Origin of the sequence: Actinomyces massiliensis 4401292 (assembly GCF_000269805.1) — a bacterium.
Lineage (GTDB): Bacteria > Actinomycetota > Actinomycetes > Actinomycetales > Actinomycetaceae > Actinomyces > Actinomyces massiliensis.
Map to the genome: position 1 here is coordinate 280,604 of NZ_JH711483.1, position 87,177 is coordinate 367,780.

Here is an 87,177-nt window from a genome sequence, read left to right on the forward strand (position 1 = left end):
CGACTTCTGGCCGGCCGGCGGCCCGATCTCGTAGTCGCCGAGCCGCCGCCCACGACGGGGGCGGTCGTGCGTGTGATCGCCGCCCTGCGGGGGGTCCCGTACGCCTACTACGCGGCGGACGTGTGGTCCGACGCCTCGCAGGCCACGGGGGCGCCGGGCTGGGTCGTCGCGGTGGTGCGCTCGCTCGAGCGCTTCGCGCTGTCCGGGGCTCGACGCGTGCTGACGGTCAACAGCGGTGTGGCGCAGCGCGTCACCGAACTCAGCAGGCTCAGCAAGTTCAGCAAGTTCAGCAAGCTCGGCAGACTCGGCAGACTCGGCGGTCTTAGAGCCGACCGGGTGACCGTCGTGCCCAATGGCATCGATACCGATGTGTTCACGCCCGAGGGGCCCGTCGCCTCCGACGCCCCTCGGTCTCCTTATTTCCTTTACGCCGGCACGGCATCGGAATGGCAGGGGGCGGGCATCTTCATTCAGGCCCTCCGGCTGGTCCACCGGACTCACCCGCAGGTCGAACTGGTCTACCTGGGGCAGGGAAGCGAGTGGGACTATCTGCGCGACCTCGCTGCGAACGACCCCCGCATCCACCTGATGCCCGTGGTCTCACCCGATGAGGCCGCCGCCTGGCAGCGCGGCGCGGTGGCCTCGGTGGTCTCGATCCGCCCTGGGGTCGGTTACGACTTCGCCTATCCCACCAAGATCTTCGCCGCTCTGGCCTGCGGAACCCCCGTGGTCTATGCGGGTCCCGGTCCCGCGCGCGCCGACCTGTCGGAGGCCGGTCTGGGCTGGGTGGCCGACTACGACGCCCACTCCGTGGAGGGCTGCATGCTGGCCGCCATCGCCGAGCAGGAGGCTGAGCAGGAGACGGCGCGCACCCAGGAGGACCAGAAGAACCAGGAGGACCCGGGCGCGGTCGGGGCGCGCTCGGCGCGACTGCGCGACTGGGTGGTTGCGCACCGCTCCATGGCGGTCGCTCTCGATGAGGCGGCGCGAGTGCTCCTCGACGCCTGAGCCGCGGCCGATGCGCGCGATCCCGGCAGGCGGAGCACAGCAGGGCCGCAGCAGGGCGCAGTAGAGCCGTGACAGAGCGCAGATAGGGCGCAGCGGAGGCGCTCAGGGGGCACGCTCGGCCAGCACGCGGGCGACGCGCTCAGCGGCGCGCCCGTCCCCATATGGGTGGGCCAGGGCCTCTTCCGGCTCACTCGGCCAGGGGCGCGAGACGGCCGCCGCCAGCTCCGGTCCCGGCTCCACCAGCACGTTCCACCCCAGCTCGACGGTCTCCACCCACTCGGTCTGGGGCCGCACGGTCGTGCACGGCACCCGCAGGAGGAAGGCCTCCTTCTGCAGGCCCCCGGAGTCGGTGACAATCCCTCGCGCGTGGAGCGCGGAGGCGATGAGGTCTGGGTAGGGCAGCGGCGGGTGGATGCGCAGCGCGCCCCGGTCCTCGAGGTCCAGCCCGTGCTCGGCGCATTTGGCCGCCAGGCGCGGGTGCGCCAGCAGCACCACCGGGTGGTCCACCGCGGCCAGGGAGTCCAGGATCTCGCGCAGACGCGCGGCGTCGTCGGTGTTCTCGGCGCGGTGGATGGTGGCCAGCGAGTATTCGCCCTCGGCCGGGCCCGGCCTCTGCGCGACCGGCGAGGGGGTGCGCGCCACGCGGTCGCGCACCTGGAGCAGCACGTCGGTCATGACGTCCCCGACGACGACGGTGCGCGCCTGGAGCCCCTCGGCCGCCAGGTGCTCGGCGCCCGCACGAGTGGGGGTGAGCAGCAGGTCCGCGGCGTGGTCGGTCAGGACCCGGTTGATCTCCTCGGGCATTGCCCGGTTGAAGGAGCGCAGGCCCGCCTCCAGGTGGGCCACCGGCACGTGCAGCTTGACGGCGGACAGCGCCCCGGCCAGCGTCGAGTTCGTGTCCCCGTAGACCAGGACCCAGTCCGGTGCGCGATCGGCGAGCACGGCGTCCATGGCGGTGAGCATCGCCCCGGTCTGCGCGCCGTGGGAGCCCGAGCCCACGCCCATATGGACGTCGGGGGCGCCGATGCCCAGGTCGCGGAAGAACACCTCCGAGAGCATCGGGTCGTAGTGCTGGCCCGTGTGCACGATGGTGTGGCGGATTCCGGCCTGCCGGAGGGCGGCGTCGACAGGGGCCAATTTGACGAACTGCGGGCGGGCGCCGACCACGGAGAGAACGTGCATGACCGGACCCTACTGGGCTCCTGCGCTCCTGCGCCGCTATCGTGCCACAATGATCGTGTGAAGGTCCTGCACGTCAATGACGTCGCCCGTATCGGCACCGCGCTGGTGCGCAGGGCGCGGGATGAGGGCCTGGCGTGGGACCTGTACGACACCGCCCGAGTCGATCCGGGCTGGTCGCCCCGAATGCGGCCGGTGCGCCGGGCGCTGCGAGGCGCCCGGTGGGAGGCCGGGCTCGTCCGCAGGGCCGTGCGCGCCGATCTGCTCGACGTTCACGGGGCGACCGTGACGGCTCACACCAGCTGGTTGCGCAAGCCCTTCGTCCTGCACCTGCACGGCACGGACATCCGCGTACGCAGGTACGAGGCGCGCTACAGCGGCCTCGTGGCGGACGCGGTGCGCCGGGCGCGCGACGTCTACTACACGACGCCGGACCTGGCCGAGCACGTGATGGACCTGCGCCCGGATGCCGTCCTGCAGCCCGTGATCGTCGACGTCGAGGAGCTGGCCGCACATCATGAGGGGTCGGGGGGGCCGTTCCGGGTGATCTTCCCCTCCCGCTGGGATGCCGACAAGGGCGGGGACCTCCAGCTGGAGGTGCTCCGCATACTCCGGGCGGCGTACCGGAACTCGATTGCGATCGAGGGCCTGCAATGGGGCGAGGGCGCTCCGCGTGCGGCGCGCGACTACGGGGTCGGGCTGCGCCCGAGGATGACTCACGCCGACTACGCCCGTTGGCTGGCGACCGGGTCGGTGGCGGTCGGCCAGATGACGGGCTGCATGGGGGTCTCCGAGCTCGAGGCCGTCGGCAGCGGGGTCACCACGGTGATGGCTCTGGACCGCCGCTGGTACGACGGCGCTCATGACACGACGAGCGACGTTCCGGTGCTGGGCGGGCCCGTGGATCGCTCCGAGATGGTCGAGGCCGTCGTGGAGGGAGTCGGGCGGGCACTGGAGGGCGCGCGGGTGACCAACGGGAGGTCCTGGGTGGCGCAGCGCCACTCCCCGCAGCGGGCGGTGGCCCGGCTCGTCGAGCGTTTCGAGCGCCTCGGGCCGGGGTGATCGGGGGCGCTCGCGGCGCCCATGATTCAATACCCGCATGATCAAGCCGATGGGCGTTGGGCGGTCTGGGCGGCCCGGGTTGTCCGGGCGGTTCAGGTGGCCCGGGTGGTCCGGCCTGGCACAGCGCAGCCCCGTGCTCCGCTCCATCCTCACGCTGGTCTCCGGGACGGCCGCCTCCCAGGGCATCACCCTCGTCCTGCAGATCTTCATCGCGAGGGTCTACTCCGATGTCGACAAGGGCCTGTTCGGCGTCTACGGCTCCATCACCGGCTTCGTCATCACCTTCGCAGCGCTGCGCTTCGATGTGACGATCATCCTGCCCGACGACGATCGCAGCGCCCGGGTGCTCCAGCGCCTGGCAACGCGCTGCGTGCTCGTGACCTCGCTGCTGACCTCCGCCGTCTGCGTGGCCGGGGCCCGGATCCTGCGGGACCACTACCATCACTCCGGCGCGCTCATGTGGTGGCTCATGGGCGCCGGAGTCACCGTCTTCCTCGTTTCCCAGATCACCACCCTCCAGTACTGGCTCACGCGTCAGGGCCGTTTCGGCGACATCGCCAGGAACCGAGTGCTCCAGTCCGCGGCCGTGCCCGTATGCCAGCTGGTGATGGGGCTGGCCCTGCACGGGGGGCTGCCGGCGATCATCATCGGAACCATCGCCGGACAGCTGGTGGCGCTGCTGGCCCTGCACCTGCGCACGCCCGAACTGCGTGAGCCGCTCGGCGATGACGCCCCCTCCATGCGGGCGATGATCCATCGCTACCGCAAGATGCCGCTGCTCAACGGACCCAACGCCGTCGTGGACTCGGTGAGGAACAACGGCATCAACCTGCTGATCGGGGCCGTCTCGGTGGCCGCCCTCGGACAGTTCCAGCTCGCCTGGAACATCATGCAGGTACCGGTGGCCCTCATCGCCGGCTCGGTGGCCCTGGTATTCCTCAAGAAGCTCTCGGACACCGAACCCGGTGCCATGCTCCCGCTCGTGCGCGCGGTACTGCTGCGCACGTGCCTGGCCGCCATCGTGCCCTTCGCCGTGCTCTACCTGCTCGCGCCGTGGCTGTTCCCCCTCGTGTTCGGCGCCACCTGGCACGACGCCGGCTACTACGCCAGGGCGCTGACTCCCTGGCTGTTCATGAACGTGCTGACGTCCCCGATCGCCAATATCTTCGTCGTCACCGAGCGGCAGAGCCAGTTGCTCGCCTTCGCCGTCGCCTACTGCGTCGTTCCGCTGACCTGGCTGGGGCTCAGCCGACTGGACATGATGCCCACGATCATCGTTCTGGGCTGGCTCATGGCGGGCATGCTGGCCGTCCAACTCGTCATGGCGCTCGCGGTCGCGCGCGACTACGACCGTGGTAACCGTGGTATGAGTACGCCTGTCGGACCCGCTGCACCCGCTGAATCCGCGCCGCCCTCCCCGGAGGCGGGGGAGGAGCCCCGATGACTGATACGACGGATCGTTCGACTCATTCAAACCGCCCGGATCGTTCGATGATGGTCTTCCACGCCCCTTATCCACTGGACCCCGATCCCGCCGCGGCCTCACGGCTCCGTCCGCTGCGGATGCGCCGTGCCTTCGAGGAGATCGGCTACGAGGTCATGGACATCAGCGGCGCCGTGGCTCAGCGCAGGGCCGGTCTGCGTCGTCTCAAGGAACTGCTCGCATCCGGGCGACGCCCCGATTTCCTGTACTGCGAGAACTCGACTCAGCCCAACGCCCTGGCGACGAGCCTGCGCACGGGCGTCGCACCGCTGTTGGATTACTCGATCATGCGCCTGGCGCGCAGGCGCGGCGTGCCCGTCGGCGTCTTCTACCGAGACGCGTACTGGCGCATGCCCGGGCTGCGGGCGTCGGGGGCCTACGGGGTCGCCTCGAACCTGCTCCAGCGGGCGGACTTGGCCGGGTACAGGCGCAACCGGGTGCACTTCTTCCTCCCCTCGAATGCCATGTCCTCGCTGGTCGGGCTCGCGCAGTCGGACTCGTTCTCGGCGCTTCCCCCGGGTGGCGACTCCGGGCGCGTCCTGCCGCTGCCGGCCCAGGAGGACGGATTGCGCCTGGTCTACGTGGGCGGGCTCGGCGGGCACTACGACCTGACCGTCGTCGCCGCGGCCCTGGAGAGGGTCGACGGCGTTGCGCTCGATCTGGTTGTCCATCAGTCCCAGTGGCGCCAGGCCCGTCGCCGGGACCCGCGACTGGGCCAGGGCGCCATCAGGGTTCTTCACAAGTCGGCCGGGGAGCTGGAGCCCGTATACGCGCGCGCCCATATCGGGGTGCTGGCGGTGGCCCCCTCCGAGTACTGGGACATCGCGGTGCCGGTCAAGCTCTACGAGTACCTGTCCTACGGCCGTCCGGTGATCGCCACCCGGGGCACCGAGGCGGGGCGGATCGTCGAGGCCGCCGGCGCCGGCTGGGTCATCGACCATGACGAGGATCTGCTCGTCGCCCTGCTGACGGAGCTGCGCGGTCGCCCCGAGGAGGTCGAGGCCCGCGCAGAGGCGGCTCGGAGGGCGGCTGCGCGCAGCACATGGGCGGACCGGGCGCGCACGGTTGCGCGGACGCTTGCGCCCTGACAGGACGTCCTGACAGGAGCGGGCGGGCCTGAGCCGGACCGATCCGCACCGAGCCGGACCGAGCCGGAGCGCGTCTCAGCGCGGAGCCAACTCGCCGACGATCTCCCGGATCGTGCTCGCCTCGTGCTCGAAGCTGAGCTCGTGGGCGGCCCGGGCGCAGCGGGATTTGCAGGCCGCCACCTCCGCAGGAGTCAGGGCGTTGAGCGCTGCGACGATCGAGTCGGGCTCGAAGTCCTCGGTGACGACGCCGATGTCGAAGCCGTTGATGATGCGGGCCATCTCGAGTGTCGGTCCCGCGGCGACCGCGAGCCGGGCCTGGATGAAGTCGAAGATCTTATTGGGCAGGGCCAGGCGCGCATTGGTGCTGTAGGGCGGAATCCAGTAGATGCCGACGTCGTATTCGTTGAGCGTGCGCGCGAGCTCGGCCGGTGCGACGGGATCGTGGAAGGTGATCCGGGCGCACCCGTGGGCCCTGCGGTGCAGCGCGCGCAGATAGCTGCCGCCGTCGTTGCCGGGAACCAGGTAGAGGTCGAGGGTCAGGTGGGGCGCGGCGGCCTTGACGGCGTCGATCATGGTCTCGATGTTGCGGCCCGCCACAGCGCCGCCCGAGTGCACCAGACGGATCGCGCCGTCCTCGCGCAGGGCGGAGGGCTCCAGGTCGGCGTAGGGGGCGGCATTGCGCACCAGGCGCGGCGCGACACCGTAGTGCTCGAGGTACAGGTCGGCGATCGAGGCCGCCACTGTCGTCACGGCGGCGCATCTGGGCAGGTAGCCGCGGCAGATGTGATCCATGAGCGGAGCCACCAGGAGGCGCCAGCTCGTGACGTGGGTGCGCTCCTCCGGCGCCCACTCGTGCATGTCCGCCCATACCGGAGCGCCGCGGGCCACCGCGAACGCCGTCGGGATCGCGCGCGCGTCGTTGGCGACCACCACGTCGAACTCGCGCCCGTCCACGAGGCGGATCGTCTCGCGGGCGGCCGGGGCCGCCAGCTCGCACGCCCGCAGCCTGCGCAGGGCGAGCCCGGCCACGCCCGCGGGCGTCTGCGGAAGGGACGGTGCGTCATCGGGGATTCTGAGGTGATCGACCACGTGGGGAGGCCGCGTTCCGTAGCCCGCGGAGGTCACCTCGCCGATCTCGGCGAGTGCGCTGATCTCGCGCAGGACCCGGGCGTCCCTGTGGATCGGCGAGAAGGAGATGACCAGGATCCGCGGGCGTCTACTCACGGACGCATTCTAAACCCCCGGTTCCCGACCGCTTCTGCCGCATGCGCGTCCCGATGGCGTTCCTGTGACTTTCCAGTGACATACGATGTCGCCGGAAACCGGCCGCTCGAAAGGAGCCGTATGCGCATCGCCGTCGTCGCCCTGGGGAAGATCGGGCTGCCCCTGGCGGTCCAGTACGCCGACAAAGGCCATGAGGTCATCGGGATCGACGTCGCCCCCGCCATCGTCGAGGCCGTCAATGCCGGGAAGGAGCCCTTCCCCGGCGAGGCGCACCTGGCCGAGAAGCTGGCCGCCCTGAACCCGGCCACCGGCAACGGCGCCCTGCGCGCCACCACCGACTACGCCGAGGCCATCCCCGGGGCCGATGCGATCGTCCTGGTGGTCCCCCTCTTCGTGGACGACGCCACCTGGAACCCCGACTTCGCCTGGATGGACGACGCCACCCGCTCCCTGGCCGCCCACCTGACCCCGGGCACCCTCATCTCCTATGAGACCACCCTCCCGGTGGGCACGCTGCGGGGCCGCTTCAAGCCCATGATCGAGGAGATCAGCGGCCTGAAGGAGGGCGCAGATTTCCACCTCGTCTTCAGCCCCGAGCGGGTCCTGACCGGCCGCGTCTTCGCCGACCTGCGCCGCTACCCCAAGCTCGTGGGCGGGCTGAGCCCGGAGGGCGCCCGCGCGGGGATCGACTTCTACGAGCAGGTCCTCGACTTCGACGAGCGCGACGACCTGCCCCGCCCCAACGGCGTGTGGGACATGGGCACGGCCGAGGCCGCCGAGATGGCCAAGCTGGCCGAGACCACCTACCGGGACGTCAACATCGGCCTGGCCAACCAGTTCGCCGTCTACGCGGACAGGGCGGGATTCGACATCGAGCGCGTCATCGAGGCGTGCAACTCCCAGCCCTACTCCCACATCCACCGCCCCGGCATCGCGGTGGGCGGGCACTGCATCCCGGTCTACCCGCGCTTGTACCTGTCCACCGACCCCGACGCCTCCATCGTGCGCACCTCGCGCTCCTTCAACGCCACCATGCCCGCCTACGTGGTGGCTCGCGCCACTGAGATCCTGGGCTCGCTGGAGGGGCTGCGCGTCGTGGTCCTGGGCGCCTCCTACCGGGGGCGCGTCAAGGAGACCGCCTTCTCCGGCGTCTTCCCCACCGTGGCGGCGCTGCGCGAGGCCGGTGCCGAGGTCCTGGTCCACGACCCCATGTACACCGACGACGAGCTCGCCGCCTTCGGCTGGACCCCCTACCACCTGGGGGAGAGGATTGATGCCGCGATTGTCCAGGCCGACCACCCTGAGTACCATGAACTCGCCCCCGTTGATCTCCCTGGTATCAGGCTGCTCCTGGATGGCCGTCGCATCACTGACGCGGGCAACTGGACGGGCGTGCCCCGCCTGACCATCGGAGGAGGGGAATGATCCACGTTGTCGCAGGCGTTCTGCTGGCAGCCGCGCTCCTGACCGCCCCCGGGCTGCTCCTGGCGCGCCTGGGGGGCGTGCGGGGCTGGAGCGCCGCGAGCGCCGCGCTGCCGCTGAGCTGCGCCGTCATCGGTACTGCTGAAATCGTGGCCGCGGCCGTCGGGTCGGCCTGGGTCCCCTGGGGCTGGGCCGCTATCGCGGGGGTGACCGCGGTCGCCGCGGGTCTGCTCGTGGCCGTGCGCCGCCTCATCCCCGGCGGCCGGACGCAATCCGCTGATCCGCCTCGGGACGGTGGCGGGCGTCCCGACCTGCGCGTGCCGACCGGGCTGGCGGTGGCGTGCCTCGTCCTCGGGATCGGCACATTGGCCGGCATGGGGTCCATGTCCACCCCGGCTCAGGCCTTCGACATCGTTTTCCACTCCAACGCCGTCCAGGCGATCCGCCAGCTGGGGAACGCCTCCAGTTTCGGAAGCATGTCGGCGCTCTATCAGGGGGTGCCCACCTACTACCCGACCGTGTGGCACGGAGCGGTGGCACTGCTTCCCGCCAGTGTGACGGTGTCCTCGAATGCGATGGTCCTCGTCGTCGCGGCACTGGCCTGGCCGCTGGGCATCGCCGGTCTGCTCGCCGAGGTCCTCGGCGCCGAGCACTCCCGGAACCGCACTGCGATTGCTCTGGGCACCGTCCTGAGCGCCGCCACGGTGGGGGCGCCGACGATGCTGCTGGGCACCTTGGCGGTGTGGGCCTACACCCTGAGCGTGATCTGTCTGCCCGGGGTGGTGGTTCTGGGCCTGCGCCTGTTGCGCTCCGTGCCCGCGGACAGTGCCGGAGAGGGCGCCCTCGAGGGCTTCTCCGAGGGGGAATCCGAAGAGGAGAGGGCTCGAACGCGGTCCTCGTTGTCCGATCTGATCATGAATGGTGTGCTGTTCGTGGGCGGAGGGATCGGCGCGGTTCTGGCCCACGGTGCGGGGACCTTCAACACCATGGTGCTCCTCGGGCCGCTCGCCGTGGTCCTGATCGTGCGCCTGGTGCGCGCCGGCGGTCGGCGCAAGACGGTGACGCTCCGTATTCTCGCGGTGCTGGCCGTGTGCGTCCTGATCGGGGCGTGGGTGATGCGCGAGTCCCTGGTCTGGGTCTGGCGATACCCCCGCGGCGGCGGAAACCTTCTGGGAACCCTGGGGCAGGCCCTGCTCGACCTGCCGCAGTACGGGGCGTTCTCCTTCCAAGGAATTCCGATGATCGTCGGGGCGCCTCTGGGCATCGTGGTGTGCGGGCTGGCGGTATTCGCGGCGGTCCGCGTGCCTCAGGCGCGCCCGTGGCTGGTGACGGCGGCGGTGGCGCTGTGCCTGGTCACGCTCGTCGGCGGACCGCAGTGGTGGGGGCGTCGGATCGGCGCCCTGTGGTACTTGCAGAAGGCGCGCGTGCAGCCGCTCGTCATCATTCCCGGCCTCGTGCTGGCCACCCTGGGGCTGCGCCGTCTGCTTGAGGCGCGCCCCGGGCGCAGGATGACCGCCGTGCTCCTCGTGCTCGTGTGCGCCGCCGCTGTGGGACGCATGCCGCTGCACGCGAAACTGGCGCGATCGGTCCACGATGCCGACCGGATCGCCTATGGCACGATCCTCACCTCTGAGGAGGCGGACTTCATCACGTCTCTGAGCGACCAGCTGCCCGAGGACGCCCTGGTCGTGGGAGCGCCCTCGCGGGGAGAGAGCTATCTGTGGGCGCTCGGAGGAATCGACGTCGTGTATCCGCTGCGCTCGAGGCCGACGCAGGGAACGGCCGCCGACATGCTCGCCTCCGCGGCCCCGGATCTGCGGCCGGGGTCGACGACGTGCCAGCTTCTCAATGAGCTCGGAGCCGAGTACTACTTCCGGGCCGACCGGGGAGCAGCGTGGGACGGTCGGGAGGCGCCCCTGCGCTGGGACAAGGCGCTGGCCGACTGGCCCACTGACGGCATGGAGCCGGTGGCCTCCACGAGTACGGCCGGCCTGTGGCGGATCACCGCCTGCGGCGACTGAGCAGCAGCGTCGAGATCGGTCGTACTCCGCGTCGAGATCGGTCGCATTCCGGCTCGAGATCGGTCGCATTCCGCGTCGAGATCGGTCGCACCCCGTGCCGGCATCAATTCACCGCCGGCCACCACCCCGCTCGAGCTGGAGCATTCGCTTCGGACGCCGCAGTGCACAGGGCACGCCACGTGCATCGGGCGAGCTTCGGATAGGGCACACTTGACCCCAGTCCCAGCCCGCGGGAGGAACGCGGGAGGATACGGAAGGACCCCGAGTGAGCCGCACGAGTGTTGTCGCTGTCGTCGTCGCCTACAACCGCCAGGAGCTGCTGCGCCGGTGCCTCGACAGCCTGGCGGAGCAGACCGTCGCGCTGACCGGCACGGTCGTGGTGGACAACGCCTCCACCGATTCCTCTCGCGAGGTGGCCTCGACCCATCCGCTGGGCGCCCATGTCGTCGCGCTTCCCACCAACACCGGGGGCGCCGGCGGATTCGCCGCCGGCATCGCGCGCGCCCTCACGCGATTCCCGCAGGCCGACTGGATCTGGATCATGGACGACGACACGATCCCCACCGCGACCGCCCTGGAGGCGCTCGTCCAAGCCGCCGAGGCGTATCCGGGCGCACCGGCGCTGCTCGCCTCCAGGGCCGTGTGGACCGACGGCACCGAGCATCCCATGAACCGTCCGCGCACTCGCCCCGGTCTTCCCCCGGCGCTTCACCGCCACGCGGCGCTGGCGGGCGCCCGTCAGATCCGCACCGCCTCCTTCGTGTCGATCCTGATGGATGCGCGCGCTGTGCGCGAGGTCGGCCTGCCGCGCGCCTCCTACTTCCTGTGGAACGACGACTTCGAGTACACCTCCCGCATTCTGCGGGGGCGGGTCGGCCTGTACGTGCCGGAATCGGTGGTGCACCACCTGACCAAGGCGCTGGGCTCCTCCGATGCCGATCCGGGTGAGCGCTTCCGCTTCGAGGTGCGCAACAAGGTGTGGACCTTCCGCGACTCCACGGGGCTCGGAGCGGTTGAGCGGCTGGCCTATGAGGCGGCGACGGCCCGGCGCTGGCTGCGCGCGACGCTGAGCTCGGCCGATCGGGCCGCGCTGTGGAGGGCGGGCCGCCAGGGTCTGCGCGAGGGATTGGCGCGGCCCGCCGACAATGCGGAGGTCTTCCTGGGAACCCCCGTTCAGGCCGACGTCGCCGCCGTCGAGGCCGCCGCCCGGGAGGGGAGGGACGACGGCCCTGGACTCCGTCGCCGCGGCGGCCCCGCCGGGGAGGGAGAGTGGGCCGGAGCGGCCTCCGCATCATCGGGATCATCGAACCCGGCAGGGGCGGCGGGCGCCGTCGACCCTGATGCCCCGACGCCGTCCTTCAGCGTGCTGCTGCCGGTCTATCGGGGCGATCGTGAGGATTTCCTGCGCCGCAGTCTGGCGTCCGTCACCGTTGAGCAGACTCTGCGCCCCGATGAGGTCCTCATCGTGCGCGACGGTCCCGTGCCCGACGAGCTGGAGGATGTGCTCGCCCGCGCGCGCCGGGGGGAGCTCAGCGGGGAGGTGCCAGTGCGGGTGCTCGAGCTGGAGGAGAACGTCGGCCTGGCCGCCGCCCTCGAGGTCGGACTCGCCGAGGTCGCTCACGACGTGGTCGCCCGCCAGGACGCGGACGACATCTCCACCCCCGAGCGCTTCGCCACCCAGTTGCCGCTCATGGCCGCCGGGTACGACCTGGTGGGGTCGGCCATTCAGGAGTTCGACGACGAGGCCGACACCGATGGCGTCATCCGTCGTCAGCCGTCGGACCCCGGGCAGATTCGCCGGGCCCTGGCTCTGCGCGACCCCTTCAATCACCCTTCGGTGGTCTATCGAGCGGCGGCCGTCCGCGCCGTCGGCGGTTATCAGACCCTTGACCTCATGGAGGACTACTGGTTGTTCGCCCGCATGATCCATGACGGCGCGCGCGCCACCAACGTGCCGCAGGCCCTGGTTCGTTACCGGGTCGGGGCCGGCGCCTACGCGCGGCGCGGAGGCATGCGCCTGCTTCGCAGCGAGCTCGACCTCCAGTCCAGAATGCGTCGTGCCGGCCTCATCACGGCCTCCCAGTACGCGCGCAACCTCGCGGTGCGCGCGAGTTACCGCCTGGTGCCGACGGCGGTGCGTCAGGCGGCCTACCGCACCGCTCAGAAGGCGCTGCTCAGGCGCACGCGGTGATGCGGTAGAGAGTCGCGTCCCCGATTCTCAGAACCGTCCGGAAACCGTCGCGCGGCTGGATGTCGGACAGGCCCGGCGCCTGCGGGCCGTCCAGGATGGTGCGGCCCTTGAAATCCAGGACGTAGTCGACGCCGAGCTCCTCGATGGCGGGGCAGACCTCGGGGTTGTCGCCGACCTCATCGAGGCTGTTCTCCAGGACTGTCAGTGCCGGGCTCGTGGAGCCGTAGGAACTCAGGTGCCTGGGCAGCGTCGTGACGCCGGTGAGTCCGTAGGCGAGTGAGCCGCCCCTCCAGGGGTCCGCGAGGACGACGTCGTCGGGTCCCAGCAGGTCGGGCAGCCGATTCACGACGGCGAGCTCGTCGGCGGTCAATGACTGGGAGTCATCCGTCACCAGGAACGTGAGGCCGAATTTTTTCAGGTTGTAGGACATTGCGGCGCTGCCCGTGCTCTGCCATGCCAGTGCTGCGATGACGACGATCGTCAGCGCTGCTCTGAGCCATGGCACGGTCGTGGCGGCCCGGGCTGGGCGGGGCAGCGCGCGGCCGGCGGCGTCGGCGAGGGCGCAGGCGCCGATGCCCGCCAGCGGCAGAGCCGTGACCATCATGAATCCGCCCGGACGGTAGGCGTCGGAGTACCAGAAGCCGGTCAGGCTGTAGCGCAGGGGGCTGACCTTCTGCGAGACGTCCACGACGTACAGCCCGCAGACCACGGTGTGCGTCAGCGCCACCCACCGGGTGCTCCGACGGCGCCAGGCCGACAGGTATCCGATGACCGTCAGAAGCGCCAGTGGCCAGACGATGGCGGTCAGCTCGGGCGCGCTCGTCACCGCCTCGCCGATACCTCCCGCCACGGAGGTGTATGGAGGCCACTGTGAGACGCTCTTGGAGGCCCGCAGCGCCGGGGCAGCGAACCACGAAGCCCCGGCCAGGAGCGCTGTCAGAACGTAGGCGAGAGCTGCTCGACGCATGTGATGGCGCGCTCTGACGGCGCAGACCGCCAGAGAGACGGAGCGGGTTGCCGCCGCGGACACCCCGGCGATGAGTGCGATGACGATGATCGAGGGGTGGGCCAGTGCCAGCCCGACGCATCCGGCCCCCGCCATGAGCCACAGAACCGCTCGGCGCGGCAGTGTCATTCCTCGAGCGCTGGCGGTCACCGCGGTCAGGAGGACGCTTGGCAGCATCGCGGTTGCGAGGAAAACCGGATACAGAATGCCCCAGAAGAGCCCGAGCAGCGGGAAGGCCGGAGCCGCGGAGGCGAGGACGGCGGTCGCGATCCGCCCGGCTCGGCGGCCCGCCGTGAGCGCGCTGGTGAGCGTGATGACCCCGGAGGTCCAGGTCAGGCCGGCGACCGCGCACATGACGGCGTTGGAGGCCAGGGGGATGCTCGTGATGCCCGACAGGCGCATCGTCAGCGCCACGAGGGTGTGCCAGCCCAGGGGGTAGACCGCGCCCCTGGAGATGACCATGTCGAAGGACAGGCTCGAGGCGTTGCCGGTGTCGAGGATCCAGCGCACGGCGTTGAGGTGGTAGACGGCGTCGTAGGTCTGGGAGAAGGCGTCTGGTGCATTGATGAATTGCGCGCAGATGGCCAACATGAGGGCGGCCGATATGATCCACAGGCCGAGGTCCTCGACCGGGCCGCGTGCGGCGGCCCAGTAGCGGGACGCCCGCCCGCCGATGGAGGCGGGAGCGGGGGGAGTATCGGCGGGTTCTTGCAGGGCAGGCTCCTCAGATGGGACGGCCCCGTCCGGATCGCTCGGGGCGCCGTCGTCGCGGGCGTCCTGGGCGGCGGCTCTTGCCCTGCGGGAGATGAGGATCCCGGTCAGGCGGTGCGCCGCCCGCACGGCGATGGCGGCCAGGACGATGATGGCGGTTGCGCCCGCCACGACCGACACCCCCCAGGCCAGTCCCAGCCCGGGCGCCAGGAGGCCGGTCCCCGCGATGACGGCGACGGACAGGGCCGGAGCCAGGGCCACCACAACCCGGACGGGCAGGCGGGCTGCGATGGCGATGAGGCCGCCGGGGGCGTACAGCAGAGCCGCTGCGATGAGCAGAGGGTGGAGGAGAGCGCTCCACATGGCCATGGGGGTCCTTTCGGGCTGACGGCGCGGCCTCTCGCCCTGAGGGAGCGGGGCTCCTCAAACCCCGCTGGAGCGGATGGGATGGGGCGGATGAGATGACGGGCATCCGCATTCTCGCCCATGACGCGACGGCGCGCGTCTCATCCGCAGGCGGTGATCCGGTAGAGAGACGCCTGTCCCCGCTCGGCGACGAGTTCGAAGCCCGGTGCGGTGTCCAGGTGCGCGAACCCGACGAAGGCCTTCTGATTCGAGATCGTCTTGCCTGGGAAGTAGAGCGCATAGGTGGCGCCGACGTCCTTCAGCGCCGTGCAGACGGCGGGATCCGCGGAGGCCCTGTTGAGCTTCTTCTCGATGATGTCGAGATCGGCGTCATGCCGGTGGAAGAGGTGCTTCACGGTGGTGTCGGCCCCGGAGAGGGCGTACGCGAGCGCGGCCCCGGATTTGGGGTCGACGGCGATGACGGCGTCCGGCTCGATCAGGCTGGGGAGCTCATTGATGAGGGCGTACTCGTCGGTGGTGAGGGAGGAGGAGTCGGGTGCGAGCATGTAGGACTGCTCCAGTATCTTCACCGAGTCCGACATCGCGCCCGACAGCGGCCCGGTCGCCACCAGGAGGAGGACGATGACGCAGCAGGCGCTCGATCTCCACACGAGGGGCCGAGCGCGCCCGCTGGCGATGAGCCGCTCGCATGCTTCGCGCACTCTGCGCAGTCCCGGCAGCCCGCGCGTCTCGCGTGCCCGAGATGCGGTGATGCCTTGGATGATGCGCCCGCATGCCCCGCACGCCTCGCGTCCCCATCGCGCGGCGGCCAGCATGCCCAGTGCCGCCAGCGGTACGGCGGTGACCGGAATCAGCCCTCCCAGGCGGCTGGCGTCGTTGTACCAGATGCCCACCATGAAGAAGCGCAGGTCGCCGTCCTGGGCGGAGCGGGCCACGACATACAGGGCGCCCGTGGTGGCATGGAGCGCCGCCAGCCATCTGTATCCGTCGGTCCGCAGAGCGGCGATGAAGCCGAGGAGAGTCAGCACGGCGGGGACCCAGATCACCGGGAGCTGCACGGGCATTGAGGTCACGGCCTCACCGACGGATCCGCTCGTCGCATAGCTCGGACCCCAGATCGCACTCTCACGCGGCGGGCGCATGTACATCCAGACCATGACCAGGCCGACTGCCAGAGCGCCGACTACGAGGCTCTGCCGGCGGAGCGCACTCGCGGGGCGCTCGTCGAGCGGTGCGCGCAAGGAGGTGATGAGCCTCGCCGTCGTCAGGATGACGGAGGCGAGCAGGAGCGTGGCGATGGTGTTGGGCTGAGTCAGCCCGAGTCCGGCGACTCCGAGAGCCGTCGCCGGCAGGAGCAGACCGGTCGGTCGGGGAGTGAGACCGGCGCTGCCGATCGGCACCAGTGCGCGGACGGCTGCCAGGAGTGCGGGAAGCAGCGCGATGGACAGGAAGTTGGGGTAGAGCACGCCCCAGTTCAGCAGGACGAAGGGGAAGACGGTGAAGCTGCCGGCCATGACCGCGGCGGTGAGCAGGGCTGCGGGGCGCCCGTGGAAGAGGACGTGCGTCAGTGTCAGGCAGCCGGAGGTCCATACCAGGCCCGCCACGGCGAGCACCGTCGCGTTGGTGGCCATGGGGATGTTCGTTGCGCCGCACAGCTTCATGGCCAGGGCGACCAGCGTGTGCCAGCCGAGCGGGTAGGCGCTGCCCTGAGGGGCTTCCAGGAAGAGGCGGAACGAGGACGCGTTATTGGTCTGGAGGATCCATTCCACGGCGTTGAGGTGGAAGACGGCGTCGAAGGTCTGCGAGATGGCATCGGGGGTGTTCAGGATGCGTCCGATGGTGGCCCCGGTGGCGGCGGCCGACAGCGGCCACGCCGCGCACCAGACGGCGATGGAGCGGAGGCGGGGGAGTGCGCCGGTGGCTCCTGATCCGGCGTACGGGGGATGCCGCCGGGCCATCAGCCACCTCGTTGCCAGGGCGGCCAGGCACAGGATCGCAGTGGCCGCCGCTACCGAGGCCAGGCCCCAGGGCAGGGCGAGTACGGGTGCTGCAACACCGGTTCCGCTGATGATCGCGATGGAGATGGCCGGCGCCAGGCCGACGATGAGAGGCGTTCGTATTCCTGCGGCAGCGCCGACGAGGGTGCCTGGAATGAATAGCAGCGCGGCAGCTGACAGGAGGATCGGGAGGAGGGAGAGCCACACGAAGGTGCATTCTAGTGCGTGCTGTGCACTTGACTTGAACGCGGGTTACTAACAATTTGCTAGCGATTGCTATGCGCGTCTCCGGCCCAGGCGCGGCGGTTGTTTCGGTACCCGGCAGTGTTCGGCAGTGCCCGTCGGCGGCCGCTTCATGTCCCTCAGCGTCGGATCCAGCGCGTGCTCACTCGCAGGCGGTGATCCGGTAGAGGCCCGCCCGCCCCTGCTGGGTGACGAGCTGGAAGCCGTCGACGGCCGACAGGCTCTCGAACCCTCTCAGTCCGCGTGGGCTGCGGATCATCCGCCCCGGGAAGTAGAGCACGTAGTGGACGTCGAGCTCGTCGAGGGCACTGCACACCTGCGGGTCCGTCGCCGCGAAGCGGAGCTTCTCGCCGATGATCTCCATCTCCGGGCTGTTGTGGTAGAAGATGTGCTTGGCGGTGGTGTTGGTGCCCGCCAGGGCGTAGGCGAGAGCGGAGCCGCTGTTCGGGTCCACCGCCACGGGCTCCTCCTCGCCCACGAGCTCGGGAAGCCTCTCGATGACCGTCAGCTCGTCCGGCGTCAGCAGGGGGGAGCCGGCATCCATGATGTAGGTGGACTCGAGCTTGTGCAGGGCCTGGGAGGTCGGCAGGCTCGCGGGCCCGAGCAGGACGAGTACCGCCACCAGCACTCCGTACGCCACTCGCCTGCGTGCGCCGCGCATGTTCTCGAGTCGCAGGACCGGGTATCGCTGCGCCGCCCAATCGGCGATGGTGCAGGCGCCCAGCGCCGCCAGGGGGATCGCCGCCAGTGGCAGCAGGGCCGCGAGCCTGAAGGTATCGGAGTACCACGAGCCGACCAGCCAGTAGCGCAGGTCCTTCGTGGCCCCCTCCATGGGCATGGTCTTGGACACGATGTAGAGCGCGCAGTTGATCGCGTGGAATACGACGAGCCACCGCAGTCGCCGTCGTCTCCAGGCGGCGACTGCGCCGACGACCGCGGGAATCGCCACCACCCAGGCGATGGGCAGGCCCTGAGGTGATGAGGTCAGAATCTCCCCGATGACGGCGCTCGTGAAGTTGTTCGGGCCCCAGGACGCCGCGCGCTCCGGGGGTCGCAGGGCGATGTAGAGCCCGATGATGACCGGTGCCAGGACGATGCAGGTGATGACGCGACGACGCAGCTGCGCGGTGGGGCCGCCGCGCCTGGCCTCGCGGACCGCCCGCGTGACCCACACGGTCAGGAAGATGACCAGGGCGATGAGGAAGGTCACGATGACATTGGGCTGGGCCATGCCCAGGCCGCCGAGGGCGAGGAGGAGTGCGGGCAGGAGGAGCGGGGACGCCGAGGGCTCGTCGGGGGAGGGGAAGAGCTCCGGGAGGCATGCGATTATTCCCGGAAGCAGGCTCAGTGCGAGGAAGTTGGGGTAGAGCACGCCGAAGCTGAGCAGCAGCAGGGGGAAGGCCGATATCGTGGAGCACAGCAGGGCTGTGACCACCATGCCGAGCCTGCGCCGGTTGAGGATCCGGCTGGTCAGGGCCAGGCATCCGCTGGGCCACGCGAGGGCCGACACGGCGATGGCGGTGGCGTTGGTCGCCATCGGAATGCTGGTGGAGCCCGTGAGTTTCATGGTCAGGGCGACCAGTGTGTGCCAGCCCATGGGGTAGACGTCGCCCTGGGGCGATTCCAGGTAGCACTTGATGGAGGAGGCGTTGCCGGTGTCGAGGATCCAGCGCACGGCGTTGAGGTGGAAGACGGCGTCGAAGGTCTGCGAGATGGCGTCGGCCGTATTGAGCTCGCGAGCCACGAGCCAGGTGGTGACCAGAGCCGCCGCTCCCAGAAGAATGACGTACATCAGGGCGTCGGACGGCGTCGGGCGATCCGAGGGCGCTCGATCGGCCCGGCCGGCCTGGCCGGTCCGGCCGGAGGCGTTGCGTCCTCGCATTCGGGTGGCCGGCACGCGCATCACGGCGGCTATGAGCACGATCGCGCCGGTGAGGGCCGCGACGAGGACGGGTCCCCAGGATATGTGGACCAATGGCGCGATGACGCCGGCCCCGGCGATGATCCCGATGGATGCGGCCGGTGCCAGGGACACGGCGGTGCGCGGTGGGAGACCCGCCACGACGGTGACGAGCAGGCCCGGTGCGAAGAGGAGCGCAGAAGCCGTCAGGATCTGAGGAATGAGTGAGATCCACACGAGGAGCCACGGTATCAGGTGGATCGGCTGGACTCCCGCGGAACCAAGGGCGTGTGGGAAGCTGCAGTCCTGCAGGCCCTGCACGAGTCCTGTACGTTCCTATCGGTGTCGTCGTTGAAGTCCGCGTCAGTGCGAACAGCGCGGGCGGAGGGCGCCCGCCTCCTCGCCGGCGAGTGCACCCGGATGAAAGTCAGAGCCGGAAAATGAGGGCTAATCGACTGCGCAGGGCCGCTGCGCTATCAGCTACCATCGGGCCATTGCCTACGGAGGGACAATTACGGTGAACCACGACCTCGTCATTGTCGGATCGGGCCTGTTCGGCCTGACGATCGCGGAGCGATGCGCCAACGAGCTCGGACTCAAGGTGCTTGTCATCGACAAGCGCGACCACATCGGCGGTAACGCCTACTCCGAGCCGGATCCGCGTACCGGTATCGAGATTCACAAGTACGGCGCCCATCTGTTCCACACGTCCAATGAGCGCGTGTGGGAGTACGTCAACCGCTTTACGTCTTTCACTCCATACGTGCATCACGTTTACACCACTCACGACGGTGTGGTGTACCCCATGCCGATCAATTTGGGCACCATCAACCAGTTCTTCTCCGCCGCCTACTCCCCGGATGAGGCTCGCGCTGTTATTGCCGAGCAGGCCGGCGAGTTGGCCGGCAAGGATCCGGAGAACCTCAATGACAAGGGCATCAGCCTCATCGGGCGCCCGCTGTACGAGGCCTTCATCAAGGATTACACCGGCAAGCAGTGGCAGACCGATCCCAAGGACCTGCCCGCTTCGATCATCTCGCGCCTGCCCGTGCGCTACACCTATGACAACCGCTATTTCAACGACACCCATGAGGGCCTGCCGACCAACGGCTACACCGCATGGCTGGAGAAGATGGTGGACAACCCCAACATCGAGGTCGCTCTCGGCGTGGACTTCTTCGACGAGTCCCAGCCCTACAACAAGACCGCGCTCAAGGGGCGGGTCCCGATCGTCTACACCGGGCCCCTCGACCGCTACTTCGACTACTCGGAGGGCGCGCTGAGCTGGCGCACCATCGACCTGAGCACCGAGTACCCCGACACCGGCGACTTCCAGGGTACGAGCGTCATGAACTACCCGGACGCCGATCACGACTACACCCGCATCATCGAGCCGCGCCACTTCCACCCCGAGCGCGACTACCCCGCGGACAAGACCGTCATCATGAAGGAGTACTCGCGCTTCGCCGAGGAGGGCGACGAGCCCTACTACCCGGTCAACACCCCGGAGGATCGTCAGAAGCTGCTGGCCTACCGCAAGCTCGCCGGGAGCGAGCAGGGCGTCGTCTTCGGCGGCCGTCTGGGCACCTACAAGTACCTGGACATGCACATGGCCATCGGCTCGGCCCTGTCGATGTTCGACAACAAGATCGCTCCGCACTTCCGCGACGGCGCCGCACTGAACGGAGAGGGGATCGAGGCGTGAGCACCACAACGCGCGTCCTGCAGCGTTTCGTCCTGCCCGCCGACGGCGACTCCGACATCCTCTCGCTGTATGCCGAGGGCGAGGTCATCTCGGTGGCCCCCGTCACCAAGGAGACGCGTGACAGCGATTCCGCCGATGTCGGTGTGGCGCAGACCGTGCGCCAGAGCCCCGGGCAGATCGTCTCGCGCTACAGCTACCGGATCCCGGCCCAAAGCCGTTCGTCCTTCGGAACCTACTTCAACGCATTCCCCGCGGCGTACTGGCGGCGCTGGACGATCGTGGAGAAGGTGACCCTGAGGGTCACCGTGTCCGGCTCGGGCTCCGTCATCATTTACAAGTCCAACGCCCGCGGCGCCTCGCACCGCGTCGATTCGGCCCGCATCGGCTCGAAGTCCGCTGAGATGGTCTTCGAGCTCCCGCTGAACACCTTCGGCGACGGCGGCTGGTACTGGTTCGATATCGCGGCCGACTCCGAGGACGCCATCGTCGAGGCGGCCCGCTGGGAGGCGGAAGTCCCGGCCGAGACCCCCCAGGGCAGGGCGACGATCGGCATCACCACCTTCAACCGCCCCACCGACTGCGCCATCATGCTCGGCCAGCTGGGCGCCTCCGACACTCTTCCGAGCGTGCTCAACGAGGTCGTCGTCGCCGACCAGGGCAATAAGAACGTCGTCGACGACTCGCACTTCCCGGCGGCCCGCGAGTCCCTGGGTGAGAGCCTGCGCATCATCAATCAGCCCAACCTGGGCGGCTCCGGCGGCTTCTCGCGCGGCATGTACGAGGCGCTGCAGGGCGGCGCCGACTACGTCCTCCTGCTGGACGACGACGTGCGCGTCGAGCCCGAGGGCATCGTGCGGGCCGTCACCTTCGCCGACCTGGCCCGCGTGCCCACGATCGTGGGCGGGCACATGTTCTCCATGTACGAGCGCACGATGCTGCACGCATACGCCGAGTACGTCCAGCCGTGGCGCTTCTGGTGGGGCTCGACCAAGGGCACGCGGCCGGACCACGACCTGGCCAATGCGCCGCTGCGCACGACTCCCTGGCTGCATCAGCGCGCCGATGCCGATTACAACGGCTGGTGGATGTGCCTGATCCCGACCTCCGTGGTCCGTCGGATCGGCCTGAGCCTGCCCTTCTTCATCAAGTGGGACGACTCGGAGTACGGCCTGCGCGCCCGGAGTGCCGGCGTGCCGACCGTCTCCTTCCCCGGGGCCGCCGTATGGCACGTGCCGTGGACGGACAAGGACGACTCGCTGGACTGGCAGGCATACTTCCACGAGCGCAACCGTCTGGTGGCCGCCCTCATCCACTCCCAGTACAAGCACGGCGGGCACGTCATCACCGAGTCCATGCAGGGGCAGATCAAGCACTTGCTGTCCTCCCAGTACTCAGTGGTGGAGCTGCGCCTGAAGGCCATCGAGGACATCCTCTCCGGCCCCGACCATCTCCAGGCGGGGATCTCGACGATCGTGCCCAGCGTGCGCGCGCTGCGCTCCGGCTTCGACGACGCGATCGTGGAGAAGGACCCCGACGCCTTCCCGATGGTGCGCCGCGAGAAGCTGCCCCGCAAGGGTGAGGACCTCGGCTATCCCAAGACCATCGTGGGCCGCATCGCCATGGCGGCCAAGGGCACCGTCAAGCAGGTCCTGCCCGTCAAGGCGGCGTCCCGGGTGAATCCCGAGGCGCGCGTGCCGTGGACCGAGGCCCGCTGGTGGATGCTCTCCCAGTTCGATTCTGCGATCGTGTCGAACTCCGATGGCTCGGGGGCCTCCTGGTACCACCGCGATCCCGGGCGTTTCCGCGATCTGCTGATGCGCTCATTCATCCTTCACAAGCGCCTGCGGCAGGACTGGGAGGATCTCCAGGCCGAGTACCAGGCGCGTGTCGGCGAGGTCGTCTCCCCCGAGGCGTGGGCCCGGACCTTCGGCATCGCCGAGGAGGACGGGGCGCAGTCCAGCGCGGTCGCCGCCACGGAGGAGTCCCGGTGACTCAGGCTGTCGCAGTCGGGGACGACGAGCTCGTCGTCCCCGGCTACTCCAAGGGGCTGCTCGACGTCTTCCGCCAGCGCTATCTGCTGTCGCTGATCGTCAAGAAGGAACTCCGGATCCGGTACCACGGCTCCGTGCTGGGCATGGCCTGGTCCTACATCAAGCCGGCCGTCCAGTTCGTCGTCTACTTCCTGGCGATGGGGGTCTTCCTCAGCCTCAACAAGACGCTGCCCGGCTACCCGATCTACCTGTTCTCCGGGATGGTCGTCATCACCTACTTCTCGGAGGTGATGGGCAATGCGACGCGCACGCTCATCTGGAACGCGGCGCTGATCAAGAAGATCTTCCTGCCGCGCGAGATGTTCCCGGTCGCCAGCGTATACGTGGCCATCGTGCACTTCGTCCCGCAGCTGGTGGTGCTGCTCGTGGGCTCCCTCTTCTATGACTGGAGGCCCACGCTCCTGGGAACCGCGGCCATTCTGGCCGGATTCGTCATCGTCACCTTCGCGGCACTGGGTCTGGGCCTCATCTTCGGCTGCCTCAACGTCTTCTTCCGGGACTCGGAGAACCTGGTCGATCTGATCCTCATGATCGCCACCTGGGTCTCCCCGGTCCTCTATCCGGCGGACAAGGTCAAGGACGTCGTCCCGGAATGGATGTGGCACATCTACCAGGCCAATCCAGTGACTGTGGCCGTCGAGCTGTTCCACTACGGATTCTGGTCCGCCGCCACGGGCGAGTCCGTCCCCGGGATCGGCTCCATACCGATGCTCACCCTTGTCGGCCTGGTCGGGTCGCTCATCGTCCTGGGGCTGGGGCAGCTCGCCTTCAAGCGCACCGAGGGCAAGTTCGCGCAGGAGCTGTGATGGATCCACGTATCGAGATCGCCGGGGTGACCAAGGAGTTCACCCTGCGCCACCGACGCTCCCTCAAGGAGCTCGCCGTGGCTGCTGTGCGCAAGCAGGACCTGGGCATCAACACCTTCAAGGCCCTGGACGACGTCACCTTCGATGTCCACCAGGGCGAGACCGTGGCCCTGCTGGGCTTCAACGGCTCGGGCAAGTCCACCCTGCTCAAGCTCATCTCCGGGGTGCTGCGTCCCGACGGCGGCCGGATCCGCACCCGGGGACGGGTCGCGGGCCTCATCGAGGTCGGGGCGGGCTTCCACCCCGATCTGACCGGCCGTGAGAACGTCTTCCTCAACGGCGCGATCCTGGGCATGACCAAGAAGCAGATCGAGGACGCCTACGAATCGATCGTGGAGTTCTCCGAGATCCCGGATTTCATGGACACCGAGGTCAAGTTCTACTCCTCGGGCATGTTCCTGCGACTCGCCTTCGCCGTGGCCGTGCACTCGGATCCGGAGGTCTTCCTCATCGACGAGATCCTCGCCGTGGGGGACGAGCCCTTCCAGCGCAAGTGCCTGGACGAGATCCGAGGTCTGTCCGACCAGGGCAAGACACTGGTCATCGTCAGTCACGACCTCAATATGGTGTCCGACCTGTGCGAGCGCGGAGTCCTGCTGGACAAGGGCGTCAAAGTCGCTGATGGCCCCTCCAAGGACGTCGTGCGGCGCATGCGCGGGGAGTGAGTCGCATGTCCTTCTCCGTCGTTCCCACGCGGGTCGGGCCCCTGGCGGGGCCCGTTTCAGAGTCATGAAATCAGTTGTGGCGCAGCGCCCCCAGGCATCCGAGGAGCCTGAGGAGCCCGAGGCGTCTGATCGTCCTCGCAAGACCGGCCGCAAGCCCGGGCTGGTCAGGATCCTGAGGGATGCCACCCGGCTTCCCGGTTCCTCGGGGCGCGGCCGGCGACTGGACATCCAGGGCCTGCGGGCCTTGTGCATGATCCAGGTGCTCGGTTTCCACGCCTGGAGGATCGGCTCGCCGATCGGCGTGGACGCGTTCATCATGATCTCGGCCTACCTCATGACGGGAGCCTTCGTGCGCCGCGCCGAGGCCGGCCGCACGCCCTGGTTCGTCGAGCGCTGGCTGCACACGTTCAAGCGGCTCATGCCGCCACTGGTGGTCACTGTCCTGATGACCGTGGCGGCCTCCCTGCTCATTCTTCCCCGCAACCGGTGGATCGAAGTGCTCGTGCAGGGCGCCGCCTCGGTCACCTACTGGCAGAACTGGCGCCTGGCCGCCGTCAGCGCCGACTACTTCGCCGACAACCACGCCGTCTCATCGCCGTTGCAGCACCTGTGGTCCATGTCGATGCAGGGGCAGGTCTTCCTGCTGTGGCCGGTTCTCATGGCGATCTGCGCGGGGATCGCCTCGCGCGCCGGCCTGCCGGTCCGCCGCGTGGTGGCCGTGGCCTTCGCCGCGCTGGCGGCGGTCTCGCTGGCGTGGCTGATGACCTCGGCGCCGGCCGACGGCTCGGTCTACTTCGATACCCGGGCCCGCATCTGGGAGTTCGCCCTGGGGTCCGCGGTCGCTGCGGCCGCGCCGGCGCTCCGGCCGCGCAGCGCTTGGATTCGGTGGCTGGTGTCGTGGCTCGGCCTGGGCACCCTCCTGCTCTTCTGCCTGGTGAGCATCGGCACCTATCCCGGCCCCATGGCCGCGGTGCCCATGGCGGCGGTGGCGGCCATTCTCCTGTGCGGCACCGAGCCCAAACTGGGGACGGTCTCGCGTCTGCTCTCATGGCGGCCTCTGGTCGCGCTCGGCGACCGCTCCTACGCCGTCTACCTGCTGCACTGGCCGCTGTTCGTCCTGTACCTGACTGCGACACAGCAGCGGACATTCGATCTTCAGACCGGTGCTGTCCTCATCCTCGCCTCGCTGGTGGCAGCCGCGGCCATGACCCGATGCGTGGATCGCCCCGCCCAGGTCTTCCCGCGCTCGGGACGCAGGCTGGGAGTGCAGGCGGCGATGGTGACCGTGAGCCTGGTGGTGGGCGGCATCCCGCTCGGCGTGGCCGGGGGCGCGATCGCCTACCAGCGCCACATGGAGATCTCGCAGCAGGTGCAGGCGGGTATCGATCCCGATCATCCGGGTGCGCTGGCGGTGCTCAACGGCCAGGCCAGCGATTGGACGAAGCCTCCGGTTCCGGGGCCGCTGTCAGTGACCACGGAGTGGGCGACCCTGGCGGGCGTCAAGTGCGCCGATGATCTGGCTGCGCTCATCGACAGTGAGAACTCCTCGTGCAGGCGGCTCCCCTCCGTCTCCGACACCGCCCTCAAGGCCGTTGTCGTCGGGGATTCGCATGCCGCTCAGAACGTCATCCCCACCATGCGGCTGCTGCATGAGACCGATGACTGGGACATCACGGCCTACCTCAAGGGCGGTTGCTCCTTCGGACTGCCCGAGTACTACAAGGACAGCTGCCGGGAGCGCAATAACGTGGTTCTGGAGCAGCTCGAGAGGAATCCCCCCGATGTCGTCGTGCTTCAAACCACGGAGACCTCCAAGGACTCCTCCATAGAGCTGCTGCGGCCCGGAATCAAGAAGATTGTCGAGCAGCTCACCGAAGAGGGCATCACCGTCATCGGCTTCCGCGACAATCCCCGCTCCGAGAAGAGCCTGTACGAGTGCGCCAACGCGGTTGGTCCCCAGACGCTTGTCGGCGGTTGCGTCTTCCCCAAGGAAAACGCCATGGCCGCTGAGGATCCGGCGAAGTTCTTGGAGGAGAGCAACCCGCTTTTCCACCAGATCGACGCCAGCGACATGCTGTGTCCCGACGGCGTGTGCGGCACGATCATCGGCGATGTGTTCGTCTATATGGACGACAACCACATTTCGTCCACCTACTCGCGAACCATGGCGCCCGAGCTCGCCGCACGCATTGAGGGCGCCATGGGCCTGGCGGACAGCGGCAAAGAGTGAGTGAGAGATCCGTGCCGATAGGCCGCTGACCGTCGGTCGATCAGCGGTTCGGTCAGCGGCTGGTCAGTGGCCGGTCTGCAGCTGGCTACTGCCCCTGGGCGGCGTACTTCGCCTCGACCTCCGCCTTGAGCGGACGCCACCAGGCCTCGTTGTTCCGGTACCAGTCGATGGCGTCCTTCAGGCCCGAGCGGAAGTCTGTGAAGCGGGGCGCCCAGCCGAGCTCCTGAACGAGCTTGGAGTTGTCAATGGCGTAGCGCATGTCATGGCCGGGGCGGTCCGCCACGTGGTCGTAGTCGTCGGGTTCGCGGCCCATGAGCTCCAGGATCAGCTCGACGACCTGCTTGTTGTTCTTCTCCCCGTTGGCCCCGATGAGATAGGTCTCGCCGGCGCGGCCCTTCTCGATGATGTCCCACACGGCATCGTTGTGGTCGCGCACATGGATCCAGTCGCGCACGTTCTGCCCGGCGCCGTACAGCTTGGGGCGCACCCCGTCGATGAGGTTGGTGATCTGGCGGGGGATGAACTTCTCGATGTGCTGGTAGGGCCCGTAGTTGTTCGAGCAGTTGGAGATCGTGGCCTCCACCCCGAAGGACCGCACCCAGGCCCGCACGAGCAGGTCGGAGCCCGCCTTGGAGGAGGAATAGGGGGAGGAGGGGTTGTAGGGCGTGGTCGGCTCGAACTTGGCCGGGTCGTCCAGCTCGAGATCGCCGTAGACCTCATCGGTGGAGACGTGGTGGAAGCGCACCCTGTGGCGGCGCACCGCTTCCAGGAGAGTGAAGGTGCCCACCAGATTGGTGCGGATGAAGGGGGAGGGGTCGCGCAGGGAGTTGTCATTATGCGATTCGGCGGCGAAGTGGACGACGACGTCGGCGGCCGCCACGAGCGGGTCCACGGTATCGGCGTCGGCGATGTCCCCGACGATCAGCTCGACCCGATCGCCCAGATCCGCCAGTGAGCCCTGGTTCCCGGCGTAAGTGAGTTTGTCCAGGACTGTGACGGTGGCCCCGGGGTGGCGCGTCAGGGTCTGACGGACGAAATTGGCGCCGATGAATCCGGCACCGCCGGTGACGAGGATGTTCATGGGAATGACGACTCCGAGATGTGAGGGGATCTGAGGGAATGCGAAGGGAATGCGAGGAGATATGGGGGAGTATGAGGGGATATTGAGGGACGGGGAGGGCGTCGACGAGCGTCGTCCTCCGCGCATCATGCCACGCCTGGGCGAACCAGGGCGCCTCGCACCGTATCCGCTTGCACTCAACCCGTAATTCACCCGTTAGACTTCTTCCGGTTCATCGCCATCGTGAAGGAGAGTCATGACGCCACCAACGCATGACACGCTGATCATCATCCCCGCTTGGAATGAGGCGGATGTGCTGGGCGGTGTTCTTCAGGAGGTGCTGGACACGGTCGGCTCCTTCGCCGACCTGGTGGTCGTCTCCGACGGATCGACGGACGCTACCGCTGAGATCGCCCGCTCCACTGGCGTCCCGGTGCTGGATCTGTCGATCAACCTCGGGGTCGGTGGCGCGATGCGGGCGGGCTACCTGTACGCCCAGCGTCGGGGATACACGTACACCGTCCAGCTCGACGCCGATGGTCAGCATGCGCCCGAGGAGATCACGAATCTCATCCAGGAGGCCGAGGACGCTCATGCGGATGTCGTGATCGGAGCCCGTTTCGCCGGCAAGGGCGATTACTCGGTGCGCGGCCCGCGCTGGTGGGCCATGAAGGTCCTGTCCTGGATTCTGTCCAGGGTGTGCGGAACCCGTCTGACGGACACGACCTCCGGTTTCAAACTCTCGGGGCGCCGGGCCATTGAGCTCTTCGCCAGGGAGTATCCGGCGGAGTATCTCGGCGATACCATTGAGGCCCTCGTCATCGCGGCGAGGTCGAATCTGGTGGTGCGGCAGATCCCCGTGGCGATGCGCCCCCGAGCGGGAGGGACGCCGTCGCAGAATCCTTTCAAGGCCGCCAAGTTCCTCGGGAGAGCCTTCGTGGCGCTCGGCGTCTCCCTGACCCGTCCTACGCAGAAGAAGTGACCTCATGGAACGCACGTATTGGATCGGCCTCGTCTTCTCACTGATCGTCCTGATCGCGGTGTTCTTCCGGATGCGTAATGCCGGCATGAAGGAGCGCTACGCGACCTGGTGGGTGGTCATCGTGGTGGGCACGACCATCGTGTCGCTGTTCCCCAGCCTGCTCAGCCTGGTGTCGGGCGCGCTGGGCGTCAGGGTCCCCCTGAACCTGGCGTTCTTCGTCGAGGGCATTGTCATGATGCTCGTCTCACTGCAGCTCAGCGTCGATGCCTCACGAGGGGATGAGGAGCGGCGCAGACTCGTTGAGGAGATCGCCATCCTGAATCTGCGCATGGAGCAGCTCGAGGCCGGCTCGTCAGGCTCCTCAGATTCCTCGGACTCGTCCGGCTCCTCCGGCGCGGCCGACTCGCCCAGGTCGTGAGGGCTCCGGCTCTCTGCGGCATCCCGCCCGCCCCGCTACCGCTCGATACCTCTCACACCTCTCACTCCGTTTACACCGCCTTGCACCACCGCATCGCGGAGTAGATCAGCCGGCCGCATGTGGCCTGAGCGAGGTGCATGCGATGCTAATCTAGCGGCAGCACCGTTTGCTTCGTGGAAGGCCCCTTCATGACTGTTGACATCCTCTTCCCTTTCTACGGCGATGTGGCCATGATGAAGGAGGCTGTCAGGTCCGTCCTGCGCCAGACGAATCCGGACTGGCGGTTGATCGTCGTCGATGACGGCTATCCGGACGACTCGATTCCGGGCTGGTTCGACTCCCTGAAGGACTCCCGTGTCACCTACATGCGCAATGAGACCAACCTCGGGGCCAACGGCAATTACCGCAAGTGCCTGACCTTCGTCGAGAACCCGCTCGTGCAGGTCATGGGGGCCGACGACGTCATGCTCCCGAACTATGTCGATTGGCTCGTCAAGGCGGCCAAGCGCCACCCGGACGCGAACATCTTCCAGCCCGGCGTGTTCGTCATTGATGAGCACGGCGCGCCCTCTCACACCTTGGTTGAGAAGGTCAAGGGCTTCTACATGCCCTCCAGGAGGGTTCCGCAGGTCCTGCGCGGTGAGACCCTCGCGGTCTCGATCCTGCGGGGCGACTGGCTCTACTTCCCGTCACTGGCCTGGCGTGCGGAGACGATTCTCGGGATCGGCTTCCGAGAGGGCTACGACGTGGTTCAGGACATGGCTCTCGTGTGCGATGTCGCCATGAAGGGCGGCGGCCTTCTCTACGACCCGACCGCTGCATTCCTCTACCGTCGGCACTCCGGCTCCGACTCCTCCTGGCGCGCTCTGGAGGGCACCAGGTTCGGGGAGGAGCGCCGCTTCTTCCTGCAGATGGCCGCCGAGATGGATCAGCTCGGCTGGAAGCGCGCCGCGCGCGTGGCCCGACTTCACGTCTCCTCGCGCCTGCACGCCGGCACTCTCCTCCCCAAGGCGGCCCTCGCCAAGAACTGGGCGGGAGTGAAGAACCTGGGCCGCCATATCCTCGTATGACCGGCGCGTCTGGCTCCGCCGGCGGCCCTGGTAACACTGACAGCCCTGGCAGTGCTGCCGGCGATGTGGAGACCGGCAAGACTCTTCGCGTCCAAACCACGCCGATTCCCGGCTTCCTGCGTCTCGATCTGACTGTCCACGGTGACAGGCGCGGATGGTTCAAGGAGAACTGGCAGCGCGAGAAGATGCTGGCGCTCGGCTTGCCGGACTTCGGGCCGGTCCAGAACAACATCTCCTTCAACAACGAGGTCGGTGTCACCCGCGGTATTCATGCCGAGCCCTGGGACAAGTTCGTCTCGGTGGCCACGGGGCGGGTCTTCGGCGCCTGGGTTGACTTGCGCGACGGGCCGAGCTTCGGCGCCGTCTACACGTGCGAGATCGACCCGTCAGTGGCCGTGTTCGTTCCCAAGGGCGTGGGGAACGCCTATCAGACTCTGGAACCGGATACCGCCTACACCTATTTGGTCAACGATCACTGGTCGCCCGATGCGGCGTACACGTTCCTCAACCTCGCCGACGAGACCGCCGCGGTGCCGTGGCCCATTCCGCTGGAGCGGGCGATCCTGTCCGATAAGGACAGGGCGCATCCGCGCATGGCGGAGGTGGCGCCAATGCCGGTCGAACCCGAGCGCGGACGCCGTGTGCTGGTCACCGGTGCTCGCGGTCAGCTCGGACGCGAGCTCATGAAGCAGTTGCCGCAGGCCGGCTACACCGTCACCGGCGTCGACCTTCCCGAGGCGGATGTCTCCGACGCAGTGCAGATGACGGCCTGGGACTGGTCGGCTTACGACATCGTCATCAACGCCGCCGCCTGGACTGACGTCGATGGCGCCGAGACGCCGGACGGGCGCCGCCTGTCCTGGCGGGCCAACGCCACCGGTCCGGCCAACCTGGCCCGTGCGGCAGCCGCACACGGCTTCACGCTGGTGCACATCTCGAGCGAGTACACCTTCGACGGCACTGCCGGCATCCATACCGAGGATGAGCCTCCCAGCCCTCTCGGCGTCTACGGCCAGTCCAAGGCCGGCGGTGACGCCGCAGTGGAGGCGGCCCCCCGCCACTATCTCGTGCGCACGAGCTGGGTGGTCGGCGACGGCAAGAACTTCGTGCGGACCATGGCCTCTCTGGCGGAGCGCGGCATCGCCCCGAAGGTTGTGGCGGACCAGACCGGGCGGCTGACCTTCACCACTGATCTCGCCGCGGGCATCATCCACCTGCTGTCCACCGGAGCGGAGTACGGCACCTACAATCTGTCGGGTCGAGGGCCGGTCGTCTCCTGGTGCGATATCGCCCGTCGCGTCTATGAGCTCGTGGGGCGCAGCGCCGCGGAGGTCACGCCGGTGACGACGGCCGAGTACTACGCCGGTCAGGAGGGCATCGCTCCGCGCCCGCTGAGCAGTGCTCTGGATCTGTCCAGGATCGAGGCCACCGGTTTCACTCCCGCAGACTCCATGGAGCGCCTGGAGGCTTACGTCCCGACCCTGTGAGCGATTGCGAGCGGTGGGGCATGAGTACTCATGAGTACTGACGTGTCGGCTGAAGCCTGAGATCCCGAGTCCGGTCCCGATGCCGGTTTTCAGTCGGCGGGGGCCTCGGACGAGGCCCGTCGCAGTGCCAGGAACAGGCTCATGAGGAAGACGACGACGAGGACTCCCATCGCCCCCGCGTACGCCAGGGAGGCCCCCAGCAGGGCATAGGCGGGGACGAGTACGAAGCACAGGAGGGTGATCGCTCCCGCCGCGGCGATGTACCCCGCGAAGACTAGCTTCTGCAGTCGCATGGTCGTGAGCGCGTAGTAGAGAACCACTCCCGCCGCATTCAGCGCTCCGCCCGCCACCAGCACCATGAGCTCGAGCATGGAGCCGGAGACATCCGTGTGGTAGACGAGGCGGAGCGCTGGGGCGCCGATCGTGTAGGTGGCCAGTGCGACCGCAGCGAATGCCACGAGGGTCCCGAGCAGACCCTTCCTGATGATCGCCGAGAATCCGGCCCGGTCCGCGCCGATCCACCGGTTGGCCATTTGGGTGAGCAGGGGTCGGAAGATGACGAATGAGAGCAGATTGATGGTGAATGCGGGCATGAAGATGATGGCGAAGTAGCCCTGCTGCTCGGGATCGAGATAGCGATCGATCGCGAACCTGGGCGCGTTGGCCAGGTACAGCGCGATGAACGAGGCCAGGAACAGCGGCAGACATTCGATCAGGACCTGCTTGATGGAGCGCAGCTCCCACCGCGGTCGCAGATCGAACATGCCTCTGGCGGGCGGGAGATAGGCGCCCAGCAGCACGATCGTCGAGACCACCAGGGTGATGGCGGCGGCCATGAGCATGCTTCCGGTGGCCACAAGTATTCCGGAGAAGACCGTGATTGTGATCAGGGTGCGGAAGAAGCAGGCCTTCCCTGCGATGTCCAGACGCCCTTCCCTCTGGAACTCGCAGTAGTAAACGTCCTCGAAAGCCTCGAAGACGCGCAGGAAGGCGATCATCGCGATGAGGGCGGCGCTGGCGAGATCATCCCCGGAGATCACCGCGTATCCGATGATGCCGGCGATCATCGCCCCTACGGTTACCAGCCGGGTGGCCAGGTAGGTGCCGAAATCGAAGCGGTGACGGGCATCGGTGACGTGATAGGTGCGCACCTCGTACATGCCGAGGGCCTGGAACTGCTGTCCGACGGCATTGGCCAGTGAGAAGACGCCCGCCGCATATAGGTCGGCGCTGCGCTTGACGACGAGGAGCAGGACCGCCGTCGTCAGGGACAGCATGAGGGATGCGGCTGTGTTCCAGAAGTAGTCGCGGGCCTGCGAGGTCTCCGGTGCGGACATGCTCGTGCCTCCTGAGGGCGGTGGGGCTGTGGGAACGGTGCGCTACGCGCAAACCAGCCCGCAGCTCAGGGACGCCGTGAGGCGTCATCGTGGCGGCACCTTCAGGGGAGAGTACTCTCGTAGGGGCCGAAGTCGACAGTGTGTGGTTTGTGGTTCCTGCGCTGGTCCTCCGGCGGCAGTTCCATGTAGTCGCCGTAGCCGCGGCGCAGAAGCACGTCGTACTCGTGGGGCAGCATGACCGTGATGTCCTCGAAGGGGACCTCGTGGACGGGGAAGAGCTCCTCCCTCGTCAGCGCCCAGTTCTCGGGGTCGCGCATGGAGAAGTCCGCCATGCGCTTGGTCTCGGCGTGCTCGTAGGTCCGGGCCGCCTTCTCCCAGCGGGACTGGAGCAGCCTCGGGGTGATGCCCAGGCAGCGCATGATCCAGTGGACGGTCGTGGTCACGGAGTAGATCGCTGCCCGCCGCGCCCCCGTGATCCCGATGAGGTAGGGCCTCGGTGTTCCGCGCAGGAACAGGAGGCGCCCCCACAACCAGGTGCGCCGGCTCATGGCGCGGAAGGCGCTCGGGGAGTCGGGTGCGTTGTCCACCGGCAGGATGTCCAGGGAGATCGGCATGCGGTAGGTCGAGTCCTTGGCGAACTCGGGGATCAGCAGCGTGTCCTTGAGGACCAGCTTGGAGAACATGAACGGGTAGTCGCGGATCGTGCGGGTGTTGTCCACCCGGAACTCCTCGCCGAGTTTCTCGGGCGCCTCGGCGAGGAAGCGCTCGTAGTCGCTGCGCGTCATCATGACGTCGATATCGTCGTCCCAGGGGATGAATCCCTTGTGGCGCACGGCGCCGATGGCCGTTCCACCGTAGACGGCGTAGGAGACGCCCAATTGCCTGCACACGCGGTCGAACTCCGCGAGCATCTTGGTCAGCAGCAGGTGAACCCTGTGCAGCATCTGCGGGTCGGCGCTGTCGTCAGTCGTCATACGTGGCTCCCCTTGAGATCGACCAGCCCCGACGTCGAGGGGCACCGGCCCGCATTTTCTCACGGGGCGCTTCAGGCGACCTAGCGACAATGCGGGTGGCCGGTGTCACTCGACGATGCATCGGTGATCCGTTCTCAGGAGCGCGGGCCCGCGGTCGGGAGCGCCGCATCCCGATCGGTTCCGTCGTCCTGTCCCTCGGCCGCCTTCTTCGAGAAGCCGTCGGCGGTCCTGCCGGCCGACGGGCGGGTGAGTCGCAGCTCGCGCCAGTCGGGGGAGGCCGCCAGGACGGTGCCAGTCAGGGCGACGATGCAGCAGACGACCTGCAGGCTGGTCGGCACGGTTCCTTGCAGGACCAGCGCGAAGATAACGGCCCAGGCGGCGTAGGAGATGTTCAACGCCATCCCGCGCGAGGCGCCAATGGTGTCGATGGCCTTGTAGTAGAAGAGGTAGGAGGCCGCTCCGGTGAGCGCCGCCAGGGCGATGATGGCGGTCGCCGTCGAGATGGTGGCGCCCGCGGCGAAGTGGAGCGCGCCCGAGACGGGGATGACGATGATCAGGTAGGTCAGGCCCGAGGTGGTCTGGCGGATGTGGAGCGCCGTCTCGTTGTCGACGGTGTCGTCGCGCATGCCCCAGGCCAGGAGGACCGCCTCCGAGCCCCAGCCGACCACGCACGCCAGCGATCCGAGCAGCCCGACGATCGGCGAGCCCGTGGTCGTCTCGCTGGAAGAGGACCAGCCGATCACCGCCACGGCCGCCAGCGCCACCAGGAGGGCGATGATCTGGCCGGGACGCATGCGCTCCTTGAGCAGGATGAAGGCGAGCAGCGTGCCGAATGCGGGATAGAACGAGGAGATGATCGCGGTGTAGCCCGGACCGATGTTGTTGATGGCGATGAGGTAGCCGCTCATGCCGACCGGGCCGCCCAGCAGGGCGGCCAGCATGACCGCCTTGCCACTGCGTGTTCTGATCGCCGCCACTGTGTCTCGCAGGCGTCCGCGGATCCCCATGTAGATCAGCAGGATGATGGCGCTGGACGCGTCGTGGAGGGCCGCGCCGGTGATGGAGGCGCTGGGCGAATCGAGGAAGGGCGTCAGCAGGAGGGCCATGCTGAGCACGACGGTGTCGACGCCCCAGAGCATGCCGCTGAGAACTCCGTACTTCATGATGGGCTCCTCATTCCGAAAGGGATTGCGATGGGGCGGTGGCGGGCTGCGAGGCCGCCGCGTAGTCGGCCAGGAGGCGGTCGACGTGGTCCACGGCGTGGCGGTAGTAGATGAGGAGCCATTCGCCGACGTCGTCGCCCTCGGCCTCCTTGGCGAGCGCCCACACGTACCAGCACCAGCCGGCGAACACCACGTAGGACCAGAAGTGGCGGCGCTCGCGCTCCGTGGGCGTCCGGCCGAAGTAGAACTCCAGCGCCTCATCGCCCTGCTCGAGCGACAGCTGGGCGCACACCACCATGGTGCCGAAGTCGCTGGCTATGTCGGACATGCCCGCGTACTCCCAGTCGATGAGGTCGAGGTGGCCGTCGGCATCGACGAGGAAGTTCAGGTGGAAGAAGTCGTTGTGGCTCGGGGCCTTGGCGAAGCCGTCGGCGTCGGCGAGCTCCTTGAGCCGCATGACTTTGCCGCGCAGCTCGAAGTACCTGGGCACGTCGATGGGGCCGTAGCTCTTGAGGATCTTCTCGTACTTCACCCCCTCCTGGACGAAGTCGAAGTTCCTGGCCAGGGTCTTGCCGGACTCATGCAGGTTTCGGTCCATGCGCATGGCCTGCTTGAGCTCCTCGGGGCGGGATGCGTCCAGGTTCCGGCAGTCGGGGATGAACCGGGAGATCTTCCAGCCCTTGTCGGCGTCACCGGTGATGAATGTGCGATCGATGCCGAGGTCCCGGGCCAGGTTCAGCGCCTCGAGCTCGGCGCTCCGATCGACGATCTTGTCCGTGCCGATGCCCGGGTGCCGGTAGACGTACTGCCCGTCGCCCACGGTGAAATGGCACGAGAGGTTCGTAATGCCCTGCTTGAGCGGGTAGAAGTCGTGCACATCGTTCTTGCCGCATCCCAGGACCGAGGCGATGTTCTCGAAGATCTCGGAGTCGAGGTTGTTCACGAACATGGGGTCGAAGCCGCGGACCTCGTCGAGAGAGTCGAACTCGTTGATCACTCCCGCCGGGTACTGCCGGATGACCATGTCGAGCTCCTTGACGTGCTCGATGTAGATCTGCTCCCACAGCTTGGGCGCCGTTTCGGGCAGGGTGTAGACCTCTTCGAGAATGCGCCGGAAGCCGGTTGAGAATGCGCGGTCGAAGTAGACGTGGCCCAGCATCGTCCAGGCGTCGTGGCCGCCGACCGTCACGCCGGTGATCCGCCCGCCGGGGCCGGTGGTGATGCACCACTCCTGAGTGGGCCCCTCGACGTACTGGGCCGAGTAGTAGGCCTGATAGACATGGGAGTCGAAGGGGTTGGACGTGAAGTAGTCGTCCGAGGAGCACACGTAGGTGTTGCCCAGGGACTCTCGCACCACCCACAGCGAGCCGTTGTTGTTCCGGGTCACGTAGTCGTCGTTGACGACGATCTTGGCTCCGAAGCGGTCCGCCAGGTGGAAGAAGTACTCCTTCTTGTATCCGACGATCACCGTGATGTCGGTGATGCCGGCCGCGTGCAGTTGTTCGATCTGCCTCTCGATGAGAACCTCGCCGCGCACGCGCAGCGCGCCCTTGGGGCGCTCATAGGAGATCGGGGCGAAGCGCTGGGCAAGGCCCGCGGCCATGATGACCGCGTTGTCGACCCGGTAGGGCTCCAGTGCTTCCCGTCCGGCCTGCGTGATGCGCCGCTTGTCGATGTACCCGGCGGCCTCGCACATGCGCACGGCGGTATTGACCCCGCCCAGCGACATCCGGGTGGATTCCTGAATCTGCCGCTGCGTCAGCGGGGCGTCCGCGCGCAGGAGGGCGTACAGGACGTCGAACTGGGGCTGCGAGAGCGTGCCTGTCATCGGCTTCACCATGTCCGTTCATTTTCTGTTCGGTATCGGGCTCGTTCAAAGGTAGCGAACGGATAAAGAAAAGTGAACAGAAAGTGGGGGGCATCACTGGCTGCTGCCGATGGGCCGTCGGGTCATTCTCGTCCGCGGTCCAGCAGTCCCAGGAGGTAGGTCCCGTAACCGGACTTGGCGAGTGGTTCGGCGCGAGTGCGCAGGCCGTCGTCGTCGATGAACCCCATGCGCCAGGCGACCTCCTCGGGGCAGCCGATGTTGAGGCCCTGGCGGTGCTCGACTGTGCGCACGAAGCTGGTCGCGTCCGCGAGCGAGTCGAAGGTGCCCGTATCGAGCCAGGCGGTGCCGCGGGGGAGGATCTCGACCGACAGGCGCCCGGACTCCAGGTAGGCGCGGTTGATGTCGGTGATCTCGTACTCTCCGCGGGCCGAGGGGCTCAGGTCCGCCGCTATCCCGACGACGTTGTTGTCGTAGAAGTACAGGCCCGGCACCGCATAGTCCGACTTGGGGTGGGCCGGCTTCTCCTCGATGGAGACGGCTCGCAGGGCGTCGTCGAACTCGACGACGCCGTAGGCGGTGGGGTCGGCGACCTGGTAGGCGTAGACGACGCCGCCGTCGGGGCTCGTGTGACGGCGCAGCTGAGTGCCCATGCCGGGGCCATAGAAGATGTTGTCGCCCAGGATCAGGGCGGCGCTCTCGGTGCCGATGAAGTCCGCGCCGAGCACGAAGGCCTGGGCCAGGCCGTTGGGCACCTCCTGGACGGTGTAGGACAGGTTGACGCCCAGCTGGGAGCCGTCGCCCAGGAGCCGGTGGAAGCTCGGGGCGTCGTGCGGGGTGGTGATGATCAGGACGTCCTGGATGCCTGCGAGCATGAGCGTACTCAGCGGGTAGTAGATCATCGGCTTGTCGTAGACCGGCATGAGCTGCTTGGAGACGCCCAGGGTGATCGGGTTGAGTCGCGTGCCGGAGCCCCCGGCCAGAATGATTCCTCGCATGTACTCAGTGTGGCGCATGTGCGCCTTCGCAGTCATGCAGTCATGCGGTGATGGGGGGCGACGCGGGGCAGCAGGGGGCGGTGGTGGTCGATAACGATAGATGCCGGTCGGTGTCAGTCGATGTGGCATCCCGGGTGCGTGGCGGGTGATGGGTTAGCGTGCCCGGTATGGAACGACTCATCGGTGCGCGCCAGTCCTATGACTGGGGCTCGACGGCCGCCATTCCCGAGCTGCTGGGCGAGCGCTCCGACGGCCGCCCCTGGGCCGAGCAGTGGTACGGCTCCCACGCATCGGGTCCCACCGGCCTCATGGATCGCTCCGGCACCCTGGCCGACCTCATCGCTGCCGATCCGCAGCGACTGCTGGGGGAGGACGTCGTGAGGCGATTCGGCTCCCAGCTGCCCTTCCTGCTCAAGCTCATCGCGCCCGAGCAGGCGCTGTCGCTGCAGGTTCATCCCTCCATGGAGCAGGCGATCGAGGGGTACCGGCGTGAGAATGAGGCGGGCTTGGCGCTCGATGATCCCGACCGCTCGTACAAGGACGCCAACCACAAGCCGGAGATGGTGCTGGCTCTGACCCGCTACGACGCCGTTGCGGGCTTCCGCGCCCCTCGCCGGGCTGCCGAAGTACTGACTGGTCTCGATGCCGTGCTCGCCCACCGTATGCGGCGCACTCTGCGTCTGAATCCGACCCGATTCGGTATCCGTCAGGTCTTCTCCGAGCTCGTGTCTACCGGGACTCGTCCCACGTCCGCTGAGATCGATGAACTGGTCTGCGAGATCGTGGCGCGCCTCGAGCGGGGCGGCTCCCCGTCACGGCGCGCTGACGCCAATGCCGTGCTGATGGCCCGAACTTTCCCGGGCGACCCCGGAGTGGCGGCGGCGCTGCTGCTCAACCCCGTCACGCTTCAGCCGGGCGAGGCCCTTTTCGTGCCTGCGGGAAGCGTGCACGCCTACATCAGTGGACTCGGTGTGGAGATCATGGCCTCGTCCGACAATGTGCTGCGTGCGGGGCTGACGACCAAGCACGTCGATGTGCCCTCCATGCTCGCCTGCGTGGATTATGTGGCCGCTCCGCCGGTGCGCCCGGCGCCGGAGTACCTTTCTCGGGCCACCCGCGCCTACTACGCGCCCGTGGACGATTTCGAGCTTCTCGTGACCGAGGTCGTTCCCGCCGACGGCCGTGTGCAGGTTCCCGGGCGCGGGCCTCGGATCGCGCTGGCTGTCGAGGGGGCGACGACGATCACGACTCCCGCCGGTCAGGCGGAGCTCGAACGTGGGCAGGCCCTGTTCATCGGCGCCGACGAGCGGGTGCTGGCCGTCGAAGGGGATGGAGTCGTCGTCCAGGCGGATGTTCCCTAGATGTCCTTCTCTCGAGCTCTCGAGGTCTCGAGGTCCTGGGGGACGTGAACGCACCTGCGCGGCGCGAGTGCGGTGCCTCTCGACTGCTTACTGGATGTCCGCGATTCCTTCTTGGCGCGCTGCTGCGGAGACCAGGGCGGCGTCGGCGTCGGGGGATATCAGCACCGCTGTGAGTCCGGTCCGCCAGGCGGCCACCACGCCGCGCATCGCCTGCTCGACCGTCTCCTCTCTGATCAGCAGGGCGCGAGCGCCTGTCCCGAGCGCCTTCTCGACGGCATCGCTCTGGGCGGGAGCGACCAGTGCGTCCCGGCTCGTCGTGCGCAGTCCGTCCGTCTGAGAGACGATGAGGGCCGGCTCCGAGCCGTCCGTCGGAGCGGGTGGGAAGTGGTCGGCGAAGGGCATGACATCGGCGATCCCGTCGAGCGTCAGTGGCGGGAGAGGCGTCGGCCAGCGCGTTGCGAGCGATCCCATTGTCACAAGTACCTGAACGTCCGCTGAGGGAAACAACCAATGAATCCTGAATGCGACCGAGATGCTGGGGGGCTCAACTAGTAGGGTTTCTACAAATGGATCGCTGCTGTCGAGCAGGACTGGTGTGGCGCCGGCCAGCCAGGCGCCCGCGCACCACGTCACCGTTCGCCAGTGCGGAGTCATCCCCAGATGCACGTGAGCGCCGGGTTCTGCCTCGGCGGTGAGGAAACCAGCGCATTTGGCGTGCCACATGCTCAGAACGTGCCCGGTCAGCTCGATGCGCTCATCGGGCGAGTACCACGTCAGCCATGGGCGCGAAGAGTCGGCTGCGGAGGGCAGAACCCGGGCGAGCGCGTCGTTCATGAGGAGATTCAAGCAAAAAACGGGGGTGGTTCAAGCAGCCGCGCCACGGTCTCGCGCCGCTGTTCCGCAGGGCGTGGGGCGGGGGCGACGGTGGGGCCGGCGGGTGTCGCGAGGGGGAGGGAGGGTGGCCTGTGTCGGGTCTCTGTCGGGTCCAAGGCGGGGCTGTGCCGGAGCTGTGTCGAGCTCGGTCGGGCGTCAATCTCGAGGCTCTTCGAGGGGTGTGTAGAGGAACCCTCAAAATCCTGACTCCAAGGGTCCTGTTATCGTTCCGTTACATGGACTTTTCGTTGGAATGCCGCCGATGGTCACGATTGGGTGACATATCCCTCGCCAGCTTGACTCTCTTTGCTCACACCCGTGTAATTCATTCGTAGTTACCTGCCCCTGACCTGAAGGGAAGCCAACGTGTGGAACATTCTCGGCGAGGGTCCGCTCGCGCGTACCGACGAAGCCGACGACCAGACCCTGCTGTTCCTCTTCGGCGGTGACGAGGTTGACGAGGGTCCGCTCGCGTGGCAGGAGCGCGCTCTGTGTGCACAGACCGATCCCGAGGCGTTCTTCCCCGAGAAGGGGGGCTCGACGCGTGAGGCCAAGCGCGTGTGCGCCACCTGCGAGGTCCGCGAGGAGTGCCTCGAGTACGCACTGGCCAACGACGAGCGTTTCGGCATCTGGGGCGGTCTGTCTGAGCGGGAGCGTCGCAAGCTCAAGCGTCGCGCCGTATGAGTTTGGAGGGTCTCGGTGCCCCGCCTGCCCGCGCCGGCGGGGCTGAGGCGCTCGCAGTCGTCGTCACCGCTGGCGTCACTCCGTACCTGCGCCGAACCCTGAGAGCCCTCGCCCGTCAGACCGTCGCCCCGGAGGCTACGATCGTGGTGGACGTCGCCTCCCGTCACAACGGTCTGGGCGATGGCACTCCAGTCGAGGAGATCGTAGCCGCCTCGGCGCTCGGGGCGCGCACACGGGTCCGTGTTGTGCGCGTCCCCGACGCCAGAGGCTTCGGCGAGGCAGTACGCCGTGGTCTGGCCCTGTACGCCGAACTCACCGGACCCGCCGGGTCCAGCTCGCGAAGGCTCTCGCCCTCCTCCGGGAAGCGGCGGGACGCCGCCCGCTCGAACCGCCCGAAGCGCTCATACGACGAAGCCGGCTCCAAGAGCCGGGCCTCCGGCAGGACCGGTGGGCAGAATGGGCAGAACATGGGGGCCGAGGGCTGGCTGTGGCTGCTCCACGATGACGTCGCACCGGCGCCGGGCTGCCTCGAGGCTCTTCTCTCGGCGGTTGCGGAGGCGCGATCCGCCGCACTGGTCGGGCCCAAGCAAGTCGATTGGGACGATCCCGAGCAGCTCCTCGAGGTGGGGCTGCGCACCACCGCGTCTGCGCGCCGGTCCAATGACGTTGTGGCGGGCGAGATCGATCAGGGGCAGCACGACGACCGCTCCGATGTCCTGGCGGTCGGTACCGCCGGCGCCCTCGTCGATCGCGCCGTGTGGGATGAACTTGATGGCACCTCGCCGGAGTTCCCCGTCTTCAACGACGGTCTTGAGCTGTCACGAGCGATTCGACTGGCCGGGCACCGCGTCGTCGTCGTTCCGCAGGCCGTCATTCAGCACCGTCGCGCCAGCTACTTGGGGCTGCGCCCCTCTCAGAGAAGCACTTCCAGGCGCTCCGCCGTGGGAGAGCAGCCCTCGGCTCCGCAGGTGCACGCAGACGATCCCGACCCGGACCGCTCCTTCCGCGCGCGCCGCACCGCTCAGCTGACCGCTTGGGCGACTTTCTCCCACCGGCCCATCGCCCTGCTTCTGATCTGGTTCCTCGTCCTGGGAATCGTCCGTGCCGGGGCGCGATTGCTGACCAAATCCCCGCCCCTTGCCCGTGCCGAGCTGGGGGCCGCTCTGGCCGTCGCGAGCCGCGGTGGTGCCGTCAGGCGAGGTCGCAAGCGCTTGGCGGCCCACGCCACCGTGCGCCGCTCGGTCCTGACCCGTCTCTACGTCGATGCCTCCGACATTCGCTCGGTGCGCCGGGATCGCCTCCGCCAGGAGCGCGAACGCGTTGCGCGCGCCGCTGCTCCCAGCGAATTGGAGCTGCGCGAGCTCGCAGCGCTGGCCCGCCGCCGTCGCATCGTTCTGGCCGGCGTCCTGCTGGTGGCCGTCGTCGTAGCGGGAGTCGGTCTGAGCTCCCTGCTGGTCACCGGCACCGTCACGGGCGGCGCCACTGTCGGTCTGACTGCCACCGGGCGAAGCCTGTGGAGCGCCGCCTGGGCCACGTGGGCCGCTTCCGGCGACGGGTACACCGCCGTCGCCAATCCGCTTCTGGCACTGCTCGCCCTGCCCGTCGCCGTGGCGGGGCATGTCGGGCTCGATGGAGACGGCCTGGTCCGCCTGCTGTTTCTGGCGGCGGTGCCTCTGGCCGCTCTGGGAGCCTGGTTCGCCGCGGGAACCGCGACCCGGCGCACGAGCCTGCGCGCATGGGCGGCACTGACCTGGGCGCTGGCCCCCGCTCTCCTGCTGGCCATCGGTCAGGGCCGGCTCACCGCCGTGCTGGTCCATCTCACTCTGCCCTGGGCATTGACCGCGCTCGCACGCGCGGTCGGAGCCGATCGTCGTGACGTCGTGCTCTCAGGCATGGTCGATGCGCACCACGCGACTGAGACGGAGAAGGCGGACCTCGACCGCTTCGCCTCGGAGCGCATCGAGGACCTCGCCGCGCTCGCCGATGACGGCGCCGACAGCGCCGACGGCACAGACGGCACAGACGATGCCGGTGCCGTTGATGGTGCCGGCCCCGCTTCTGACACCCGCGCGGATGGTGATTCGCGCGGCTCGACTAACTCGGATGACTCGGACGACTCGGGCGAGCCTGGAGACGAGGCGTCGAACGCCGCGGCGGTCCCGCGCGAGCGCGCTATCGCGCTGGCCCGGATCGTTGAGGACAACGATGCCGAGTTCGGCGCTGCTGCCTCCCCGGACGATGAGGTCGATGAGCGGGCATCTGAGACTGCTGACGGATCCGAGGCGGCTGACAGCTCCTCGGTCACGCCGGGAGATGACTCCCATGGCTCCCATGACTCCAGCGACTCGAATGACGGTGATGGTGAGGGCACTACTGCGGCGACCGAGAGCTATGGCCCCGGCTCGCCGACAGCCGCTGCGGTGGCCGGGATATTCCTGACTCTCATCGTCGCCGCCGCACCGAGCACAGCAGCAGTTGTGGTCGGCTGCCTGCTCGTTCTCATGGTGATGGTGCGCCGGTCGGCTCTGCGGCTCGTCCTGACCCTTCTGCCCGTGGTCGCCACTGCGGCGCCGGCATGGTGGCGGGCCGCGCGTCTGGCCTCGACGGAAGGCCCCACGGCCGGGCTGCGTTATCTGCTCGCCGACGCCGGCGGGCCCGTGGCGGTTCCGGCGCCCTCGGCCATCGACACCCTCCTGGGCATGCCCGTGGACATCACCGCGCTCATTGCCAACCCGACCCTCGTGCTGGTTTCCAAGGCGATGCTGGCGATCCTGCCCGTCACCGCGCTGTGCGGGCTGCTCGCCACGGGGCGGCGCGGGCACCGCGCCAGGGCCGGCGCGCTCGGCGCCCTGGGCGGCCTCGGCCTTGCGCTTCTCGCTGTGCGCGCGACCACCGCTATCGGCACCCTGCCCGATGGGACCGGATCGGTGACCGTGACCGGATGGGCGGGAACGGGCATCACACTGCTCACCGCCGGGCTGCTCGCGGCCGGCCTGGCCGGCGCTGACGGCATCCGTGCCGGCCTCGTCCGGCATGACACCCATGAAGCCGTATGGCGTCGCTTCGTCCTGACCGCGGTCACCCTCGTCGGGCTCGTCGTCCCGCTGGCCGTCGGTGCCGGCTGGGCGTGGACCGCGCACACATCCACGGGCCTCGGCGCTGACGCCACTGTCATGGCTCTGCAGCCGGGCGTCCAACGGGTGCCCGTCATCGCGAAGGAGATTCAGCGCTCGGCCAGCGCCGGTCGCGTGCTCGCCCTGTCCTCCACCCCTGAGGGGCTGGCCGTGCGCACATGGCGTGGAGCGGGTACTCAACTGACGGATGTCGTTCCCGACGTCCTGGCACCGCAGCTTCGCAGCCGTCTTCCCGAGGCCGCCGGCGACGCGGACCCGTCGGCGGCGACCAGTCCCGCTCCTGCCGGAAAGACGCTGAGCCTGGAACCCACCGATCCCGCCGACGTCGAGTTGGCCGACATCGTCACCCGTGCCACCGCGGGGCAGGATGAGCATGCCGCCGACGACTTGGCCGCCCATGGCATCGCCGTCGTCCTGCTGGCCGATGCTCCCGGGGACGAGGCCACCGCGTTGGCCCGTGCCGGCCTGGAATCCACCCCTGGGCTCGATCAGCTCACCCGGACTGCTGCGGGCACCTCCTGGCGCGTCGGCCCGAGCGGGGCCACCGAGGCCGCCCGCGCCACTCTGGTGGACGCCGATGGCACCGCCACCACTCTGGCCACCTCCGCGGACGCCGGTACGGTGGTGACTGCAGACGTCCCCGCCGCCACCGATGGGCAGAGTCGTACCGTCGTTCTGGCCGAGCGCGCCGATGCGGGATGGACCGCGAAACTGAATGACTCGCCTCTCGACCCGATCGACGTTCAGGACGCCACCGGCAGCTGGCGGCAGGCCTTCTCCATGCCGCCGGGCGGAGGGGAGCTGGTCGTCTCCCATCAATCCACTGCCGGTACCGTTGCGGCCCGCCTCATCTGGGCGGCCTGGGCCATCACGGTGCTCGCCGCCCTGCCTCTGCGACGCAGGAGGACCATCGCATGACCCGCACGACCCGCACAGTGTCCTCCACCTCCACCGATCAGTCCGTACCCGTTGCGCCCCCCGATCGATCCCCGCGATGGCGCAGGCTGCTCGGGCGCGCCGTCGCCCTGATCGTCTCCACCGTCCTGGCGGTCAGCATGGCCGGCCTGACCTGGGCGGGCGGCCGCCTCCCCGCGAACCAGAGCATCCCAGTGACCGCCGCGGACGTTCCCGCGCCGGCCGGAGAGGCCGTCTACAACTGCCACGCCGCCCCCAACAACACTCTGGGTGCGGTGTCCGTCGGCAAGACGACCTCCACCACGACACTGACCAGTCTTGATGAGCGGTCCTCCCTGGCCTACAAGGGGGAGTCGTTGACCAAGCCGGTGACCTCCCTGACCGAGGCCACCGGCGGAATGCTGACCGTCGACCCGAATGGCGAGAAGCCCATCGGCGCCGTGGGCGTGACGACCACGCTGAGCGCCGACGGCGACCTGCGCGGACTCGCCGCGGCCCCCTGCACGCCTCCCGAGGCCATCTCCTGGATCGTGGGCGGATCGACCGCGCTCGGCTCCTCGGCGGAGCTGCGCCTGACCAATCCCGGAACCACCTCCGTGACGGCCACCGTTCACCTCTACGGCTCCGTTGGGGAGATCTCCCTGCCCTCGGACGGCCAGGTGGTCGTGCCCCCGGGCAAGACCATGGGGGTCCTCCTGGAGGCGGCAGGCACGGATCCGCGCCTGGCGCTGAGTCTTGAGGCGGTGGGTGGCACGCTCGTGCCCGCGCTGGTCACCGAGTCCCTTGACGGCGAAACCGCTGCGGGTACCGAGGTCCTGACCGGGGGAGCAGCGCCCGCCACGGATCTGACCATTCCCGGTGTCGCCTTGGTCGATGCGGCAGATCAGGGCGAGACTGCTCCCGATGCCGCTGCCGGAGCGCCCGACTCCTCGGACGCGCCGTCCGTGCGCCTCGTCAATCCCGGCAGTGAGACCGCGACCGTCTCGATCTCGATGATCGGTTCGGATGGCGAGCAGAGTCTGCCGGGTGCGGATTCGGTGGCAGTGGATCCGGGCGCGGTGTTCGATGTATCCCTCAGCGGTGTGCCCGCAGGGGAGTACGGCGTGCGCGTCAGCTCTGATTCGCCGGTGGCGGCCGGCGTCCGACTCGTTCGCAGTGCCGGGGAGTATCCCGAGCGCTCAGGCGCCCTGCTTCACGACGTCGCCTGGTTGCAGGCGGCGACGCCCGCCGCCGGCGAGGCCGGTTCCATCGCCCTGCCCCGCGGAGAGGGACTGACCAGCAGCCTGGTGCTCACCAACTCCGGGCAGAAGCCCGCCGCCGTGACCCTGGCCTCCGCCGACGGCGCCTGGACGCAGGAGGTGGACGTGCCCGCCGGCAGCACCGTAACGCCGGAGGTGCCGGCCGAGGTCGCAGCGCTGACGATCGCCGGTTCCGCCTCTCAGGAGGTCACCGCGGCGGCGGTGGTGACCGCGAAGGTCAGTGGGAACGCCGCCGGCACCCTCATCGCGGCCGTGCCTGCCGTGGCCGACTCGACGGCCCTGGCCGAGAGTCATCTGCTCCTGCACTGAGAAGATCAACCGGATCAACCGGATCGTCGAAGGGCGGAGAGGCGAGGCGGGCATTCCCGGCCGTTCGTCTAGGCTGAAGTCGTGCCTCGTTCCTCTCACCGCGCCCCGGTTCCCGTGCCCGCCTCCGCCCGCCGCCGGGACCGTCACGGGCGCGGCCTGCGTGGTCCGCTCGTGCCCCCGCACCTGCCGGCGTGGCGTACGCGCGCCGAGCGCTTCGACGAGCTCGTCGTCTCCACCGCTGATGACCTCGCTCGTCACTGGCCGCAGGTCGGTTCCATCCAGTTCGCCGTCGAGGAGGTGCCGCCCTCCGACCCCGCTCCATGGGAGCACGGCGTCGTTCTCGGCCGGGGCTTCGCCGCGCGGCCGCGCGCCGGCCTCTCCTCCCGTATCGTCATCTATCGTCGTCCCGTGGCCTCTCGGGCCCAAGGCGATGACGAGCTCACCGAGCTCGTGCGCCGTGTCGTCGTCGAGCAGGTGGCGCTCATGCTGGGGCGCAGCCCCGAGGAGATCGACCCGGAGGCGTGAGGCGTGCCCCACGACATGACTGCTGGGACGCAATCGCGTGCGTCAGGTGCCTCGGTCGGGGCTTGTCGCGATAGCCTGCGCACGTGAGAAGAGTCCGACGCTGCCGCAGGCCCGGTTGCGAGAATCCCGCCGTCGCCACCCTGACGAGCGTCTACGCGGACTCCACGATCGTGCTGGGCCCTCTGGCCACCGAGGCGCAGCCCGAGGCCTACGACCTGTGCGCCAAGCATGTGGAGTCCTTCACCGCCCCGCGCGGCTGGCAGGTGATACGCCTGGCCACCGAATTCGAGCCCGCTCCGCCATCGGACGACGACCTCACCGCCCTGGCCGACGCCGTGCGCGAGGCCTCGCGCGCTCCGCGGCCCCGGCCCCAGCCGGCCGAGCACGCCGGACGGCCTGGCGGCATCCTGCCCGCCTCCCTCACGCGGGACCCCGATGCTGCCCTGCCTGATCATCTCACCGGCCTGGGCGACGGCGAGATCATGCGGCGCGGTCATCTACGCGTTCTGCGCGGCGAGAAGGAGGACTGACTCATGGCCTTCTCCACGGTCGCCGATCCTGGCCCGAGCGATATCCAGCCCTGGGTGCGGCAGATCCTGCGCTGCCCCGCCACCGGCGGCGCTCTCGACGACGGCGTGGGTCCTGATGGCGCTCCCTGCCTGGAATCTCCGAGCGGAGCCCTGAGCTATCCCGTGCGCGATGGCGTGCCCGTCCTGCTGATCCACGAGGCGACGGCACTCGAGCGCCCCTCGTATCCGCCCCGCGACGAGTAGCGAGTAGCAGGCATCGGATGCCCGGTTGGCTCGGTCAACTCGGTCGGGCGCTGTCAACCCAGCCAACCCGGTCGGGGCGGTCCGCCGGCAGGTGCCCTAGTACAGCCCTGCTTCAGCCTCATCGTGATCGGCTCGCCTGTCGCGCAGCTCGAGCATGTACTCACGATCCCTGCGTTCGGCCAGCACGGCGGCCAGGAAGCGCTCCGGATGCGTTCCCTCCGGTGCCGGCGGCGCCACATAGGGCTCGACCGCTGCGGCCAGCTGCACGCTCAGCCGCGCTCGAGGCGCGGGCTGCATGGCCGAGCCGCGTTGCAGGAAGGTCCGCGCAACCAGCGCGAGATTGCCGGGCAGAGCGCGCAGATCGGCCTGCGACGCCCACCCCGCCAGCTCCGGAGGCATCAGGACCGGGGGAGCGGTCTGGATGGCCGACCGTTCATGGACCACATAGGTTCCGGCCAGCAGGTCTCCCAGCCGCTTGCCGCGGCGCGTCACTATGCACGTCAGGCTGGCCAACACGCCGTACGCCAGCCAGATCTCGATCGTCGCCAGCAGGGTGCGCACGAGGGCGTGCCGGAACCGTATTGATCCGCCGTCGTCGCGCACCACCCGTGTGCCGGTGACGAGCCGCCCAGCCGATTGCCCGCGAGAGAGGACTTCGATCGTCAAGGGCAGCAGCAGCATCCAGAACAACAGGGTGAGCGAGAACAGGACAATCACGATCGCCTCCGAGGAAGGGGACAGGCTGACCTCGCTCCAACTGAGCAGGCTCATGACGAGTCCGCCGGCGTACAGGGAGTAGTCGATGAGGCCGGACAGAATGCGCAGACCGGCCGAGGCGGCACGCACCTCGAGAGCGACGGCCTCGCCCGTGATCACCACTTCAGGCACCATCATCCGCTCGGATGAGGCCAGGGTCTCATTGCTCATGTCAGACTCCTTCCGTGGATATCGACGCATATGCGGCCGCGCATCGCGACCAGTGGGACCGGTTGGACGAGCTCACCCGGCGGCGCCGACTCACCGGCGCCCAGGCCGATGAGCTCGTGAGCCTCTACCGGGCCTCCGCGGGGCATCTCTCGCGCATTCGGACCGGTGCCCCGGACCCCGAGCTCATCGTCGAGGTCTCGGCCCGTGTGGCCGCCGCCCGCGGCCGAATCACCGGCACCAGGGAGACGCGCATGAGCGACCTGATCCGTTTCTGGCTCCGGTCGGCTCCGGCTGCGCTGTACCGGGTGCGCTGGTGGACGGTGGGCGTGATGATCGCGGAGATCGCCATCGCCGTGATCATCGCCGTATGGACCCTGCGCAGCCCTGAAGCGATGAGTGCCGTGGGCACGCCACAGGAGCGGGACGACTACGCCCGCTCCATGTTCGAGTCCTATTACACCCGCTATGAGCCGAGCGACTTCGCCGTCCAGGTGTGGACGAACAATGCGCGCATCGCCGCTGTATGCGTTGCGAGCGGCATCACGGGGATTCTGCCCGCCTACATGCTGTTCATCAATGCATTCAGCGTCGGCAAGGCCGCCGCCATCATGGCCGACCACGACGCACTGGGACTGTTCTTCGCGCTCATCACCCCCCACGGCCTGCTGGAGCTGACCTGCATCTTCATCGCCGGCGGTGCGGGGCTGCGACTGTTCTGGACTCTGCTCGCTCCCGGCCCCAGGTCCCGCGGGGCGGCGCTGGCCGCCGAAGGCCGGGCTCTGATCACAGTGGCGGTGACGCTGACGGCGGCACTCGCCGTCGCGGGCCTCATCGAGGCGTTCGTGACGCCGGCTCAGATCCCATGGTCGATCAAACTCGTGGTGGGAGTGCTTGCCGTCACCGTCCTGTGGGCCTACACCCTCGTGCTGGGGCGACGGGCCGTCCTGGCCGGGCAGACCGGTGACCTGGTTGAGGAGGAGGCGGGCGCCGGTCTTGCTGAGACTGGCTGAACGGGTGGCTGTGTGAGTGATCGGGCGGCGGGATGAGCGCCTTCCGCGCAGGTCCGGGCTGGGGCCGCGAGCATGCGCGCCCATTACAGGCGCCCCGAGGCCTTGAGCGACAGATAGGTGTCCGCCAGCGCCGGGGCCAGAGCGCCGGGCTCGGCCTCGACCACCTCGATCCCGTAACGGCGCAGGCGTCGACGCACACGATCGAGTTCAACGATGTCGCGTTCGGCGGCCGCCGCCATGTACACGCTCTCGCCATCCGCACGGTCGGCCCGCAGCTCGGCGAGCCCGGGATCTGTCGGGGAGGCGAGAACCACCACATGGTCTCGCGCCACGGTGCTCAGCGCGCGGGTCATCGGCGACGTGCCGCCCGACCCGTCCAGAGCGGTGAGCACGATGACGAGCGCGCGCTGCGACAGGATCCTGTGCACCGTGGAGGCCAGGAGCGTCCAATCCGTCTCCACCAACTCGGCGTCAAGCGGCGCCAGGGTGTCAGCCAGAGCGCTCATGAGCGCAGGCCCCGATTGCCCCCGCACCTGCGCGCGCACGGCGACATCGAGGGCGACGATGTCCACTCGGTCCCCGGCGCGTGAGGCCAGGGCCGCCATCAGCAGACAGGCCTCGATGTGGGAGTCCAGGCGCGGAGCGTCGCCCAGGCGGGCGGCGGCCATGCGGCCGGTGTCCACCACGATCAGCACACGTCGGTCCCGTTCAGGCCGCCAGGTGCGCACGACGACCTCGCCCCGCCGCGCCGTGGACCTCCAGTCGATCGAGCGGACATCGTCACCGACGACGTATTCCCGTAGGGAGTCGAACTCCGTTCCCGCTCCACGGGTCATCACGGCACTGCGGCCATCCATCTCGCGCAGGCGCGCGAACCGGGAGGACAGGTGGCGGCGCGAGGCGAACTCGGGCAGCACCCTCAGCCGAGCCGGCGCCAGCAGTGAGGCCTGACGGCCGGCCAGTCCCAGGGGACCTGTGGAACGCACGGTGACGAGGTCGGCCTGACGGTCGCCGCGGCGCGTCGGGGTCAGCACTGTACGGGTGCGTCGGCGCTCACCCGCCGGAATCGACAGGGAGGCCCGCTCATGGCCGGCCCCGGCCGACGGGGGCCACGCGTCGCGGATCTGTGCCGTCATGCGCCGGCGTCCAGTGTTGGCCACCGTGAGGGTGGAAGTCGTGGAGTCTCCCAGGCGCACGGAGCGCTTGACAGAGCGCTGCACGCGCAGGCTGCGCGGCGAGGGCGCGGCGATCACGTCGCCCACGACGAGGAGCGCCACGGCGATGGCGCATCCGGCGACGGTCAGGGGGCGGGGCACGGCGATTACCAGCAGGCAGCATGCTGTCAGCAGCCAGACGGTGCGCATTGTGAGATACACGCTTCCTCCTCTCGTGTGTATTCCCTGGTGGTCGATTGGTGGTCGATGTAGGCCGATGGACCGGGGCAGCGCCGTCAGTACCGTCAGCTCAGCGCTGTCAGCGCTCGTCAGGGCCGTCAGTGCTATCAACGGGGCACGGGGACCGTCCGCAGGACTCCGTTGATGACGGACTCGGTCGTCACGCCCTCCATCTCCGCTTCGGCGTGCAGTTGGATGCGGTGCCGCAGGGCGGGCAGTGCGAGCGCCTTGACGTCGTCGGGGGTCACGAAGCTGCGTCCCGACAACCAGGCCCATGCCCGCGCGGTGGCGAGCAATGCGGTGGCGCCGCGGGGCGAGACTCCCAGCGATACCGATGGCGATACACGTGTGGCCCGCACCAGGTCCACGATGTAGGCCAGGACCTCCGCAGAGGCTCCGATCGTGCGCACCTGGGCGCGCGCCATCGCCAGGTCGTCGGGATCGGCCACGGGATGCAGGCCCGCGCCCGCCAGATCGCGCGGATCGAAGCCGGTCGCATGCCGCGAGAGCACTTCGATCTCCTGGGCGCGCTCCGGCAGGGGCAGGACCAGCTTGAGCAGGAATCGGTCGAGCTGCGCTTCGGGCAGCGGGTAGGTGCCCTCGTACTCCACTGGGTTCTGGGTGGCGATGACCATGAAGGGGTCGGGCAGAGAGCGCGGCTCACCGTCGATCGAGACCTGATGCTCCTCCATGGCCTCCAGGAGAGCCGCCTGCGTCTTGGGGGGCGTGCGGTTGATCTCGTCGGCCAGAAGCAGGTTGGTGAATACCGGCCCCTCGCGGAATGAGAAGGCGCTGGAACGCGCGTCGTAGATCAGGGATCCGGTCACGTCGCCCGGCATGAGATCGGGGGTGAACTGAATCCGCTTGGTGTCCGCATCCATGGCCTGGGCCAGGGAGCGCACGAGCAGTGTCTTGGCGACGCCCGGCACCCCCTCGAGCAGGACGTGTCCTCCGGCGAGCATGGTGATGACCAGCCCCGTGACCGCCGCCTCTTGGCCGATGACGGCCTTGGCGACCTCGGAGCGAACGGCGACGAGGCGGTCGCGCGGGTCTGTGCCCTCAGGGCCCTCAGGGCACTCAGTGCGATCAGGGCGACCTGGGCTTTCAGGGGCGGGGCCCTTGAAGCCCTCGGCCGCGACCGGCGTCGAGCCTGAGGCGGCCTCGGCAGGGGTGGTGGGAGTGCTCATCGTGAAAGAACCTCGCTCTCGAGTCGGTCGAGCTGGACGGCCAGGTCCGCGAGGGCCCGGTCGTTGGATGGAATGGGGCCGCGCAGGATCTTGTCGACGGTCCTCTGCGGCCACCCGGTTGCCTGGGCCGCGGTACGGGCGACAGCGGCGCGCTCGGTGCCGGGAGGCAGACCGAGCTTGCGAACCAGGCGCAACGCGGTGGCGGCGCGCAGGGACTCGGCGGCGCGATCGCGATCCTTTGCGCGGCGGTACAGGCGCCCGCGCCCTCGCGTCGTCTCAGTCGCGCGCACGACGACGGGCAGGCGCTCCACGACGATCCTGCCGAAGCGCCGTCCCCTGACCACGGCCAGTGCGCAGATGATGACACCGCCCTGCAGCAGCAGGACCGGCATCCAGCGCGGCATCGACACGGTGTCCCACACTGTTGGGGCCTGCTGCTGAGAGGCGTCGAACCACACCACGTGCTCATGGTGTCCGAGTGCGCGCACGGCGAGGGAGGCGTGGCCCGCCTCGGCCAGGCGCGAGTTGGTGACGGTCGTGGCGTCGGCGATGACGCGCAGCGTACCGCCGCCTCTGGTGGTGGTGACCGCGTAGGCGGCGTAGGCGGGGCCGTCCTCCGAGTCCTCCTGCGCGACCGGGAAGCAGCCGATGACACCGGCTTCTTCACCGCCGGTATCACCGTTGATCTGCACCGAGCCGCGCGAGCCGGCCATGGATGCCGCTGCGGCCGCATCCGCATCAGGGCACTGGGGCGACAAAGTGGTGTCGTTAGACGCCGATCGGCCTGAGGTGGTCAGCTCATCCGGGTCGGTCAGACCGCTCAGATCCTGATAAAGGGCGCCGACGACAACGATGTCGGCGCCGGTGCGGGCAAGGTCCTCGCGCTCGTGATCGCTCAGCTCTCCGGCATTGACCAGCGCTATGGTCGTGCTCGACCCTCCCGATTCTGCTGCATCGGCGGCCGCCTCGGATGAACGAACGGCCTCGACCGAGACGCCCTCGTCGCGCAGGAGCCGGGCGAGTGCCCGCGTTCCGTCCTGTCTGGGGTTGTCGATCGCGAATGGGTCCTTGGAGGGCTTCGGGCTGATCAGGGTACCGATGACCGTGACGATCAGGAGCGCTCCCAGCGCCAGGATGAAGGGTCGCCATCGTCGCAGCCTGGCGGTCAGGGGCTCGCCGACCACCTGGCCGCGGCCCGCGCCTCGTTCATTGCGGGAGTGCGCCGAGGCCGCCGGGGCAGTCGGGGCCGTCATGACGGGCCTCCCCGCGACCATGCCGGGTCTGATGCGAGTGCGTGCTCGGGAGTCAGTTGCGCGCGTTGGACTGCTTCGGCGAGCCGGCGCATCCAGGCATCCTGCTCCGAGGTGGAGACGACCTCGCCGTAGCGCACGGAGTCGAAGAGAGCACCGGCCCGGTGGAGCTCGTCGGCGTGTTTGATCACTGAGGCGGCGGCGATGGTCGCCGCCTCGTGGGCGGTCATCCCCGGATAGTCCTCAAGGGCGCCCCTCTCGTCCAAAGAGCGGATGATCGCTCGGAAGCGCTCGACGACCGCGGTGGCCCAGTCCCTCTGGGCGGCTGCCTCGTTCGCGGCCCTGGTCAGTGCGGTCGAGTCGCGGTCGTCATCGGCGAACAGGCTGCGGTCCGTGCGGGCGCGCCGTACTCGGGTGATGCGCGCGAGCATGAGGACCAGAACGGTCACGAGGATGAGCGCCACGACGAGCACGATAAGAGTTGACAGCCAACCGGGCACGCCGGGAACGGCGCTACTGGGATCGAAGTGCTCGAGGAGCCATCGCCACAGCCGCGACCACAGGTCCTCCTGTACCTGATAATCCTGACGCGCCAGTTCGCGCTCGGCGGCCTCGCGCGCCTGGGAGGCATCGGGCGTGGCGGGGACGTCGGCGCCCGACGCCATGCCGCTCACGCCCTGTGGCGGAGAAGCGAGGCGAAGCGGAAGCGGCGAAGCGGTGGTCATGCTGCGCAATGCGGTGATTCGAGACCCGGCCGGTGTCAGACGCCGGCGGCCTGGCGCAGCTCGACGTCCAGGCCCTCCTTGCGCATGCGCAGGTCGATGTAGGTCAGCGCAGTGACGGCGGCGCTGAAAGGCAGGATCGCCGCTTGCAGGACGGAGTTGAGGAAGTTGGCCCCGGCCATGATGGCGGCGTATGCATCCGCGTTCTCCTGGGCGGCCACTAGTCCGCCGGCCGCCCCCAGGATGCTCGAGACAATCCCGGTCAGGGCGGAGGTGATGAGCGCGGCGATCAGCAGGATGCCGACCACCCGCCAGAAGCTGCCCTTGGTCAGCTGCCATGACCGGCGCATGCCCTCCCATACGCCCACGTTCTCCAGGATGAGAGCGGCGCTTGAGAAGCTCAGACGGATCGTGAAGTAGAAGGCGGCGATGGACAGGAGGAGAGCGAGGATGAAGACGACCAGGAGGATGCCGATAATGCTCGCGATCTCGGTGCCCGAGGGCGAGGAGGCGTTGAACAACGAGAAGGTGGCGCCCACGAAGAAGACCAGCATGAGTGTGATCGTGGCGAAGGTGATCATTCCGATGAGCAGGGACTGGCCGATGAGCGGCCAGATACGAGAGCGGACCTTCTCCCAGAGCTCGCCCGGCGTGGCGACGCGTCCGAGTACAGCGCGCGAAACCGCCACGATGAGCAGACCGGTCAGAATGATCGAGACCAGGGCCACCAGCAGGGAGAGCCCCACGCTCGGCAGAACTGTGGCGCTGGTGGCCCGGAAGAGGGCCGGCATGTTTTCTTCCAGCCGGTCTGAAGGCGCACTGTCGGAGGTCGGAAGCGCCTCCAGGGCGTAGAACTGGGCGCGCGCCGCTACGAACATCACGAACGACGAGATGATCCCGAGGATGCTCATCACGATGAGCGAGGGCAGGAACATGGCGCGCGGATTGGCGCGCAGCGCATCGAAAGCCCCGCTGATGATCTCCATGACGCCCAGGGGCCTCAGCGGGATGACCCCCGGTTTGGGCGCGAGGGAGAAGGCTTGCGGAGCAAAGCCCGGCCCCGTCGTCCCGAAGGCGGAGGCCCGGCCGGCGTACTGGCCGGATCCATCCCGGCTCGCGACAGCCGGTGGAATCTCCGCCGATGCTTGCTCCGCACTATTGGCCGGGGGCTCGCCCTCCGACTTCTGGGAGTAGTAGTCGGAGGGCGGTTGCCACGACTGCTCCTGAGGCTCGTCAGTCTCATTGGTCATGGTCCCACTGTGACACGTCGTCGAGGCGTTCTCCTCCGTCCCGAGGAGGATATGGCACCCCGAACGGGGGGGGGAGAGAGGCGGCGCGGCGCCGGGGAGCGCGCACGGACCTGTGGGGACCCGCGGGATTCTGCGGGAGTCTGCGGGAGTTTGCGGGAGTCGAGAGGCGGCGGGAGAAGGCCGTGAGACGATCACGGAGAACGCTCAGAGTTAATGCAGGGTACTAGGAGGCATAACAAAGGGAACACGAAGCAGTTGCGAAGGCGGCACGAAGACATCACGGAGTTGTCACGAGGGCGGCGTTTAGCTGAAATACTTGGGCGACACGTGCTCGACGCCTTGACGACAATGTCTCGTCGGGCTCGTCTTCGTGTCAAGATACGTTCTATGAGCACCCGCATCCTGGTCGTCGATGACGACACGGCCCTGTCAGAGATGATCGGCATCATGCTCACAGCCGAAGGCTACGAACCTTCGTACTGCGCCGACGGGGCTACCACCATCGACGTCTTCCACAAATCCGATCCCGATCTTGTTCTCCTCGACCTCATGCTTCCCGGCGTCGACGGCGTGGAGATATGCCGACACATCCGCGAAGAGTCGGATGTCCCCGTCATCATGCTCACAGCGCGAACCGACACTCAGGATGTCGTCGCAGGGCTGGAGGCCGGGGCCGACGACTACGTCACCAAGCCCTTCAAGTCCAAGGAGCTGCTGGCCCGCGTGCGCACTCGGCTGCGCCGCACGTCCGACAACGGCGGCGCCGAGCATGTCCGCGCCGGCGATCTCGACATCGACGTCGCAGGACACCAGGTCCGCCGCGGAGACATCGAGATCGGCCTGACGCCCCTCGAATTCGACCTGCTGGTCACACTCGCGCGCACTCCCTGGAAGGTCTTCACCCGCGAGGAGCTCCTCGAACAGGTGTGGGGCTATCAGCACGCCGCTGACACCAGGCTTGTCAACGTGCACGTTCAGCGACTGCGCGCCAAGATCGAGCACGACCCCGAGCATCCGGCGATCGTGGTGACTGTCCGCGGCGTGGGCTACCGCGCTGGAGACCCCGCCTGATCCGGCCGCCCGCATTCGGCTCGTGACCTTCTCACGCCGGCCCGCTCGCGCGAGCTCCCCCGAAGCGCCCCGCAAGGATCCGGGGGGCGGGCCGACGCCGGTGAGCAGCCCCGGTCTGCGCCGACGCGACGGCTTCATGCCGTCGCTGTCGGCCATCCGGCGCAGTCTGGCGACCCGGATGGCGATGTTCGCCATGGTCGGCGGCATCGTTCTCATCGTCATCATTCTGGTGGTCGTCACGGCCCGGATCCGCGATGACATCTTCGCGGACCGTCGTGACGTCATCCTCACCGACGCCCGTCTGCGGGTGGCCACCGTTCAGGCGGCCTTCGACACCTCCGGGGCGACGACGGCCGATCAAGTGGCCGCCGTCGCCCAGGCGCAGATCTCCTCGGTGGGCCAGTCCTTCGCCGGGGCGGGCGGTGTCGGCGTCGTCCTGAAGCGGAGTGGCACCGAGACGACGGCCAATGTCATCAATGATCTGACGACCGATTCCAAACTCGACCATCTGGTCACCGAGGATCTGACCACCGCCATCGCGGACAGCGCCAGCGAGCCCAGGCAGTACTGGAAGTCGATCAGTGTCGATTCCGGCAACGGGTCGAGTCCGGGACTCATCGTCGGGCAGAGGGTCTCGCTGCCGCTGGCGGGCGAGTACGACCTGTTCCTGATCTACACCCTGGCCCCGGAGCAGAACGTGATCGAGCTGGCCTCCCGGGCGGTGGTGATTGCGGGATCGGGGTTCCTGCTCATGCTCATCCTGGGGATCTGGGCACTGACCTGGCGGGTCCTGATTCCCATCCGGCGCACCTCCCTGGCCTCCCAGCGGTTGGCCGGCGGCCGCCTGAGCGAGCGCCTGCCGGTCCATGGAGAGGATGAGATCGCCACGCTGTCGCGCTCCTTCAACGAGATGGCGGCCTCCCTGGAGGCCCAGATCGAGGCCTGGGAGAAACTGTCGAAGATCGAGAGGCTGTTCGTCTCCGACGTCTCCCACGAGCTGCGAACCCCCCTGGCCTCAATCCGCCTGGCCAGCGAGCAGATCTGGGAGGCCCGCGATGAGATCGAGGATCCTTTCGCGGCGCGCAGCCTCGAGATCCTCATGCGGGAGATCGATCGATTCGAATCCATGCTCACCGACCTGCTGGAGATCTCGCGCATCGACTCCGGGCGCGTGCAGCTGCGCGCCGAAGACGCCGATATCGCCGCACTGACGCTGGGCGTGCTGGACCTGGTCGCCGTGCACATCGAGGCCAAGGGCTCGCAGGTCGTGCTCGATACGCCGCCCGAACCGGTGATCGCCGAGGTCGACTCCACGCGCATCGAGCGGATTCTGCGCAATCTCATCGTCAATGCGATCGAGCACGCGGAGGGTTCTCGCATCGACGTCACCATCGCCAAGTCGGACGATGCGGTGGCTGTGCGGGTCCGCGATCACGGAATCGGCATGAGTCCCGATGTCGTCAAGCAGGTCTTCGACCGCTTCTACCGTGCCGATCCCTCTCGCAAGCGGACCCTGGGCGGGACGGGGCTCGGACTGTCGATCGCCCTGGAGGACGCCGCCCTGCACGGCGGCACGATCATCGCCTGGGGCTGGCCCCAGGAAGGCGCTTCCTTCCTCCTGACCCTGCCTCGGCATCTGGGCCCGGATGCAGGGCCCGGTAGCTTCACCGAGCCCGGGCCCCTCGGCGTCGTCCCGGATGACGCCCCCGCCGTCGCCCGTGTGGCCCTGCGCCGTGAGCCGGAGCCGAAACCCGCCACAGCGCCGGCACCCGTCGTGGCTCCGGCACCGGCGTCCCGCCGCGCCGCCGATCGAGCGCAGGAGGACCCGGCACTGGTTGAATCCGAGCTGCCGATCATGCCTCCCGTGCCCACGACCCGTTCCAGCACCTACCCCAGGGCCCGTACCCCCGAGGACGTCGACAGGCGGGCGGATCCAGGTGAGCCGCGATGAGGCACGACGAGAATGCTCGGGACGGGCGGGCGGCAGCCCGCGACGGCGCCCTCATCCGTGACAGTGACAGGCTCGACGGGCACCGTGCCCCTCATCCCCCTCGCAACCGTCATGACGCCGTCGTGTCGCGACGCGCTGTGCTAGCGCTCTCTGCGCTGACCGCCGGCGGTGGGGCGGCCGCGCTCACCGCCTGCGCCGACCTGCCGACCAGCGGCGAGGTCACGTCCTCCGATGCGGTCTCCTCCCGCAGCGGGCAGCTCGTGCAGACAGCCGCTCGTCCGCGCGATGGTGCCGGGCCGGAGGAGATCGTCTCCGGGTTCCTGAGGGCCTGCATCGCTGGGTTCTCCGACGACTTTGCCACCGCCCGCGTCTTCCTGCATCGGGTCGCCGCCGATGCCTGGGACCCCGCCGCGGTCGTCCGCGCCTACGCCGGGTCCACGGCGCCCGTGGTGGAGCGCGATGAGTCGGGGGCCGTCCGGGTCGCGGTGGAACTCGTCGGCTCCATCGACACGGCTGGGATCCTGACCTCCGGCTCATCCGCCGAGGCCGGCGGCACGAACGGCTACACGGCGTCCTATTCCCTGGCCACTGATGGTCTGGGCCAGTGGCGGATCGTCGATCTGCCCTCCGGGGTACTGCTTCCGGCAGGGAGCCTGTCAACCAACTTCGTAGCCACGAGCCTGTACTTCCTGACCCCTGACCGCACCCGTTTCGTGCCCGACCTGCGGTGGCTGCCACGACAGGATCTAGCCGCCTCCGCAGTCGCGGCGCTGCTGGACGGGCCGACGGATTGGCTCGCAGCGGGGGCCTCGTCGGCGCTGTCCGGAGGTGTCGAACTGGCGGCCGACGGCGTCACGCTCGAGGGCGAGACGGCCACTGTGACCCTCGGCGGGGCCGCGACGAGCCTGAGCGAGCAGGATCGCTCTCTTGCGGTGGCGCAGCTGGACGCCACGCTGACTCGCATCGAGGGCATCGCCTCGATCGTCGTCATGGCCGGACAGGAGCCGATGGGTGAACCCGCCCCGCTCCAGGAGCCGGACGCCGATGTCGGTGCGGTCGTCGGTTTGAACGGCGGCGCCGTTGTTCAGGGAACCAGCTCGACCCGCAAGACCCTGGCAACGGCCCAGGCGCTGGGCACCGCCCAGGCCCGCCACCCGGCACTCGGCCCTGATGGGGCCGTTTACGTCCTCAATGCGTCGAGCCTGCTGCGCCTGCGGGCGGGGGAGGGCGCTGCCAGCGTCATCGCCTCGGTCGGAGAGGCCGATGCGGGTGCGGGAGGCCTGCTGCCTCCGGTGGTGGACCGCTATGGCTGGGTGTGGACTGCTGCCGATGGCGTGCTGACCTCCGTGGGCAGCCTGGGGCAGCGCGCGCAGCTGGGCGCGCGTTGGCTGGAGGGACGCGAGGTGACGGCGGTGGATCTGGCCGCCGAGTCAGCCAGGGTCGCATTGCGCCACCGGAGCAAGGGCGATGGCGGTGACGAGCGCGTGAGTGTGGCGGCCGTCGTGCGCGCTGAGGACGGCACGCCCAGTGGGCTCGGAGAGCCGCTGCCGCTGCCGCTGGCCTCGGACTCGGGGGTCACGGGGTTGGCATGGTGCGATCCCGTCAGCGTGGTGGTGCTGGCGCCCGGGGAGGCCGGTCAGGGGACCTTCGATGTCCGGTACGTGCAGGTCGGTGGGGTCAAGACGAGCGTCGCCGGTGCTCAGGGGGCGAAGGGGCTCGTCGCCGACCGCATCAGTGGGGCGGCGCTGCTGGCGGACGATCAGGGGCAGGTCTGGCAGCGCAAGGGCGCCACCTGGAGGGTGCTGACCACGGAGATCTCCGACTTGTCCTACCCCTTGCCCTGATTGCGCGCTCGTCGAGATCGGTCGATTTCCGGCTCGAGATCGGTCCGATTCCGCGTCGAGATCGGTCGAAGCCGCATGGGAACCGCTTCGCGCGAATCCGTCCGCACAACAAGCACCGGGGTCGGCTCGCGAGCCGACCCCGGTTGTGTCATGAGCGCTGCTGCGGAGCGCGGTTACAGGACCTGGGCGTCCAGGCGGATGACTCCATATGTCCAGCCGTGACGGTGGTAGACGGCGCACGGCTGCTTGGACGACCTCTCGATGAAGAGGTAGAAGGGGTGACCGACGAGCTCCATCTGGTAGAGCGCTTCATCGACCGTCATCGGTACGGCTTGGTGGAGCTTCTGACGAACGATGACGGGGGAGTCTCCCAACTGCGACTCGACGGCGACGCCCGGCTCGGTCGGAGCCGTTGGGGAGTCCTCGATCGGCGCGTCCCCGGTGTCGGGGACGACGATGGTCTCCTCGACGGGATGGATCTCCTGATCCTTGGCGACCTCGACCGTGTAGCGGCGGTGATCCTTCTTGCGGTCGCGTGCGCGGCGCAGACGCTCGGTCAACTTGCCCATGGCGATGTCGAAGGCGGCGAAGCGGTCGGAGGAACTGGCCTCGGCCCGGATGATCGGGCCTTTCGAGATGACGGTGATCTCGGCGCGCTCAGCAGTATCGGCCTGGCGCGGGTTGCGCTCGTGGGTGACCTCGACCTCGACGCGCTGGACGCGCGGGTCGAGCTGCTCGACCTTGGCGGCCTTCTCCTCGACGTAGTCCCGCAAACGCGAACTGATCTCAGCGTTGCGGCCGACGACGGTGATGTCCATGGTGAACCTTTCTGGGTCCTGATGATCCTGCAGGGGGATCGGGCGTTGGAGAGCACCCGTCGCACCGTGCGGCGGGCTCTGGACGGTCGCTCACCACCTCCTGAGTGCCAACCCGCCGGCCGGGCGGGACGCCGCGCAGTCGCCTGCGCTGCGGCTCGTGCATCCTCGTGCTTCTGTGCACGGTGATACATAAATTACACCATAATTACACCATACTTACGCCGTTCGGCGCGGGACGGATGCCGCCGATCCGCACTGATCGCCCGACGCTGAAACCGGGCCGCCCGGCACGACCGGGTGCTGCTTCCGGGCGGGCGATGGCGCAGCGGCCACGGCGAGCGCACCGATGACTCGTGCGCCCGCGTCGTGCAGGGCGCGGGCGCAGCCTCCCAGGGTCGCGCCGGTGGTGACGACGTCGTCGACCAGGAGGACCGCAAGGCCCGTGACCGGTGCCAGGACTCGTGGCGGACGTGTGCGGTTGGCCCGTCGCTGACGCGCGGTGCGTCCGGTCTGGTGCGCGCCGCCGGCGAACCGGGGCCGGCGCAGCAGGTCCGCGCTGAGGACCTCCAGAGAGCGGTCCGAATCGCGGGCCTCCTCCCGGGCTTCCGACCACCCGACCGCCGCGCCCCGGGCAACGGCGTCGGCGAATGCGGCGGCCACCAGCCGGCCGCGGATGCGGCGGGCCCATCCCGAGGGGGCCGGGACGACGAGCAGGGGCCCGGAGCCGATGGCGGCGCGCGTCTTGTCGCTCGAGGAGCGCGCCCACAGGCGACCGGCGCGGATGCCGAGCTCCTCCATGGAGGCCGCAAGGTCTTCGCGGGCGCCGTTCTTCCATCCCAGCACCATGCGCCGCACCGGCCCGGCATAGGCGGCCATGGCCATGACGTCCAGGGCGCCGGCGGCATCGGCGTGCTCGACGACCGTGGGCTCCCCGGCGAGCAGGTCCCGGCAGTCCGAGCACAGCGCGACATCCCAGCGCCCGCAGCCGGCGCAGGACACCGGCAGCATGAGTCGGACCGCTTCACTCAGGCGGCGCGTCCCGCCGGATGCGGTCGGTATCAGAGGCGCCAGGACTGCGGGGGCCGTACGAGGCGCGCCGCCGGAGGGCGGTGGTGGAGGATGCATGACTCCACAGTCCCACGAGCGCGAGTCCGGGCCGGGCGCCTGTCCACACTTCCCCGACCGGGGATGCCGGGAACGGACCCTGTGCACATGGCTCTTCAGTGCTCTCGCAGCCGTCTGTAATGAGATGAGACAGATCATGCAGTGGCGCGGTGGCTGCTCGCGGGCCGTCCACTACGATGGGCCGTGTCTGCGCCCGGCAGGACCGGGCGATGGGGAAGCGGAGGACGCGGATGACGCCGCCGTGGGCTGTGCACCCCCACCACCAACAAGGGAGAAACCAGCGTGTCGATTGTCGACCGGATCCTTCGCATCGGTGAGGGCCGCACCCTCAAGAAGCTTGACGCCATCGCCACTCAGGTCGAGGCGCTCGCGGAGACCTATGCGGACTTCACCGACGAGGACCTCAAAGAGGTCACCACGGACCTCAAGGAGCGCTACATCGATGGGGAATCCCTCGATGGGCTGCTGCCGGAGGCATTCGCCGCAGTGTGCGAGGCGGCCGACCGGGTGCTGGGCATGCGGCCCTTCCACGTCCAGATCATGGGCGGTGCCGCACTCCACCTGGGCAATATCGCCGAGATGAAGACCGGTGAGGGCAAGACGCTCGTGGCGACCATGCCCTCCTTCCTGCGGGCGCTGACGGGCAAGGGCGTCCACGTGGTAACCGTCAACGACTACCTCGCCGAGTACCAGTCCGACCTCATGGGGCGCGTCCACCGCTTCCTGGGGCTGACCACCGGTTGCATTCTGACCGGTCAGACTCCCGCAGAGCGTCGTAAGCAGTACGCCTGCGACATCACCTACGGCACGAACAATGAGTTCGGTTTTGACTACCTGCGCGACAATATGGCTCAGCGCCCCGAGGATCTGGTCCAGCGGGGCCACGCCTTCGTCATCGTCGACGAGGTCGACTCCATTCTCATCGACGAGGCACGCACTCCGCTGATCATCTCCGGGCCCGCCACCGGGGACGTCAACAAGTGGTACAAGGAGTTCGCCAAGATGGCGGAGCGCCTGCGCGCGGGCAAGGACTACGAGGTCGATGAGAAGAAGCGCACGGTCGGCGTCCTGTCGCCCGGCATTGAGCGTGTTGAGGACTACCTGGGCATCGACAACCTGTACGAGTCCGAGAACACGCCGCTGATCGGATTCCTCAACAACGCGATCAAGGCCAAAGAGCTCTTCCAGCTCGACAAGGACTACATCGTGCGCGATGGCGAGGTGCTCATCGTCGATGAGCACACCGGTCGTGTCCTGCCGGGCCGCCGCTACAACGAGGGCATGCACCAGGCCATCGAGGCCAAGGAGCACGTGGAGATCAAGGCCGAGAACCAGACTCTGGCGACGATCACCCTTCAGAACTACTTCCGCCTCTACCCCGAGGGCTCGCGCTCGGGCATGACCGGCACCGCCGAGACCGAGGCTGCCGAGTTCGCCGGCACCTACAAGATCGGTGTCGTCCCCATCCCCACCAACAAGCCCATGATCCGCAAGGACCAGCCCGACCTGGTCTACACCAATGTCGCCGCCAAGCTGACCGCCGTGGTCGATGACATCTCCGAGCGCCACGAGGCGGGGCAGCCGGTCCTCGTGGGCACGACCAGCGTGGAGAAGTCCGAGCAGCTCTCCGCCCTGCTGAGCGAGCGGAAGATCCCCCACCAGGTCCTCAACGCCAAGCAGCACGCGCGCGAGGCCGCCGTCGTCGCCATGGCGGGGCGCAAGGGCGCCGTCACCGTGGCCACCAACATGGCCGGCCGCGGTACGGACATCATGCTCGGCGGCAATGCCGAGCACATCGCCGTCTCCGGGCTCAAGGAGGCGGGCCTGGATCCCGAGGAGAACGCCGAGGAGTACGACAAGGCCTGGCCCGCTGCGCTCAAAGCGGCTCAGGACGCCTGCAAGGCGGAGCACGACGAGGTCGTTGAGCTCGGCGGCCTGTACGTGCTGGGCACCGAGCGCCACGAGTCCCGCCGTATCGACAACCAGCTGCGCGGGCGCTCCGGCCGTCAGGGGGACCCGGGCGAGTCCCGCTTCTACCTGTCGATGGAGGACGACCTCATGCGCATGTTCGCCTCCAACGCCGCCCAGCGCATCATGGCCTCGGACGTCCACGACAACAACGTGCCTCTGGAGTCCAAGGTGGTCACGCGCGCCATCGCCTCGGCCCAGCGCCAGATCGAGTCGCGCAACTATGAGATCCGCAAGAACGTCCTGAAGTACGACGACGTCATGACCGAGCAGCGCGAGAAGGTGTACGACGAGCGTCATCGCGTGCTGAAGGGCGAGGATCTGGAGCCGCAGGTCGAGGCCTTCCGCTCCCAGGCCGTCGGGGCGATCATCGCCGGTCGTACCGCAGAGGGACGCTCCGACGAATGGGATCTTGACGCCCTGTGGAACGATCTCGGTCACCTCTACCCGGTGGGGCTCACCCGGGATGAGCTCGTCGATGCGGTGGGCGGCCTCGACCGCCTGACCTCCGAACGGCTGTCGGTCGAACTCTCGGAGGACGTCGCCGTGGCCTATGAGGACGCCGAGAGGCGTATGAATGACAACCCGTTGGCCCGCACGCAGCTCGGTGACGAGCCCATGCGGACCCTGGAGCGCCGTGTCCTGCTGGCCGTGGTCGACAAGCGCTGGCGCGAGCACCTTTATGAGATGGACTACCTCAAGGAGGGCATCGGCCTGCGCGCCATGGCGCAGCGCGATCCATTGGTGGAGTACGCCAACGAGGGCGCCCACATGTTCAAGGCGATGATGGAGGGCATCCGCGAGGAGACCATCGAGCAGATCTTCGCCAACGTCGGTCGCTTCGACGCCGCCGCGGCGCGCGCCGCCGAGGACGGCACGGCCGAGGCCGCTGCGACTGTCGCCGCTGCGGACGGCACCGCTGCGGCCCGTCTCAAGGTCGGAGCGGTCGGCTCCGGCTCCGCGGGTGGCGGCGTCCTGGGGTCCACCGGCCAGGAGTCCATGAGCCGGCGGGTGACCTACTCGGCCCCCTCGGAGGACGGCACCGCCACATCGACGACGTCGGGCTCCGCCTGGAGTGCGGCGGGCAGCGCGGGAGCCTCGGACTCATCGAGTTCATCGAGCTCGTCGAGCTCACGGGTGGCGGCGGGACGCGCTAGGGCCTCTGCGGATGGGGCCTCGCGCTCCGCCAACCGGGCTCAGCGGCGCGCCGCCAAGAAGAAGCGGAGGCACTGACCGCAGACCGGTGCGGCCGCGCAGATCCGGTGCCGGGCTCAGCCGATTTCGAGTGTCGACATGACCCACCGGCCACGATGAAGAACCAGAAGGGCCGCCGCGGCCCGAACCCGTGAGCCGTCATCGAGCAGGACGGCGGCCTCGCAGTTGCCCGACAGAGTGATCTGGGCGTGGACGCAGCGCGCCCTGGGGCGGGCGCGGCCGGGCTCGGTTCCCAGGAGGCGCATGGCCAGGCCCGCGCGGCGAGCCAGTGCTTCGAACATGTCGGGAGTGGTCCACCTCGCCAGGTGGTCCACGGGCCGGTGGCCGCTGAGAACCTCTGCGGCCGCCGTGACGATGGAGGCGGCATGGCGCCGCGGATCCGGGAGCTGTTCTTGCCCCGCTGTCGGCCGCTCGGTTGCCTTGGGCGCGGCTCGAGTGCTTTTCCGCTTGCTCTGCTTCCGGCGTCTGGTCGGGGCCTGGAAGTGCAGGCGGTCCCACTGCGCGTGTTCGGCGTCCGACTTGGGCGCGCGGGTGACGGTCCTGCCCGCCGGGGTGCGGGCGGCGGCCCTGGGCGTGCGCGGCCGTGGCCCGGACGGTTCCGGACGGCTCGGCGCGGGGCGCGTGGGGTGCGCGGGAGCGGAGCCCTTCCTGACTGGGCGCGGGAGCGGCCTGGTCGGGGCCGGTGTCGCAGTGGCGGCTGATGTGATGAGTGGCGTGACGGCTGGTGCGGCGGTCATGGTTGTTTCCTGTCCTCGGAGGGGGTGGGGCGGGCCTGGGCGAGTGCGTCGGGAAGCCGCAGCTCGGCTCCCGGGCGTAGAAGCGAGGGATCTGAGCCGATGGGCTCGGTGTTCGTCTCGTAGACCAGGGGCCAGGTCTGGACGATCTGCGCATCGGTGGCGTCGGGTCCGAGTGCGGCCGCGGTGATCGACCACAGCGACTCTCCGGGTTCGACGGTGTGCGTGTGTGCGGAGTCGGTCCGGGTCCCGGTCCCATCGTCGGGAGCGGAGCCGGACGAGGCGGCGGGATCGGCATTCTCCGCGCTCTCAACGGCCGGTGGGGCCGGCTCGGCCGGTGGGGAGTCCTGCGCGGACTCGGCGCCGTCCGGATCCGGGGCGGACTTGTCCGGCGGGGCGGCGGCCGCTCCGGTGCTCACCCGCCACCCCAGGTCATCAGGGGGTGCGGAGGCCGATGGGGCCGCCGTCGCGGCCGGCGAGATCGCGATCCCTGCGATCAGGGCGCCGGTGGTGATCCGGCGCACGAGCGGAGCGCCCCACCGCTGTAGTACGACATCGGCGCGCCCGCCCATGACGGTTCTGGCCGATGCGCCGCGCGAAGTCCTTGAGGTCGTTGAAGCCTGCGAAGTTATTGCCACGGCATCCCGCAGCAGGATCGCCAGCGCTAGCCCGGCGGACGCCAGATGCCACAGGCAGCCCGCGGCTCCGATCCCGCAGGCGAGCACGATCGCGATCTGGGCGATCTGGGATGTGCTCCACCAGGCGACTGGGACCGAGGCGAGGGCGGTGCCCGCAGACCAGGCGCTCGCCGCCAGCGCCGCCGTGCCCAGGGCCCCGGCCAGCGCGACGACAGTGAGGTGCAGAAGCGGACGCATGGGGATCTCCGTCATTGAAGATGTTGTTTGAGGTGATTTGATACTGCTTGATAGATCTCAGGTTGTCAAGAGTTCTTTAGGTGGTCAGGTTGATCGCTTGCGCCTCTGGCGGTTGAGGTGACTGCCGTATGTCGAGCGAGTGCGTGGTCTTGCTGCGTCCGCGTGGGTCGTGATGAGGTGCGGACATGGAATGGGACGCGCTGCTGGTCGACCTCGAGAGTCGGTTCGAGGCGGAGCGCCGCGCCGATATCGCGGCTCAGGCGGCGGACCTGGCGGAGGCCGAAGTCGCCGCTGTGCGGCTCGCCGATCGGCTCCGCGGCGCTGTTGGGCGCACGATCCGCCTGCGTACGCGTGGCGGTACCCCGGTTGATGGCGTGCTGGCGCGCGCCGAGGACGGCTTCGTGCTCATTGAGGAGGGGGACGGCCTTCAGGCTCTCGTCCCGACCGATTCGCTCGCATTCCTCGAGCCGCTGCCCGGCCCCGCGCCCGAGGCGATCGGTCGCCGTCCGACTTTTCAGGCCGCTGCCCGCGAACTGGCCCGTGCCGGCGCTCGAGTGCGCGCGGTGACCCCCGCCGGAGACGTCATTGGCCGGATCGGGCGAGTGGGGGCCGATTATCTGGATGTCGTCGTGGATGGTCCGCGCAGCGGCAACGGTCAGCGGCGTCCGCCGGGAGGGGTGCGGCCCGGGGTCGTCACTGTGGCGCTGGCCGCGCTCGACGTTCTGCGCAGCCGGTGAGCCGGCCGGTCCAGAAGGTGCTCGCCGGGCTCACTCCTTCTCGAAAAGCTGGCCTGCGGCGCCTGCGGCGACCATGTCGCGCGTGGCCTTGAGCTGGCGCTCGATGTAGGCGTCGAAGGCGCTCTCGGGGACCCTCCATAGGCGACGGGCGCCCACCTGGATCGCCGGCAGGTCTCCGGACTGGATGAGGGCGCGTACGCCCTGAGCGGACAGCTGCAGATTTTCGGCGACCTCGGCAATGGTCAGGAACTTGTCTTTCATGGCACGATGATGACATCCCGGTGCACAGCGCGCCATCCCTGAACAGTCCTGTGGATAGTCAAAGATGCTTCCAGAATATCCCAGGGCCTCATGAGTGATCAGGAGAAACTCATGGTCCTTTCCCGTCGTGGTCCCGCACGAAATGCACATGCAGACTCCGCACGCCCCGCGCGCGGGCATCGTTCCACATGGCGTGATCCGCGCCTGACCGGCGGTCTCGTCCTCATCGGCGCCTCCGTCGCCCTGGGATCCTGGGCGGTGAACGCCGCCGCAGACACCCAGCAGGTCTACGTCCTCAGCCGGGACGTCGCGCCCGGGCAGGATTTGACGGCCGATGGGGTCCTGTCCCTGGTGGACGCCCATCCAGGCACCGATGCCTATGTGAGGGCCGGCCAGTTGCCCGAGAGCGCCGTCGCCCAGAGATCCCTGAGCGCTGGTGAGCTCCTGCCCACCAGCGCCGTGGGCAGCGAGACCTCGGATGACCTGCGCGCGGTCGTCCTGAAGGTCTCTTCCGGTCTTCCCGCCGATACCGGTGTTGGCGACGCCGTCGACCTGTGGGCTCTGCCCGCCGCCCAGGTCACTGCTGACGATGAGCGCACCCAGGCCGAGGTGATCGCCGAGCACCTGATCGTCTCGACGGTCGGGCAGACGGGGGAGAGCCTCATCGGGCAGAACACCACCGAGGTCGAAGTCCTGGTTCCGGCCGATTCCGTGGCCGAGGTTCTCACCGCCGTCGGCGGAGACGGGGCCCTCGTCCTGGTGCCCGGCAATGCTGGGAGCTGAGTGAGATGGCCGAGCGACTGCATGGGGTCCTCCTGGCCGTCTCCGGGGAGGACGCGGACCTGCTGCGAGCGATCGATGCGCACGGATCCGGTTTGCGCGTGGTGCGCCGCTGCGCGGATACGGCCGAACTGCTCAGCGCCGCCATGGCGGGCCTGGCCGCGCTCGTGGTGGTGGATACGGAGTTCGACGACCTCGACCTCTCTGTTGTGGATCGACTGGCGCGTGCCGGTGCGACCGGCATCGTCCTGACGTCCGCCGATCAGGCAGAGCGCTGGGCAGTGGCCGGATGGTCGGCTGAGGAGCGGAGCATCGATCCCGGTGCGGTGCGGGCCCGTTTGCAGGTGCTCGCCCACGCCGTCGAGAACGGGCCTCCGGCCCCGACCATGCGGGTCACGGCTCCTTCCCAGTCGGATGATGGGGCCGACGATCAGTTATGGGCCGAGCTGGCGGCCATCGAGCCCTCGGCCCCGGCCGTGCCGGAAGACACCGGGGGCGCAGACGGTTCCATCCCGGTGGAGAAGGCCCCGTCGCCCGCAGAGCCCGAAAGGCGTCCTTCCGATGCGTCCGACGGCGGTCCGCCCCATGGCGCCGGCGCGCAGACGAGTGGGACGAATGGTGCGGACGGCAGCATCGTGGTGGTCTGGGGGCCCCGCGGCTCCTACGGGAGGACAACGATCGCGGCAGCGCTGGCTCACAGCCTGGCTCCCGCAGGTGGCACGATCCTCGTCGACTCCGACCTGGAGGGGCCGTGCCTCTCCCAGGTCCTCGGATTGCCGGAGAACTCCTCCGGACTGGCGACCGCCGCACGCCTGGCGGGGCATGGCAGGCTGGATGAGGAGACCCTGGGCGAGCTCCTGGTTCCCGTCGGAGAGTCGGAGCGCCTGCTGTCCGGCTTGGGGCGCCCCGGGCGCTGGCGTGAGCTTCCGCCCTCGGCCATGTCCGAGGTGTGGAGTCGCTGCCGCGGCTTGGCCGCCTGGACGGTCGTTGATGTCAGTGGCGGGCCGATCGACGACTCGGTCGACGAGTACACCCTGGAGCCCGGCAGGGGCGCCGTGGCTGCCGAGCTCGTGCGCCGTGCCGACGTCGTCCTGGTGGTGGGCGGGGCGGATCCCGTCGGAGTGCGCCGGCTGCTGCAACTGCTGGGGGACCTGGACGACGAGATGCGCCCGGCCGGCCGCCTCGAGGTGGTGGTGACGCGAGTACGGTCGAGCGTCGCCGGGCCCTCGCCGCAGCGCGCCGTCAGAGACGCCCTTGAGCGCTACGGCCGGCTCAGCGACGTGACGCTCGTGCCCGACGACCCGGTGAGCGCCGACCGCTGCATGATGGAGGGGCGGGCCGCCACCGAGGCGGCGCCCGACAGTGCGCTCGGACTGGCCTTGGCGGGGCTCGCGGATCGAGTCGCCCCGGATGCGGCCGCTTCTCGCCGGGCGGTCAGGAAGGCGCGCCGCGGGCTCGGGCTGCGGCGGCGCGAGAGCCGGAGCGCTCGGGCGAAGCGGGCGCGCCGGTCGGCGCGGTCGGGCGGCCCGCAACGAGTCGGGGCGGGGACGCCGTCTTCTCCCACCGGTGGGTCGCCGTCGATTCCCCCATCGCATCGGGGCGCGGCGATGGGGTCGGGGCCCGCGCACCCACGGGGCGCAGTGCCTCCGCCTCCTCCACCACCGCCGGATGCCGGGACCGAGACCGCGGGCGGAGAGCGGATCTCGCCCGCCACGCGTGAGGGGCGGCACCGGGGACGGCGCGCCAGGTAGCGGCGGGGCGCTGTACGGCGTGCGGGACGAGACGCATGCGGCGCACTCGGGCGCGCTCGGGCACACTTGGGCCATGCGTGTCTACCTGCCTGCGACGGCCGCCGACCTGTCTGCGCCGACCATCAGTCCTCGGACGGCTCACGCGGTCACGTCCGCCCTGGCCCGGGCCCTGCCCGATGAGGATGAGGAGACTCTGGAGGCCTCGGCGAGCTTGTGCGCGGCGGACGCCTCCTTGATGCTCCTGAGCGGGCCTGGCGCCGGGGTCCTGGCGGATCGCCGGGTCGTGATCGCGGCGGACGTCGACGCCGCAGCAGTCTCGGAGGTCCAGGTGAGTGAGGAGATCCTGCCCGGCACGGTTCAGGTCGGGGCCCCGGTGGCTTGGGAGGCGGTGGCTGCGCTGCTGGTCGATGAGCGGGAGGTCGAGGTGGACGTGCGGGCGGCGCGCACGGGCGACGAGGCTGCCTTCGAGCGGGTCGGGGAGGCCGACTTGCTGTGGTTCGACGTCTCCGAGCGCGAGTACCTGGCTGCTGAGCTCGGCTGAATGGGCCGGTGGGGCCGGCCCGTTGCGGAACTCGGCCGGCTATGAGGCGGTGATGCGAAGCGTCGAGCCCACGGGCGTCGTGGTCACCTCGATACGGTCGGGCACCTGCCGACGGAGCTCCTCGATGTGGGAGACGATGCCGACGGTGCGACCGCCCGCCTGAAGGCGCCCGAGCTCGGCGAGAACAGTCTGAAGGGTCTCGGGGTCGAGGGTGCCGAAGCCCTCATCGACGAAGAGAGTCTCCATGGCGACGCCTCCGGATTCAGCGGTGACGACGTCTGCCAGGGCGAGGGCCAGCGAGAGGGAGACGTAGAAGGTCTCCCCGCCCGAGAGCGTCTTGGGATCGCGCACCACGCCGGCGCAGAGGCGGTCGATCACGCCCAGGCCGAGCCCGCGGTCGCGGCGTCCGGCCGAGCCGGTCTCATCGGCGACGCGCACGAGCTCGTAGCGTCCCGATGACATCTGAGTCAGGCGATCGTTGGCGAAGACGAGGACTTCGGCGAAGCGGTCGAGCAGGACCCATGTGGCCAGGGGGGTGGAGGCATCGTTGCGACCGGTGACCAGGGCGGCGACCTGTGTCAGCGCCCGGCTGCCTGCGAGGATGTCGGCGAGCCGGACGGCGGCCCTATCGACGGCCTCCAGGGCCTCCTCAAGGTGCCTGTGGGCCTCTGAAGCAGTCGCATGGGCCGCCAGTGCGGTCTCGCGCGTCTTCTCGGCGGCCTCCTGGAGTCGGCGGGCGCCGGCGACATCGGCGGTCTCCTCACCGGTGAGGGTGCGGATCCGCGGGTCCTCAGTGAGTGCGTGACGGACGCGCTCGCGGTCTGCGCGGATGCGGTCGACCGCCTCGGCGAGGACCGTGAGCTCGGCGGCCGGCAGAATGGCCTGCTCGGCCTGACTCGCCGTGGTGAAGCCGGCGGCTGCCAGGGCCTTGCCCAGGTCGTCCGATGCACTGGTCGCCTCCCGGGCGGCGGTGCGGACTGCCGCCAGGTGCGAGCGCGCCGACTCGGCGGCGTCTGCGATGCCGAGGAGCGCGTGATGCCGGGCAGCGACCGTGGCGTGCTCGCCGCAGGCGTCAGCGCAGCGTGCTCGGTCCTGCTCAAGGGCGTTCTGCGCTGCTTCGAGGCGGGCTCGATCCTCGGCGAGGGCGGTGCGGTCCGTCTCCAGGGCGTCGCGCATGGCGGTGGTCTCCTCGGCGAAGCCGGCGAGCTGCTCGGTCAGCTCCGCCAGGGGGCGCGAGGCCCGTGTGAGCGACTGGAGGTGTTCGGCCGCCCCGGCCAGAGCGTCATCGAGTTCTGCGAGGGGCCGCATGCCCGAGGCCTCGAGAGCGGTGCGGTGATCGCGTTCCAGATCACTGTGCTCACGCACCCGTTCGGTCAGATGCTCGTCGGCGCGGGCTCGCTCGGCGTCGGCCTGCTCGACCTGGGCGCGGCTGACCGAACCGGCCTCGGGGTCGGCGGGGGCGGGGTGCTCCGGGGAGCCGCACACGGGGCAGGGCTCGCCGTCTACGAGCTCGGCGACGATGGAACCGGCCGTGGCCTCAAGCCAGGCGCGGTGCTGAGCGGCGGCGTGCGCCTTGGCAGATTCCACGGCTTTGGTCGCCTCGACGACGGCCTGCTTGCTCGCGGCGAGCCGGGTGTCGAGCGCCTCGGCGCGAATGGCGGCATCGCGCCGCGCGAGGGCGGCGTCGCGATCCACGCGGGCCTGGGGGAGCCGGTTCTCCGCCTGGCGCGCGGTCTCGAGCGCGGTCTCGAGTTCGGCGTGGCGGGCGGGCCGGGCCTCAAGCGCTCGGATGTGTTCATCCAGATCGGTGCGGCGCGCGTCGAGGAGGTCCTGATCGCGCTCGAGCGCCGTCCGCCGGTCGCCCAGGTCTGCTTCGAGGGCGACCAGCGGCTCAAGAGATCCGGCGAGGGTGCGAGTGCGGGTCGCGAGCGCGGTCAGCTGAGACTCGGCGTGCTGGAGACGTTGCGATTCCCCGGAATCCTCGGGGGCGTAGGGCGCCTGCGGAGCAGAGGTGAGGATGGCTTCGCATTCCTCGAGGATCGGGCCGATGGCTGGGATGTCCTGGGTGTCTGTGCTGTCAGTGTTGTCAGTGCTGTCGGTGTCATCGGTGCTGTCAGCGATGCTGTCGGTAAGGATCGTGCTGGTGGCGCTGACCTTGACAGTGTTCAGGGTCCGGGACAGTGCCTGCGTCGCCAGGTCGCGTGCGGCTGCGAGGTCTCGCAGGGTGCGCGCGTGCCGGTGCAGGGCGGTGGCGACCTGGGAGGCGCGGCGGGCGGCGTCGAGACGCGTGGTATCGGCGTCATGAGCGGCGCGGTGCGCATCGAGTTCGGCCTGCTCGGCCAGAAGCGCCTCACGCCTGTCGAGCCGCTGACGCAGCTCGACGGCGGCCTCGGTGGCGGCATGCGCCGCACCGGCCTCCGCCCGAGCGCGTTCCACGGCCTCGGCCAGCGGGGCGAGCGCGGCACGGCTGCGGGCGAGGGCCTGCTCACCTATGGCGGCGATGGCGTCGGTGTCCGGGACCGGGGCGCCGGCCAATTCAGCCAACTGAGCCAGCTCAGCCAGTTCAGCTGATTCGGCCGGCTCAGAAAGCTCAGCCGTCTCAGACAGCTCAGCCGACTCGGGCGCCTCGCTCAATTCAGTACGCCGTGGGGCCGGGAAAGGTTCGGCGTTCTCTTGCGCATCGTCGGTGACGATGGTGGCGGAGAGAGCGCCCGGAGGAGGGTCGTCGTCGGCGCTGGGGATGGGCAGGAGGGCCAGCAGTGGGGCAGCGACCTCGACCCGGGCCTGCAGTGCTTGGCGGGCCGCCTGGGCCTCCCGGTCCGTGAGCCGGTTGCGTTCGGCGATCTCGGCCTGGATGGCGTCGAAGATCCCGGTACCGAAGACGTCGCGCAGCAGGGTGTGGCGCTCCGCTGAGGTCGCCCGCAGAAATCGTGCGAAGCGCCCCTGGGGCAGGACGACGGTCTGCGTGAACTGATCCCGGCTCAGGCCGACGATGCGGTTGACCTCGGCGCCGACGTCTTCCAGCCGCGTGATGGGCTCGTCAAGGGCATGCCCGCCGGGTGCCGACAGGCGCCATAGTTTGGCCGCGGCGTTCTGGCGCGTGGTGCCGGTACCGCGCTTTTTAGGACGCCAGTACTCGGGGCTGCGCAGGATTCGGTAGACGCCGGCCGACGTGGAGAAGGTCAGATCGACCTCGGATCGGGCGGCGGCATCGACGAGAGTGGAGCGCAGGCGCTGCTTGGACGAACCGCTCGAATCGGCGACCTGCCCGTAGAGGGCGAAGACGATGGCGTCGATGATGGTCGTCTTGCCGGAACCGGTGGGGCCGGTCAGCAGGAAGCGGCCGGAGGCGGTGAAACGGTCGAAATCGATGGTCTCGGTGCCCGCGTAGGGACCGATGCCGGTCATGATCAGCGTATGCAGACGCATCAGTTCATCCCCTCCGGGCCGGTGCGCGCGGCGTCGTAGGCGGTGGCCATGACGGCCCGTTCATCGGGATCAGCCGGGCGGCCGAGCATCTCGGTCAGGAAGCGGTCGGCGATATCCAGCGGATCACTGGCCCGTGTGACGGATATTCGATCGCCTTCGGCCTGCGGGGGCGGGGTGTGGGAGAAGGCCAGGAGATTGGGCAGTTCGGCTTTGAGGAGCGCCATGGCGTCCGGTGGCATGGCGCCGGACAGGGCGACCCGCACCCAGTCTTCGCGGTGCGCGGGGGCGAGAGCCAGGATCTCGTCGAGCGTGCCCGTTAGTGTGGTCGCCCGGTAGGGCAGGGGCGCGGGGATGCGCTCGAGGCGGGTTGCGCCGCCGGAGCCGATATCGAGCAGGACGGTGGATTTGGGGGAGTCCGCCTCGGGGAAGGAGAAGGGAAGAGGACTGCCGCTGTAGACGAGGCGGGGGCCTTTGCCGTCGGTGCGGATCTCTTGGGGACGATGGAGATGACCGAGAGCGACGTAGTCCAGACCGCCGGACTGCTCGGCCAGGGGCGAGCCTCCCAGGCCGGTGTAGACGCCTCCGGGAACGGAGTCGACGCCGCCGACGCGAATATCCCGTTCGGACTCGGCAGCGGGCTGCCCGCCGACGACGAAGGCGTGGGACATGACCAGGGCCGGGACCCGGACTGCCGCTGCGGCGCGCCGAGCGGTGAGATCAGCGGCGACCAGGCGCAGGGCGCCCGAGACGACGGCTTCATGGCTGCGGGGCAGACGAGGCCTGACGGCGGGAGCCGCCGGGGAGCCGGAGGCGGGCGAACCCGCGGGTGCTGATGCGCCCTCGGGCGCGGCGTCGGAATCCCCGACGGGATCCTCAACGGTCTCTCCGAGCCTCTCGGCGAGGATCGGCGGCAGGGACTCGCGAGCGGCATCCGGATCGAGATAGGGCAGGGCGTAGACGTACAGGCCGTCCGCGCCGTCGAGGCCCGGGATGACGACCGGGCGGCCGACCTCGGCGGTGCGGGCGCGAATGGTCAGGCCCTCGCGCAGGAGATCGGCGCCGAAGCCGAGGCGCTGTGCGGAGTCGTGGTTGCCCGGGGTGAGGATCACCCGGGTCACCTCCGAGAGGCGGCGCAGGGTGTCATCCAGAAGGCGGACCGAGTCGGTGGGCGGGATGGCGCGGTCGTAAACGTCCCCGGACATGACGACGGCATCGACCTCCTCGCAGCGGGAGAGCTCGACGAGGTGGTCGGCGAAGGCCGCCTGGGCGTCATCCAGGAGGCGCCCGTGGAAGGTGCGCCCCAGATGCCAATCGGAGGTGTGCAGGATCCGCATGACCGCACCCTCTCACAGGGGTGCGACACGAATGACCGTGCCTTGCCCGCCTCTTGCCCGGAAGGCCGTGGTGGTCAGTCCTTGATTCAGTCCTTGACAGTAGGAATGGTGAGGATCGTGTCCACATCCATGCGGGTGGGCGCGAAAGCTGCCAGGTCGCTGTCCGCGGGGTGTCCCAGGGCGATCCCGACGGCGAGTGTCTCGTCCTCGCTGATGCCCATGACCTCGCGGACCACGTCGGGATGATGTACGAGCGAGTAGGCGTTGATGGCCCCCAGCCCCTTGTCGACGGCGGCCAGGGCGAGCAGCATCGAGAAGGCCCCCAGGTCGTGAATGGACCACAGGGGGGAGTCCTTGGGAATGGTCACGTACAGCGCCGCCTGGGCGTTGAAGAGCCGGGTCTGGGACGCGGCGAAATCCTGTGCCGTCTCGCCCAGGGCCTCGATCCTGCCGCTAAGGGCCGCCATGTTGGCTTGGGCGGCAGGCGACCACTGGGTGCGAGACATGACCGGGAAATCCGAGTTCCCCTTCTCGCCGGCGGCCGCCTTCTGGGCGAAGCGCTCCTTGATCGTGGCGAGGGCGGCGCCGGTGGCCGCGTAGACGCGCCAGGGCTGGGAGTTCACCCATGACGGCGCCCGCTGGGCGGTGCGCACGATGTCCACCAGATCCTGGCGGGACACGGGCTGTTCGGTGAAGTCGCGGACGGAATGGCGCTGGGCAACGACCTGCTTGAACTCCATGGTGTCTTCCTCTCCGGACGCGGGCGCATCCGCTCGGAGAACATGCGGCCCGCTTCGGGCATTCCGGGCGTGGGCGTCTTCGTGAGTGACTCGTCGGCCCTAGTTTCCCGGTTCTTCTCGACGGAGGCGGATGGGATGGACGGAGTTTTGCGACATGAACGGAGGTTTCTCCCATTCTTCTGAGAGCGGGGGCGCGAAGAATGGGAGAAACCTCCGTTCATGTAACGAACTACCGTTGATGTCGAGCCGTCAATAGTATGCGGAGACCTGCTGCGACGGACGGAGGTCATCGTCTTCCGGTGAACCGGTCTACTGGCAACGGTCAGAGGCTCGTTTGGTCAGTGGTTCGTTGAAGGTGCTGGTGGAGCGGCTATCGCAGAGATTTGGTAGGCAGTCGCCTCATCTTCTTCTATCAGCGGAGCAGTCCGACGCCGAAGTCGGTGGCGCAGATGGAGCATATGATGCGGCGGTTCGCCCAGAAGCTGGCCGAGCACGGCTTCGTCACCATTGCCGCCGACGCCGCCTATCAGGGCGCCTCGGGCGGCACACCGCGCCAGACGGATCGACCGGCCAACCGGGTCGAGGACATCCGGGCAATGGTCGATTTCATCAGCACCTATCCCGGTGTTGACGCCCAGCGCGTCGGGGCCCTCGGCATCTGTGGGGGCGGTGGTTACACCATCCAGGCGGTCAAGACCGACAAGCGGGTCAAGGCGGTGGCCACCGTCAGCATGTTCAACAGCGGTCGCGTCCGCCGTAACGGCTTCCTCGACGCCCAGATGGACTCCATCGCCGAGCGCCTGGAGCAGGCGGTGCAGGCCCGCGCCAAGGAGCTGGACGGCGAAGTGGAGTACACCGGTACCCATATCTCGCATCGGCTGGAGCTGACTCAGGAGCAGCTCGAGGAGATCCCCGCCGGTCTGTACCGCGATGGCACGGTCTACTACGGCATAACCCATTTCCACCCCAATGCCACTCCGCGCTACACCACCAGCAGCCTGATGTACTTGATGGCCTTCGATGCTGAGAACCAGGCCGAATTGATCGACCAACCACTGCTGATGATTGCGGGCAAGGATGCTGATACCCGTTACATGACCGATGCCGTCTTCGACAAGGCCACCGGCACCAGCAGCAAAGAGCGCTTCCTGATCGACGGCGCCACTCACATCGAGACCTACTGGAAAGAGCCCTACGTCACCCAGGAGGCCGACAAGCTGATCGAATTCTTCAAGCGTTACCTGTAAGGCCCAGCTTCGGCTCCCATGCCCCGGAGCGTCCTGACGGCACGCATCGTCGGGGCGCTCCGTTCATGGCGGCTACACGTGAGTCGCTAAATAATTTGCTCGCCATTGAAGGTCAATCAAGGAGGATGATGAGCGGTTTTGTAAGTTCCTTCATGAAAAACATGATGGACGGAGGAACTGTTCGTGATTTCCTATACTGGGTCGGACCGTGGGGGCTGATGGCCGGCCTGATTTTGCGTATCCCTCCAATAAATGCGATGACACAACTGGTGCATTGGTTGGGAATTCCAATACGATGGATCCCCGACGTTGAGGGGTGGATAGGTGTGCGATCCTGGGCTGTATTCTGCATCTCCTTTGCTTTCTTTGCTGTCGGAGCGATTGTTTGGACGAGAGAAGAAGTCTCGAGAGATAAGGTTCTTTTTGTGGAAGTGTGGTCGCTACTGTTCATGTTTCAGTCGCATGGCGCTGGATCACTGCTGTTTCCCGTATTTTTTGCCGCCGCAAGGATTGCTTTCTCGTGGGCTCTGGCAAAGTGGGCGGACGCGAGTTACTATGGTTTCTATCGGGGTCTTCATGTGGTCATATATTCTATGATTGACACTGTAATGGCCCCAGTGGCTTTGTTCTACTTCCGTCGAGGTGATCGTGTCGCCCGGGTACAGATCGAAGGGCCAATCTCAATTGAAGAGCTAGAAGATGAAAAGCCTATTGGTGCTGTAGATATTTCTGAGTATGCGCGAAAATGAAAGGTGGCCATCAAGCCGGATGGCCTCGGCGCCGATCCCAGTGCTTATTTCCGAGGAGGCCACTAGACTGCCGTTCGTACAGGCAATGGTGGATTTCGCGTCTAGGCTCGCTTCCGATCGCAGTGCCCAGGTCGCTGCTAAGCGAAGACTGAAGCCGGATCATGCAACACCGCTTCATCTGCTTCATCCACGTCGCCGTCGGCAATGGCGCCGCGTCACATTGCTTCAGTGCCGCTTCACCGCTTCACCGTGCTACTCCACCAAGTCGCCCGCCGGGCGTCGCTGAATTTGCTGAACATCGCTGAAAATCGCTGAACATTGCCGAATTGGTCTCAGGAGACCTCGACCATGCCGGAGGCGACCAGCGCGATAATGACCGCGCCCAGGATCACGCGGTAGACGAGGAAGCCGGTGAACTTGTTGGAGGAGACGAACTTCAGCAGCCATGCGATCGTCGCGTAGGCCACCAGGCCCGAGACGATGGTGGCGATGATGGTGGGGGTCCAGCCAATATTGCTGCTGATGTCGCCTGCCGCCGTCACCGCCTCGAGCAGGCCCGCGGCGATGAGGGCGGGAATGCCCATGAAGAATGACAGCCGCGTGGCCGTCACGCGATCGAAGCGCAGGAAGAGCCCGGCGGAGATCGTCGCGCCGGAGCGGGAGATGCCCGGAAGGACGGGCGCGAGAGCCTGGAAGGCGCCGATGATGAGAGCGTCCTTGACGCCCACCTGGCTCATGCCCTTGCCGACCGAGGCGTGAGTGGCTCCTGCCGGGGCGTCGGACTGCTGGTCGGCGAACCACATGACCACGCTCCAGATGATGAGCGCGCCGGCGATCACCCACAGGGAGCGGGCCGTGACCTCGATGAAGTCCTTGAGCACCAGCCCCACGGCCGCAACCGGGATCGAGCCCAGGATGATGCCCCAGCCCAGCGTGTAGTCGGGGTCGCTTCGGGCGCTCTTGGACCGCAGGCCCTTGAACCAGGCCGTCACGATGCGGACGATGTCGCTCCAGAAGTAGATGACGGCCGCCAGGATCGCCCCGATCTGGATGACGGCGGTGAAGGCGGTGATGCCCTTGTCGTTGATGTCGTAGTCGAGGAGCTTCTCGACGATGTTGAGATGGCCCGTCGAGGAGACGGGCAGGAACTCGGTGATGCCCTCAATGATGCCGAGGATGACGGCGTGCAGCCAGTTCATGGGTCTCCCAGGATGGGGTCGGACGGGGTCGCCCGAAGGTTATCGCGCCGTGATGCGGTGCTGACAGCCCTGCGGCGTTGACCTGGTCTCACTCTGCCCCGCTGACTCTTGCTCGGCTCTTACTCGCCTCACTACTCGCCCCGCTCGGCCTCAGTCTGTCTCCTTGGCAAGAAGGGTCAGAACGGCGTCGTGCAGCGGACCATTGGTGGCCACGGCGTCGCCGCCCCACGGGCCGGGCTCGCCCGCCAGCGAGGTGAAGCGCCCTCCGGCCTCGGAGACGATCGGGACGAGCGCTGCCATGTCGTAGACCTCGAGCTCGGGCTCCGCCGCCACGTCGACGGCGCCGGAGGCCAGCAGCATGTAGGACCAGAAGTCGCCGTAGGCGCGCGTGCGCCAGCAGCCCTGCATGAGCGAGAGCATGCCGCGCAGCCGCCGGCGGTCCACCCAGCCGGACAGGGAGGAGTAGGACAGGGAGGCGTCCTCCAGGTCGGCGACGCTCGAGACGTGCAGCTGTCGGGCCAGGGCCAGGGACCGCCCGCTCCAGGCGCCGCCGCCCTTGACCGCCCACCAGCGCTTGCCCAGCGCCGGTGCGGAGACCAGTCCGACGACGACTTCGCCGTCCTCCGCCAGGCTGATGAGGCTCGCCCATACGGGCACCCCGCGCACGAAGTTCTTCGTCCCGTCGATCGGGTCGATGATCCACTGGCGCGGGGAATGCCCCGTCGTCCCGAACTCCTCGCCGAGCACCGAGTCCCGGGTGCGCGCCCGCGACAGGTAATCGCGGATGAGGCGCTCGGCCTCCCGGTCGGCGACGGTGACGGGGGTCAGGTCCGGCTTGGTCTCGATCTCGAAATCCTGGTTGTCGAAATGCGCTTGAGTCAGCGGATCGACCTGGTCCGCGATCGTGTGGGCCAGGTGCAGATCGTCGCGCCAACGGCGCTCGCCGGTTCGGGACGGGGGAGAGCTCTCGATCATGACACCACGGTAGCGGGGACGACCCCACTCGCTCGGAGCGACAGTGCCGCGTCAGGCGCCGGGGTCGGGGAGGTCCGCTCCCGCCCATGTCCATGAGGATCGCGACCCGGGATCCCGACTCGTAGACGGCGTGTGATAATCGGGAATCGCTGGATTCTGTCGGGACCTGCCGGGATCTGTCGAGAGGGGTGGAACGCGATGACTGCACCTGAGGTGCACGCTCACGAGGGTCACGAGAGTCACGAGGGTGTCGTGCGGTGCTCATGGGCTGAGGCGAGCCAGAGCGAGCGGCTCTATCACGACGGTGAATGGGGCGTGCCGCTGCGCAATGAGCGGATGCTGTTCGAGTTGCTGTGCCTCGAGTCGATGCAGGCGGGATTGAGCTGGCGGACGGTTCTTGAGAAGCGCGAAGGGTATCGTCGGGCATTTCATCACTTCGACATCGCCCGTGTCGCCGATATGGAGGACGGCGAGCTGACTGCCCTGCTTGGCGATTCCGGAATCATTCGCAACAGGCGGAAGATATGGGCGATCCGTGCGAATGCGCGCGCCGCGCTTGCGGTGAAAGAACAACAGAACCTGGTGGACTACCTGTGGCGGCATGTCGGTGGGTGTCCGGTGCAGAATGCGTGGCGCAGCGTCGCAGATGTGCCTTCCATGACAGAAGCCTCCGAACGAATGAGTCGTGATCTCAAGAGGGATCATTTCAAGTTCGTCGGACCAACCACCTGCTATGCGTTTATGCAGTCCAGTGGAATGGTGAACGATCACCTTGTCGGCTGCTACCGACATGGGGAGGTTCAGGGCGCTGTCAGAGACTGATGGAGTCATCTGGAATCAACTGAGCGTGATTCGGGAATATCCGGGAATATGCGGGAACGGCGGAAACATGCGCCGTGAAGTCGCATTGCGCGCTTATGGGGTCGCGTGGGGGAGCGACGGTGGCCGTGGCCGGCATGCGCCCCGCGTCTCATACCGGCCGGAGGGCATGAGACGCGGGGGCGACGGGTGAGCGCGCTCCGCGCCCGCTCAGGCAGAATGCGCCGCGCCGGGATACTGGGCCGGGTCGTAGTCCCGCTCGGGGTGAGCCGGCCAGCCGATGACGCTGTGGCCCGTGTCCAGGGCGCGGATCTTCTCGCGATCGGAATCGGTCAGGACGACGTCGAGGCTCGCCAGGTTCTCCGCCATGCGCTCGCGGTGGGTGGACTTGGGAATGACGACGACGCCCTCGTCGAGCAGGAAGCGCACTGTCACCTGGGCCGGCGTGGCGTTGTGCGCCGTCGCGATCCGAGTCAGGACGGGATCGTGCAGAAGGCCCGCCTCTCCGGCGGCCAACGGGCTCCACGCCTCGACCTGACAGCCGGCGTCGTCCAGCAGTGGCCGCAGCGCGCGCTGCTGGAAGTACGGGTGGAGCTCGACCTGGTTCACAGCGGGAGGAATCTCCGCGGCCCGCACGACCTCGCGGAATTCGCGTCCGAAGAAGTTCGACAGCCCGATGGCCCGCGCCTTTCCGCCGGCGTACGCCTTCTCCAGGGCGCGCCAGGCGCCCACCTCGTCGCCCATGGGCCAGTGGATCAGGAGCAGGTCCACATAATCGGTGTTGAGAGCCCGCAGAGAATCCTCGAAGGACTTGGTGGTCTCGGCCTGTCCCGCGCCCAGGGTCTTGGTGACCAGGAAGACGTCGTCGCGGGCCACGCCGTCGGCCTCGGCGCCGCGCAGGGCCGCGCCGACTCCGGCCTCATTGCGGTACAGGGCGGCGGTGTCGATGTGCCGGTAGCCGACCTCGAGCGCCTCGCGCGCGCAGCGCTCCGTGATGGCGGGATCGATCAGATAGGTGCCGTAGCCGAGCGCGGGGGCGGTGACCCCTTCCGCCAGGGTGATGTACTGCACGAGATGCTCCTTCGAGCTTGTTGCCGGTGATGCTGACCTCGACCGCGACGCCACCGCGGGCCGGTCGGCTCGCAGACGGGCGAACACGACGGCGCGCCGCCGCACCTCTCGGGCGCCACGGCGCGGCCGTCGTGAGTCGAGTCCGGTTCCCGAGCGGCTGAGCCGCTCTGAACTCAGATCTCTAGCAATACCTTAATGGCGCGGCGCTCGTCCATGGCGGCATATCCCTCGGCCGCCCGCTCCAGCGGCAGGCGCATGGTGAAGACCCGCCCCGGGTGGATCTCGCGCTTGAGGATCCGGTCGATGAGATCGGGCAGGAAGCGGCGCACCGGCGCGGGGCCGCCCAGCATGTTGACCTCCGCTCCGAAGAGCTGCTGCCCGTCCAGGCTCACGCCGTGGGCCACGCCCACGAATCCGAGGTGACCGCCGGGCCGGCACGAGGCGATGGCCTGGTTCATGGACACCTGGTTGCCGACCGCCTCGACCACGCCGTGGGCACCGTAGCCCCCGGTGAGCTCCTTGACCTTGGCCGCGCCCTCATCGCCGCGCTCGGCGATGACGACGTCGGCCCCGAACTCGCGTGCGAGCGCCGCCCGATCCTTGTGGCGGGAGAAGGCGATGACCTGCTCGCTGCCGAGGGCCTTCGCGGCCAGTACGGCCGACAGACCCACAGCGCCGTCGCCGACCACCGCGATCGTCTTGCCGGGGCCGGCCGCGGCGGCGACGGCGCCGAACCAGCCCGTGCCGAGCACGTCGGAGGCGGCCAGCAGGTCCGCCACGACATCGGGGTCCTTGGGCTTGCCCCCGGGCACGACGACGAGCGTGCCGTCGGCCAGGGGCACACGCGTGTACTGGGCCTGCGTATCGCCCATGAAGCCGCCGTGGATGCAGCGGGACTGGAAGCCGTCCTCGCAGATCTCACAGGTGTTGTCCGAGACGCAGAAGGAGCCGACGACGAAGTCCCCGGGCTTGACGCTGGTGACCTCCTCGCCGACCTCGACGACGGTCCCGATGTACTCGTGGCCCATGGGGCGGGCGGCCGCAAGCGGGCTGATACCCCGATAGGGCCACAGATCGGAGCCGCAGATGCAGGCGACCTCGATCTTGAGGATCGCGTCGGTGGGCTCGACGATGCGCGGGACCTCGCGGTCCTCAACGGTCACCTCTCCGGGGGCGTGCATGACGACGCCCCGCATGCTGGTGGGCAGGGCAGGGGTTGTGGTGCTCATGAAGTCCTCCATGTACTGGCGTCCGGTGGTGCTCGGGCGCTGTCGTTTTCGAGCCTACGGGCCGTTCTCGCTTTGTCCCAGGCACTGTCGGGGCCACCCCGATCGCTGTCAGCCGAAGCTTCGACTGCCCCCGGGCGCGAGAAAGCGCGAGGAAGCGGTAGGAAAACAGGAGAAGGCGTGCTGTAGGCGGCTTTTTCGCTCAGTCCGGAATTGCGATCCGGCGAGCATGGGCAAGCATGGGACAACCGGGCCTCGCGCTGCTCGGGGCCGGAACCGCTCAGTGGACTCGTGGCTCGTGAGCGTGCCCGGCTGCGGTGTCCCGGAGGGCGCTTCAGACGGCGTTCCCGGAATTCCCGGAGCGATCCTGTGCTTCTCGCGCTCCGGAGCGCGGCCGGGGCAGCACCAGCGGAGTGCCGGTGAGCGGATCGGAGATGACCTGCACCGGCAGGCCGAAGACCTTCTCCACCATCTCGGCGGTGACGACCTCCTCGGGGACGCCGTGGGCCAGGATGGCGCCCTCGTGCATCGCAATGACCTCGTCGCCGTACCGGCAGGCCTGATTGAGGTCGTGGAGGACTGCGACGATCGTCGTCCCCAACTCGCTGTTGAGCTCGCGGAAGAGCTCCAGGACATCGACCTGATGGGCCAGATCCAGGTAAGTGGTGGGCTCGTCCAGCAGGAGGATGTCGGTGCGCTGGGCCAGGGCCATCGCCACCCAGACCCGCTGGCGCTGTCCCCCGGACAAGGAGGCCACCGGACGAGTCGCCAGGCCGTCCACGTGGGTGCGCTCCATCGCCTCGCTGACCGCCTCGTCGTCGGCGGCGGACCACTGGTGCAGGATCGACTGATGCGGATAGCGCCCGCGCGCCACCAGCTCGTGCACAGTGATCCCGGGGGGTGCGATCGAGGACTGGGCCAGCAGGCCCACGCGCCGCGCCAGCTGCTTGGGACTCATGGTGGCGATATTCCGGCCGTCGAGGATCACCTGCCCCGAGCCGGGAGACAGGATGCGGGTCAGGGATCGCAGCAGCGTCGACTTCCCGCAGGCGTTGGGGCCCACGATCATCGTCACCGCTCCCGGCGTGATCGCCGCGGTCAGGTTCTCGATGACGGGGCGGGCCGGATGGTAGCCCAGGGAGATGCCCTGGACCTGCAGGCCCGTGGGGGAGGGCCGGCTCTCCGGAGCGCCCGAAGTGTCCTCGGAGGTGAGCGCCGGGGGCACTGTCGCGCCTACTTCTTCACCGTTTCGGAGACCTTCGTGAGCACCGTGCGCGCCGCCGTCGGCCCCGCGTTGAGGAAGAAGGGGTCGTCATCCACCTGCACCGCATGGTCCGATGAAACGGCCTGCAGTGCGGGCCACAGGTCCAAGGAGGTCAGCTCGGAGGCGTCCCCGCCCTGGACTCCGTACAGGAGCCAGCCGCCGTCGGCCTTGTCGAGCTCCTCCTTGGAGATGTCCTGCGAGACATCGTCGGTGAACTGCTGGCCCTCGGGCCTGGCCGCGCCCATGTCCGCCAGGACGGAGCCGGCGAAGGAGACGGCCCCGAAGATGCGCAGGCGGCCCTCGGTCACGCGCAGCAGGGAGACGGTGGCCTGCCGATCAATGGACTCTCCGGCCTTGGCGGCGTCGGTGTGGAAGGAGTCCAGCCACGTCTGGGCGGTGTCCGGCTTGCCCAGGGCGTCGGCCATGAGCAGGAAGTCCTGCTTCCAGTTGGTGCCCTTGCCCTGCGTGACCACCGTGGGCGCGATCTCGGACAGGGAGGCGTAGAGGGAGGCCGCGTCCTTGCCCGAGTTGTTCATGAGGATGAGGTCGGGGGAGCGGTCGGCGATCGACTCGACGTCGGGGGCCTTGCGACTGCCGACATTCTTCATTTCGGCCAGGGCGTCGGCGTCCTGCGGGAAGGCCTCGGCGAGATAGCTCGGAATCAGCTCCGCGCCGTCTCCGGCCGTGGAACCCACCGGGACGAATCCCAACGTGAGTGCAATGTCGAGCTGACCGGTGCCGGTGATGACCACCCTGGTGGGGGCCTGCGTGATCTCCGTGCTGCCCTGGAAGTGCGTGACTGTGCGAGGGAAGACGTCATCGCCCTGGCCCGAGCCCATGCCGTCGGGGATGCCGGTCGGCACCGAGGACGTTGGGGGTGCCGAGCTGCTTCCCTCGCCTGCGGCCCCCGTTCCGGAGGAGGCCGGGTCGGGCGAGTCACCGCTCTTGGAGGAGCAGGCGGCCAGGATCGGTGCGATAGCGGCCAGGCCCGCCAGGGACAGGGTGGAGCGTCGGCTGTAACGACGACTGTAGAGCGATGTCATGTGCTTAGGCTAACCTGGGCGGCAGTATTTTTATCAAGGACCGTCCGGAAGAAATGAGACAGAAGTGGTCCAGATCGCCTTCGAGGCTCCCAGCGGCAGCATGCCGGCGGTGCTTCCGGAAACTGTTGTCGGACCGCAGTGACGACCACGGCGATGAGCGGCGCTCGTGCCGCCCTCGGCAAGCCCGGGGCCGGGGCGCGAACAGGCGGCACGCTCCTGATCTGCCTGGCCCTGGTGGGGCTGCTGGGTCTGCTCAGCCTCGCCATCGGCTCGCGCGGCCTGACCCTCAGTGAGGCCTGGACCGGTCTGATCAGCCATGACCAGACCGTCAACTCCATCGTCGTGTGGCGATTGCGCATGCCGCGCACCATTCTGGCCATCGTCGTCGGCGCTTGCCTGTCCGTGGCCGGGGTCGTCATGCAGGCCCTGACCCGCAACCCGCTGGCCGAGCCCGGCATCCTGGGCGTCAACGCCGGCGCCTCCCTGGCAGTGGTCCTGTCCATCTCCCTGCTGAGGATCTCCGACGTCCACGGCTACCTCTGGTTCGCCTTCGCCGGCGCCGCCCTGGCCGCCGTCCTGGTTCAACTCATGGCCCGTCGCAGCGCCGACGCCGGTCCTGCTCGCCTCGTGCTGGCGGGCGTGGCCCTGGGGGCCAGCCTTCACGCCATCACCGGCACCATCACCATGTACGACGCCAAGGCCTTCGAGTCCTACCGCTTCTGGGTGGTGGGCTCCCTGGAGGACCGCGATGCGAGTCTGCTCACCTGGCTCTGGCCCTTCCTCGCCGCGGGTCTGCTGCTGGCGCTGGCCTCGGGCCTGACACTCAACGCCCTGGCGCTGGGGGAGGAGCAGGCCAGGGCGCTGGGCGTCAGTCCCGCCCGCGTGCGCGGGCTCGCCCTGATCTCCATCACGCTCCTGTGCGGGGCCTCGACGGCCGCCGTCGGTCCCATCTCCTTCGTCGGCCTCGTGGTTCCCCACGTGCTGCGCCTGGCCCTGGGCGCCGATCAACGACGGTTGCTGCTGGGCTCCCTCGTCGCCGGGCCGGTGCTGCTGCTGGCCGCCGACGTCGTGGGGCGGGTCCTCATACGCCCCGACGAGATGGAGG

General features: G+C 68.6%; 68 protein-coding genes (1 of these 68 running past the window's edge). 36 read left to right on the forward strand and 32 right to left on the reverse strand.

Translation table 11 applies throughout. The annotated features are described in order from the left end of the window. On the forward strand, positions 1-1,008 hold the 3' portion of the coding sequence (locus W5W_RS0112950) for a glycosyltransferase family 4 protein (protein WP_017195695.1). The gene continues 357 nt to the left of window position 1, outside the view; 1,008 of the gene's 1,365 nt are visible here — the last part of the coding sequence; the start codon falls outside the window, past its left edge; the stop codon is at positions 1,006-1,008. A 102-nt stretch (positions 1,009-1,110) separates the two neighbouring features. Here the strand turns inward: W5W_RS0112950 and wecB are convergent, their stop codons facing one another. Further along, positions 1,111-2,190: a non-hydrolyzing UDP-N-acetylglucosamine 2-epimerase gene (gene wecB / locus W5W_RS0112955; RefSeq protein ID WP_017195696.1), complete on the reverse strand. Its 1,080-nt coding sequence runs from the start codon at positions 2,188-2,190 to the stop codon at positions 1,111-1,113. A gap of 57 nt (positions 2,191-2,247) precedes the next feature. Here wecB and W5W_RS0112960 point away from each other — a divergent pair, with 57 nt between their 5' ends. The 3 genes from W5W_RS0112960 (at position 2,248) to W5W_RS0112970 (ending at position 5,820) form a co-directional block, all read left to right on the forward strand. Then, positions 2,248-3,249: a glycosyltransferase family protein gene (locus tag W5W_RS0112960; RefSeq protein ID WP_017195697.1), complete on the forward strand. Its 1,002-nt coding sequence runs from the start codon at positions 2,248-2,250 to the stop codon at positions 3,247-3,249. A 133-nt stretch (positions 3,250-3,382) separates the two neighbouring features. Then, entirely contained in the window at positions 3,383-4,693 is a 1,311-nt protein-coding gene (locus W5W_RS0112965) for a lipopolysaccharide biosynthesis protein (protein ID WP_017195698.1), read from the forward strand. Further along, complete coding sequence (locus W5W_RS0112970; protein ID WP_050980400.1) at positions 4,690-5,820, forward strand: glycosyltransferase; 1,131 nt, start codon at positions 4,690-4,692, stop codon at positions 5,818-5,820. The genes W5W_RS0112965 and W5W_RS0112970 overlap by 4 nt, the downstream gene beginning before the upstream one ends. A gap of 75 nt (positions 5,821-5,895) precedes the next feature. Here W5W_RS0112970 and W5W_RS0112975 read toward each other — a convergent pair whose 3' ends face one another. Continuing rightward, complete coding sequence (locus W5W_RS0112975) at positions 5,896-7,044, reverse strand: glycosyltransferase (protein WP_017195700.1); 1,149 nt, start codon at positions 7,042-7,044, stop codon at positions 5,896-5,898. Between the two features lie 120 nt (positions 7,045-7,164). On the opposite strand from W5W_RS0112975, the gene W5W_RS0112980 reads away from it, so the two are divergent. The 3 genes from W5W_RS0112980 to W5W_RS0112990 all read left to right on the forward strand — a co-directional run bounded on the left by W5W_RS0112980 (position 7,165) and on the right by W5W_RS0112990 (position 12,678). Continuing rightward, positions 7,165-8,469: a nucleotide sugar dehydrogenase gene (locus W5W_RS0112980; protein ID WP_017195701.1), complete on the forward strand. Its 1,305-nt coding sequence runs from the start codon at positions 7,165-7,167 to the stop codon at positions 8,467-8,469. After that, positions 8,466-10,487, forward strand: coding sequence for a DUF6541 family protein (locus W5W_RS0112985; RefSeq protein ID WP_017195702.1), 2,022 nt, complete (start codon positions 8,466-8,468; stop codon positions 10,485-10,487). The genes W5W_RS0112980 and W5W_RS0112985 overlap by 4 nt, the downstream gene beginning before the upstream one ends. A 265-nt stretch (positions 10,488-10,752) precedes the next feature. Next, positions 10,753-12,678 carry a glycosyltransferase gene (locus W5W_RS0112990; RefSeq protein ID WP_017195703.1) on the forward strand — a complete coding sequence of 642 codons (1,926 nt, stop codon included), beginning with the start codon at positions 10,753-10,755 and terminating at the stop codon, positions 12,676-12,678. Here W5W_RS0112990 and W5W_RS0112995 read toward each other — a convergent pair. The 3 genes from W5W_RS0112995 to W5W_RS0113005 all read right to left on the reverse strand — a co-directional run bounded on the left by W5W_RS0112995 (position 12,662) and on the right by W5W_RS0113005 (position 19,138). Then, entirely contained in the window at positions 12,662-14,764 is a 2,103-nt protein-coding gene (locus W5W_RS0112995) for a DUF6541 family protein (protein ID WP_017195704.1), read from the reverse strand. The genes W5W_RS0112990 and W5W_RS0112995 overlap by 17 nt on opposite strands. Before the next feature lie 137 nt (positions 14,765-14,901). Continuing rightward, positions 14,902-16,965 (reverse strand): DUF6541 family protein, encoded by a 2,064-nt coding sequence (locus W5W_RS0113000; protein WP_017195705.1) that lies wholly within the window; start codon positions 16,963-16,965, stop codon positions 14,902-14,904. Between the two features lie 178 nt (positions 16,966-17,143). Continuing rightward, positions 17,144-19,138, reverse strand: a complete 1,995-nt coding sequence (locus tag W5W_RS0113005) for a DUF6541 family protein (RefSeq protein ID WP_238533355.1) — start codon at positions 19,136-19,138, stop codon at positions 17,144-17,146. 280 nt (positions 19,139-19,418) lie between these two features. On the opposite strand from W5W_RS0113005, the gene glf reads away from it, so the two are divergent. The 5 genes from glf to W5W_RS0113030 all read left to right on the forward strand — a co-directional run bounded on the left by glf (position 19,419) and on the right by W5W_RS0113030 (position 26,418). Beyond that, on the forward strand, positions 19,419-20,606 hold the full coding sequence (gene glf, locus W5W_RS0113010) for a UDP-galactopyranose mutase (protein WP_008732415.1): 1,188 nt from the start codon (positions 19,419-19,421) through the stop codon (positions 20,604-20,606). Beyond that, positions 20,603-22,597, forward strand: coding sequence for a glycosyltransferase (locus tag W5W_RS0113015; protein ID WP_017195707.1), 1,995 nt, complete (start codon positions 20,603-20,605; stop codon positions 22,595-22,597). The genes glf and W5W_RS0113015 overlap by 4 nt, the downstream gene beginning before the upstream one ends. After that, positions 22,594-23,463: an ABC transporter permease gene (locus W5W_RS0113020; protein ID WP_017195708.1), complete on the forward strand. Its 870-nt coding sequence runs from the start codon at positions 22,594-22,596 to the stop codon at positions 23,461-23,463. The genes W5W_RS0113015 and W5W_RS0113020 overlap by 4 nt, the downstream gene beginning before the upstream one ends. Next, the gene (locus W5W_RS0113025) at positions 23,463-24,188 is read left to right on the forward strand and encodes an ABC transporter ATP-binding protein (protein ID WP_017195709.1); all 726 of its coding nucleotides are present in this window, start codon (positions 23,463-23,465) and stop codon (positions 24,186-24,188) included. The genes W5W_RS0113020 and W5W_RS0113025 overlap by 1 nt, the downstream gene beginning before the upstream one ends. Before the next feature lie 76 nt (positions 24,189-24,264). Then, positions 24,265-26,418 carry an acyltransferase family protein gene (locus W5W_RS0113030; RefSeq protein ID WP_017195710.1) on the forward strand — a complete coding sequence of 718 codons (2,154 nt, stop codon included), beginning with the start codon at positions 24,265-24,267 and terminating at the stop codon, positions 26,416-26,418. Between the two features lie 85 nt (positions 26,419-26,503). Here the strand turns inward: W5W_RS0113030 and rfbB are convergent, their stop codons facing one another. After that, positions 26,504-27,499 (reverse strand): dTDP-glucose 4,6-dehydratase, encoded by a 996-nt coding sequence (gene rfbB, locus W5W_RS0113035; RefSeq protein WP_017195711.1) that lies wholly within the window; start codon positions 27,497-27,499, stop codon positions 26,504-26,506. Between the two features lie 235 nt (positions 27,500-27,734). Here rfbB and W5W_RS0113040 point away from each other — a divergent pair, with 235 nt between their 5' ends. The 4 genes from W5W_RS0113040 (at position 27,735) to W5W_RS0113055 (ending at position 31,435) form a co-directional block, all read left to right on the forward strand. Continuing rightward, positions 27,735-28,460 (forward strand): glycosyltransferase family 2 protein, encoded by a 726-nt coding sequence (locus W5W_RS0113040; RefSeq protein ID WP_008732452.1) that lies wholly within the window; start codon positions 27,735-27,737, stop codon positions 28,458-28,460. A gap of 4 nt (positions 28,461-28,464) precedes the next feature. Beyond that, positions 28,465-28,878: a DUF2304 domain-containing protein gene (locus W5W_RS0113045; protein WP_008732413.1), complete on the forward strand. Its 414-nt coding sequence runs from the start codon at positions 28,465-28,467 to the stop codon at positions 28,876-28,878. Between the two features lie 188 nt (positions 28,879-29,066). Next, on the forward strand, positions 29,067-29,948 hold the full coding sequence (locus W5W_RS0113050; RefSeq protein ID WP_008732419.1) for a glycosyltransferase family 2 protein: 882 nt from the start codon (positions 29,067-29,069) through the stop codon (positions 29,946-29,948). A gap of 65 nt (positions 29,949-30,013) precedes the next feature. Next, positions 30,014-31,435 carry a sugar nucleotide-binding protein gene (locus tag W5W_RS0113055; RefSeq protein ID WP_017195712.1) on the forward strand — a complete coding sequence of 474 codons (1,422 nt, stop codon included), beginning with the start codon at positions 30,014-30,016 and terminating at the stop codon, positions 31,433-31,435. Between the two features lie 89 nt (positions 31,436-31,524). Here W5W_RS0113055 and W5W_RS0113060 read toward each other — a convergent pair whose 3' ends face one another. The 5 genes from W5W_RS0113060 to rfbA all read right to left on the reverse strand — a co-directional run bounded on the left by W5W_RS0113060 (position 31,525) and on the right by rfbA (position 37,732). Continuing rightward, positions 31,525-32,772 (reverse strand): lipopolysaccharide biosynthesis protein, encoded by a 1,248-nt coding sequence (locus tag W5W_RS0113060; RefSeq protein ID WP_008732421.1) that lies wholly within the window; start codon positions 32,770-32,772, stop codon positions 31,525-31,527. Between the two features lie 101 nt (positions 32,773-32,873). Beyond that, complete coding sequence (locus W5W_RS0113065; protein WP_008732423.1) at positions 32,874-33,746, reverse strand: LicD family protein; 873 nt, start codon at positions 33,744-33,746, stop codon at positions 32,874-32,876. A gap of 134 nt (positions 33,747-33,880) precedes the next feature. Continuing rightward, positions 33,881-34,909: a DMT family transporter gene (locus W5W_RS0113070; RefSeq protein WP_008732444.1), complete on the reverse strand. Its 1,029-nt coding sequence runs from the start codon at positions 34,907-34,909 to the stop codon at positions 33,881-33,883. A 10-nt stretch (positions 34,910-34,919) separates the two neighbouring features. After that, a complete protein-coding gene (locus W5W_RS0113075) occupies positions 34,920-36,749 on the reverse strand; it encodes a phosphotransferase (protein ID WP_017195713.1) in 1,830 nt (609 codons plus the stop codon). A gap of 110 nt (positions 36,750-36,859) precedes the next feature. Beyond that, a complete protein-coding gene (gene rfbA, locus W5W_RS0113080; protein ID WP_008732471.1) occupies positions 36,860-37,732 on the reverse strand; it encodes a glucose-1-phosphate thymidylyltransferase RfbA in 873 nt (290 codons plus the stop codon). Positions 37,733-37,899: 167 nt separating this feature from the next. Here rfbA and manA point away from each other — a divergent pair, with 167 nt between their 5' ends. Further along, positions 37,900-39,093, forward strand: coding sequence for a mannose-6-phosphate isomerase, class I (gene manA, locus W5W_RS0113085; RefSeq protein WP_017195715.1), 1,194 nt, complete (start codon positions 37,900-37,902; stop codon positions 39,091-39,093). Positions 39,094-39,180: 87 nt separating this feature from the next. Here the strand turns inward: manA and W5W_RS0113090 are convergent, their stop codons facing one another. Then, a complete protein-coding gene (locus W5W_RS0113090) occupies positions 39,181-39,927 on the reverse strand; it encodes a TIGR03089 family protein (protein ID WP_017195716.1) in 747 nt (248 codons plus the stop codon). 465 nt (positions 39,928-40,392) lie between these two features. Between W5W_RS0113090 and W5W_RS0113095 the strand changes: the two genes are divergently transcribed. From W5W_RS0113095 to W5W_RS0113120, 6 genes are all read left to right on the forward strand, one after another. Beyond that, entirely contained in the window at positions 40,393-40,650 is a 258-nt protein-coding gene (locus W5W_RS0113095) for a WhiB family transcriptional regulator (protein ID WP_193760097.1), read from the forward strand. Then, positions 40,647-44,702 (forward strand): glycosyltransferase, encoded by a 4,056-nt coding sequence (locus tag W5W_RS0113100; protein WP_017195717.1) that lies wholly within the window; start codon positions 40,647-40,649, stop codon positions 44,700-44,702. Before W5W_RS0113095 ends, W5W_RS0113100 begins: the two co-directional genes overlap by 4 nt. Next, positions 44,699-46,267, forward strand: a complete 1,569-nt coding sequence (locus W5W_RS0113105; protein ID WP_017195718.1) for a DUF5719 family protein — start codon at positions 44,699-44,701, stop codon at positions 46,265-46,267. The genes W5W_RS0113100 and W5W_RS0113105 overlap by 4 nt, the downstream gene beginning before the upstream one ends. Positions 46,268-46,348: 81 nt before the next feature. Then, a complete protein-coding gene (locus W5W_RS0113110) occupies positions 46,349-46,792 on the forward strand; it encodes a metallopeptidase family protein (RefSeq protein ID WP_017195719.1) in 444 nt (147 codons plus the stop codon). A gap of 83 nt (positions 46,793-46,875) precedes the next feature. Continuing rightward, the gene (locus tag W5W_RS0113115; protein WP_008731979.1) at positions 46,876-47,322 is read left to right on the forward strand and encodes a DUF3499 domain-containing protein; all 447 of its coding nucleotides are present in this window, start codon (positions 46,876-46,878) and stop codon (positions 47,320-47,322) included. A gap of 3 nt (positions 47,323-47,325) precedes the next feature. Further along, entirely contained in the window at positions 47,326-47,565 is a 240-nt protein-coding gene (locus tag W5W_RS0113120; RefSeq protein WP_017195720.1) for a Trm112 family protein, read from the forward strand. 96 nt (positions 47,566-47,661) lie between these two features. Here W5W_RS0113120 and W5W_RS0113125 read toward each other — a convergent pair whose 3' ends face one another. Then, entirely contained in the window at positions 47,662-48,492 is an 831-nt protein-coding gene (locus W5W_RS0113125; RefSeq protein WP_017195721.1) for an RDD family protein, read from the reverse strand. 14 nt (positions 48,493-48,506) lie between these two features. Here W5W_RS0113125 and W5W_RS0113130 point away from each other — a divergent pair, with 14 nt between their 5' ends. Next, positions 48,507-49,502 (forward strand): stage II sporulation protein M, encoded by a 996-nt coding sequence (locus tag W5W_RS0113130; RefSeq protein ID WP_017195722.1) that lies wholly within the window; start codon positions 48,507-48,509, stop codon positions 49,500-49,502. An 83-nt stretch (positions 49,503-49,585) separates the two neighbouring features. Here the strand turns inward: W5W_RS0113130 and W5W_RS0113135 are convergent, their stop codons facing one another. The 5 genes from W5W_RS0113135 to W5W_RS0113155 form a co-directional block, all read right to left on the reverse strand. Continuing rightward, entirely contained in the window at positions 49,586-50,878 is a 1,293-nt protein-coding gene (locus W5W_RS0113135; RefSeq protein ID WP_029574325.1) for a DUF58 domain-containing protein, read from the reverse strand. Positions 50,879-51,003: 125 nt separating this feature from the next. Further along, positions 51,004-52,083 (reverse strand): AAA family ATPase, encoded by a 1,080-nt coding sequence (locus W5W_RS0113140; RefSeq protein ID WP_008731998.1) that lies wholly within the window; start codon positions 52,081-52,083, stop codon positions 51,004-51,006. Continuing rightward, entirely contained in the window at positions 52,080-53,336 is a 1,257-nt protein-coding gene (locus W5W_RS0113145; RefSeq protein ID WP_008731974.1) for a DUF4350 domain-containing protein, read from the reverse strand. The genes W5W_RS0113140 and W5W_RS0113145 overlap by 4 nt, the downstream gene beginning before the upstream one ends. Further along, positions 53,333-54,058 (reverse strand): DUF4129 domain-containing protein, encoded by a 726-nt coding sequence (locus W5W_RS0113150; RefSeq protein WP_008731978.1) that lies wholly within the window; start codon positions 54,056-54,058, stop codon positions 53,333-53,335. The genes W5W_RS0113145 and W5W_RS0113150 overlap by 4 nt, the downstream gene beginning before the upstream one ends. Before the next feature lie 35 nt (positions 54,059-54,093). Next, on the reverse strand, positions 54,094-55,305 hold the full coding sequence (locus tag W5W_RS0113155; RefSeq protein WP_017195726.1) for a glycerophosphoryl diester phosphodiesterase membrane domain-containing protein: 1,212 nt from the start codon (positions 55,303-55,305) through the stop codon (positions 54,094-54,096). A 387-nt stretch (positions 55,306-55,692) separates the two neighbouring features. On the opposite strand from W5W_RS0113155, the gene mtrA reads away from it, so the two are divergent. The 3 genes from mtrA (at position 55,693) to W5W_RS0113170 (ending at position 60,171) form a co-directional block, all read left to right on the forward strand. Beyond that, a complete protein-coding gene (mtrA, locus tag W5W_RS0113160; RefSeq protein WP_017195727.1) occupies positions 55,693-56,376 on the forward strand; it encodes an MtrAB system response regulator MtrA in 684 nt (227 codons plus the stop codon). A gap of 100 nt (positions 56,377-56,476) precedes the next feature. Then, positions 56,477-58,327, forward strand: coding sequence for an MtrAB system histidine kinase MtrB (gene mtrB / locus W5W_RS0113165; protein ID WP_017195728.1), 1,851 nt, complete (start codon positions 56,477-56,479; stop codon positions 58,325-58,327). Further along, positions 58,324-60,171, forward strand: a complete 1,848-nt coding sequence (locus W5W_RS0113170; RefSeq protein ID WP_017195729.1) for an LpqB family beta-propeller domain-containing protein — start codon at positions 58,324-58,326, stop codon at positions 60,169-60,171. Before mtrB ends, W5W_RS0113170 begins: the two co-directional genes overlap by 4 nt. Positions 60,172-60,344: 173 nt before the next feature. Here the strand turns inward: W5W_RS0113170 and hpf are convergent, their stop codons facing one another. Next, positions 60,345-60,989, reverse strand: coding sequence for a ribosome hibernation-promoting factor, HPF/YfiA family (gene hpf, locus W5W_RS0113175; RefSeq protein ID WP_017195730.1), 645 nt, complete (start codon positions 60,987-60,989; stop codon positions 60,345-60,347). Positions 60,990-61,205: 216 nt separating this feature from the next. Beyond that, entirely contained in the window at positions 61,206-62,114 is a 909-nt protein-coding gene (locus W5W_RS15060; RefSeq protein WP_081486253.1) for a ComF family protein, read from the reverse strand. A gap of 282 nt (positions 62,115-62,396) precedes the next feature. Here W5W_RS15060 and secA point away from each other — a divergent pair, with 282 nt between their 5' ends. Continuing rightward, complete coding sequence (gene secA / locus W5W_RS0113185) at positions 62,397-65,315, forward strand: preprotein translocase subunit SecA (protein WP_008731328.1); 2,919 nt, start codon at positions 62,397-62,399, stop codon at positions 65,313-65,315. Between the two features lie 38 nt (positions 65,316-65,353). On the opposite strand, the gene W5W_RS16770 is transcribed toward secA, so the two are convergent. Together W5W_RS16770 and W5W_RS0113195 are read right to left on the reverse strand one after the other, a co-directional pair. Beyond that, entirely contained in the window at positions 65,354-66,034 is a 681-nt protein-coding gene (locus W5W_RS16770) for an Rv3235 family protein (RefSeq protein ID WP_017195732.1), read from the reverse strand. Beyond that, positions 66,031-66,906, reverse strand: coding sequence for a LysM peptidoglycan-binding domain-containing protein (locus W5W_RS0113195; protein ID WP_017195733.1), 876 nt, complete (start codon positions 66,904-66,906; stop codon positions 66,031-66,033). The genes W5W_RS16770 and W5W_RS0113195 overlap by 4 nt, the downstream gene beginning before the upstream one ends. Before the next feature lie 185 nt (positions 66,907-67,091). Between W5W_RS0113195 and W5W_RS0113200 the strand changes: the two genes are divergently transcribed. After that, entirely contained in the window at positions 67,092-67,643 is a 552-nt protein-coding gene (locus tag W5W_RS0113200) for a Fis family transcriptional regulator (RefSeq protein ID WP_008731324.1), read from the forward strand. 30 nt (positions 67,644-67,673) lie between these two features. On the opposite strand, the gene W5W_RS0113205 is transcribed toward W5W_RS0113200, so the two are convergent. Further along, positions 67,674-67,904 (reverse strand): helix-turn-helix domain-containing protein, encoded by a 231-nt coding sequence (locus W5W_RS0113205; protein ID WP_017195734.1) that lies wholly within the window; start codon positions 67,902-67,904, stop codon positions 67,674-67,676. A 204-nt stretch (positions 67,905-68,108) separates the two neighbouring features. Here W5W_RS0113205 and W5W_RS0113210 point away from each other — a divergent pair, with 204 nt between their 5' ends. The 3 genes from W5W_RS0113210 (at position 68,109) to W5W_RS0113220 (ending at position 70,976) form a co-directional block, all read left to right on the forward strand. Further along, positions 68,109-68,687, forward strand: a complete 579-nt coding sequence (locus W5W_RS0113210) for a hypothetical protein (protein WP_029574326.1) — start codon at positions 68,109-68,111, stop codon at positions 68,685-68,687. A gap of 5 nt (positions 68,688-68,692) precedes the next feature. Further along, positions 68,693-70,435, forward strand: coding sequence for a CpaE/TadZ family protein (locus W5W_RS0113215; RefSeq protein WP_017195735.1), 1,743 nt, complete (start codon positions 68,693-68,695; stop codon positions 70,433-70,435). Between the two features lie 73 nt (positions 70,436-70,508). Further along, positions 70,509-70,976, forward strand: coding sequence for a DUF6912 family protein (locus W5W_RS0113220; protein WP_029574327.1), 468 nt, complete (start codon positions 70,509-70,511; stop codon positions 70,974-70,976). Between the two features lie 39 nt (positions 70,977-71,015). Here the strand turns inward: W5W_RS0113220 and W5W_RS0113225 are convergent, their stop codons facing one another. From W5W_RS0113225 to W5W_RS0113235, 3 genes are all read right to left on the reverse strand, one after another. After that, entirely contained in the window at positions 71,016-74,405 is a 3,390-nt protein-coding gene (locus tag W5W_RS0113225) for an AAA family ATPase (RefSeq protein WP_017195737.1), read from the reverse strand. After that, entirely contained in the window at positions 74,405-75,739 is a 1,335-nt protein-coding gene (locus W5W_RS0113230) for an exonuclease SbcCD subunit D (RefSeq protein ID WP_008732553.1), read from the reverse strand. Before W5W_RS0113230 ends, W5W_RS0113225 begins: the two co-directional genes overlap by 1 nt. Before the next feature lie 86 nt (positions 75,740-75,825). Next, the gene (locus W5W_RS0113235) at positions 75,826-76,479 is read right to left on the reverse strand and encodes a nitroreductase (RefSeq protein WP_017195738.1); all 654 of its coding nucleotides are present in this window, start codon (positions 76,477-76,479) and stop codon (positions 75,826-75,828) included. 449 nt (positions 76,480-76,928) lie between these two features. Between W5W_RS0113235 and W5W_RS0113240 the strand changes: the two genes are divergently transcribed. Both W5W_RS0113240 and W5W_RS16255 read left to right on the forward strand, forming a co-directional pair. After that, positions 76,929-77,726: an alpha/beta hydrolase gene (locus tag W5W_RS0113240; RefSeq protein WP_017195739.1), complete on the forward strand. Its 798-nt coding sequence runs from the start codon at positions 76,929-76,931 to the stop codon at positions 77,724-77,726. 128 nt (positions 77,727-77,854) lie between these two features. After that, positions 77,855-78,475: a hypothetical protein gene (locus W5W_RS16255; protein WP_154650356.1), complete on the forward strand. Its 621-nt coding sequence runs from the start codon at positions 77,855-77,857 to the stop codon at positions 78,473-78,475. A 332-nt stretch (positions 78,476-78,807) separates the two neighbouring features. Here the strand turns inward: W5W_RS16255 and W5W_RS0113245 are convergent, their stop codons facing one another. Then, the gene (locus W5W_RS0113245) at positions 78,808-79,674 is read right to left on the reverse strand and encodes an undecaprenyl-diphosphate phosphatase (protein WP_008732558.1); all 867 of its coding nucleotides are present in this window, start codon (positions 79,672-79,674) and stop codon (positions 78,808-78,810) included. A 150-nt stretch (positions 79,675-79,824) separates the two neighbouring features. After that, on the reverse strand, positions 79,825-80,649 hold the full coding sequence (gene hisN / locus W5W_RS0113250) for a histidinol-phosphatase (protein ID WP_017195740.1): 825 nt from the start codon (positions 80,647-80,649) through the stop codon (positions 79,825-79,827). Positions 80,650-80,847: 198 nt separating this feature from the next. Between hisN and W5W_RS0113255 the strand changes: the two genes are divergently transcribed. Further along, on the forward strand, positions 80,848-81,471 hold the full coding sequence (locus W5W_RS0113255) for a DNA-3-methyladenine glycosylase I (RefSeq protein ID WP_017195741.1): 624 nt from the start codon (positions 80,848-80,850) through the stop codon (positions 81,469-81,471). 207 nt (positions 81,472-81,678) lie between these two features. Here W5W_RS0113255 and W5W_RS0113260 read toward each other — a convergent pair whose 3' ends face one another. From W5W_RS0113260 to W5W_RS0113275, 4 genes are all read right to left on the reverse strand, one after another. After that, on the reverse strand, positions 81,679-82,539 hold the full coding sequence (locus tag W5W_RS0113260; protein WP_017195742.1) for an aldo/keto reductase: 861 nt from the start codon (positions 82,537-82,539) through the stop codon (positions 81,679-81,681). A 173-nt stretch (positions 82,540-82,712) separates the two neighbouring features. Beyond that, positions 82,713-83,768 (reverse strand): zinc-binding dehydrogenase, encoded by a 1,056-nt coding sequence (locus tag W5W_RS0113265; protein ID WP_029574329.1) that lies wholly within the window; start codon positions 83,766-83,768, stop codon positions 82,713-82,715. 331 nt (positions 83,769-84,099) lie between these two features. After that, positions 84,100-84,990: an ABC transporter ATP-binding protein gene (locus tag W5W_RS0113270; protein ID WP_017195744.1), complete on the reverse strand. Its 891-nt coding sequence runs from the start codon at positions 84,988-84,990 to the stop codon at positions 84,100-84,102. Between the two features lie 8 nt (positions 84,991-84,998). Next, positions 84,999-86,072 (reverse strand): ABC transporter substrate-binding protein, encoded by a 1,074-nt coding sequence (locus W5W_RS0113275; protein ID WP_017195745.1) that lies wholly within the window; start codon positions 86,070-86,072, stop codon positions 84,999-85,001. A gap of 153 nt (positions 86,073-86,225) precedes the next feature. On the opposite strand from W5W_RS0113275, the gene W5W_RS15070 reads away from it, so the two are divergent. Beyond that, a partial coding sequence (locus W5W_RS15070; protein WP_050980406.1) for a FecCD family ABC transporter permease occupies positions 86,226-87,177 on the forward strand: 952 nt, incomplete at its 3' end.

Excerpts from the sequence above, each read along its gene's own strand:
- wecB (WP_017195696.1), bottom strand. The coding sequence starts at position 2,190 with ATGCACGTTCTCTCCGTGGTCGGCGCCCGCCCGCAGTTCGTCAAATTG.
- W5W_RS0112970 (WP_050980400.1), top strand. The coding sequence starts at position 4,690 with ATGACTGATACGACGGATCGTTCGACTCATTCAAACCGCCCGGATCGT.
- W5W_RS0112980 (WP_017195701.1), top strand. The coding sequence starts at position 7,165 with ATGCGCATCGCCGTCGTCGCCCTGGGGAAGATCGGGCTGCCCCTGGCG.
- W5W_RS0112985 (WP_017195702.1), top strand. The coding sequence starts at position 8,466 with ATGATCCACGTTGTCGCAGGCGTTCTGCTGGCAGCCGCGCTCCTGACC.
- W5W_RS0112995 (WP_017195704.1), bottom strand. The coding sequence starts at position 14,764 with ATGGCCATGTGGAGCGCTCTCCTCCACCCTCTGCTCATCGCAGCGGCT.
- W5W_RS0113025 (WP_017195709.1), top strand. The coding sequence starts at position 23,463 with ATGGATCCACGTATCGAGATCGCCGGGGTGACCAAGGAGTTCACCCTG.
- rfbB (WP_017195711.1), bottom strand. The coding sequence starts at position 27,499 with ATGAACATCCTCGTCACCGGCGGTGCCGGATTCATCGGCGCCAATTTC.
- W5W_RS0113040 (WP_008732452.1), top strand. The coding sequence starts at position 27,735 with ATGACGCCACCAACGCATGACACGCTGATCATCATCCCCGCTTGGAAT.
- W5W_RS0113045 (WP_008732413.1), top strand. The coding sequence starts at position 28,465 with ATGGAACGCACGTATTGGATCGGCCTCGTCTTCTCACTGATCGTCCTG.
- W5W_RS0113050 (WP_008732419.1), top strand. The coding sequence starts at position 29,067 with ATGACTGTTGACATCCTCTTCCCTTTCTACGGCGATGTGGCCATGATG.
- W5W_RS0113060 (WP_008732421.1), bottom strand. The coding sequence starts at position 32,772 with ATGTCCGCACCGGAGACCTCGCAGGCCCGCGACTACTTCTGGAACACA.
- W5W_RS0113065 (WP_008732423.1), bottom strand. The coding sequence starts at position 33,746 with ATGACGACTGACGACAGCGCCGACCCGCAGATGCTGCACAGGGTTCAC.
- W5W_RS0113070 (WP_008732444.1), bottom strand. The coding sequence starts at position 34,909 with ATGAAGTACGGAGTTCTCAGCGGCATGCTCTGGGGCGTCGACACCGTC.
- W5W_RS0113075 (WP_017195713.1), bottom strand. The coding sequence starts at position 36,749 with ATGGTGAAGCCGATGACAGGCACGCTCTCGCAGCCCCAGTTCGACGTC.
- rfbA (WP_008732471.1), bottom strand. The coding sequence starts at position 37,732 with ATGCGAGGAATCATTCTGGCCGGGGGCTCCGGCACGCGACTCAACCCG.
- manA (WP_017195715.1), top strand. The coding sequence starts at position 37,900 with ATGGAACGACTCATCGGTGCGCGCCAGTCCTATGACTGGGGCTCGACG.
- W5W_RS0113090 (WP_017195716.1), bottom strand. The coding sequence starts at position 39,927 with ATGAACGACGCGCTCGCCCGGGTTCTGCCCTCCGCAGCCGACTCTTCG.
- W5W_RS0113100 (WP_017195717.1), top strand. The coding sequence starts at position 40,647 with ATGAGTTTGGAGGGTCTCGGTGCCCCGCCTGCCCGCGCCGGCGGGGCT.
- W5W_RS0113105 (WP_017195718.1), top strand. The coding sequence starts at position 44,699 with ATGACCCGCACGACCCGCACAGTGTCCTCCACCTCCACCGATCAGTCC.
- W5W_RS0113120 (WP_017195720.1), top strand. The coding sequence starts at position 47,326 with ATGGCCTTCTCCACGGTCGCCGATCCTGGCCCGAGCGATATCCAGCCC.
- W5W_RS0113125 (WP_017195721.1), bottom strand. The coding sequence starts at position 48,492 with ATGAGCAATGAGACCCTGGCCTCATCCGAGCGGATGATGGTGCCTGAA.
- W5W_RS0113140 (WP_008731998.1), bottom strand. The coding sequence starts at position 52,083 with ATGAGCACTCCCACCACCCCTGCCGAGGCCGCCTCAGGCTCGACGCCG.
- W5W_RS0113145 (WP_008731974.1), bottom strand. The coding sequence starts at position 53,336 with ATGACGGCCCCGACTGCCCCGGCGGCCTCGGCGCACTCCCGCAATGAA.
- W5W_RS0113150 (WP_008731978.1), bottom strand. The coding sequence starts at position 54,058 with ATGACCACCGCTTCGCCGCTTCCGCTTCGCCTCGCTTCTCCGCCACAG.
- W5W_RS0113155 (WP_017195726.1), bottom strand. The coding sequence starts at position 55,305 with ATGACCAATGAGACTGACGAGCCTCAGGAGCAGTCGTGGCAACCGCCC.
- mtrA (WP_017195727.1), top strand. The coding sequence starts at position 55,693 with ATGAGCACCCGCATCCTGGTCGTCGATGACGACACGGCCCTGTCAGAG.
- W5W_RS0113170 (WP_017195729.1), top strand. The coding sequence starts at position 58,324 with ATGAGGCACGACGAGAATGCTCGGGACGGGCGGGCGGCAGCCCGCGAC.
- hpf (WP_017195730.1), bottom strand. The coding sequence starts at position 60,989 with ATGGACATCACCGTCGTCGGCCGCAACGCTGAGATCAGTTCGCGTTTG.
- W5W_RS15060 (WP_081486253.1), bottom strand. The coding sequence starts at position 62,114 with ATGCATCCTCCACCACCGCCCTCCGGCGGCGCGCCTCGTACGGCCCCC.
- W5W_RS16770 (WP_017195732.1), bottom strand. The coding sequence starts at position 66,034 with ATGACCGCCGCACCAGCCGTCACGCCACTCATCACATCAGCCGCCACT.
- W5W_RS0113195 (WP_017195733.1), bottom strand. The coding sequence starts at position 66,906 with ATGCGTCCGCTTCTGCACCTCACTGTCGTCGCGCTGGCCGGGGCCCTG.
- W5W_RS0113200 (WP_008731324.1), top strand. The coding sequence starts at position 67,092 with ATGGAATGGGACGCGCTGCTGGTCGACCTCGAGAGTCGGTTCGAGGCG.
- W5W_RS0113205 (WP_017195734.1), bottom strand. The coding sequence starts at position 67,904 with ATGAAAGACAAGTTCCTGACCATTGCCGAGGTCGCCGAAAATCTGCAG.
- W5W_RS0113215 (WP_017195735.1), top strand. The coding sequence starts at position 68,693 with ATGGCCGAGCGACTGCATGGGGTCCTCCTGGCCGTCTCCGGGGAGGAC.
- W5W_RS0113220 (WP_029574327.1), top strand. The coding sequence starts at position 70,509 with ATGCGTGTCTACCTGCCTGCGACGGCCGCCGACCTGTCTGCGCCGACC.
- W5W_RS0113225 (WP_017195737.1), bottom strand. The coding sequence starts at position 74,405 with ATGCGTCTGCATACGCTGATCATGACCGGCATCGGTCCCTACGCGGGC.
- W5W_RS0113230 (WP_008732553.1), bottom strand. The coding sequence starts at position 75,739 with ATGCGGATCCTGCACACCTCCGATTGGCATCTGGGGCGCACCTTCCAC.
- W5W_RS0113235 (WP_017195738.1), bottom strand. The coding sequence starts at position 76,479 with ATGGAGTTCAAGCAGGTCGTTGCCCAGCGCCATTCCGTCCGCGACTTC.
- W5W_RS0113240 (WP_017195739.1), top strand. The coding sequence starts at position 76,929 with ATGGAGCATATGATGCGGCGGTTCGCCCAGAAGCTGGCCGAGCACGGC.
- W5W_RS16255 (WP_154650356.1), top strand. The coding sequence starts at position 77,855 with ATGAGCGGTTTTGTAAGTTCCTTCATGAAAAACATGATGGACGGAGGA.
- W5W_RS0113245 (WP_008732558.1), bottom strand. The coding sequence starts at position 79,674 with ATGAACTGGCTGCACGCCGTCATCCTCGGCATCATTGAGGGCATCACC.
- hisN (WP_017195740.1), bottom strand. The coding sequence starts at position 80,649 with ATGATCGAGAGCTCTCCCCCGTCCCGAACCGGCGAGCGCCGTTGGCGC.
- W5W_RS0113255 (WP_017195741.1), top strand. The coding sequence starts at position 80,848 with ATGACTGCACCTGAGGTGCACGCTCACGAGGGTCACGAGAGTCACGAG.
- W5W_RS0113265 (WP_029574329.1), bottom strand. The coding sequence starts at position 83,768 with ATGAGCACCACAACCCCTGCCCTGCCCACCAGCATGCGGGGCGTCGTC.
- W5W_RS0113275 (WP_017195745.1), bottom strand. The coding sequence starts at position 86,072 with ATGACATCGCTCTACAGTCGTCGTTACAGCCGACGCTCCACCCTGTCC.